The organism is Streptosporangium sp. NPDC005286 (genome assembly GCF_040607515.1).
Classification (GTDB): domain Bacteria; phylum Actinomycetota; class Actinomycetes; order Streptosporangiales; family Streptosporangiaceae; genus Streptosporangium.
The window spans coordinates 1-81,285 of record NZ_JBEXGU010000021.1; the positions used below are offsets into that span (position 1 = coordinate 1).

66 protein-coding genes and 1 pseudogene are annotated in these 81,285 nt (G+C 70.0%); 30 read left to right on the forward strand and 37 right to left on the reverse strand.

Features of this window, described 5'->3' with window-relative positions:
- Nucleotides 1-43: 43 nt before the first annotated feature.
- Together ald and ABZU75_RS10855 are read right to left on the reverse strand one after the other, a co-directional pair.
- Nucleotides 44-1,159: an alanine dehydrogenase gene (gene ald / locus ABZU75_RS10850; RefSeq protein WP_355551876.1), complete on the reverse strand. Its 1,116-nt coding sequence runs from the start codon at nucleotides 1,157-1,159 to the stop codon at nucleotides 44-46.
- Nucleotides 1,160-1,229: 70 nt separating this feature from the next.
- On the reverse strand, nucleotides 1,230-2,624 hold the full coding sequence (locus tag ABZU75_RS10855) for an aspartate aminotransferase family protein (protein WP_355551879.1): 1,395 nt from the start codon (nucleotides 2,622-2,624) through the stop codon (nucleotides 1,230-1,232).
- Between the two features lie 296 nt (nucleotides 2,625-2,920).
- Here ABZU75_RS10855 and ABZU75_RS10860 point away from each other — a divergent pair, with 296 nt between their 5' ends.
- From ABZU75_RS10860 to ABZU75_RS10880, 5 genes are all read left to right on the forward strand, one after another.
- Nucleotides 2,921-4,267, forward strand: a complete 1,347-nt coding sequence (locus ABZU75_RS10860; protein ID WP_350921101.1) for a M20/M25/M40 family metallo-hydrolase — start codon at nucleotides 2,921-2,923, stop codon at nucleotides 4,265-4,267.
- 98 nt (nucleotides 4,268-4,365) lie between these two features.
- Complete coding sequence (locus tag ABZU75_RS10865; RefSeq protein WP_355551884.1) at nucleotides 4,366-6,159, forward strand: substrate-binding and VWA domain-containing protein; 1,794 nt, start codon at nucleotides 4,366-4,368, stop codon at nucleotides 6,157-6,159.
- A 130-nt stretch (nucleotides 6,160-6,289) separates the two neighbouring features.
- On the forward strand, nucleotides 6,290-8,113 hold the full coding sequence (locus tag ABZU75_RS10870) for a substrate-binding and VWA domain-containing protein (protein WP_355551887.1): 1,824 nt from the start codon (nucleotides 6,290-6,292) through the stop codon (nucleotides 8,111-8,113).
- Complete coding sequence (locus tag ABZU75_RS10875; protein WP_350921087.1) at nucleotides 8,113-8,844, forward strand: hypothetical protein; 732 nt, start codon at nucleotides 8,113-8,115, stop codon at nucleotides 8,842-8,844. Before ABZU75_RS10870 ends, ABZU75_RS10875 begins: the two co-directional genes overlap by 1 nt.
- A 10-nt stretch (nucleotides 8,845-8,854) precedes the next feature.
- Complete coding sequence (locus tag ABZU75_RS10880) at nucleotides 8,855-9,601, forward strand: PspA/IM30 family protein (RefSeq protein WP_355551891.1); 747 nt, start codon at nucleotides 8,855-8,857, stop codon at nucleotides 9,599-9,601.
- 134 nt (nucleotides 9,602-9,735) lie between these two features.
- On the opposite strand, the gene ABZU75_RS10885 is transcribed toward ABZU75_RS10880, so the two are convergent.
- A complete protein-coding gene (locus ABZU75_RS10885) occupies nucleotides 9,736-10,260 on the reverse strand; it encodes a cysteine dioxygenase family protein (RefSeq protein WP_355551894.1) in 525 nt (174 codons plus the stop codon).
- A gap of 75 nt (nucleotides 10,261-10,335) precedes the next feature.
- Here ABZU75_RS10885 and ABZU75_RS10890 point away from each other — a divergent pair, with 75 nt between their 5' ends.
- Nucleotides 10,336-11,211, forward strand: a complete 876-nt coding sequence (locus ABZU75_RS10890) for a LysR family transcriptional regulator (protein ID WP_350921080.1) — start codon at nucleotides 10,336-10,338, stop codon at nucleotides 11,209-11,211.
- Nucleotides 11,212-11,304: 93 nt separating this feature from the next.
- Nucleotides 11,305-11,949 carry a LysE family translocator gene (locus tag ABZU75_RS10895; protein ID WP_355551899.1) on the forward strand — a complete coding sequence of 215 codons (645 nt, stop codon included), beginning with the start codon at nucleotides 11,305-11,307 and terminating at the stop codon, nucleotides 11,947-11,949.
- A 32-nt stretch (nucleotides 11,950-11,981) separates the two neighbouring features.
- Here ABZU75_RS10895 and ABZU75_RS10900 read toward each other — a convergent pair whose 3' ends face one another.
- The gene (locus ABZU75_RS10900) at nucleotides 11,982-12,935 is read right to left on the reverse strand and encodes an aldose epimerase family protein (protein WP_355551902.1); all 954 of its coding nucleotides are present in this window, start codon (nucleotides 12,933-12,935) and stop codon (nucleotides 11,982-11,984) included.
- Between the two features lie 31 nt (nucleotides 12,936-12,966).
- Nucleotides 12,967-13,950, reverse strand: a complete 984-nt coding sequence (locus ABZU75_RS10905; RefSeq protein ID WP_355551905.1) for a LacI family DNA-binding transcriptional regulator — start codon at nucleotides 13,948-13,950, stop codon at nucleotides 12,967-12,969.
- Between the two features lie 257 nt (nucleotides 13,951-14,207).
- Between ABZU75_RS10905 and ABZU75_RS10910 the strand changes: the two genes are divergently transcribed.
- The 9 genes from ABZU75_RS10910 to ABZU75_RS10950 all read left to right on the forward strand — a co-directional run bounded on the left by ABZU75_RS10910 (nucleotide 14,208) and on the right by ABZU75_RS10950 (nucleotide 24,144).
- The gene (locus ABZU75_RS10910) at nucleotides 14,208-15,122 is read left to right on the forward strand and encodes a sugar ABC transporter permease (protein ID WP_355551908.1); all 915 of its coding nucleotides are present in this window, start codon (nucleotides 14,208-14,210) and stop codon (nucleotides 15,120-15,122) included.
- On the forward strand, nucleotides 15,119-16,000 hold the full coding sequence (locus ABZU75_RS10915) for a carbohydrate ABC transporter permease (RefSeq protein ID WP_355551911.1): 882 nt from the start codon (nucleotides 15,119-15,121) through the stop codon (nucleotides 15,998-16,000). The genes ABZU75_RS10910 and ABZU75_RS10915 overlap by 4 nt, the downstream gene beginning before the upstream one ends.
- A gap of 48 nt (nucleotides 16,001-16,048) precedes the next feature.
- Entirely contained in the window at nucleotides 16,049-16,933 is an 885-nt protein-coding gene (locus ABZU75_RS10920) for an NAD(P)-dependent oxidoreductase (protein ID WP_355551914.1), read from the forward strand.
- Complete coding sequence (locus ABZU75_RS10925; protein WP_355551917.1) at nucleotides 16,933-17,805, forward strand: 5-dehydro-4-deoxyglucarate dehydratase; 873 nt, start codon at nucleotides 16,933-16,935, stop codon at nucleotides 17,803-17,805. Before ABZU75_RS10920 ends, ABZU75_RS10925 begins: the two co-directional genes overlap by 1 nt.
- Before the next feature lie 7 nt (nucleotides 17,806-17,812).
- The gene (locus ABZU75_RS10930) at nucleotides 17,813-18,877 is read left to right on the forward strand and encodes a mandelate racemase/muconate lactonizing enzyme family protein (protein ID WP_355551920.1); all 1,065 of its coding nucleotides are present in this window, start codon (nucleotides 17,813-17,815) and stop codon (nucleotides 18,875-18,877) included.
- 4 nt (nucleotides 18,878-18,881) lie between these two features.
- Entirely contained in the window at nucleotides 18,882-20,855 is a 1,974-nt protein-coding gene (locus ABZU75_RS10935) for a DUF6807 family protein (RefSeq protein WP_355551923.1), read from the forward strand.
- A 128-nt stretch (nucleotides 20,856-20,983) separates the two neighbouring features.
- The gene (locus tag ABZU75_RS10940; protein WP_355551926.1) at nucleotides 20,984-22,300 is read left to right on the forward strand and encodes a sugar ABC transporter substrate-binding protein; all 1,317 of its coding nucleotides are present in this window, start codon (nucleotides 20,984-20,986) and stop codon (nucleotides 22,298-22,300) included.
- A 122-nt stretch (nucleotides 22,301-22,422) separates the two neighbouring features.
- Nucleotides 22,423-23,730 carry a pectate lyase gene (locus ABZU75_RS10945; protein ID WP_355551929.1) on the forward strand — a complete coding sequence of 436 codons (1,308 nt, stop codon included), beginning with the start codon at nucleotides 22,423-22,425 and terminating at the stop codon, nucleotides 23,728-23,730.
- 198 nt (nucleotides 23,731-23,928) lie between these two features.
- Nucleotides 23,929-24,144 (forward strand): sigma factor, encoded by a 216-nt coding sequence (locus ABZU75_RS10950; protein ID WP_355551932.1) that lies wholly within the window; start codon nucleotides 23,929-23,931, stop codon nucleotides 24,142-24,144.
- Between the two features lie 108 nt (nucleotides 24,145-24,252).
- Here the strand turns inward: ABZU75_RS10950 and ABZU75_RS10955 are convergent, their stop codons facing one another.
- The 12 genes from ABZU75_RS10955 to ABZU75_RS11010 form a co-directional block, all read right to left on the reverse strand.
- Nucleotides 24,253-24,561, reverse strand: coding sequence for a 4a-hydroxytetrahydrobiopterin dehydratase (locus tag ABZU75_RS10955; RefSeq protein WP_343973592.1), 309 nt, complete (start codon nucleotides 24,559-24,561; stop codon nucleotides 24,253-24,255).
- A gap of 115 nt (nucleotides 24,562-24,676) precedes the next feature.
- Nucleotides 24,677-24,847 carry a hypothetical protein gene (locus ABZU75_RS10960; protein WP_355551936.1) on the reverse strand — a complete coding sequence of 57 codons (171 nt, stop codon included), beginning with the start codon at nucleotides 24,845-24,847 and terminating at the stop codon, nucleotides 24,677-24,679.
- A 152-nt stretch (nucleotides 24,848-24,999) separates the two neighbouring features.
- Nucleotides 25,000-26,457 (reverse strand): aldehyde dehydrogenase (NADP(+)), encoded by a 1,458-nt coding sequence (locus ABZU75_RS10965; protein ID WP_355551939.1) that lies wholly within the window; start codon nucleotides 26,455-26,457, stop codon nucleotides 25,000-25,002.
- A gap of 214 nt (nucleotides 26,458-26,671) precedes the next feature.
- A complete protein-coding gene (locus tag ABZU75_RS10970) occupies nucleotides 26,672-27,628 on the reverse strand; it encodes a hypothetical protein (protein WP_355551942.1) in 957 nt (318 codons plus the stop codon).
- A gap of 168 nt (nucleotides 27,629-27,796) precedes the next feature.
- Nucleotides 27,797-29,671 (reverse strand): FAD-dependent monooxygenase, encoded by a 1,875-nt coding sequence (locus ABZU75_RS10975; RefSeq protein ID WP_355551945.1) that lies wholly within the window; start codon nucleotides 29,669-29,671, stop codon nucleotides 27,797-27,799.
- 758 nt (nucleotides 29,672-30,429) lie between these two features.
- On the reverse strand, nucleotides 30,430-31,197 hold the full coding sequence (locus tag ABZU75_RS10980) for a hypothetical protein (RefSeq protein ID WP_355551948.1): 768 nt from the start codon (nucleotides 31,195-31,197) through the stop codon (nucleotides 30,430-30,432).
- A 31-nt stretch (nucleotides 31,198-31,228) separates the two neighbouring features.
- Nucleotides 31,229-31,432, reverse strand: a complete 204-nt coding sequence (locus ABZU75_RS10985; RefSeq protein ID WP_355551951.1) for a hypothetical protein — start codon at nucleotides 31,430-31,432, stop codon at nucleotides 31,229-31,231.
- Between the two features lie 80 nt (nucleotides 31,433-31,512).
- Nucleotides 31,513-33,099: an acyl-CoA synthetase gene (locus ABZU75_RS10990; RefSeq protein WP_355551954.1), complete on the reverse strand. Its 1,587-nt coding sequence runs from the start codon at nucleotides 33,097-33,099 to the stop codon at nucleotides 31,513-31,515.
- Between the two features lie 17 nt (nucleotides 33,100-33,116).
- Entirely contained in the window at nucleotides 33,117-34,268 is a 1,152-nt protein-coding gene (locus ABZU75_RS10995) for a thiolase domain-containing protein (protein WP_355551957.1), read from the reverse strand.
- 87 nt (nucleotides 34,269-34,355) lie between these two features.
- On the reverse strand, nucleotides 34,356-35,375 hold the full coding sequence (locus ABZU75_RS11000; RefSeq protein ID WP_350921023.1) for a thiolase domain-containing protein: 1,020 nt from the start codon (nucleotides 35,373-35,375) through the stop codon (nucleotides 34,356-34,358).
- Nucleotides 35,376-36,281, reverse strand: a complete 906-nt coding sequence (locus ABZU75_RS11005) for an OB-fold domain-containing protein (RefSeq protein ID WP_355551962.1) — start codon at nucleotides 36,279-36,281, stop codon at nucleotides 35,376-35,378.
- The gene (locus ABZU75_RS11010; RefSeq protein ID WP_355551965.1) at nucleotides 36,271-37,821 is read right to left on the reverse strand and encodes an acyl-CoA synthetase; all 1,551 of its coding nucleotides are present in this window, start codon (nucleotides 37,819-37,821) and stop codon (nucleotides 36,271-36,273) included. The genes ABZU75_RS11005 and ABZU75_RS11010 overlap by 11 nt, the downstream gene beginning before the upstream one ends.
- A gap of 319 nt (nucleotides 37,822-38,140) precedes the next feature.
- Here ABZU75_RS11010 and ABZU75_RS11015 point away from each other — a divergent pair, with 319 nt between their 5' ends.
- Nucleotides 38,141-38,956, forward strand: coding sequence for a crotonase/enoyl-CoA hydratase family protein (locus ABZU75_RS11015; RefSeq protein WP_355551968.1), 816 nt, complete (start codon nucleotides 38,141-38,143; stop codon nucleotides 38,954-38,956).
- A gap of 129 nt (nucleotides 38,957-39,085) precedes the next feature.
- Here ABZU75_RS11015 and ABZU75_RS11020 read toward each other — a convergent pair whose 3' ends face one another.
- The gene (locus ABZU75_RS11020) at nucleotides 39,086-40,825 is read right to left on the reverse strand and encodes a hypothetical protein (protein WP_355551971.1); all 1,740 of its coding nucleotides are present in this window, start codon (nucleotides 40,823-40,825) and stop codon (nucleotides 39,086-39,088) included.
- Nucleotides 40,826-41,124: 299 nt separating this feature from the next.
- Here ABZU75_RS11020 and ABZU75_RS11025 point away from each other — a divergent pair, with 299 nt between their 5' ends.
- Complete coding sequence (locus tag ABZU75_RS11025; protein WP_355551974.1) at nucleotides 41,125-41,760, forward strand: DUF305 domain-containing protein; 636 nt, start codon at nucleotides 41,125-41,127, stop codon at nucleotides 41,758-41,760.
- A gap of 64 nt (nucleotides 41,761-41,824) precedes the next feature.
- On the opposite strand, the gene ABZU75_RS11030 is transcribed toward ABZU75_RS11025, so the two are convergent.
- Nucleotides 41,825-42,298, reverse strand: coding sequence for a helix-turn-helix domain-containing protein (locus ABZU75_RS11030; RefSeq protein WP_355551977.1), 474 nt, complete (start codon nucleotides 42,296-42,298; stop codon nucleotides 41,825-41,827).
- A gap of 100 nt (nucleotides 42,299-42,398) precedes the next feature.
- Nucleotides 42,399-43,214 carry a thioesterase family protein gene (locus ABZU75_RS11035; protein ID WP_355551980.1) on the reverse strand — a complete coding sequence of 272 codons (816 nt, stop codon included), beginning with the start codon at nucleotides 43,212-43,214 and terminating at the stop codon, nucleotides 42,399-42,401.
- A gap of 404 nt (nucleotides 43,215-43,618) precedes the next feature.
- Here ABZU75_RS11035 and ABZU75_RS11040 point away from each other — a divergent pair, with 404 nt between their 5' ends.
- From ABZU75_RS11040 to ABZU75_RS11060, 5 genes and pseudogenes are all read left to right on the forward strand, one after another.
- Complete coding sequence (locus tag ABZU75_RS11040) at nucleotides 43,619-44,827, forward strand: cysteine desulfurase-like protein (RefSeq protein ID WP_355551983.1); 1,209 nt, start codon at nucleotides 43,619-43,621, stop codon at nucleotides 44,825-44,827.
- A gap of 65 nt (nucleotides 44,828-44,892) precedes the next feature.
- Nucleotides 44,893-45,048: pseudogene (locus ABZU75_RS11045) on the forward strand (transposase); the annotation flags it as partial.
- A gap of 413 nt (nucleotides 45,049-45,461) precedes the next feature.
- Nucleotides 45,462-46,028 (forward strand): DUF1062 domain-containing protein, encoded by a 567-nt coding sequence (locus ABZU75_RS11050; protein ID WP_355551986.1) that lies wholly within the window; start codon nucleotides 45,462-45,464, stop codon nucleotides 46,026-46,028.
- Nucleotides 46,029-46,458: 430 nt separating this feature from the next.
- Nucleotides 46,459-46,845: a VOC family protein gene (locus ABZU75_RS11055; RefSeq protein WP_355551989.1), complete on the forward strand. Its 387-nt coding sequence runs from the start codon at nucleotides 46,459-46,461 to the stop codon at nucleotides 46,843-46,845.
- Nucleotides 46,846-47,180: 335 nt separating this feature from the next.
- Complete coding sequence (locus tag ABZU75_RS11060) at nucleotides 47,181-48,320, forward strand: PP2C family protein-serine/threonine phosphatase (RefSeq protein ID WP_355551992.1); 1,140 nt, start codon at nucleotides 47,181-47,183, stop codon at nucleotides 48,318-48,320.
- Between the two features lie 45 nt (nucleotides 48,321-48,365).
- Here the strand turns inward: ABZU75_RS11060 and ABZU75_RS11065 are convergent, their stop codons facing one another.
- The 5 genes from ABZU75_RS11065 to ABZU75_RS11085 form a co-directional block, all read right to left on the reverse strand.
- Entirely contained in the window at nucleotides 48,366-49,478 is a 1,113-nt protein-coding gene (locus ABZU75_RS11065; RefSeq protein ID WP_355551995.1) for a nitronate monooxygenase family protein, read from the reverse strand.
- Nucleotides 49,479-49,592: 114 nt separating this feature from the next.
- Nucleotides 49,593-50,339, reverse strand: coding sequence for an SDR family NAD(P)-dependent oxidoreductase (locus ABZU75_RS11070; protein WP_355551997.1), 747 nt, complete (start codon nucleotides 50,337-50,339; stop codon nucleotides 49,593-49,595).
- Nucleotides 50,340-50,481: 142 nt separating this feature from the next.
- The gene (locus tag ABZU75_RS11075; RefSeq protein ID WP_355551999.1) at nucleotides 50,482-51,807 is read right to left on the reverse strand and encodes an FAD-binding oxidoreductase; all 1,326 of its coding nucleotides are present in this window, start codon (nucleotides 51,805-51,807) and stop codon (nucleotides 50,482-50,484) included.
- A 49-nt stretch (nucleotides 51,808-51,856) separates the two neighbouring features.
- Nucleotides 51,857-52,669 carry a decaprenyl-phosphate phosphoribosyltransferase gene (locus ABZU75_RS11080; protein WP_355552057.1) on the reverse strand — a complete coding sequence of 271 codons (813 nt, stop codon included), beginning with the start codon at nucleotides 52,667-52,669 and terminating at the stop codon, nucleotides 51,857-51,859.
- A 190-nt stretch (nucleotides 52,670-52,859) separates the two neighbouring features.
- Nucleotides 52,860-53,777, reverse strand: a complete 918-nt coding sequence (locus ABZU75_RS11085; RefSeq protein WP_355552002.1) for a DUF3068 domain-containing protein — start codon at nucleotides 53,775-53,777, stop codon at nucleotides 52,860-52,862.
- A 202-nt stretch (nucleotides 53,778-53,979) separates the two neighbouring features.
- On the opposite strand from ABZU75_RS11085, the gene ABZU75_RS11090 reads away from it, so the two are divergent.
- Nucleotides 53,980-55,188: an acyltransferase gene (locus ABZU75_RS11090; protein WP_355552005.1), complete on the forward strand. Its 1,209-nt coding sequence runs from the start codon at nucleotides 53,980-53,982 to the stop codon at nucleotides 55,186-55,188.
- Here ABZU75_RS11090 and ABZU75_RS11095 read toward each other — a convergent pair.
- On the reverse strand, nucleotides 55,185-57,068 hold the full coding sequence (locus ABZU75_RS11095; protein WP_355552008.1) for a hypothetical protein: 1,884 nt from the start codon (nucleotides 57,066-57,068) through the stop codon (nucleotides 55,185-55,187). The genes ABZU75_RS11090 and ABZU75_RS11095 overlap by 4 nt on opposite strands.
- A gap of 121 nt (nucleotides 57,069-57,189) precedes the next feature.
- Between ABZU75_RS11095 and ABZU75_RS11100 the strand changes: the two genes are divergently transcribed.
- Nucleotides 57,190-57,933: a class I SAM-dependent methyltransferase gene (locus ABZU75_RS11100; RefSeq protein ID WP_350920979.1), complete on the forward strand. Its 744-nt coding sequence runs from the start codon at nucleotides 57,190-57,192 to the stop codon at nucleotides 57,931-57,933.
- Here ABZU75_RS11100 and ABZU75_RS11105 read toward each other — a convergent pair.
- From ABZU75_RS11105 to ABZU75_RS11140, 8 genes are all read right to left on the reverse strand, one after another.
- Nucleotides 57,914-59,767, reverse strand: coding sequence for a hypothetical protein (locus ABZU75_RS11105; protein WP_355552012.1), 1,854 nt, complete (start codon nucleotides 59,765-59,767; stop codon nucleotides 57,914-57,916). The two genes, ABZU75_RS11100 and ABZU75_RS11105, sit on opposite strands and share 20 nt — an antisense overlap.
- Complete coding sequence (locus ABZU75_RS11110) at nucleotides 59,764-60,822, reverse strand: DUF3068 domain-containing protein (RefSeq protein WP_355552015.1); 1,059 nt, start codon at nucleotides 60,820-60,822, stop codon at nucleotides 59,764-59,766. The genes ABZU75_RS11105 and ABZU75_RS11110 overlap by 4 nt, the downstream gene beginning before the upstream one ends.
- Nucleotides 60,819-64,991, reverse strand: coding sequence for an alpha-(1->3)-arabinofuranosyltransferase family protein (locus tag ABZU75_RS11115; RefSeq protein ID WP_355552018.1), 4,173 nt, complete (start codon nucleotides 64,989-64,991; stop codon nucleotides 60,819-60,821). Before ABZU75_RS11115 ends, ABZU75_RS11110 begins: the two co-directional genes overlap by 4 nt.
- Nucleotides 64,988-66,307: a glycosyltransferase family 4 protein gene (locus ABZU75_RS11120; protein ID WP_355552021.1), complete on the reverse strand. Its 1,320-nt coding sequence runs from the start codon at nucleotides 66,305-66,307 to the stop codon at nucleotides 64,988-64,990. The genes ABZU75_RS11115 and ABZU75_RS11120 overlap by 4 nt, the downstream gene beginning before the upstream one ends.
- A gap of 138 nt (nucleotides 66,308-66,445) precedes the next feature.
- Nucleotides 66,446-66,568: a hypothetical protein gene (locus ABZU75_RS11125; protein ID WP_350920967.1), complete on the reverse strand. Its 123-nt coding sequence runs from the start codon at nucleotides 66,566-66,568 to the stop codon at nucleotides 66,446-66,448.
- Nucleotides 66,569-66,710: 142 nt separating this feature from the next.
- Nucleotides 66,711-68,339 (reverse strand): hypothetical protein, encoded by a 1,629-nt coding sequence (locus ABZU75_RS11130; protein ID WP_355552025.1) that lies wholly within the window; start codon nucleotides 68,337-68,339, stop codon nucleotides 66,711-66,713.
- Nucleotides 68,340-68,396: 57 nt separating this feature from the next.
- A complete protein-coding gene (locus tag ABZU75_RS11135) occupies nucleotides 68,397-70,613 on the reverse strand; it encodes an acyl-CoA dehydrogenase (protein WP_355552027.1) in 2,217 nt (738 codons plus the stop codon).
- Between the two features lie 166 nt (nucleotides 70,614-70,779).
- On the reverse strand, nucleotides 70,780-71,928 hold the full coding sequence (locus ABZU75_RS11140; protein WP_355552030.1) for a hypothetical protein: 1,149 nt from the start codon (nucleotides 71,926-71,928) through the stop codon (nucleotides 70,780-70,782).
- A 300-nt stretch (nucleotides 71,929-72,228) separates the two neighbouring features.
- Here ABZU75_RS11140 and ABZU75_RS11145 point away from each other — a divergent pair, with 300 nt between their 5' ends.
- Nucleotides 72,229-73,692, forward strand: coding sequence for an AMP-binding protein (locus tag ABZU75_RS11145; RefSeq protein WP_355552033.1), 1,464 nt, complete (start codon nucleotides 72,229-72,231; stop codon nucleotides 73,690-73,692).
- Between the two features lie 19 nt (nucleotides 73,693-73,711).
- Nucleotides 73,712-74,827, forward strand: a complete 1,116-nt coding sequence (locus ABZU75_RS11150; protein ID WP_355552036.1) for a trypsin-like peptidase domain-containing protein — start codon at nucleotides 73,712-73,714, stop codon at nucleotides 74,825-74,827.
- 33 nt (nucleotides 74,828-74,860) lie between these two features.
- Here the strand turns inward: ABZU75_RS11150 and ABZU75_RS11155 are convergent, their stop codons facing one another.
- Nucleotides 74,861-75,931 carry a polysaccharide deacetylase family protein gene (locus ABZU75_RS11155; RefSeq protein WP_355552039.1) on the reverse strand — a complete coding sequence of 357 codons (1,071 nt, stop codon included), beginning with the start codon at nucleotides 75,929-75,931 and terminating at the stop codon, nucleotides 74,861-74,863.
- Between the two features lie 367 nt (nucleotides 75,932-76,298).
- Here ABZU75_RS11155 and ABZU75_RS11160 point away from each other — a divergent pair, with 367 nt between their 5' ends.
- Together ABZU75_RS11160 and glpK are read left to right on the forward strand one after the other, a co-directional pair.
- Nucleotides 76,299-77,126 (forward strand): MIP/aquaporin family protein, encoded by an 828-nt coding sequence (locus ABZU75_RS11160; protein ID WP_355552042.1) that lies wholly within the window; start codon nucleotides 76,299-76,301, stop codon nucleotides 77,124-77,126.
- A 74-nt stretch (nucleotides 77,127-77,200) separates the two neighbouring features.
- Complete coding sequence (glpK, locus tag ABZU75_RS11165; RefSeq protein ID WP_355552045.1) at nucleotides 77,201-78,718, forward strand: glycerol kinase GlpK; 1,518 nt, start codon at nucleotides 77,201-77,203, stop codon at nucleotides 78,716-78,718.
- A gap of 134 nt (nucleotides 78,719-78,852) precedes the next feature.
- Here glpK and ABZU75_RS11170 read toward each other — a convergent pair whose 3' ends face one another.
- Both ABZU75_RS11170 and ABZU75_RS11175 read right to left on the reverse strand, forming a co-directional pair.
- Complete coding sequence (locus ABZU75_RS11170) at nucleotides 78,853-79,221, reverse strand: roadblock/LC7 domain-containing protein (protein WP_355552048.1); 369 nt, start codon at nucleotides 79,219-79,221, stop codon at nucleotides 78,853-78,855.
- A gap of 114 nt (nucleotides 79,222-79,335) precedes the next feature.
- The gene (locus ABZU75_RS11175; protein ID WP_355552051.1) at nucleotides 79,336-80,250 is read right to left on the reverse strand and encodes a hypothetical protein; all 915 of its coding nucleotides are present in this window, start codon (nucleotides 80,248-80,250) and stop codon (nucleotides 79,336-79,338) included.
- A gap of 476 nt (nucleotides 80,251-80,726) precedes the next feature.
- On the opposite strand from ABZU75_RS11175, the gene ABZU75_RS11180 reads away from it, so the two are divergent.
- Nucleotides 80,727-81,092, forward strand: coding sequence for a hypothetical protein (locus ABZU75_RS11180; RefSeq protein WP_355552054.1), 366 nt, complete (start codon nucleotides 80,727-80,729; stop codon nucleotides 81,090-81,092).
- Nucleotides 81,093-81,285: the final 193 nt, after the last annotated feature.

Genomic DNA, 81,285 nt, shown 5'->3' on the forward strand with positions numbered 1-81,285 from the left:
CCGCGTCCCACCCGGGTGGGACGCGGGCCGCACGGCATCCGGCTCAGGCGGCGATGACCTCGGAGACCGGCGCGTAAGGCAGGTCGAGGGCGATGGCGACCTGCTCGTTGGTGAGCCGCCCCGCGTGGGTGTTGAGGCCCAGCGCGAGGGAGGCGTCCTGCTTGAGCGCGTCCTTCCAGCCGAGGCCGGCCAGCTTGACCGCGTAGGGCAACGTGGCGTTGGTCAGCGCGTAGGTGGAGGTGTTGGCGACCGAGCCCGGCATGTTGGCCACGCAGTAGAAGACCGAGTCGTGGACCCGGTAGGTCGGCTCGGCGTGCGTGGTCGGCCGGGAGTCCTCGAAACAGCCGCCCTGGTCGATGGCGATGTCGACGAGCACGGAGCCCGGCCTCATGGAGGAGACCAGCTCGTTGGAAACGAGGGTCGGGGCCTTGGCACCGGGGATCAGCACGGCCCCGATGACCAGGTCGGCCGCCAGGACCTCCTTCTCGATCGCGTACGAGGTCGAGACGAGGGTCTTGAGACGGCCCTGGTAGATGGCGTCGACGAAGCGCAGGCGGTCGATGTTGAGGTCGAGGACCGTGACGTCCGCCCCCATGCCGACCGCGATCTGCGCGGCGTTGAGCCCGGCCACGCCGGCGCCGATGACGACGACCTTGGCGGGTGCCACGCCCGGCACGCCACCGGGCAGCACGCCGCGCCCGCCGTTGAACCGCATCAGGTTGTAGGCGCCGACCTGCGGGGCCAGGCGGCCCGCGACCTCGGACATCGGGGCGAGCAGCGGCAGGGTGTTGCCGACCTGGACCGTCTCGTACGCGATGGCGGTGACCTGCCGCTCCAGCAGGGCGTCGGCGCACTCGCGGCCGGCCGCGAGGTGCAGGTAGGTGAAGAGCACCTGGCCGGGGCGCATGCGGTGGTACTCCTCCGCGATGGGCTCCTTCACCTTGAGGATCATCTCCGCCTGACCCCACACCTCGTCGGCGGCGTCCAGGATCTTGGCTCCGGCGGAGCGATACTCCTCGTCACCGAGGTGCGAGCCGACGCCCGCGCCACGCTGAACGTAGACGTCGTGGCCGTGCCGGACAAGCTCGTACACACCTGCCGGGGTCGCGGCGACACGGTACTCATGGTTCTTGACCTCGGCAGGTACGCCGATCCTCATGGGAGTTCCTTTCGGGGTTTCAACGGGATGTCACGGTGAGCCTCGGTGAACCGTGCGCGGCCGCTCGCGCTCAGAGCCGGCTCCACGCCTCCGTCAGCACCGAGCGGAGGATGGACTCGATCTCGTCGAACTCCTTGGGGCCGCAGATGAGCGGCGGGGCGAGCTGGATGACCGGGTCGCCCCGGTCGTCGGCGCGGCAGTAAAGGCCCGCCTCGTACAGGGCGCCGGAGAGGAAGCCCCTGATGAGACGTTCCGACTCCTCGTTGTCGAAGGTCTCCTTGGTGGCCTTGTCCTTGACGAGCTCGACGCCCCAGAAGTAGCCGGAGCCGCGCACGTCGCCGACGATCGGCAGGTCGCGGAGGCGCTCCAGGGTGGAGCGGAAGACCGGCTCGTTGCGGGTGACATGACCGAGCAGGTCCTCCCGCTCGAACAGGTCGAGGTTGGCCAGCGCGACGGCCGAGGAGACCGGGTGGCCGCCGAAGGTGTAGCCGTGGGCGAACATCTCGGTGCCGTTCTTGAACGGCTCGAAGAGGCGATCGGAGGCGATCATGGCGCCGATCGGCGAGTAGCCGCTGGTCATGCCCTTGGCACAGGTGATGATGTCGGGGACGTAGTCGAACTTCTGCCCGCCGAACATGGTGCCGAGCCGGCCGAAGGCACAGATGACCTCGTCCGAGACGAGCAGGACGTCGTACTCGTCGCAGATCTCACGGAGGCGCTGGAAGTATCCGGGCGGCGGCGGGAAGCAGCCGCCGGCGTTCTGCACCGGCTCGACGAAGACGGCGGCCACGGTGTCGGGGCCCTCCATCTCGATGGCGCGGGCGACGCGCTCGGCGGCCCAGTAGCCGTACTGCTCCGGTGTCATGCCGGGCACGCCGGTGATCTCGTCGGCGCGGTAGTGGTTGGTGTTGGGCACCCGGACCGAGCCGGGGACCAGCGGCTCGAACATCTGCTTGAAGGCGGGGATGCCGGTGATCGACAGGGCGCCCTGCGGGGTGCCGTGATAGGCGATCTGGCGGCTGATGACCTTGTGCTTGAGCGGCTTGCCGGTCAGCTTGAAGTACTGCTTGGCGAGCTTCCACGCGCTCTCGACGGCCTCGCCGCCGCCGGTGGTGAAGAAGACCCGGTTGAGGTCGCCGGGGGTCTCGGCGGCGAGGCGCTGGGCCAGCTCGACCGCCTTGGGGTGCGCGTACGACCAGAGCGGGAAGAACGCCAGCTCCTGGGCCTGCTTGGCGGCGGCCTCGGCCAACTCGCTGCGGCCGTGTCCCGCCTGGACCACGAAGAGCCCGGCGAGGCCGTCGAGGTAGCGCTTGCCGTGCACGTCGTAGATATAGGAGCCCTCACCCCTCACGATCATCGGCACCTCGGCGCCCTCATACGAGCTGTGCCGGGTGAAGTGCATCCACAGGTTGTCCTGCGCGGCCTTCATGAGTGAGGTCACGTCGGTGTTTTCAGGGTGCTTCATCACGATCTTCCCTCGTTTAGCTGAGCTCTCAACAGTCTGCCTGCCAGAACCGCTCTTGCCAAGTGAAAACGTGGTATTGAAGTGTTTGGAGCGTCGAAATCCGCAAAACATATATGCAACAACGACGAAATCCGTCATCGGGCGATGGTGGCTGACAACGGCGCCCGAATCTTACCCAACCCCCTGTTCCACTTGGCGGAACCCTGGCGCGCCGACGCCACGTGCGAGCGCCTCCGCGTCGGCGGCTGTGATCCAATAGGTAGGACGGACCAGATATTCAGATGCGAGGGAAAGTCGTGACTCCTGACGAGATCGAGAACGCCGTCACCGCCGGCCTGCCCCAGGCGATCGCGGACCTCAAGAGGCTCGTCGCCATCCCCTCCGTGGCCTTCCCCGGCCACCCGGAGGAGCCCGTGCACGCGGCCGCCGCGCTGACCGAGGAACTACTGCGGAGCACCGGCCTGCCCCGCGTCCAGCAGATCCCCGTCGAGGGGAGCTTCCCCGCCGTCTACGCCGAGGCCCCCGCTCCGCCCGGCGCGCCGACCGTCCTGTTGTACGCGCACTACGACGTGCAGCCCACGGGTGACCTCGCGCTCTGGCGCACCCCGCCCTTCGAGCCGACGGAGATCGATGGCGCGATCCACGGTCGCGGCGCGGCCGATGACAAGTCGGGTGTCATCTCCCATGTCGCGGCGCTCCGCACCTTCCAGGGCCGCTTCCCGGTCGGCGTCAAGGTCATCATCGAGGGCCAGGAGGAGTACGCCGGCGAGCGCCTGGAGTCCTTCGTCGAGCGCAACCCCGAACTGTTCCGCGCCGACGCGATCGTGGTCGCCGACACCGGTAACCCACGGGTGGGCGATCCGTCGGTGACGACCTCGCTGCGCGGTATGGGCGCCTTCACCATCGAGGTGCGCACCCTCAAGGAGTCGTTGCACAGCGGCTCGTTCGGCGGCGCCGCCCCGGATGCCCTCGCGGCGCTGATCCGGATGCTCGCCGCCCTGCACGACGACCACGGCGACATCCGCGTCCCCGGCCTGCCACGCGGCAGCTTCCTCGGCTCCGGCCCGTCGGAGGAGGACTTCCGGTCCACCGCGGGCGTGCTCGACGGCGTCTCCACCATCGGCTCGGGCTCGCTGGCCGACCGCCTGTGGGCCTCGTACGCGATCACGGTCACCGGCCTGGACGTGCCGCCGGTCTCCGGCGCCGTCAACGCGGTCCAGGCTGTCGCCAGGGCCCGGGTGACGGTACGGGTGCCCCCGGCCGGCGACCCGAAGACGACGATCGAGGCGGTCGTCGACTTCCTGCGGCAGGTCGCTCCCTGGGGCGTCCAGGTGGACGTCGGCGACTACACCATGGGCTCCGGCTACCTCGCCGACACCGGTGGCGCGGCCCGCTCCGCACTGAACCGGGCCATGGAACGCGCCTTCGGCCGCCCGCCGCGCGACGTCGGCGCCGGTGGCTCGATCCCGCTCGTCTCCACCTTCGCCAGGCAGTTCCCCGCCGCCGCGATCCTGCTCTTCGGCGCCGAGGACGACGACGCGGCGATCCACGCCCCCAACGAGCGGGTGAACATCGAGGAACTCCGCCGCACCGCCACCGCCGAGGCGCTCTTCCTCCAGGAGTACGGCTCCGCGACGGCCTGATCGCCCACGGCCCCGGCACGGGTGCGTGCCGGGGACCCGGTGCTTTCCGGTAGCGCCCCCGTCCGGCGAAAAATCGCCATTGGTCGTACGATCACCTCGTGGTCTACTCCCCCGCAAGACCCCGCCGGCGTGTCCTGCCGTACCTGCTCGCCGTGGTGCTCGCCATCGCTCTGATCGCCGGGCTGCGCTGGTACTTCAGCGGTGGCCCGGGGGACGAGCCGAACGGGCCCAGCGCCTGTTCCGGCGAGTCGACGCAGATCAGGGTGGCGTCCTCGCAGGACAAGATCTGGATCCTGCGCGAGGTCGCGAAGGACTACAGCGGCCGTACCGTGGCCGGGCGCTGCGCCGACGTGGTCATCGACGAGGCCAACTCCGGCACCGCGATGCGGGCGCTGGCCAAGGGGTGGGACGAGAAGACCGACGGCAGCCGGCCGGACGTCTGGTCCCCCGCCGCGTCGGCGTGGGTGACGCTGCTGCGCCAACAGGCCTCCAACACCGACGGCACCGTACCCGTCGCCGACGGCAAACCGAGCCCGATCGTCACCGCGCCCCTGGTCTTCGCGATGCCCAAGCCGATGGCCCAGGCGCTGGGCTGGCCCGGCAAGGCGATCGGCTGGTCGGAGCTGGCCGAACTGGCGGCCGCCCCGCAGGGGTGGGCGAAGTACGGCCACCCCGAGTGGGGCCGGTTCAAGCTGGGCAAGACCAACCCCAACTTCTCCACCAGCGGCCTGAACGCCACCATCGGCGCCTACTTCGCCGCCACCGGCACCACCTCGGACCTGACGGCCCGTGACGTGGCCGACCCGAAGACCCGGCGCTTCGTCCAGGGGGTGGAGCAGTCGATCGTGCACTACGGCGACATCTCCATGACGTTCCTGGGCAACCTGCTGCGCGCGGACGACCGGGGCGAGTCGATGGCCTACATCTCCGCGATCACCGTCGAGGAGAACTCGGTCACCGACTACAACCGGGGCAACCCCTCGGGCAACCCGGCCACCCTGGGCCGGCACGCCCCGCCGCGCACCCCGCTGGTAGCGGTCAACCCCAAGGAGGGCACGCTCTACTCCGACCACCCCTACGTGCCGCTGACCTGGATGGACGCGGCCAAGAAGGCGGTCGCCGACGGCTTTTTGACCTACCTGCACAGCCCCGAGGCGCAGGCGAAGTTCCAGGCGTACGGCTACCGCTCCTTCGAGGGCAGGCCCGGCCCGCAGGCCACCGAGCAGAACGGCGTCATCCCCGACGCCAAGATCACCACGCTGAGCCCACCCACCCCTGTCGTCCTGGACAAGGTCCTGCAGAGCTGGTCGGAGCTGCGCAAGAGGGCCAACGTGCTGATCGTGGTGGACAAGTCCGGCTCGATGGAGGAGGAGGCGTCCGGCACCGGCGAGACCCGCCTGGAACTGGCCAAGAAGGCGGCGATCAACGCGCTGCCCCAGTTCCGGGGGGATGACAAGGTCGGCCTGTGGGCCTTCTCCACCGCGCAGGACGGCGAGAAGGACTATCTGGAACTGGTCCCGATCGACAGGGTGTCGAGGATCGGTGGCGCTCTCCGCGACCAGTTGAACGGGCTGACCGCCGGGGGTGGAACCGGGCTGTACGACACCACGCTGGCGGCCGTCGAACGGATGCGCGGTGCCAAGGACGAGGGGGCGATCAACGCGGTGGTCTTCCTCACCGACGGCAAGAACGAGAAGAACGGCGGCAGTGATCTGGACAACCTGCTCGGCAGGCTCAACCCGGAGGTGCGGCTGTTCACCATCGGATACGGCGAGGGCGCGGATCAGGGGGTGCTCAAGCGGATCGCCGAGGCCACCGACGGGGCCGCCTACGACTCGTCCCGGGCGGACACCATCGACCAGGTCTTCACCAGCGTGATCTCCAACTTCTGACCGCTACGACTTCTCGAAGACCTCTGGGCGTGGAGACCTCCGGGCGTGGAGAACGAAGACTTTTGACCGTGGAGAACTCCGAAGGCGGTTCATTCGTCGGACAAGTACAGATATCCCCCGGGAGGCAGGGTTGTACCAGCAGCCGCAGCGACGGCGTAGGAACTTCGCCCCGTTCATCGTCGCGATCATTCTCGCCGGAGCTCTGATCGTCGCCCTGCGGATCTTCGTCGGCGCGAACGAACCCGGAGGGTCGGGCGCGTCGGAGGCCGGCGAGCAGCCCAAGGCGTGCGACGACGGCGTCACCCTGACCGTCGCCGCCTCGTCGGAGAAGGCCGAGTTGCTCAGGAAGATCGCCTCCGGCTACAGCGGCAGGACCGTGGAAGGGCGCTGCGCCGACGTCGTCATCGAGACCAAGGCGAGCGGCGGCGCGCTGCAGGCCCTGGCCAGGGGCTGGGACGAGCGGCAGGACGGCCCCCGACCCGACGTGTGGTCACCCGCCAGCAGCGGCTGGGTCACCCTGCTCCAGCAGCGCGTCGCGGGAAAGGACGCCGGCTCCCTGGTCGCCGCCGAGAACCCGTCGATCGCCAAGACGCCCCTGGTCGTGGCGATGCCCATGCCGATGGCCCAGGCGCTGGGCTGGCCGGGCAAGAAGCTCGGCTGGTCGGACCTGCTCGCCGTGTCGGCCGGGTCGTGGGCGAAGTACGGCCACCCCGAGTGGGGCCGGTTCAAGCTGGGCAAGACCAACCCCAACTTCTCCACCAGCGGCCTGAACGCCACGGTCGGCGCCTACTTCGCGGCGACCGGCCTGTCCGGCGACCTGTCGGAGAAGAACGTGGCCGACGCCAAGACCAGGGACTTCGTACGGGACGTGGAGCGTTCGATCGTGCACTACGGCGACACGACGCTGACGTTCCTGTCCAACCTCCAGCGGGCCGACGACGCGGGCGCGGGCCTGAGCTACATCTCCGCGGTGGCGGTGGAGGAGAAGTCGGTCTGGGACTACAACCAGGGCAACCCGACCGGTGACCCAGCGACGCTGGGCAAGCACGCCAAGCCCAAGGTGCCGCTGGTGGCGATCTATCCCAAGGAGGGCACGCTCTACTCCGACAACCCGTACGCGGTGCTGACCGCCTCGTGGGTCGACGACGCCAAGCGGGCGGTGGCGGCCGACTTCCTGGCGCACCTGCAGGCCCCCGAGCAGCAGGCGCGGTTCGCCGAGTTCGCCTTCCGCTCCTACGACGGCAAGGCGGGCAAGCTGATCACCCAGGCGAACGGGCTGCTGCCCGCCGAGCCGAAGACGACCCTCAGCCCGCCCGCGCCGAACGTGCTCGACAAGGTGCTCACCAGCTGGGCCGACCTGCGCAAGCCCGCGAACGTCCTCATGGTCATCGACGTCTCCGGCTCGATGGGCGCCACCGTGCCCGGCACCGGCAAGAGCAAGCTCGACCTGGCCAAGCAGGCCGCGATCAACGCGCTGCCCCAGTTCGCCTCGCACGACAAGGTCGGGCTGTGGATGTTCTCCACCAAGCGTGACGGCGACAAGGACCACCTGGAGCTGGCCTCGCTCTCCGCCGTCGACGACGCCCAGCGCAAGAAGCTGCGCGCCAGGCTTGAGGGCCTGACCCCCGACGGCGGCACCGGCCTGTACGACACCGCCCTCGCCGCCCACGAGCGGGTACGGAAGCTGCGGAGCGGTGACGCGATCAACGCGGTGGTCTTCCTGACCGACGGCAAGAACGAGGACCCCGACAGCCTCTCCCTGGAGAACCTGCTGCCTGAACTGCGCACCGAACCCGGCCAGGAGACGGTACGGATGTTCACCATCGCCTACGGCCAGGACGCCGACCTCGACGTGCTGCGCAAGATCTCCGAGGCGACCAGCGCCGCCGCGTACGACTCTCGCAAACCTGGAAGTATCGACCAGGTGTTCACCGCAGTGGTATCCAACTTCTGATGGCACGCTTCGTCGACGAACTCAAGGACCCATGGGGCCTGCTGCTGGCCGCGACCGCCGGCGGCGCCGCGTGGGCCGTCAGCGTGCACCCGGTCGCCGCCGGATTCGTCGGCGTCGTCGTCTGGCTGGCCAAGGCCGGGATCTCGGCGTTACCGGAGCGCGGGAGCCGCGACCGGCCCGCCGTCACCCCCGGCAGCCAGGAGGAGTACTGGCTGAGACGGGCGGGATCCGCCGCCTACGGCTTCGCCGAGCTGAGCGCCTCGATGGGGCAGGGCCCGCTGGCCGAGCGGATCGCGCTGATGCGCCCCCAGGTGGACGACTCGACGGCCACCCTGGAGCGGCTGGCCGAGCAGGCCTCGCTCACCGGCACCGCGCTGGCCAGGTTCGACCTCGACAAGCTCGGCCACGAGCAGGCCCGGCTGACCCGAGCCCGCGCGGAGGCCAGGAAGGACCTGGTCGCGGACCTCGACCGCGCCCTCGCCTCGCTGGCCTCCCAGCGGGCCGTGGTCGACCGGCTCGCCTCGGCCCGCGAGCAGGTGCTCGCCCGGATGGAGTCGAGCGCCATCAGCATCGAGGAGCTCCTCGCCCGCGTGGTGGAGCTGTCGGCGGTGTCGGCGAACGGCCGGCTGGAGCCGACCCGGGTGCTGGACGAGCTCGCCGACGCCCTCGAAGGAGTCCGCCAGGGCCTCCACGAAACCGAGCAGATCACGCGCGACGCGCTGGATCGATAAGGAGCCCCCCATGTTCAAGGTCATCCGTAGGGCCTGGCGTTACCTGGTCTTCGCCCTCTCCGGACGGCTGGACGAGCTGTCCGACCCCCGCGTCCAGATCGAGCAGGCCATCGCGGAGGCCAAGGAGCAGCACCAGCGGCTGAGCCAGCAGGCCGCCTCGGTCATCGGCAACGAGCGCGAGATGGAGATGAAGCTCGCCCGCTCGATGGAGGAGACCGGGAAGCTCCAGGCCAACGCCCGCCAGGCCCTCCTGCTGGCCGAACAGGCGCGGGCCGCGGGCGACGAGCGCAAGGCCCTGTCGTACGAGGACTCGGCCCGCGCCTTCGCCTCCCGCCTGGTGGCGGCCGAGGCCGCGCAGCAGGAGTCGCAGCTGACGTACGAGCGGGCCAGGCAGTTCTCCGCCCAGGCGCGCGCCGCGGTCGAGAACAACGCGATGGCCCTGCAGAAGAAGATCGCCGAGCGGATGCGGCTGCTCTCCCAGCTCGACCAGGCCAAGGTCCAGGAGGAGCTCAACAAGGCCATGGGTGATCTGTCCGGGCTCACCCCCGCCGGTGAGACGCCCACCCTGGACCAGGTCCGCGACAAGATCGAGAAGCGCTACGCCCGCGCACTCGGCGAGGCCGAGCTGACCTCGGGCTCCGTCGAGGCCCGCATGATCGAGGTCGAGCGCGCCGCCATCGACGTCGAGGGCGCGGCCCGCCTGGAGGCCATCAGGGAGAGCCTGAACACCGACAGGAAGCCCGAGATCGGGAAGTAGACGGACACTCCCAGGTGACAGTCACGGACACGCTCGGGGGCACTCTAGCCGGACCGGCCTCGCGACGAACGTACGATCAGGGCGGGGGTGCCCGCTCGACGGAGTCACGATCGCGGACCTGCTCCCGGCGTGGTTCAGCGAACGGGCAGGTCGTAGACGCGCCGCACGCTGGTGGGGGCGGCGCTGAGGTCGGCCCCGTAGATGTGCAGCGAGACGGCCGTCTCGTCCCCCGTGTTGTGGACGCGGTGGATGTCGCCGGGCGGGGCGAAACCGCTGACCTCTCCGGTCCGGTTGGCGGTCCTGCCGATCTCGGTCAGGTGGTCGCCGTGGTCGCGGTAGAGGGTCTCGTACTCGACACCCCGCAGCACGCCGAACACGCACCAGGCGATGTGGTCGTGGATCGCGGTCTGCTGACCGGGCCGCCAGACCACGGCCACGATCGAGAAGCTCTCCTCGGCGTGGAGGGTGTGGCCGACGTAGCCGTCGGGGTCGCCGAGACGCTCCTCCTCGGTGAGAATCTCGGGGGACGGCAGCCGTTCACGCAGCAGGTCGGCCACCGCGAAGGCGGTCGCCCGGGGGTCGGCGGACGGATCGACGAGTGCCCTGACCCCCTCGACGATCTCGGCCAGGCCCGGACGGGTGCGCGTCAACGTCTTCATGGCCCCAGGATGCGCTTGGGGGATACATAACGTCTAATGCCCATTTTCCCGTTCATTCATCGATAAAGTTAATACATGCTCGATATCGTGCGGCTTCGTGTCCTCGCCGCGGTGGCCCGGCACGGCTCGGTGACCGCGGCGGCCAGGGAACTGCACTACTCCCAGCCCTCGGTCAGCCACCACCTCGCGAAGCTCGAAGCCGAGACCGGGGCCAAGCTGATCCAGCGGGTCGGCCGGGGCATCCGGCTGACCGAGGCGGGCCGTCTGCTGGCCGAGCGGGCCACCGAGATCATCGGCCGCCTCGACTCCGCGGCCGCCGAGTTGTCGGCGCACGTGGGCCTGCGCGCCGGGCGGGTCAGGCTGGCCGCCTTCCCCTCCGCCCTGGGCACGTTCGTGCCGCAGGCCGCCGCCGCCCTCGCCAGGGAGCACCCCGGCCTGGAGCTGCGACTGACCGAGACCGAGCCTCCTGACGCGCTGCGCATGCTCCGGGCGGGCTACGTGGACGTGGCGGTCATCTTCCGCTTCGAAGGCACCGACCCCGAGGAGGACGGGATCCGCCTGCTGCACCTGCTGGACGACACCAGCTACCTGGTCACCTCCGGCCAGAGCGACGGCAGTGGCGATCTGGCCTCGCACCGCGACTCCCGGTGGATCGGCGGCTGCGACCGGTGCCGCAGCCACCTGCTGGAACTGTGCGCCAGGGCGGGCTTCGAGCCGGAGATCGCCTTCACGACCGACGACGCCGTCGCGGTCCAGGCCCTGGTCGCCGCCGGGATCGGGGTGACCGCCCTGCCGAGGCTCGCCCTGCAGGCCCACCGGCACCCGGGGGTCACCGTGATCGAACTGCCCGGCTCGACCCGCCGCGTCTACGCCGCCACCTACGGCGAGCCCCCCGACCCGCCGGCCACCGCCGCCCTGCTGGCCACCCTGACCTCGGTGACCCGCCCGTAGGGAGACCGACCTGGTGGGGGCCCGCCTCCGCGGCATCGGCACCCGGCGGAAACCCGTTGGTCACCGGGCATCGGGCGAGCCTAGGATCTCGACATGCCTGATCTGACAATGGTCGCCCTCTTTGTGGCGGCTACCCTCGCCCTGCTGCTCGTGCCGGGGCCCGCGGTGCTCTATATCGTGACCCGCAGCATCGCCCAGGGCCGGAGCGCCGGGCTGGTGTCGGTGCTGGGGATCCACCTCGGTTCCCTGGTCCACGTGGCCGCCGCGGCCCTGGGCATCAGCGCCCTGCTGGCCGCCTCGGCGACCGCGTTCGCGGTGGTCAAGTATCTGGGCGTGGCCTACCTGGTCTGGCTGGGCGTCCGCAAGCTGATGACCCGTCCCGACCCGGACGGGGTGGCCGAGCCGCCGGTCGCGACGAGAAGCAGGATCTTCTGGGAGGGCTTCGTGGTCAACGTGCTCAACCCGAAGACCGCGATCTTCTTCCTCGCCTTCCTCCCCCAGTTCACCGATCCGGCCGCCGGCCCGATCGCCCCGCAGATCGTGCTCCTCGGCCTGATCTGGATCGCCCTCGGCATGGCCAGTGACGGTGCCTACGCCCTGCTCTCCTCGGCCATGGCCGGTCGCCTGCGCCGCTCGGCCCGCGCCCGCCGCCGCCTCGACGTCACCAGCGGCCTGGTCTACCTCGGCCTGGGCGCCGTGGCCGCGTTCACCGGCGAGAGCGCCGCGGCAAAGGCCTGAGCCCTCGTCCCGCCCTCCAGGGGGCGGGAGACTCAGCGGAAGCGGTAGGTCGTGGTGGAGGTGAACTCCTCGCCGGGGCGCAGGACCGTGGAGGGGAAGTGGTCCTGGTTGGGCGAGTCGGGGAAGTGCTGGGTCTCCAGGCAGAGGCCGGCGTGCCTGCCGTACGCGGTGGCGATGCCGTCCAGCATGTTGCCGGAGTAGAACTGCACGCCGGGCTCGGTGGTGGAGACCTCCATGACGCGCCCGCTGACCGGTTCGCCGACCTCGATGCCGCCGCGCAGCACGTAGCAGTGGTCGTAGCCACCCCCCAGCAGCGGATCGTCGATCCTGTCGCCGATCTCCCGCGGGGTCGTGAAGTCGAACGGGGTACCCGCCACCGGGGCCAGCTCACCGGTCGGAATCTTGGTGGAGTCGACGGGGAGATAGCGGTCGGCGTCGATCCGGATCACGTGCTTGAGGATGTCGCCGCCCCCGGCGAGGTTGAAGTAGGAGTGGTTGGTCAGGTTCAGCACCGTCGGCGCGTCGGTGAACGCGCGGTAGTCCAGCCTTAGCGCGTCCTCGGTCAGCGTGTAGGTGAGCGAGACGGTCAGCATGCCCGGATAGCCCTCCTCACCGTTGAGGCTGACATATTCCAGCGTGATGGCCGAGGTGGAGACCTCGGTCACCCGCCACACCCGGTTGGAGAAGCCGCCGGGGCCGCCGTGCAGGCTGTTGGGGTCGTTGTTGACCGGCAGTTCGTGGTCACGGCCGTCGAGGGTGAAACGCCCGTTCGCGATGCGGTTTCCGTACCGGCCGACCACGGCGCCGAAGTAGCGGCTGCGCGTCAGGTAGTCGTCGAGACCGGTGTAGCCGAGGACCATGTCGACGCCGTGGACCTCCAGCGACTGCAGGATCGCCCCGTAGCTGAGGATCGAGGCGCGCATCTGCCCGTTCGACAGCACGTGCCGCTCGACGTGCTCCCCCGTCGGGGTGATTCCGAAGTTCATCAAAAAACCTCCAGCGTGGAGACCTGGAGCCTCAGCCCCGGGGGAAAAGCGCGGCACGGTCTGTGGATTCGCGGACGACCAGGTGGGTGTCGAGAGTCGCCAGGGTGGGGGTGGCGCCCTCGTCGAAGGACTGCAGCAGCAGGTCCACCGCCATCCGCCCGGCGGCGGCCGTGGGCATGGCCACGCTGGTCAGCTTGGGCCGGTTCAGCCGCCCGGCCACTATGTCGTCGACGCCGACCACGCTGATGTCATCGGGGACGCGCACGCCCCGTTCGTACAGCCCCTCGATGAGCCCGATGGCCACCAGGTCGTTGTAGGCGAGCACGCCGGTCACGCCCGAGGCGATCACCTCCTCGGCGACGGCGAGGCCGCCCCGCTCGGTGGGCGCGTTCGGGCCGAGGATCACCAGCTCGACGCCGTCCATCGCGGTCGCCGCGGCACGCATCTCACCGCTGGTCCACGAGCCGCTCGGCCCGGACAGCAGGGCGATCCTGCGGTGGCCGAGCCCGGTCAGGTGCTCGATGGCGAGGCGGGCGCCCTGGCCCACGTCCATCAGTATCGTCGGCATGCCCTTCACCCTCCGGTTGACCACCACGAACGGCACCTCGGCGTGGAGACGCTCTATGACCCGGTTGGAGAGCCGCGGGCTGCAGAGCAGGACCCCGTCCACCTGCTTGGCGAGGGTCTGGATCAGCTCCTCCTCGACCTGCGGATCCTCATCGGTGTCGGCGACGAACACGTGGTAGTCGCGGGCTCTGGCCTGCGCCTGGGCGGCCTTGATCAGCGGCGGGAAGAACGGGTTGGAGATATCTGCGACGATGAGGCCGATGTTGTGGGTCCTGCCGGTGGTGAGTGCCCGTGCGGCGCGGTTGGGCCGGTAGCCGAGGTCCTCGGCGACGGCGAGCACGCGGTTGCGGGTCTCGGCGTTCACCAGGTGCGGCGCCGAGAAAGTGCGGGACACCGTCGAGACGTGCACTCCCGACGCCCGCGCCACATCTCTGATCGTCGCTGCCACCGCACTCCTCCGTCATGGCCCTTCACCGGCCCCTGAGCACATTAGTGCAAGCGGTTGCGTAACTGTCAACGCCGGAACCGGACCGGGATCGAGCCTCGCAGCAGGGCACCCGGGGCCATGAAAGTTGCAAATAACGAAAAATCCGCAGATAAGCGGTGGTTTACAAAATTGGGCCCTTGACGTTGCCGGGATATGTCCGCCATGTTTCATGCAACCGGTTGCAGCCCCTGACGCCGACTCGGAAGGAGTTGCCGGCGATGGCAATCACCACGGCGAATCCCCGGATACGCCGCCGCCTGGGCCGCGCGGCCAGGACCCCCTACCTGCTGATCGCCCCCGCGGTGATCGCGATGCTCGGCTTCCTCGTCTACCCGATGGCCAGCGTCGTCTACTACAGCCTGCAGACCTACAACGTCACCAAACCCTGGGACAACGGCTTCGCCGGCCTCGACAACTTCCGCAGGCTGCTGTTCGAGGACCCGCTGTTCTGGCAGAGCCTCGGCTTCAGCCTCAAGTGGGTCGGCGTCGAGGTGTTCCTGCAACTGGTGTTCGGGCTGGTCCTGGCGCTGATCGTGAACGAGACCTTCGTCGGCCGTGGCCTGGCCCGGGCGACCGTGTTCTCCCCGTGGGCGGTCTCCGGGGTGCTGACCACCGGCATCTGGATCCTGCTCTACAACCCGACGACCGGCGTCTCCCGCTACCTCGCCGACCTCGGCCTCATGCAGTACGGCGCCGCGCCGCTGGCCAACCCCGACACCGTCTTCTGGGCGGCCGTGCTCGCCGAGCTCTGGCGCGGAGTGCCGTTCTTCGCGATCCTGCTCCTGGCCGACCTGCAGAGCATCTCCAAAGAGCTCTACGAGGCGGCCTCGGTGGACGGCGCCTCACGGATGCGGCGGTTCGTCCACATCACGCTGCCGCACCTCAAGGACGCGATCATCCTGTCCACGCTGCTGCGCTGCGTGTGGGAGTTCAACAACGTCGACCTGCTCTACACGCTGACCGGCGGCGGCCCGGCGCACGCGACCACCACACTGCCGCTGTACGTGGCGGCCAAGGCCGTGCAGTCCCACGACTTCGGGTACGGCTCGGCGCTGACCACCGCCGCCTTCCTGATCCTGACCTTCTTCTCGATCGCCTACCTGCGGCTGAGCAAGTTCGGAGCGAAGTCATGACACTCCAGACGGCCGAACGGCCGCGCCTGGCCCCGTCCGCGCTCGCGCCGCGTACCGGCCGCAAGGAGAAGGGGAAGGTCGGCCGGTGGGAGATCTGGGTCCCCCTCGGGCTCTACCTGCTGTTCACACTGGTCCCCTTCTACTGGATGCTGGTCTTCGCGTTCCGGCCCAGGGGATCGACCTCGCTGCTGCCCTGGCCGATCACGTTCGACAACTTCGCGACGGTCTGGAACGACCTGAGCTTCGCGGTCTTCTTCAAGAACAGCCTGATGGTGGGCGTCGCCTCCCTGGTCATGACGACCGTGGTCGCGCTGGCCGGCGGCTACGCCCTGGCCAGGTACGAGTTCCGCGGCCGGAAGCTGTTCATGGTCGGGATGCTCTGCACCCAGTTCATCCCCGGCGCGATGATGCTGATCCCGCTCTTCGAGATCTTCCGGGTCCTCGGCCTGGTCAACTCGCTCTGGAGCCTGGTGATCGCCGAGACGGTCTTCCAGCTGCCGCTCTCCCTCATCCTGATCAGCGGCTTCATCAGGAACGTCCCGGTGGAGCTGGAGCAGGCCGCCTGGGTGGACGGCTGCGGCCGGCTGCGCGGCTTCTTCGCCGTGGTGCTGCCGCTGCTGCGCCCCGCCCTGGTCGCGGTCGGCTCGTTCGCCTTCATCCACAGCTGGAACAACTTCCTGTTCGCGCTGATGTTCGTCAGCGAGCAGGAGAAGTTCACGGTGCCCGTCGGCCTCGCGTACACCCTGGGCGAGTTCAGCGTGGACTTCGGCGCCCTGGCCGCGGGCGGCGTCGTCGCCGCCGTACCGGTGGTGCTGGTCTTCGCGGTGATCCAGCGCTACCTGGTACAGGGCATGTCCGCCGGGGCGGTGAAGGGATGAGTCCCCTGGCGGCGAATCCCCTGTCGACTAAGGAACGGTGAGCGACCAATGACACGAACTCTCGTCACCGGGAGCGCCGGGCGGCTGGGCCGGAGCGTGGTCACCGCGCTGGCCGACGCCGGACACGAGGTGATCGGCGTGGACACCGCGCCGGGCACCCCCTCGGCGGCCGCCACGGTGCTCCCCGCCGACCTGACGGACCTGGGTGAGTCCTTCGAGGTGATGGCCAGGTTCCGGCCGGACGCCGTGGTGCACCTGGCCGCGATCGCCACCCCGTTCAGCAGGACCGACGCCTTCACCTACCGGGTCAACACCCAGCTGGCGTTCAACGTCTGCGAGGCGGCCGCCGGGGTCGGGGTCGAGCGGATCGTGGTCGCCAGCAGCCCCACGGTCATCGGGTACGGCACGGACCGCTGGGTGCCCTCCTACCTGCCGCTCGACGAGGACCATCCGGTCGCGCCGTGGAACGCCTACAGCCTGTCCAAGCTGGTCGCCGAGCAGGTGATGGCCACGTTCGCGCGCAGTTCGAAGGCGAGGTTCGCGGCCGTGCGGCCCTGCTTCGTCGTCGCCCCGGAGGAGTGGGCGGGCGCGCCCACCCAGTCGGGGCACACGATCGCCGAACGGCTGGACCGGCCGGAGATCGCGGGGACGTCGCTGTTCAACTACATCGACGCCCGTGACGCCTCCGACATGGTGCTGACCCTGCTGGACAGGCTGCCCGAACTGCCGAGCGGCGAGGTGTTCTTCGCGGGCGCGGCCGACGCGCTGGCCCGCGAGCCGCTGGCCGAACTCCTCCCCCGCGTCAACCCCGCGACCGCCGGACTCGCGGAGAAACTGACCGGCTCGACGCCTGCCTTCTCCTCGGCCAAGGCCGGGCGACTGCTCGGCTGGCAGGCGAAGCGGAGCTGGCGCACCGAGATTGGAGCCCTGTGATGAACCTCAGCGGAGTGCTGTTCTTTCCCGTCACCCCGTTCCGCGCCGACGGCTCGGTGGCCGGTGACGTACTGGCCGAGCATGTGGGGCGCGGGCTGGAGCACGGTCCCGGCGGGGTCTTCGTGGCCTGCGGAACCGGCGAGTTCTCCGCGCTCTCGGAGGCGGAGCACGCCGAGGCGGTGCGGGTCGCGGCCGAGACCGTGAACGGCCGGGTGCCGGTGCTGGCGGGAGCGGGAGGGCCGATCGGCACCGCGCTCGCCCAGGCCAGGGCAGCCAGGGGCGCGGGCGCCGACGGGCTGCTGCTCATGCCGCCCTACCTGGTGAACGGTACGCGCGAGGGCTACTCGGCGTACGTCTCGGCGGTCGCCGGGGTGCTGCCCACGATCATCTACCAGCGCGGCTCGGTGGTACTGGCCCCCGAGCAGGCGGTCGAGCTGTCCCGGATCCCCGGTGTGATCGGGATCAAGGACGGCGTCGGCGACATCGACCGCATGCAGCGGACGGTGCTGGCGGTGCGGGAGGAACGGCCCGGCTTCCTGTTCTTCAACGGCCTGCCGACGGCCGAGCTGACCATGCCGGCCTACCGCGGCATCGGGGTGGAGCTGTACTCCAGCGCGGTCTTCTGCTTCGCCCCCGAGATCGCCACCGCCTATCTGGGCGGCGACGAGCGGCTGATCAGGGAGTTCTACGCCCCCCTGGTCCGGCTCCGCGACCGGGTTCCCGGTTACGCGGTCTCGCTGGTCAAGGCCGGGGTACGGCACCGCGGCCTGGATGTCGGCGGGGTACGACCGCCGCTGGTCGACCCCTCTGCCGAGCACGTGGCGGAGCTCGCCGGGCTGATCAAGTCCGGCCTGGCCCTGATCGGGCGGTGAGCGGCCGATGACCGCGCGGCCAGTGATCACCTCCCTGGAGACGACGCTGCGGACCGTGGCGCTGCCGCGGCCGTGGGGTGCCGACGTGCCCGCCAACCACGTGGTCGTCGTACGGCTGACGCTGGCCGACGGACGGAGCGGGACCGGGTTCTCCTGGACCCCGCAGATCGGGGCCCGGGCGGTACGGGCCCTGCTGGACGGCGAGATCGGCGAGGCCGTCGTCGGCCTGGAGCCGCACCCGGAGGTCGTCTGGGACCGGCTCTGGCGGCACCTGCGCGAGGCGGGCGGCGGCGGGCTCACCACGATCGCGATGGCCGGGGTCGACCTGGCGCTGTGGGACCTGCGCTGCGGCGAGGAGGGGCTGGTCGACACGCTCGGGCGGCGCCGTGACAGCGTGCCGGTGTACGGCAGCGGCGTGAACCTGCACTACTCGATGGAGGAACTCGTCGCGCAGGCCGGACGGTGGCGGGCCGCGGGCCACCCGGCGGTCAAGGTCAAGGTGGGCCGCGACTCGCTGGCCGAGGACGTGGCGCGGGTCGCCGCGGTCCGCGAGGTGATCGGGCCGGACACGCTGCTCATGGTGGACGCCAACCAGCGCTGGGACCTGCCTCGGGCCCGGCGGGCGATCGCCGCCCTGGCGGAGTACGGACTGCACTGGGTGGAGGAGCCGCTGCCCGCCGACGACGTGACCGGGCAGGCCCGGCTCCGCTCCTGCGTCGAGGTCCCGATCGCCGTGGGAGAGAGCGCCTACTCCGTCTACGACTTCCGGGACCTGCTCCTCGCCGGGGCCTGCGACGTCCTGCAGCCGAACGTGGTGCGGGTCGGCGGGATCACCCCGCTGCTCAGGATCGCCGAGCTGGCCAGGACGTTCGGGGTGCCCGTCTACCCGCACCTGCTGCCGGAGATCTCCGGGCAGCTCGCCCTGGCCCTGCCGCTGCCGTGCATGACCGAGGAGGTCGAGGACGCCTCCTTCGCGGCGCTCGGCCTGATCGAAGAGCCCTACCCGGTCTCGGTGGAGAAGGGCGAGTTGCGCGCCGGAGACCACCGGGGCCTTGGACTGCGATGGAGGTGACCTGATGGAACCGGTTCGCGTGGTGCTGGCCGGGGCGCACGGGCACGGCTGGTGGCACCTGTCGAACGTGCGGCGGCTGACCGAGGCCGGGCTGGTCGAGCTGGTCGGGGTGTGCGACGTGCGGCCGGCCGACGAACTGCCCGCCGGGGTGGAGTTCTCCGGCGACCTGGCCGGGCTGATCGGGCGTACCTCCGCCGAGGTGACGATCCTGTGCACGCCCATCCACACCCACGCGGAGCTGGCGGAGCGGGCACTGCGCGCCGGCTCGCACGTGCTGCTGGAGAAGCCACCCGCCGCGACCTACGCCGACTACGAGCGGATCGCCGCGGTGGTCGCCGAGACCGGGCTCGCCTGCCAGGTGGGGTTCCAGAGCCTGGGCTCGGAGGCGATCCCCGCGATCCGGCGGATGGTCGCCGAGGGAGCGATCGGCCGGGTCACCGGGATCGGTGCCGCGGGCGCGTGGGAGCGCCCCTACACCTACTACAGCCGGGTGCCGTGGGCCGGCAGGCGCGAGGTCGGCGGCGTGCCCGTGGTGGACGGCGCCCTCACCAACCCGCTCGCGCACGCGACCGCGACCGCGCTGGCCATCTCCGGGGCGGAGGTGGGACAGGTCGAGGTCGAGCTCTACCGGGCCAACGCGATCGAGGCGGACGACACCTCATCCGTGCGGATGCGGATGGACGACGGGACCGTGGTGACCGTCGCGGTCTCGCTCTGCGCGGATCGGCGGCACGAGCCGTACCTGATCGTGCACGGCGAGGAGGGACGGATCAGGCTGACCTACACCGAGGACCGGGTCGAGTTCGACGGGACCTCGGCCGTACACCCGAGGACCGATCTGCTGGAGAACCTCGTCGCGCACATCCGCGACGGCGCGGAGCTGCTCGTACCGCTGGAGCGGACCCGGGGTTTCATGCGCGTCCTGGAGGCGGTCCGGCTGGCGCCCGAGCCCACCGCCATACCGGACGTGTTCCAGGAGGTCGGTGCGGAGCGCCGGGTGCTGCCCAGGATCGCCGAGGTGACGGCGTCGAGCGCGGAGCGGCTGGCGCTCTACTCGGAACTGCGGGTGCCCTGGAGCGGGCGCCTCCGCCGTACGGAGGGAGTCACCGCGGGACGGACGGTTCCCGGCCTGGGCGACGGGGCGCGGCAACCGCTCCGGGGCGACGCCTTGCGGCCGGTGCTCGTGGCGCACGGGCGACAGGTCGCCGAGTACGTCGTGGCGCCGGAGCTGCCGCCGACGTCGTCGCCCCGGCCGTACCTGCACCCGGTGCGCACCCTCGGCGGTACGACCGTGACCGAGGTCGCGCCAGAAGACCACGTGCACCACCTGGGAGTGAGCATCGCGATCTCCGACCTGGGCGGGGGCAACTTCTGGGGCGGGCGCACCTACGTCCGCGACGCCGGTCCCACCTGGCTCGGCGACCACGGCACGCAGCGGCATCTCGGATTCTCCTGGCGCGACTCCTCCGGGTTCGGGGAGTCGCTGGCCTGGGAGGGGCCTGACGGCGTCGAGACGGCCCGCGAGGCGCGGAGCGTGCGGGTGGTGGAGCTGGGCGGTTGCTGGGCGCTCGACATGTCGTTCGCGCTGACGAACCTCACCGGCGAGCCGCTGCCCGTCAGGAGTTCGGCCACCAAGGGCCGCGCGGGAGCCGGGTACGGCGGTTTCTTCTGGCGGGCGCCGGGGACGGCCGCCGGCCGCCAGGTCTTCACGGCGGACGCCGAGGGCGAGGACGCGGTGCACGGGTCGACGGCCCCGTGGCTGGCCATGGCCTCGGCGGACTGGACCCTGGTCTTCGTCCAGCGGGACGATCCCTGGTTCGTCCGGGTCGTGGAGTACCCGGGCGCCGGGCCCGCCCTCGCCTGGGACACGCCGCTGCTCATCGAGGGCACCCTGCGGCGAAGGATCGTCACCGTCGTCGCGGACGGGCGGCTGGGCCCCGGCGACGCGGCGGCACTCGCCGCGGAGGTTGCCTGGTGACGGGCCAGGGGCGAGGCGACATCTCACGCGATGTAACCGACCCGGGACAACAGAGCGCCTCGGGCGGAGTTCGGCACCCATACCGTCAAGCAATGTCGGGGGACACGACACAGAGAGGTAGAAGAGCAATGACTTCACGCTCAAAGCGCCTGGCGATCCTGGCCACGGCCTTGACGCTCGGCACCGGGCTTGCCGCGTGCGGCGCGGAGGAGCCGGAGTCCTCCGGCGGGAAGACCACGATCACCTTCTGGGACGACAACGGCGGCCCGGCGCGTACCCCGGTGTGGCAGCACATCATCGCCGAGTTCCAGAAGGCGAACCCGTCCATCGAGGTGAAGTACGTCGGCATCCCGATCGCCCAGACGCAGCAGAAGTATGACACCGCGATCGCCGGAGGCGGCCTGCCCGACGTGGGCGGTGTCTCCACCGCGATGCTGTCGAGCCTGGTGGCGCAGAAGGCGCTGGAGCCGGTGGACGCCCGGATCTCCGGTGGCGCGCTGAACGGCAAGCTGAACGAGCAGGTCGTGAGCACGGTCAAGGGCACCGTGCCCGACGGCAAGACCTACCTGGTTCCGATGTCCACAAATATGGGTGTTTTCTGGTACAGGACCGACTGGTTCAAGGAGGCCGGCCTCAAGACGCCCACGACCTGGAACGACTTCTTCACCGCCACCGGGAAGCTGACCGACACCGCCGGGAACCGCTACGGCTTCACCATCCGCGGCGGGGCGGGCTCGATCGCGCAGATGCTGGAGGTGGTGTACGGCCAGTCCGGCATCACCGAGATCTTCGACGCCTCGGGAAGGTCCACGGTCAACGACCCGAGGAACGTGGCGGCCCTCACGAAGCTGGCCGGGCTGTACAAGAAGGTCACGCCCGAGGCCGACATCAGCAACGACTACACGAAGATGGTCGCCCAGTTCGACGGCGGCAACATCGCGATCATGCAGCACAACCTGGGGTCGTACCAGGACCACGTCAAGACGATCGGCGCGGGCAACGTGGCGGCCATGCCCGTGCCCAAGTCCGACAGCGGCGTCCAGGCGATCCTGTCCAACCCGGTCTCGGGCATCGGCGTGTTCGCCTCCGGCGAGAAGAAGGACGCCGCGTACAAGTTCGCGGAGTTCGCCGCCGCCAAGGAGATGAACAGCTACTGGTCGGAGCAGACCGGCGTGCTCCCGGCCAACACCGACGTCAACGACGAGCCGTGGATCGCGGGGCTGCAGCACATCGCCGCGGCGGTCAAGGTGCTCAACGACCCGGCGACGAAGATCGTGCAGATGCCCTACCACCTGCCGGAGTTCAACGCGATCACCAAGACCGACATGGAGCCGGAGTTCCAGAAGGTCCTGCAGGGTGCCCTGTCCCCCAAGGACTTCCTGGACGCGTTCGCGGCCAAGCTGACGGAGGCCCAGGCGTCGTACAAGCAGCGTAACGGCGGCTGAGCCTGACCATCGGGGGCGGGCGCTCCCATCCCTGACCTGGGCGCGCCCGCCTCCGCCATTCCGGAAGGCTCTCGGGGTTCTCACGGAGCCTCCCCTCCCACCTGACCTGTGGAGGAATCACCATGAAACGAGCCGTCGCGCTCACCACCCTGCTCTCCCTGGCGGTTCTCACCGCCCCGGCCGCGTCCGCCGCCGTCTCGGAGACCCCCACCGCCTCGCCCGCCGGACGGAAGGCGGACCTGGGCCGCCAGACCCTGCCCGCGAACGACGGCTGGGCCGCCGAGGGCACCGGAACCACCGGCGGCGCCGCCGCGCCGGCGTCGAACACGCACACCGTGTCCACCCGGGCCCAGCTGGCCGCCGCGCTCGCCGCACCCTCACCGAAGATCATTTACGTGAAGGGCACCATCGACACCGACAGGACCTGCGCGGACTACGCGACCGGCGGCTACACGCTGGAGGCCTACCTCGCCGCGTACGACCCCGCGGTGTGGGGCAGGGACACCGAGCCCTCGGGCCCGCTGGAGGACGCGCGGGCCGCCTCGGCCGCCAGGCAGACCACCGACATCAAGCTCAAGGTCGGTTCGAACACCACGATCGTCGGCCTCGGCAAGGACGCGCGCATCCGGGGCGTCAACCTGCACATCGACAAGGCGGACAACGTCATCGTCCGCAACATCGACTTCGAGGACACCGCCGACTGCTTCCCGCAGTGGGACCCGACCGACGGCGACGAGGGCAACTGGAACTCCCTCTACGACAACATCTCGGTGACCGGCTCGACGCACGTGTGGGTGGACCACAACACCTTCACCGACGGCGACAACCCGGACTCGAGCCAGCCGCTGTACTTCGGCAGGCCCTACCAGGTTCACGACGGGCAGCTCGACATCACCAACGGCTCCAACTACGTGACGGCCTCCTGGAACCGGTTCGCCGACCATGACAAGACGATGCTGATCGGCTCGACCAACAACCCGGCGACCGACGCGGGCAAGCTGAAGGTCACCGTCCACCACAACCACTTCGACAACACGCTCCAGCGGCTGCCCCGCGTGCGCTTCGGCCAGGTGCACGTCTACAACAACTACTACGAGATCCCGGACGCCTCGACCTTCGTGTACGCCCTCGGCGTGGGCGTGCAGTCGCAGATCTTCGCCGAGAACAACTTCTTCCGGCTGAGCCGGGCCGTGGCTCCGGCGAACCTCCTCTACAACTGGGGCGGCACCTCCCTCACCGCCAGGGGGAACGTGCTCCGCGTCGGCGGGCCCGTCACCCCCCTCGACCTCGTCGCCGCCTACAACGCCGCCCACGACCCCGACTTCGGCACGGACGCGGGCTGGACCCCCACCCTGCACACCGCGATCGAACCGGCCCCGGCGGTGCACAAGTCCGTCTCCCGGCACGCGGGCTCGGGCAAGATCGGCTAGGGCTCCGTACCTGAGCGGAGATCGCGAACGCGCGGTCGAAAACCTGAGCGCGGTGGACCGGTGAGGTGGCCCCCTCAGAAGCCGCCCACCGGACCGAACGGGTCGGCGAGCTACGAGCCGGTCACAGTCGCCCCGCAACATATCGAAAGGTGCCGGACACATACCAAGGTGTCCGGCACCTTTCGACTGGGAGACTCCGTGACACAGCGAGATCGCTTCGAGGCGGCCTATGACGTGTACTACCCGGCGATACATCAGTACGCCGCCCGCCGTACCGGCTCCCCCGACGACGCCGCCGACGTCATCTCCGAGACGTTTCTCACCGCCTGGCGGCGCATCGGCGACGTACCCGAGGGCGAGCGGGCACTGTTGTGGCTCTACGGCATGGCCCGCCGCGTGCCGGCCAACCAGTAACGCGGCACCTCACGCCGGCCCGTACTCGCTGAGCGGCTCCCCCTCTGCACGAAGCGCGCACCGGATCGGCGCTGGAGGGGATGCGAGGCCCTCGCTCCGATCGTGAGTTCAGACCGTTTCGGCGCCGTGGCCGGCGGCGATCACGTCAATGTGGCGGGCGAGTTCGAAGTCCTTGGCTGTGAGGCGGTTTCCGGCGTCGTGAGTAGTGATCACGAATCGGATCCGCTGCCAGGTGATGTGAATATCAGGGTGGTGGCCAACTTCGCGAGCCTTGGCCGCGACGTACATGGCCAGATGTACGCACTCGTGATAGGCGTGCTTGAACGTCCGGGCTATGGCCTGCCCCTCACGCTCCCACCCTGGCAGCTCGGCCAGATGGGCGACGATCTGCTCTTCGGACAACGGCTGAGGGGTCATCGGTATCTCCGCGTCATGCAGTCAGTTGAACTGGCGAATTCCAGGGGTCGTCGCAACACGGTAATCAGTTACTGCGGCGAGAGGCATAAGCGAGACGCTCTCCTGTGTGCGGCTGCTACCGCTGGTCGGCCGGGAGGTCCGGCCGCGGGGTGTGCCTGACCTTGCAGCCGGCCAGCGCCACCAGACCGGTCGGCACCAGCGGAACGAGAATCGCCTCCACCCAGTCGGGCAGGAACGAGGTCATCGACGGGTCGTCGGCGACCGCCCTAAGCCACGGACCTCGCATGCGGCTCCGCGGCCTGCTCGTCCAGCAGGTCGCGGAGCCGTGTCGGGCGAGGCGGGTCCTGCCGTTCGCCGGTGGCCCGCCCACGCAGGGGGCGCAGGCCACCGGGCAGGTCGGACGGGCCGGAGGAGCAGCGGCCGACAGACGACCCGCGCCTAGGAGACCACCCCGTCGACCCGGCGGGGGATGCCGAGGGGGTTGTCGTCGCGCAGCTCGGCTGGGAGCAGCTCGGCCGGCCAGTCCTGGTAGGCGGTGGGGACCAGCCACCTGCGGATCGCGGCGGCGCCGACCGAGGTGTGCGCGGCGGCCGTACTCGCGGGCCAGGGGCCGCCGTGGTGCATGGCCCAGCGGACCGCGACACCGGTCGGCCAGCCGTTCCAGATCAGCCGGCCCGCCTTCCTGAGCAGCACCTCGGCGCTCTCCCGCGCCTCGCCGGGGTCGGTGGCGTGGATCGTGGCGGTCAGCGAGCCGTCCAGCCTCTCCAGTACGGCGGGCAGCTCCGCCGCGTCGCCGTAGACCACGACGACGGAGACCGGGCCGAAGCACTCCTCGGCGATGTCGGGCAGGGCGTCGGCGAACGACGCCAGATCGGTGACGAACACCTGCGGCGCCACCGCGAAGGCCCCCTCGCCCGGCTGCCCCTCGGCCAGCGTGGTGAGCTTGCCGAGCCTGGCCAGCCCGTGCAGGAAGCCGCCCCGGATCCGCTCGGTGAGCATCGGCCCGCCCGCGGTCGCGGAGACCGCCTCGGAGATGGAGGTCAGGAGCTCGGTGTCGTCAGGGACGAAGACCAGTCCGGGGTTGGTGCAGAACTGACCGGTGCCGAGGGTCAGCGAGGCGGCGAACCCCTGGGCGAGCCCTTCGCGGTCGGCCGAGGGCAGCACGACGACGGGGTTGACGCTGCCCAGCTCGCCGTAGAACGGGATGGGTTCCGGGCGCTCGGCGATGAGAGCCTGGACGGCCTTGCCCCCGGGGACGGAGCCGGTGAACCCCACGGCCACCACGGAAGGGTGCGTGGCCAGCCGCTTTCCCGCGTCGAGCCCGCGGACCAGACCCAGGAGTGCCGGATCGGGCAGCGCGCTCTGGATGATCTTCTGCGACAGCTCCGAGGTGCCCGGGTGCCCGTCGTGCGCCTTGACCACCACCGGGCATCCGGCGGCCAGCGCCGAGGCGGTGTCACCGCCCGCGACCGAGAAGGCGAACGGGAAGTTGCTCGCCGCGAAGACACCGGCCACGCCGGGCAGCGGGTGGTTCATCCGTCGCAGGTCGGGGACCGGCGGCTGGGCCGTCGCGTGGTCGATCACCGCCTCCACGTGCCCGCCGTCCCGCAACACCTGGGCGAAGAGCCGGAACTGGCCCGCGGCCCGCCCCACCTCGCCGCGGAGCCGGGTCTCCCCGAGCGCGGTCTCGGCGTCGGCGGCCCGCCAGAGCTCCTCGACGTTCGCCTCCAGCGCCGCCGCGACCGCCTCAAGCACCGGCGCCCGGTCGGCGGAACGCCAGGCGGGTCCCGCCGCGCGGGCGGCTCCGACGACCGCGTCCACCTCGCCGTCCGAGGTCAGCGGGTAGGGGTCCCCGGCGGGCTCGCCGGTCCTGGGGTCAACCGAGTGGATCAACACGAGAGCCTTTCTTCAATGACGCCTGTCACGCCGCGGGGGCGACCCTCTTACGGTAAGCGCTTTCCCTCGTCGGGGCCACCCAACGCGCGACGGCTTCCAAGACATTCAACGGCACCGACCCCAGTACACCGGACATCCCCCGATTCACGGAAGGGTGGCCTTCGACGGGAGGCCGGTATCCGGCTCTCGTACCGCCACGTGACCCTCGCCGCGCTCAGCCGCGCGCCGCCCTGTTGGCCCCGGCACGAGCGGCGACCTCCGCGGCATAGCGCGACAGGCCGTCACCCTCTCGGAGGAAGAGGCGAGGTACGACCAGTTCACACTCCAGCAGGACGGGGGCTCCCAGATCACCCGGCAGCGCGTCGACACGGGCGAAGAGCAGCTCTCCATAATGCTCGGTGAGTGTGTTCACGACGTGGGCCGCCCAGTCCAGCTCCGCGCGCTTCGGTGTGACAGCGACGATCGTTCCTCCGAAGAGTTCGTGGGCGAACCAGCCGTCGTCGGCGACACGTTTGTGGACGGCATGACTGAAACCACCCCCCAGGAAGATGTAGGAGGTTTCTCCGGCGCTGAGGATTCCAGGCAGGAAGGGCTGTACGCCGATGGTGCGCTCGGCGAGCAGTTCCTCGAACAGCAGCTCCGCCTTCCCGTCGTCGGGCAGCAGGTGATGGTCCTCCCCCCGCCGGTCGGCGACCTTTCCAGTGCTCGCCCGGAATGTTCGCCAGGATCGCGAGGAGACGGCGGGCTTCACCACGACGTCCTCCCAGCCCTCGGCTGCCATCACGTCCGTCAGACTGCCGGGAGTGCCGCGCTGGAGCCATCTGGTCGGCACGGTGGCGATGCCCGCGCTTTCCAGCATCGGAATGTAGACGGACTTGTCGTACCCGCTGGGAATCAGTGTGGACGGGTTGACGAGGACCCCGGGGCCGCTGATTTTCTCGATATGGCGGCCAAGCCCGGAGACCCGTTCGGCGAAGTCGTCGTGCTTCTGGAAGCCGCGGCACATTCTAAGGTTGACCAGGTCAAAGCTCGCCCAGTCGGTACTGTCCATATCGTCCAGATGGACAGGGACCGCGGAGACTCCCCGCTCTTCCAGGGCCTCGGCCACCTCTGGGAATTCATCATGGGTCTGCCCCAGATGCACGTAGGCGACTTTCGTTGTGAGGGGCATGCGAACATTCGCCTTTCGTGAATTTCTGACTTGCCTGGCTTCGAATGAAGGGAAACGCGTGAGGAGACTGATCCGTCGTTGACTCAGCGGGGGGCGACGCGGACGGCCACGGCCCGGCGATGACGACGGTCAGCCGATTCGCGCTCATGTGCCGTCACCGCCGACGGGCTATTCCGGGTGCACAGCACCGAGCTTCTCCTGCGACGCGAATCTTTTGCGGTGCCGACGTCGCCGCACGGCGGTGTCCGCGGCGTCGACCGCGTATCCAGCGATGATCAGCAGGGCCAGGGCGTGGGTACGCAATTTCAGCACGAGAGAAAATCGCCGCCACGTGCCGATCGGCAACCTGAGACGTGACTCCCTCGCCTTGCCCAGCCGGATCTCCCGCGGTGAGACGTAGTCGGTCGAGGAGACGTCGACGGTCCTCGTCGGCTCGGCCAGCAAAGCGCGCCAGAGGCGGGGGAAAGGGCGGGTCAGCGATATCTGGCAGTACGTTCCAGCGACCCGCTCGCCGTGCTCGACGCGCCAGCGGGCTCGCTCCGCCAAGCCCGCCTGCATGCGTCCCTGCCAGCGACGAACCGATGCGACGGGAAGCCAGCCCCAAATAGGGGCGTTCGAGTAGAACAGCCGGCGCTCACAGAATTTTCGACTGGCGGCCGTCCTGCGATCCTCAAGGGCGCTGTGGCCACCGGTGGCGCTCAACCAGTGACACCAGCGGGTCCTGGCGGTGCCGTTGGACCAGATCACCAGAAGATCGAGCATGTGGGAGAGCAGGAAGAAGCGCGGATCGGCTATCGCCGGGGTGTACTTCTCGCGGACCATGTTCCGGATAATGAGCCAGTCCTGGTATGTGCTTCTGTTGACTCGCCTTATGTATCGGGTGTCCAGGCGGCCTTCCTTGAGATCCCTTTCGATGATGTTCGCCAAATGCCATGAGGTCTGGCACGACTGGCCGATTCCCTGACTGTAGTACGCGTCGATGATCGAGGAGGCGTCACCCACCATCGCATAGCGCCTCGGGTGTATGAACGTGTCGGTCAAATACTGCACGTTGCGATACGACCGGAACTCGAGCAGCGTCTCCTCGGAGAGAACTCCGTCGAAAACAGGGTAGCGGCGGATTATCTCCCAGAATTTATCGCGGGGAGTCTTTCCCGGCGGCTGGCACCTTTGGTCGTACGTGACCCCCACGCTTACGCGTTGCCCGGAGAGGCGGATGATCCAGATCCAGTATCCTTCACCCCACAGGTGCAGGGTGTACAGATCGCGGCGACTCGAAGCCCCGTCCGGGTCTTGATAGCGCCACAGGGGTTCGAACATCTCCTCTTCGAGCCCGGAGAACTGACCCCAGAGAGCCGTCGTCTGGAAGCCGTCGACGAGTTCTCGTTTCTCTGCGACATGATCGAGGGAACGCGCCAGCACCCGGTTCCGGCCGGAACAGTCAACGACCCACCGAGCGCGCAGTCGACCGCTCGTGTTCGCTGTGGAATCAGCCCACGAGACCGTGTGGAAGGCACCGTCGGATATGCCCGGGTCGGTAATACGCGCACTGTCCTTGAAATCGATTCCAGGATGGTCGCGCACCACCTTCAAAAGCACGTCCTCGGTTTCCGGACGGCAGATCTGCATATCAACGGTCAACGACCGGAACCACTTCTTGTCGTCGGCCATCCGGTAGAGATAGTGGTCCTCGTGGCTCTCCGAAGGATGCGACACGGTGTACTCCGACAGCGGCGCGATCACCCACTCCGCCGGAGAGTCGAATTCCTTCTTTCCCTCCATGCCGTAAGTGAACCAAACACCGAGCTTGGTAAAGCACTCCTCGTTGAGGAAGTCGTCCAGCTCGCCGACGGTCCGCGCGAAACCGGTGGAGACAAGAAACGACTCCCCAACCTTGAAGCTCCGCTTCTGGCGAACCACGTCGTCGACTATCGTCACTCGCAGACCTCGCTTGGCGAGACTCAGAGCGTTGAGCAGTCCGATGATCCCCGCTCCCATGATGACGACATCCGTCGCCTCCGAAAGCTCCTCCGTACCGCCCATATCGCTGTAACAGTCCCTTCAACCCGGCGCATTGACTTGCCGAACCTCCCGCAGGCGCGGCCGCCGGCAATCGCAGGAATCCTCGGCGCAGTCGTCGGACCTCCTACCATGTCGGCCCGACGCCACAAGCACAGCAAGGTCCGCTTGGAAACGGCTTGAAACAGATTGGGAACGGCACGACCAGGGCGGGTCCACCTGTTTGGACTCATGGCACGGGGCGGGATCAAGTCAGCTACAAGCGGGCCCGGCGGCTTCGGGCGGGGCCGCCCGGCTCGGATCCAGGCGCGGGGGCGGCGCTCCCCTCACCGGATGGCCGGCCTCCGGCACCTCATCGACGACGCCGCCCAGACCGTCCGCGACCGGTGTTCCGAGAACCGGGGCTCCTCGTGCGGGACGCCCTTGAGTTCGTGGAAACCCGGTATGCCGGCCACCGGCGGCGTCCCGCCCCACAGACGGGCGGCCGCCTGCTCACCCGTGAAGATCACCGGCCACTGGTCCGCAGTGCGATGTACGGCCTCCCGAACGCCTCCTGGCCGTACTCCCGCCGCACGGCTGCGCCAAAGCGTTCACGGGTGCCGACCCGATACCCGTGTCGGTCTTCGGCAGCTTTCCGTTTCGGGCCCATTGCCACGCGGTTTGGTAGTGCACCCCGTTCCGGCGAGCCCATTCGGACAGCTTCACGTACTGATAATCCCAGACGAAAACTGAGAGACATTGATTATCTCACCAATAACAGAACGCCCCGGATATTCCGTGAATCACGGAAGCTCAGCCTTCCAGCTGGCGATCAGCGTCCGCTTCCCGATCCTTACCTCCACGTTGTCCTCGGCCGCCCCCAGGGCGGCCCGCAGCGTCTTCGCCTCCTGCCCTCGGTAGACCTGGGACACGATCCACCTGTCAGGCGTGGGCAGGGCCGGCGTGGGAACGTCCCTAGGCCAGGTCACCCGCCGTACCGGGTCGGTGTTCTCATCCTGGTACAGCGTCACCTCAATCGGCGCGGTGAGGTCCAGCTCGCCGGTGGTGCGGACTCGGTCGGTCAGCGCCGAGAGGCGCTGGATGGCGGCGAAGATCCGCTCGTCCTCCACCAGCGGCCCCCCCTCCAGCCGGGTCTCGTGGACCCCGCCGCCGGAATCCACCACGGTGACGACGCTGAAAGGCTGGTCGCTCGCCCCTCCGGTACGGTCGATCGTGCCCTCCCGCCACGCCAGGAGCGCGACGAGCTCGGACCTCAGATCACGCAGCTCGGCCGTGGAGAGCCGGACGACGACCAGTTCCCCGTCCCTCAGCGAGACGGCCCGCCCGTCCTCGCCGACGCGCAGCCTGTCACCTCCGACACACGTCATCGGACCGCAGCTCAAGAACCGGATCACGGGGTCGCCCGGTGCCCAGGCCGGCTTGGCGCTCTCGGCGGCCTTGCCGGTCTCGGCGGTCTTACTGGTCTCGGCGGCCTTGCCGGTCTCGGCGGTCTTACTGGTCTCGGAGCAGCCGGCCAGGAGGAGGGCGGCGGCCAACAGGAAGCGGATCACAGCATTGGAACGGACCAGGCGTCCATCCGGTTCACAAGAACGTCGGCCTGTCACAGGCGAGCTGGAACCGGCCCGCTCCGCCCACCTCGTCGTCGCGATCGGTCCCACGCGCTCGCCGGCCGATCCAGCCAACCCTCGCCAGGTGACCGGCCTCCGGCACCTCGTCGACGACGCCGACCGCGACGGGATTCAGAAAGTGGATCGCCCTCAACGAGCCGGCCGGCTCCGACCTCACCGGCGAGAGCGTCAGGACCGTACCCCGCCGTTGACCGGAGTGACTTCCGCTCCCCGGGCGGGGACACCGGGTGAAGACCGTCAGGACCGGGCGGCCTGGGCGGTTTCCCTGGCCCAGCGGTAGTCGGCCTTGCCCGCCGGGGAGCGGACCATCTCGTCGACGAAGGCGAAGGTCCTGGGCACCTTGTAACCGGAGAGCTTCGCCCGGCAGTGCGCGTCGAGGTCCTCCACCGAAGGGGTCGTGCCGGGACGGAGTTCGACCACCGCGGCGACCCGGCTGCCCCAGCGCTCGTCGGGGATGCCGGTGACGACCGCGTCGAAGACCGCCGGGTGCCCCTTGAGCACCGCCTCGACCTCCTCGGGGAACACCTTCTCACCGCCGGTGTTGATGCAGACCGAACCTCGCCCGAAGATCGCGATGGTACCGTCCTCCTCGACCTGGCCCATGTCGCCGGTGAGCAGCCAGCGCACGCCGCCTGAGTCGGTCACGAAGGTCTTGCCGGTCTTGTCGTCGTCCTTGTAGTAGCCGGAGGCGATCCGGCCGCTCCTGGCGACCATGCCCAGCTCACCCCCGCCGGGCTTGACCGGCTCCAGCCTCTCGTTGAGCACGGCCAGGTTGACCGCGACGTTGGCCTGGAAACGCTGGCCCGACTCGGGCGAGGAGCCGGGGATCGCCGAGGCGGTGTATCCGGACTCGCTGGACCCGAAGTTGTCCAGGATCATCCTGCCGGGCAGCAGTTCCGCCAGGCGGTCGCGGAGGGAGCCGGTCAGGATGGCGCCGGTGGAGCTGAGCACGAACAGCGACGACAGGTCGTAGCCGCCGCCCTCGAGCTCGTCGATCAGCGGACGGGCCATCGCGTCGCCGGTGATGTTGATCGTCAGGACCCCCTCCCGCTCGATCGCGCGCAGTACCTCGGCCGCGTCGAACTTGCGGACGTAGACCATGGTTCCGCCCATCCACCAGGTGATGAAGGTGGCCATCTGGGCCGCGCCGTGCATCAGCGGGGCCGCCGCCAGCATGGTGACAGGTCCGGAGGCCACAGCCGCCTCGATCACCTCCTCCGGCGTGGCCCGCGGCTCCCCACCCGGATTGCCGCCGCCGAAGGCGAAGAACAGGTCCTCGACCCGCCACATCACGCCCTTGGGCATGCCGGTCGTGCCACCGGTGTAGATGATGTAGACGTCGTCGCCGGACCGCGCGGGGAACCCCCGCTCCGCTGACCCGGCCGCCAGCGCCTCCTGGTACGGCACCGCCGTCTCGACCCCGGACGGCCCGCCCACCGCGATCAGGTGCCGGAGCCGCGGGACCTGTGGGGCGGTGGCCGCCACCCGGCCGTCGAACTCCACGTCGAACAGGAGCGCCACGATGTCGGAGTCCTGGTAGAGGTAGAGCAGTTCGGCCTCGACGTAACGGTAGTTCACGTTGATCGGCACGGCCCGGATCTTGAGCGCGGCCAGCATCCCCACCAGGTACTCGACGCCGTTGTAGAGGTGGATGCCCACGTGCTGCCCGGCCGAGACGCCCCGGTCGAGCAGATAGTGCGCGAGCCGGTTGGCCTCCGCGTCCAGTTCCGCGTAGGTCCGGCGATCATCGCCGCAGATGGCGGCGGTGCGGTCCCCAACCGCGTCCACGATCCCCTCGAACAGATCTGCGTGGTTGAACTCCATGGGCCCTCCTGGGGGGATCAGGGTCTGTCGCTGCCGACCATCCACATCGCGAAGAACTGGGCGCCTCCCCCGTACGCGTGCCCGAGGGCCCGCCTGGCGCCGTCCACCTGGTGCTCCCCCGCCATCCCCCTGACCTGGAGCGCCGCCTCGGCGAACCGGATCAGCCCGGAGGCGCCGATCGGGTTGCTCGACAGCACGCCGCCCGAGGCGTTCCACGGAATGTCGCCGTCCAGCGCGGTCGCCCCGGACTCGGTGAGCTTCCAGCCCTCCCCCTCGGTGGCGAAACCGAGGTTCTCCAGCCACATCGGCTCGTACCAGGAGAAGGGCACGTACACCTCCGCCACGTCGATCTCCCTGCGCGGGTCGGTGATCCCGGCCTGCCGGTAGACGTCCGCCGCGCAGTCCTTGCCACCCTGCGGGTTCACCGTGTCGCGGCCCGCGCGGAAGATCGGCTCGGAGCGCATCGCGGTGCCGAGGACCCAGGCCGGTGTGCTGTCGGTGAGCTTGTCGGCGGCGGACAGCACCATCGCGCAGGCACCGTCGGAGGACGGGCAGGTGTCGAGATAGCGGATCGGCTCCCAGAGCATCGGGGTCGACTCGACCATCTTCAGGTTGATCCCGGGGATCCTCAGATGGGCATACGGGTTCTTCAGGGCGTTCTGCCGGTCCTTGACGGCCACCAGGTGGCCGATGTGCTCGGGGGCGCCGGAGCGGCGGATGTACTCGCGGATGTGCGGGGCGAAGTAGCCGCCCGCACCGACGACCAGCGAGGCGCTGAACGGCTGGTGGGTGGAGAGCGCCCAGGTCGCGTTGGACTCCGACTGCTTCTCGAAGGCCACCACCAGCACCCGGTCGTGCACGCCGCCCTGGATCAGCGAGGCACCGACCAGCGCGGTGGAGCCGCCGACCGAGCCCGCGGTGTGGACCCGCATCATCGGCTTGCCCGCGGCGCCCAGCGCGTCGGCCAGGTACGCCTCGGGCATCATCACGCCCTCGAACAGGTCGGGCGCCTTACCGATGACCACCGCGTCGATGTCCTTCCAGGTCAGGCCCGCGTCCTGGAGAGCGCGCAGGGCCGCCTCGCGGACCAGGCCGGCGATGGAGACGTCGTGCCGCTTGGTCGTGTAGCGAGTCTGACCGACACCGATGACCGCGCAGGGGTTACTCATGGTCGCTCACCGCTCCTCGCTCACTCCGCGGACCACTTGCTTCGCGGCGCGGCCCACTCCGCTCACTGCGTCGGGTTCGCTCCATTCTCAGGCCTCCATCACGGTGACGAGGTTGTGCTGGAGGCAGGGGCCGCTGGTGGCGTGTCCGAGGGTGCGGCTCGCGGTGCCGTCCAGGATGTGCCGGGCCGCCTCGCCGATCCTGATGAGGCCGGTGGCCATGACCGGGTTGGCCGCGAGGGGGCCGCCGCTCGGGTTGACCCGGGTGCCCTCGGGAAGCTCCAGCGCCCGGCGCAGGATGATCTCCTCGTGGCTGAACTGGGCGTGCAGCTCGGCCACCTCGACGTCACCCTTGCCGACCCCCGCCGCTCGTGCGGCGTCCGCGGCGGAGGCCGACCGGGCGAGATCCCGCATGCCCAGGTAATGGGGTTCTATCCGGTGCGCGATCCCGGTGATCCACGCGGGGCGCTCGCACAGCTCCCTGGCCAGGTCCCCCGCCGCCAGCACCACCGCGGCGGCGCCGTCGGTGATCGGGGCGATGTCGTACGGCCGCAGCGGCTCGACCTCGGCCCCCTCCCCCGCCGGTTCCGGCAGGTCGAGGGCGTAGGGGTTGGCTCTCCCGTCGGCGCGGCTGCGCCGCACGATCTCGTCCAGCTCGGCCCGCTCCGCCCCGGTGGCCGACGCCTGGAGCGCGGCGAAGGAGACCTGGTCCAGGCCGAGGGGGGCCAGGTAGTACGGGTCCAGCTGGAGCGTCATGATCTCCCGCAGGTCCCCCTGGGAGGACTTGCCGAAGCCGTAGACCAGGGCCGAGTCGACGTCGCCGTGCTGCAGCCTGACCCAGGCCTCGTACAGCGCCCAGGCCGCGTCCATCTCGACGTGGCTCTCCGAGATCGGCGGCCAGGCGCCGAGCGCGTCGAGCGCGGAGACGAAGGAGAACGGGGCGCCCGCCAGGTAGTCACACGACCCCGAGCAGGTGAAACCGAACTTCCGCAGCCCCGTGGCGGCCCTGACCGTCTCCAGCGGGGGCAGGATGAGCTCGGACTCGCTCTGTCCCTCGTCGACGGCGCTGTGCCTGGTCTGCGCGAACGCGACGATCGCTATCTCACGCATCTACAGCTCCACGTCCGGCTCGCCGGTGGGGGCGAACCACTTGATGTTCGACATGGACATCGTCCGCTCCTCCTCGGGCACCCACACGGCCCGCACCCGCATGCCCTGGCGCACCTCGTGGGCCGCGATCCCGCCGACCAGGGCGATCATCGGGATGTCGGCGCCGTCGAGCTGGATGTAGGCCGAGACGAACGGCACCTCGGGGGCGCGCGGGTCGGGCAGGTTGTTGATGGCGAAGGTGGTGATCGTGCCGGTGTCGGGGACGACCACCTCCTCGGTGATCGAGACTCCGCACTCGGGGCAGGACAGCCGGTAGGGCACGTAGACCTTGTGGCAGGTGCCGCACCGGCAGCCGATGAAGACGCCCTCGGCGACGCCCTGCAGGAATCGGGCCAGCGCCAGGCCTGGCCGGAGCGAGTACTCGACGCGGACCTCGGAGACGATCCTGGTGACCTCGGGAACGAAGCTCTCGATGTCGGTGATGTGCCCGGTGCGCTCGGCCCGCCAGCGGGGGCGTACCCGCAGCCCGGGGCGCATGGCCTTGACGTCTCCCGCGTCCACCGCGTGCACCAGTGCGGTGTCGGCTCCGTCCAGCCGGATCAGTGCCCAGGCGAACGGCCGGTCCAGCGGGTGGCCCTTCCTCGGGGTGTTCACCCACGCCCAGCTCTCGACGGTCCCGGCCGGCCCGACCTCGACGAACTCCTCGGTGACGGCATCGCCGGTGTCGGGGTCGTACTCCAGCGGCGGCACCAGTGTCCGCCCGGCCGCCGTACGGACCCCGACGACGCGTCCGTCCCGCAACTCGGTGAGAAAGCGTCCGATCACCGGTCCCGTCGTACGCGTGTATCCGCCGGGGAACTCCAGCGCGTGCCGAGCCCGCAGGGTCGTTGGATCGCTAGATGGCACGTTCGTGTCCCTCCCAGTACGGGTCACGTAGCTTGCGTTTGAGGAGCTTGCCGTTGGGCTCGCGGGGCATCTCGCCGATGAAGTCGACGGACTTGGGCCACTTCATCTTCGACAGGCGGCCTCTCAGCGATTCGATGAGCTCGGCGGCCAGCTCGGGCGAGGGCATCACTCCCGGGGCCGGCTCGACCACCGCCTTGATCTGCTCGCCCCACTCCTCGTCGGGGATGCCGAACACGGCCACGTCGCCGACCTTGGGGTGGACCATCAGCTCGTTCTCGATCTCGGCCGGGTAGATGTTGGCCCCACCGGAGATGATCATGTCGGCCTTGCGATCGCAGAGGAAGAGGAAGCCCTCCTCGTTCAGGTAACCGATGTCACCGACGGTGAAGTGGTCCTGCAGCCGGCCGGCCTCGGTCTTCTCCTGGTCGCCCTTGTACTCGAACCTGACGCCCATCATCTTCATGTAGATGGTGCCGGGGGTCCCGGTCGGGACGGGCTCCATGTCCTCGTCCACGATGAGCAGCTCGCTGATCGGCCAGGCGGTGCCGACGGTGCCGGGATGTTTCTTCCAGCCCTCCGGGGTGGCGATGGTGCCGCCGCCCTCGGTCGCCGCGTAGTACTCGTAGATGCAGTCGCCCCACCACTCGAACATGGCCCACTTGACCGGGACCGGGCAGGGGGCCGCGGCGTGGATCATCCATTTGAGGGAGGAGAGGTCGTATCGGGACTTCACCTCGTCGGGGAGCGCGAGCAGGCGCTTGAAGTGGGTGGGGACCATGTGCGAGTTGGTGACGCGGTACCTCTCGCAGAGCCGGAGCGTCTGCTCGGCATCCCACTTGTCCATGTAGACGAGCGTGTGCCCCATCTGCAGGGCCGTCCCGCCGAACTGGGTGACGGCCGTGTGGTAGTTCGGCGAGGTGACCAGGTGGACGTTCTCCTTGCCCGGCGTGATGCCGAACAGGGCGAGCAGGAAGGTCATCAGCTCGGCGGCGTCGTCGGGGTCCATGCCGTTGAGCGGGCGGCGCACGCCCTTGGGCTTGCCCGTGGTACCGGAGGTGTAGTGCATGGTGGCACCCGCCGTACGGTCGGCGGGTGCGGTGTCCGGCTGCCCGTCTGTCAGCTCCGAGGCGGGCCGCACCCCGTCCACCCGGCCGAACGCGAAGACGCGGTCCCCGGCGATGCCCGAGGAGGTCACACCGCGCAGGCCCTCGGTGGCGTGGCGCTCGTCTATGAAGAAGGCCCGCGCCTCGCTGTCCGCCACGATGTAGCCGATCTCGGGACCGGTGAGGTGCCAGTTGATCGGGGTGTAGTACCACCCGGCCTGCAGGGCGGCCAGGTAGAGGACCAGCCCGTCGGAGCCGTTGGGCACGAGCCCGCAGATGCCGTCGCCCGTCTTCAGCCCGAGCTCTCTCAGTCCGTGGACGAGGCGGTTGGCACGGGCGAGGAGGTCACCGGCGCGATGTTCCGTGCCGTCGGGATCAACGGCGGCCACCCACTCGGGGTCCGCCTGCGCCAGTCTCCAGAAACCGAGCGTACCCATCGGAAATCCTCTCTGTCGAAAGGCCCCGGCTCGCCGGAGTGAATCATGTTCTCTTTATGGCGACAAGCCCTGGCAGAACGGGGTAAATAGAACAGGAATCTGTTCTTGTACGCATGGGCAGACTAACCCCAGGAGGCACACCTAGCAAGCGCTTGATAAGCACTCTGACTCCCGGATGGACCTTGACCATTTCACGATGACCCGGCCCCCTGGAAGGCGCCCGGGGAAGACTTCTCACGGCCGGGCGGCCTGGCGGTGCGGACCGCGCCGGATCTAGGATTGCCTACCAAGCGCTTGGTAAAGTAACGGAGGTCTTCCCGTGGAACTTCTGCCGATCAGCACGCCACACTGCCGGATCGAGCGCGACGGTCATGTCGTCGTCGTCACCCTGGACCGGCCCGAGGCGAAGAACGCGCTCTCGTCGGACATGCTGGTCGGCCTGGCCGACGCCTGGGCATACGTCTCCGACGAGCCCGAGGTCCGCGTCGCCGTCCTGACCGGCGCGGACGGGACGTTCTGTGCGGGCGCCGACCTCAAGGCCATGGGCACTCCTTCGCAGGACCCCCGGGTCAGGGAGCGGGCCGCGGCCATCCCCGACTTCCACTGGAAGGGCCTGCTCCGCGATTCGGACGCGCTGCCGACCAAGCCGATCGTCTGCGCGGTCGAGGGGTACGCGGTGGCCGGCGGCACCGAACTGCTGGTCGGCACCGACCTGCGGGTGATCGCCGAGTCCGCCACCCTCGGCCTCTTCGAGGCCCGCCGCGCGCTGTTCCCGATGGGCGGCTCGGCGATCCGGCTCCCGCGCCAGATCCCGTACGCCTTCGCCATGGACATCCTGCTGACCGGCCGTGCCGTCACCGCGCAGGAGGCGCTGAGCATGGGCCTGGTCAACCGTGTCGTCCCCGACGGGCAGGCGCTGGCCGTCGCGCTGGAGATCGCCGCGCAGGTCGCCGAGTGCGGCCCGCTCGCCGTCCAGGCCATCCTGCGCACCTACCGCGAGACCCTGGGCATGCCCGAGGCCGAGGCACTCAAGGTCTCCGACGGCATCGGCTGGCCGGTCATCGGCTCGGCGGACGCCAAGGAGGGCTCCCGCGCCTTCCGCGAGAAGCGCCCGGCCGTCTACCGGGGAGAATGAACCACCCACGGTGCTCGCGGGCCGCCTGAACGGTGAGATCGCCGAGGCGCCGAAAGCCCTCATACGGAAGAGGGGACGCCCGGCGGGCGCCCCCTCTCATCGGTTCATCGCGGATCGCCGCGGCTCGGTTCAGCTGAGCGCGTCGGCCAGGTCGCGAAGAGCCTTGATCAGCGCGGCCTGCGCGCTGTCGGCGGCGTTGAGCTGGTTGGAGACAGCCCTCAGCTGCGCCACGGCGGCGTTCTTCTGCGGACCGTCCTTGAACTTCTCAGCCCGGTCGACGAACTTCTGCACGTTGTCGGCGGTGTTCTTCTTCATCGTGCCGGTACGCAGCGCCTGCGCGTAGTACGCCCGGACGACCTCGAAACTGGGCGCCCACGTGATCTTCGGCTGGGTCTGCGGGTTGAACGTGTCGAAGCGCACCAGGGCCGCGGCGTCGATCTCGGCCTTGTCCAGGTGCGCACTCGGCGTCAGCGCGAGCACGTCGAACCCACGGGCGATCTCGCTGCCGTAGACGTGGCCGTTGTAGTAGTAGCTGGACCAGACACCACCGGTGAGCAGCGAGGTCGCGCTGACCGGACCGCGGTCGAAGAAGGCGATCTCCTTCGGGTTGGCCGAGTCGGTGAAGTCGAAGGCCGAGATGCCGCCCTGGTACCAGGCCTGGACCATGATGTCGCGTCCGGGCACGGGGACGAGCGACCCGTTGTGGGCCACACAGTTCTCCTGGTTGACCTGAGGCACCGGGAGCTTGTAGTAGCTACGGAACTGCATCTTGCCGTCGACGATGTCGAAGATGGCGTTCGCGCCCCACGAGGGCTCGTCGGTCGTCCGGCAGCGCGCACCGGTGCCGCCACCCCACTCGTCGGTGAAGACGATCTTCGTCCCGTCGTTGTTCAGGGTCGCCGAGTGCCAGTAGGCGAAGTTCGGGTCGGTGACCTCGTCCAGCCTGACCGGGTTGGCCGGGTCGGAGATGTCGAGCAGGAGGCCGTTACCGGCGCAGGCCGCCGCGGCCAGGCCGATCTCCGGGTAGGCGGTGATGTCGTGGCAGTGGGTCGTGACCGGCTGCGGCGACCAGGTCGAGCCGGACGGGTGCCGGGGCGCGGGCGGGGTGTTCTGCAGGCCGTTGATCGCACCGGTCTCCCGGTCGGTGAACAGACGGGGCCGGCTCACGATCGCCGCGTTCTGCGGCGCGGCCAGCGGCACCTTGATGATGTCGATCCGCCACTGCGCCGTGTTCGGGTCCGTCGCGGCCCCGTTGACGCAGCCGGCCAGCTCGCTGCCCGAGCGGATGCTGGAGGTGCCCGAGACGTAGACGTAGACGTTGTCCGGGTCGTCCTTGCTGGTCACCAGCGACTGGGTGTGCGATCCACGGCAGGTCTGGACCGCCGCCACCTGCACCGGGTGCTGGACGTCGCTGACGTCGAAGATCCGGACGCCCCGGAACCTGTCGGGGTTGACGGTGCCGCTGGCACCCTGGGTACCGCAGTCGAGCCGTCCGCGCGTCTCCTCGACCGCCATGAACAGCAGGTTGCCGTGGACCGACATGTCACCCTGTCCACCCGGGCAGACCACCGAGGTGGTCAGGGTCGGATTCGCGGGGGTGGAGATGTCATAGATGTTGAAACCGTGGAAGTTACCCACGAAGGCATGGTTGCCGCTGAACGCCATGTCCGAGTTGGCGTACGAAAGATTGCCGACGTTCGTCGGCTGGAAGAACCCCTCCGGCTTGTCCCGGTGCGCCAGGAGCTGCAGACCGGCACTGGCCTCCTGTGCGTCCAGCCATCCAGCACCGAGACCGATCCGCGGATCGACGTCGGCCGCTACGGCCGTGGCGGGCAACATCCCGACCACGACCGCCCCCGTAGCGATCATCACCCCTAGCTTGCTCAACCCGGCACGTCCCCAACGTGCCGCACGGCCCTTACCCATGGGTCGTAGCTCCTTCTCTAATGTCTCCATTGACATGACCCAATGCAGTGCGATACGGGACATAAATGACCCATACCGCACAAGCACCCAAGATCTATGCATCGGCACAAAAACTGTAGGGGAACATCAGAGGATGTGCTATACCCTGCGATATCTATTGATTACGGACTTTCAGCCCAATGAGTCGAAAGCGGATATATATCATGCTCTCGCCATCCCCGCTACGGCGCGTCTTCCCTCTTATGCTTATCGTTACAATTCTCGCGGCGTGCACGTCCGAGGGCTCCGAGCAGACCGCCGAACGCGCCCCCGCGGTCGTGCAGCCGGGCGCCCCCGGGCAGTCAGGCCAGGTGCTCACCGGCGACAAGCTGCCCCAACCCGAGGAGCAGCAGTACACCGAGGCCGACGTACGCTTCATGCAGGGGATGATCCCGCACCACGCGCAGGCCCTGGTGATGGCCGAGCTCGTCTCCACCCGCAGCACGCGCAGGGACCTGTCGCTGCTCGCCGAACGGATCAAGGCGTCACAGCAGGACGAGATCCGGCTGATGCAGGACTGGCTCCGGGCACGCCTCAAGCAGGTGCCGAACGGATCCTCCGGCCACGCGCACGGCGGGATCATGCCCGGGATGCTCACCGAGGCGCAGCTCACCGAACTGGAGAAGGCGAGCGGCGCCGAGTTCGACAAGCTCTTCGTCCAGTTCATGATCCGCCACCACACGGGCGCGCTGAGCATGGTGGAGAAACTCTTCGCCGACGGCGGCGGCCAGGAACCCGAGACCTACCGCTTCGCCACCGACGTCGACGCGGACCAGCGCATCGAGATCGACCGCATGCAACAACTCCTCGCCCAAATGGGCGGCACCCCGCTCGAGTAACCGTTCACCGACCGTCCCGAGGATCGCCGAATGCCGGTGGCTCACTGCACAGCGGAAATAACGGCTACTGAGCGGTTGCTGTATGCGTGGTATTTCCGGATTTCACACCACGGCCGGTGGGTGAGTGAGCACCGACGCGAGCCTCGCCGCCGCAGTGGCGGCAGATGACCATCGCGTCGAGGGGCTCGCCGCAGGAATGCTGCCAGCGGACCGGGGGGTCGTCGGGATGCAGGTGGCGGTCGCCCCACCTCATGAGCGTGATCAGGACGTCGCACAGTTCGACGCCCGCGGGCGTGAGGTGGTACTCGAAGCGTACGGGGTGGTCGCTGTAGCGCTCCCGCCGGACGATCCCGGCCGCCTCCAGCTTGCGCAGCCGGGCGGTGAGGATGTCGCGGGAGGCTCCGGTGTTGAGCACGATGCCGTCGAACCGCCGCACGCCGTGGCTGAGCTCGCGGATCACCAGCAGGCTCCACCGCTCGCCGACCAGGTCCAGGGTGTCGGCGATGGAGCACTCGCGCGGCTGAGCCTCCTTTGGCATGCCGTGCAGTTTAGCCGCCTCGGCCGCCGTTCCCACCGGCCCCGATCGGCTCATCGCTCAGCGCCTTTCGGGTCCGGTGCCGCCGGTCGGCGGGGCGAGGTCACACATCCCGCGGCCGACCCGTCACCAGGCGGAGCTGCCTGGCGGAGCCAAGATGATCCCCGTCAGGACCCCAGGCGTCGATCCGCTCTTCGATCCAGCCGTCGGCGCCCGCCTGATGCGTACGGGCGTGCAGGAGTACCCACGGTGACTCCGCCCGCGCGAGCCCGGCACCCGGCCGTACGGTGAACTCGACGGTGGGAATGGGCAGCATCTCCCGCAGGACCGCGGAGTAGGACGGCGCCAGCCCGTCCATCAGCAGGATCAGGCGATGCGCGTCCGGCGGCTCGGAGTCCTCCACCAGGCGGATCCAGGCGATCAGCTCGGCCTCGGTCCCGCCCGCGTAGGGACGGTCCGGCCCCACGGCACGGATCTCCATGGACGTGGAGATGGCCACGAACTCGGGCGGGATCGTGAAGACCTCGCAGTCCTCCGGTCTCGGCACGGCCGGCGCGGCGGGCGAGACGACCGGCCAGGAGGCGCGACCGGGGGACCCGAACGTCGCCGAGGCGTCGACATGGACGCCCTGCTCCGTCGTCGCCCGGCCCGCGAGCGAGGAGAGCGTACGGCCGGAACGCACCGGCGAGACCTCGACGCGGAACCCTCCGTGGAGGGGGCGGTGGTAGCGCGCCGTACTACTCTGCAACAGCGTGCCCGGCGCCTGCTCCCCCATCGCCGCCGTCAGCAGCGCGAGGGTCAGGCCACCGTGAACACCGCCGAAACCCCACAGGTGCTTTCCCGGATCGACGAGGTCGCCCACCGGCTCGCGCAGCAGGACACCCGGCGCGACGGCACCGTCCATCCGCGTTGGGATCACAAATTCTCCCAGAGGGTTGGATTTTCCAACTAACTCGACCCTGGAGACCGTAACAGCAGTTAGTTTGAAAACACAACTCTCTGGTGATGGGGCAACGGCCGCCATGGTCGGGTCCGTCCGGTAACGGGACACCTCTTTATCGCACGGCTTCGTCCCCGACCCGGCCGATCAGCATCGCCACGCGGACGTGTTCGGTCCCGGGCTGCTCCCGCATCCGGATCGGCCCGCCTCGCGCTGTCGCGCGGGTGGGCCGACCGCCCTTGCGGAACCTGCCCGGCGGACGGATTCCCCGCTGGACGAAGGTCCCCGCGCGGATTCCTCCGGGACCCGGCTGGATAGGCTTCGGCCAAGCCGTTCGCGAGCGGATCGGCCGCGGTCGGGTCGACAGCGATCCGGGAGGTCTCATGGCATACGACGTGGCAGCCGTACGGGCGCATTTCCCCGCCCTCGACGAGGGCGCGGCGCACTTCGACGGGCCGGGAGGCTCGCAGGTTCCCGAGCAGGTGGCGGACGCCGTGGCCGGCACCCTGCGGGCCGCCGTCGCCAACCGCGGCGCCGGAACCGCCGCCGAGCGCCGGGCCGACCGCATCGTGGCCGAGGCACGCCAGGCGATGGCCGACCTGCTCGGCGGTACGCCGACCGGCATCGTGTTCGGCCGGAGCATGACGCAGCTCACCTACGACATGGCCCGCACGCTCGCCAAGGGGTGGCGTCCCGGTGACGAGGTCGTGGTCACCAGGCTGGACCACGACGCGAACATCCGGCCCTGGACGCAGACCGCCGAGGCACACGGGGTCACCGTCCGCTGGGCCGACTTCGATCCGGAGCGCGGCGAGCTGGACGTCACCGCGATCACCGGCCTGCTCACCGAGCGCACCCGGCTGGTGGCCGTCACCGCCGCGTCGAACCTGCTGGGCAGCCGGCCGGACATTCCGGCGATCGCCGAGCGGGTACACGCGGCCGGAGCGCTGCTCTACGTCGACGGCGTGCACCTGACGCCGCACAGCCCGGTCGACCTTCAAGGGCTCGGCGCCGACTTCTACGCCTGCTCGCCGTACAAGTTCCTCGGCCCGCACCTGGGCGTGCTCGCCGCCGACCCCGCGCTGCTGGAGACCCTCCGCCCGGACAAGCTGCTCCCCTCCAGCGACGCGGTGCCGGAACGCTTCGAGCTGGGCACCCTCCCCTACGAGCTGCTCGCCGGTACGACGGCGGCGGTCGACTTCCTCGCCGGTCTCGTACCTGGCGAAGGCCCCCGGCGCGAACGCCTGGCCCGCTCGATGGCCGCGCTGGAACGCCATGAGGAGGCCATGCTCGGACGACTCGACGCGGGCCTCGCCGAGATCGGCGAAGTGACCTCGTACGGCACGGCGTCACGCAGGCGTACCCCCACGACGCTGTTCTCCATCGGCCACGTCAGGCCGGCCGACGCCTACCTGTCCCTGGCCGAACGCGGCGTCAACGCGCCCGCCGGCACCTTCTACGCGCTGGAGTGCTCCCGCCGCCTGGGCCTCGGCGACACCGGCGCGATCCGCGCCGGAATCGCGCCGTACACCGACGAATCCGACGTGAACCGGCTACTGAAGGGCATCCACGAGCTGACCCGACAGGTCTAGTGCTCCAGTGACACTTCGCGATCTTGAGGGGTCGGGCTCACATGGCGACGGCCACCGCGCGATCCTTCGTCGTCGATCGGCTGGGCCCCGGGGGCGTGCTGATCGTGGATGAGACCGGCTTCGTCAAGAAAGGCACCCGGTCGGCGGGGGTACAACGGCAATACAGCGGCACCGCGGGCCGGATCGAGAACTGCCGGATCGGCGTGTTTCTGGCCTATGCCCACACCGCGCCGGGCTGCACGTGATGACAAGGGCACAGCCTTTCGCTCGAGAGCACGGCGGCGGTCTCCGCCTGGCCGCTCCGCGGTTCCCTCTGCCCGGCTGTTGCCAATCACCGGCCTGCCATCGGGTGAATAAATCGGTTGCGGCTCGACAAGTGATCACATAGCTTGCGATCGGCATCGTCGAATCCGTCGTGAGGACACCCGCGTGACCCCGCCCGCTCTCTCCGCCTGACACCTTTCCAAAGCGCTTCGTCACCGACTCCGTCGGTACTACCGGGCTGTCCCGTTCCTGCGTGCCGCAACTGGCGGCTCTGCCGGGACCCCCGGCTCTTCAGCGTTTCAGGCCGTGTGACCACGGCCTTCGTCAGGTCAGAGAGATCATGTCTTCACAACCCCATAGAGATCATTCCGTGCTGTCCTGGACCGTACGGCGGACTCGCCTGCCCCTACTGCGCTTCCACTGCCTGGAGTGCCGCTCGGCGGTGGCCACCGTCGCGGAGGGCAAGTTCCGGGTGAACGCCAACGGCAAGCTTCTCGACGTGTGGCTTCTCGTCCGCTGTGTCTCCTGCGATCAGACCTCGAAGATCACCGTACGCGAGCGAGTCCCGGTTCGCTCCATTGATCCCGTCCAGCTCCACGCGTTCGAAACCAACGATCCGGCGCTCGTCATCCAGACGCTCCTGGACCCGTTGATCTCCCGGCGCAACCGGTTCAGCCTTGACTGGAAGGACGCATGGCGTCTGCATACGTCACCACCGCATCCGCCGGCGGACCCGAGCTGGCCGATCCGGGTGGAGGTCGAGTTCCTTGACCCCGTGCCCATCCGCCCGGAGCGGCTGATCGCCCACGGCCTCGGCATCAGCCGGAGCGAAACCGAACGCCGGATCAAGTCCGATGTCCGCCTCAACCGCACCACGACCGCGAACTTCACTTTTGTCGTCCTTCCCGCCGCTCAGGGCGGGAGCAGGACGGTGTAGCCGCCCGGATCTCGTGCTGAATCCCTGTCTGCCGGTCGTGGCCGACCCGTCCGTCATCGCCCGCGATCTGTTTCCCACAAGTCGGCGAAGCAGATCGCGGGCGATGACCTCCTCTGCCTCGTGTTCGGAAAACAGCCTTTCTCCGCTGACAGCGGAAACAGCTGATTTCCCGAACACATGCTTGTGGCGCATCCGGTGAGAGGCTCCCGCCGCTGCGATAGAGACTGCCGCGAAATCGCTTCACCCGCAGGTCCGGGTTCGATGTCCACAAGCAACGCCCCGCACCGCAAATGACCTGGTCACGCCCCAAGCGGCAGGCGGGTTCGGCCCGGCGGTGCGGGACGGGCCATGGAGGTGACTCGCCACACCATCTGCCGGGTAGGAGCCTCAGAGGCCGACCGTCTCGTCCGTTTCGGGGAAGGATTTCACCATGTCAGTTGAGTTGAACCACACCATCGTGGCGGCCCGCGACAAGAAGGCGTCCGCCGAGTTCCTGGCAGGCGTCCTGGGCCTTGAGGTCGGGGCCCCCTACGGGCCCTTCATCCCCGTGGCGACCGGCAACGGCGTCACCCTGGACTTCGCCGACAGCCACGAGAAAGAGATCACCACCCAGCACTACGCCTTCCTGGTCTCCGAGAAGGAGTTCGACGCCATCTTCGGACGGATCCAGCAGGCCGGCATCACCTACTACGCCGACCCCTTCCACCGGCAGGTCGGGCAGATCAACCACCACGACGGCGGTCGCGGCCTCTACTTCGAGGACCCGAACCACCACAACCTGGAGATCATCACCCGCCCCTACGGCAGCGGTGGATGACGCAGAGGTGGGTGTTCCGGGCGGCGCACAAAAGCCCGAGACCACCGCGCCCGGACAGGCCGGAGGCCTGAGAACACCAGACGGCGACTGAGACGGCCGCCCGGAACATCCACCCACCGGAGCGCGCACCCTCGGCCGGCCATGGCTCATCGCAGCGGAACCGCGCCGATCAGCGCACGTGGACGCGAGAGTCACCGGAGTCCGTTCTACGATGCGAGAGAGAGGTGGAACGCCGCCCCCCGCGCACCATGAGATGGCGCGTGCCGTTCCGCCAAGGCCGGGCAAGTGTCGAGGTCCCTCCGGCCGAACCTCGACAACGGAGAGCAGGAGCAACGGTGCGCACTTCTGACGGCCCGCCGGAGAGCGGCGGGAAACGGAGCGGGATCACCTCCTCCGCGCTCAGTTCCACCGTTCTGCTGTACTGGCTCCTTGGCCTCACCGTGCTTGTCCTGGTGTCCGGCTACCTGAGCGACAGAGAGAGCCGGCTGGCCCCCTTCCTCATCATCCTGCCCGCCTTCGTCGCCGGGGTGGGGACGGTGCGGCAGACCTTCCTCACCGCCGGATGGGTCGTCCTCGTCGTTACCGGCTCGGTGCTCTACCACCCGTTGCAGCCGGCCGCCAATCTGTCATTGATCGTCTTCTCCGTCGTACTCGGGGGGTTGAGCGTCGCGGGAGGCCGGTGGCGGATCCGCAAGAACGAGGAGATCGCCCGGCTGCGCTCGGCGTCGGCGGCCCTGCAGCGGCAGATCCTGCGCCCGCTGCCGTTGCTCACCGACCAGCTCCTGGTCGACGGGCTGTACGAGCCCGCGGAGGAGGACAGCATGGTCGGGGGCGACGTCTACGAGGTCGTGGCCTCGCCGTACGGCAGCCGGGTGCTCATCGCCGATGTCCAGGGCAAGGGCCTGCCCGCCATCGGCACCGCCTTCGCGGTGCTGGGCGCCTTCCGGGAGGCGGCCTTCCGGGAACCGGCTCTCCCCGCGGTGGTGGACGCACTGGAAAATGCCGTGGTGCGGCACAACGCCTTCGCGAAGCAGGCCGGCGAACCCGAACGCTTCGTCACCGCCCTCGTACTGAGCGTCGACAGCGGATACAAGGCCCAGGCCGTCAACTGCGGCCATGTTCCGCTGTACATCCTGTACGGCGAACGGGTCGGCCCGGTTCTCTTCCGTGATCCGGGCGTCCCCCTGGGGCTGGGCTCCCTCACCTCGCAACCACGTGCCGTCGAATGGTTCGACTTCCCTCCCGGTGCGACCCTGCTGCTCTGCACGGACGGCGTCACCGAGGCCCGTGACCCGTCCGGCGTCTTCTACCCCCTGGAGGACCGCCTGGCCCACTGGCATGACGCCTCCCCCGATCAGGTGGTCGGCACCCTCCAGACCGAACTGCTCCGACACACCCGGGGCAATCTCCGCGACGACGTCGCCGTACTGGCCGTCCGCCGGAACTCCCCCGGCACGCCCGCGACCATCCATTGATCATGTGCACCCGGAACGGAGAGCGCGGCGGGCCACGAACCCGCGCTACTCCCCGGTCAGCCGCCCAAGCCGCTCGGTGGCCTCGATATACTCCTCCACCAGCCCGAACACCACGTCCTTGGTCGACCGTACCTGGTTCATGGTCCCGATGATCTGACCCGCCGGGAAGGTGGCCAGCTCGGCGGCGTCGGAGCGGGCGATGCGGCGGAGCGCGTCGGAGATCAGCATGAACTGCAGCGGCATCGGCAGGGTGCCGGGCGAGTCGGGCGCCTCCCAGGCGTCGGTCCACTCGTTCCTGAGCAGCCGGGCGGGCTTGCCCGTCCACGAGCGGGAGCGCACGGTGTCGCGTGAGGTGGCCTCCAGGATGCGCTGCTTGGCCATCGCGGGGGTGTCGGCCTCCTCGACGGCGAGCCAGATGGAACCGGTCCACACCCCCTCGGCTCCGAGCGCCATGCCCGCCGCCATCTGGCGGCCGTTGCCGATGCCTCCCGCGGCCAGTACGGGCACCTCCACCGCGTCCACCACCTGTGGGATGAGCACCATCGTGGAGATCTCCCCGGTGTGCCCGCCCGCCTCGGTGCCCTGCGCGACGACGATGTCCACGCCGACCTCGACCTGCTTGACGGCGTGCCGGGGGGTGGACGCCAGCGCCGCCACCTTCACGCCCTTGGCGTGCGCCAGCTCGACCACGTCGGCGGGCGGCGGCCCGAGGGCGTTGGCCAGCAGCGCGATCGGGTGCCGCAGCGCCACCTCGACCTGCGGCCGGGCGGTGGCGTCGGTCCAGCCGAGCAGGGCCCGGCCGGCCTCCTCGCCGGACAGCGGACCGACGCCGTGCGAGGTCAGCAGGTCGTCGACGAACGCGCGGTGCCCCTCGGGGATCATCCCCTGGAGCCGTCCCAGCAGATCCTCGGGCGAGTCGACGCCCAGGTCGGCTCCCGCGTAGGAGGCGGGCATGACCACGTCGACGCCGTACGGCTTACCGTCGACGTGGTCGTCGATCCACTTGAGCTCCATCTCGAGCTCTTCCGGGGTGAAGTAGAGCGCGCCGAGCACGCCCATCCCGCCGGCGCGACTGACCTCGACGACGACATCCCGGCAGTGGCTGAAAGCGAATATCGGAAGTTCGATCCCGAGCATGTCCGTGACACGTGTCCGCATGCGCCCACGGTACGACCCGCCTCCGGCAAACTGCAACGTGTTCTAGTCTAGAATATTTCGTCGGTATTGTCGGGAAATCAAAACATTGCCGGGAAACTACAACAAGAGCCCGTTTCACCGAGGCATTCGGCGCCAGATCGCGCGCGGCAGCACGCGCATCACCGCGAAGAACACCCGCAGCCCGCCGGGAACCCAGACGACCTCGGCGTCCGAGCGCAACCCGGCGATCACCGCGTCTGCGACCTGCCCCGGCGTGGACGACATCGGCGCGGGGGACATCCCCTCGGTCATCCTGCCGATCACGAAACCAGGCCGGACCACCATCACCCGGGCACCCGATCCGTGCAGGGCGTCGCCCAGCCCCTGCGCGAACCCGTCCAGGCCCGCCTTGGCCGAGCCGTACACGAAGTTGGCCCGGCGCACCCGCACCCCGGCCACCGAGGAGAGCACCACCAGCGTGCCGTGGCCCTGCTCGCGCAGCCGCCGCGCGGCGAAGAGCCCGGCGGACACGTGCCCGCCGTAGTTGACCGCGACCGCCTCGGCGGCGGCCACCGGATCGGCGTCGTAGGTCTTCTGGCTGCCCAGCACGCCGAAGGCGGGGATGACCACGTCCAGGTCACCGACCAGCTTCGCGGCGGCCTCGATCACCTCGCCGTGCGTCTCGGGCCGGGAGGCGTCGAAGTCCAGCAGGTGCACCTCGGCGGCCCCGATCACCGGGGGCGGCCCGGCGGTGGCGTCACGGGCGGCGAGCACGACCCGGCGGGCACCGTCGCGGACCAGCCGCTCGACGATCGCCAGCCCGATCTCGCTGCGCCCACCCAGCAGCAGCACGGTGTCCACCGCGCCCAGGGCGTTCCTCATCGAATACCTCCAGCGTGGAGCCCCCGGGCCGCAGCCTTGGGGAGGAAGTCAACGGGCGGTCCTCCTCGGCGTCCCGGGACCGGGACCTGTCCGCTCACCCGCCACGGGGGCCGAGCCGCACGGCACGTCACGCGACCGCGGCTCACAGGGAGAGTCTTCTCGACAGGTCCGAGCGGAACACCCCGGCCGGATCCACCTCGTCACGGATTCCCCGCCACTCTGCCAGCCGGGGATACGTCGCGGCCATCGTCTCGGCCGACATCCGCGAGTCCTTGGCCAGATAGATCCGCCCGCCCGCCCGCGCCACCCAGCCGTCGAACTCGCGCAGCAGCCCGGCCAGCCCTCGCCGGCCTGCGGGGATGTCCAGGGCGAGCGTCCAGCCGGGGGCCGGGAACGACAGCATCCCCGGCGTGCCGGGGCCGAACCGCTTGAGCACCGTGAGGAAGGAGACCACCCCGTCGGCCGACAGCCGCGAGACGATCCGCCGCAGCGTCGCCTCCTCGCCGAACGGCACCAGGAACTGGTACTGGACGAAGCCGTGCGAGCCGTAGACCCGGTTCCAGCCGTCCACCGAGTCCAGCGGGTGGAAGAACGGCGCGAGTCCCTGGATGAGACCGGTGCCGGGGCGCGACTTCCGGTACCAGGCCTCGTTGAAGGCCCGTACGGTCACCTGGTTGAGCAGCCCGTTCGGCGCCCAGGCGGGGGCCTTCACCGCGAAACCGGGAGCGAACGCCAGCGGGTCGGCGCCGCGCGGCAACTCGTCGCGGGTCGCGTGGTCTCCCCTGGTGAGCACGCTGCGGCCCATCCGGGCGCCCGCGGCGAGCAGGTCGATCCAGGCGACCGTGTAGCGGTAACGGTGATCGGTGGCCGCCATCGTCTCCAGCGTGTGGTCCAGGTCCCGGGTACGCTCGACGTCCACCCGTACCCGGGAGGTCTCGATCGGCAGGCACTGGAACACCGCCTCGGTGATCACACCGGTGAGCCCCATCCCACCGACCGTGGCCCAGAACAGCTCGTCGCCCGGCGCCAGCGTACGGCCGGCGCCGTCGGCCGTGACGAGGGTGAGGGAGCGCAGGTGAGCGCCGAAGGAGGAGTCGGCGTGGTGGTTCTTGCCGTGCACGTCGGCCGCCACGGCCCCGCCGACCGTCACGTACCTGGTGCCCGGGGTGACCGGGACGAACCAGCCCAGGGGCACCAGAGCGGCCATCAGATCGTGCAGGCTCAGCCCGCCGGCGGCGGTGACCAGGCCGGTTGTCCCGTCCAGGGACCACGAGGTCAGCGCGGTGCAGTCGAGGACCAGGCCGCCGGAGTTCTGCGCGGCGTCGCCGTAGGAGCGGCCGAGTCCCCGGACCGCGACGCCCCGGCCCGGTGCCCGCCGTACCAGCTCGGCGACCTCCTCGGCGGAGCGGGGCCTGGCCAGACGCGCGGGGGTCGGCGCGGTACGGCCCCAGCCGGTCAGGAAGGTCATCGAACCTCCTTGAGCGTGGAGAACTCGGGCCTCGGCCCTGGAGAGGAGGTCAAGGCAGGTAGATCCCGAAGGCGAGCGAGACGAGCAGGAGCGCGACGAACACCTGCGTGGGCCGGTCGCGCAGGGCGAGTTCCTCGGGCTCCTCCCCCACGCCCCTGTCCACCAGCAGATTGTGCCGCAGCACGATGAGCAGGAAGGGCACGATGCTGATCCCGTAGAACGGGCCGGGGTGGTCGTTGAGCGCCCACAGGCAGTAGGTCACGATCATCGCGCCTGACGACATCATCCGGACACCGGCCAGGTAGCCGGGAGTGTAGGCGGCCAGGATGGCGCGGGTGGAGTTGCCACCGGCGGCGGCGCGCAGCTCGGCCTCCCGCTTGCCCGCCACGAGCTGGAGCGAGCCGAGCGAGATCACCACAAGGAACCAGCTCGTCACCGGCACGTCCACGGCGACCGCCCCGGCGAAGGCGCGGATCACGTGGCAGCCCGCGACCGCGACCAGGTCCACCACCACCTCGTGCTTGAGCCAGTAGGTGTAGGCGAAGGTCAGCGCCAGGTATCCGACGACGACGGCCGGCAGCCGCCAGTCACCCGACAGCGCGGCGAACACCGGGGCGAGCACGACGAGCAGGGCTCCGACGATCCAGGCGAGCCGTACCGAGACCAGACCCGCCGCGATGGGGCGGTGGCGCTTGCGCGGGTGGCGGCGGTCGGCCTCGACGTCGGCGGCGTCGTTGAGCAGGTAGGTGCCGCCGGCGGCCAGGCAGAACGCCACGAAGGCGATCAGCGCGCCCAGCAGGCCCTGGGCGGTCCCCAGCACGCCGGCCGCCGCCGGGGCCGCGAACACCAGGGCGTTCTTCAGCCACTGGCGCGGGCGGCAGGCCCGGACAAGGGCGACGAGCGAGAGGCGCCGGGCGCCCGGAAGGGGGAGCTCCGGCGCGGCCGGGGCGGCCGTCGGCGGATTCGCCGACGGCCACGCGGCCACCGCTTTCTCGTTCACCGGATCCTGGCTCGCCAGGATCCGGTCACCGGAGCTCACCGCATTCCGATCGTCAGCCCCGGCCGGTCCTGCGGACCAGGAGGAATCCGGTGACCAGCAGGGCGAGGCCCACCAGCAGCAGGATCACCGGGATCGTCACCTTGAGCAGGGTGATCTGGCTCTTGCCCTCGGTGGCGTTGCGCACCAGCTCGTCGACGGTCTGCGGGGTCATCTTGGCCGTCGCCGCGAAGGCGATGATGCTGTGGGCACCGTCCTGGGTCCTCAGGACGTCGTTGCGCTGCTGCTCCTGCTTGACCGGCGAGCCGGTCACCGGCTCGATCCAGTAGGTGTTCTTGCCCTCGTAGAACCGGTCCACCTGGACGTCGCCCGTCACGTCCGTCACGCCCATGATCGAGGCGGGGACGGTGCGGGTCTCGGTCTTCGTCTCCGGAGCCACCTGCTCGAACTTGTACGCCGGCAGGCCGTTGACGTCCTCCTCGCCGACGAACGTGGCGTCGAAGGCCATGCCCGCGGTGGAGTTGAAGACCTTGTAGGTCTTCTTCTCGACGTCGAAGGGGAACTTGTAGATCTGGCCTTCAAGCTTGCTGGGCTTCTTGTCGATGTTCACCGCGCAGCAGTTGATGCCCTCGCCGGTGTACTTGTTGAAGGCGCTGCGCCGTTCGTTGATCGCGATGCCCGGGTTACCGTTCGTCGGGTCGTTGACCGCGGTGAACTCGTCCCAGACGACCCGGTCGCCCTGGGACTGGGACACGTCCCCGCGGGTGGTGACGGTGATGGCGAGGTCGCCGGTCATCACCTTGAGGTCCTTGGCGCTGAAGTACTGCGCTCCGGTGGCCTCCAGCTTGCTGATCCCGTATTGGGCGGCCGGAGCCGCGATCAGGCTGCCGCCGATCTGGAAACGCACCAGCGGCGCGAGCACAATGAGGAACGCCCCGACGGCTAACAGGATTACTCCGACGACCCGGCGCATCTACCCTCCTGGGGGATTACAGCATGGGGGGTTTAGGGGGAAATATGTGGATTGACAATGCTACTGACCAGTATGTTAGGTGCAGGGAGTGATCGACGTCACCGGGGGATGCGGAAAAGTGACCGAAACAAGTTCTAGATCGGAACAGCTCTCTCCGCAGGTTCCATCCAAAATAGTCGGTCATCTGGACACTCTTGACGGCGTGCGCGCCGTCGCCTCGCTCGCGGTGCTCGTCTTCCACGTCGCGAGCGAGTCCGGTGCCGCGCTCCGCGAAGGCTTCACCGGCGCGCTGCTCTCCCGCGGCGACGTGGCGGTGCCGATCTTCTTCGCGCTCTCCGGGCTGCTGCTCTACCGCCCCTACGCGGCCGCGCTGCTGTGCCGGACCCCCGCCGTCCGCACCCGCGCCTACCTGTGGAAGCGGGCGGTGCGCATCCTGCCCGCCTACTGGCTGGTGGTCGTGGTGGCCATGTTCATCTGGTCACGCGACCACACCTCCGACGCCTGGAGCTGGCTGACGCTGCTGACCCTCAACCAGAACTACGTCACCGAGCCCTGGTGGTTCGGCCTGGGGCCCAAGGGCCTGGCCCAGATGTGGAGCCTCTCCGTCGAGGTGGCCTTCTACCTGCTGCTCCCCCTGCTCGCGGCGGGCCTGGCCGCCTTCGCCCGGCGCGGCGGGGCGGACGTGCACCGGCGGGCCCGGCGGCTGCTGATGGGCCTGGGCGTGCTGATCGCGCTCTCCTTCGCCTGGACACTGCTGACCTACTACCCGGAGTACCGGCCCTTCCTGAACAGCTGGCCGCCCCGGTCGATGATCTTCTTCGCCGTGGGGATGGCGCTGGCCGTGGTGCTGGCCTGGATACGCGCCACCCCGGACACCGACTCCCCCGCCCGGCGTTTCGAACGGGCGGTGTGGGCCTCCCCCGGCTCGTGGTGGCTGGTCGCCGCCCTGGCGTACGCCGTCGCCGCCTCCCCCGTGACCGGAACCCGCTTCCTCGGCATCGACGGCGTCTGGTCGGGCCTGTTCGAGCTGGCCCTCTACGCGATCGTGGCCCTGTGCCTGCTCGTCCCGGCCACGCTGCCGCCGCCGGGCGACTCACCGGTGAAGGTCCTGCTCGCCAACCCGGTGATGGGCTTTCTCGGCCGCATCTCCTACGGCGTCTTCCTCTGGCAGTTCGTGGCCATCTACCTGTGGTACGGCTTCACCGAGCAGCAGCAGTTCTCCGGCAACTTCCTGGGCAACCTGGTACCCATCACCGTCATGACGCTCGTGATGGCCACCCTGACCTACCGGTTCGTGGAACGGCCCGCCCAGCGCCTCAACCGCCTCGTGCGCCCGCCCCTCCGCCCTGCGCCGGCGGAGGGCTCGGAGCGGCCACTCCCGCGGCAGGCCCCGGAGACCTCCAAAGGCTAGGAGAGCTGCTCGCCTTCGGCGACCGGTGCCCCGAGCGCGACGCCGGTCATGCAGAGCGGGGCCGTCGGGTCGTCCATCACGATCTTCATCCCCTTGCCCACCCCCGTCACCGGGAAGTGGATGAGGCCACCGGAGGTCTGCTGCAGGCTGAGCACGATCCGTTCCTCACCGACCTGCACGGTCACCGAGACCGGCCGGTCGGAGATGTAGACCAGCGCGCCCGCCGTGGCCTTCCCGCCGAAGGAGACCGCGTCGGGGAAGAACGCGGTGCCGTCCAGGGTCCGTATGCACTGCTCGCCCTCGCCCCGGGTGGCCAGGAAGCCGAAGATGCTCATCCGCACCAGCCTGCCTTCACGATTGAAGACCTTGGCGTCCTCCGAGGGTTCCGGGTGCGCCATCCTGACCCGTACGGTCGGGCGGGCCAGCGGGGCGAGCAGATGGCTGCTGAGCCGCCGCTCGCCGTTGACCGGGAGCACGATGTCATCGGGGACCGGGGTCGGATAGATCACCACATTGTCCGGCGCCGCGGCGAGCTGCCCGGCGACCGTTTCAAGATATGTCCGGACGTGGTTGCCGGTGAGGGTGTCCCGATAGGCCCCGATCGAGATCAGCGACAGCATGAGGTAGGCACCCGAGGCCAACCCCGCGGCGAGGACGAGCGAGGACGGCGCGGGCAGCGCGCGGCGGTAGGCACCGCTCTCCCCGCTGACCGGCAGCAGGGCGAGCCCCAGGCAGATCATCAGGACGACCACCGCGTCCGCGACGTAACGGCTCTCCAGGCCCACCAGCGACGTGTAGTTGCCCCGGGCGATCACCGTGGGGATCGCGTCGGCGAGCAGCAGGTAGCCGCCCAGGACGAGCCACGCCCGCAGCGCGCGGCGCCGGTAGCGGACGGTGATCACAAGCAGGACCGCCAGGACCGCCCAGGAGACGGCGACGAGGGCGTCGGAGGGGGCGGTCAGGCCGCCGGTCGGGGTCGGCGCCCAGTCGACCGGACCCCCGATCGCCCCGCTGGGGAACGTCCGGCCCAGCAGGAGCGAGAGCAGGTCGGCGGTCACGCCGGGATCGGGCACCGAGGCGCCCTCCCCCGGCGCCGTGCTCATCCTGGCGAGATAGAGGACCGTGTAGGTGGCGAGCACCATCACGTGCGCCGACCAGAGCCGCCAGTGCCGCCGCACCTCGCCGAGCGCCGAGGTGATCCAGCCCTTCTCCCGCTCCCGCAGGAAGGCGGTGGTCAGGGCGAAGAGCAGGAAGGTGACGAAGACCCCCTTGGTGCTGAAGGCCATGCCGACCACGCACCACGCCAGCGCGTGCCGGCCGTACCGGGTGCCCTCGCCGCGGGCGAAGCGGACCTGGTCGGTCAGCGCGAGTACCAGGACCAGCTGGAGCGGCACCGCGTTGATGGCGGCCGCCCACCAGCCGAACGCCGGAATCGTCAGCGGGGAGAACAGGAACAGGGCCAGCAGCGGCAGGATCGCCGGCCGGGTGCCGAACAGCATCCGCAGCAGCCGGAGCGCCAGCACGCTGAGCAGCGCCTGCGCGACGAATGTGACACCGGCCACCAGCAGCCAGTCGTAGGGCGCGATGCGCGAGAGCACCCAGGTCAGCGCGAGGGCACCGGGCATGAAGTGGCCCTTGTGCACCCGGGTCACGAAGTCGAGGGTGAGGTCGCTCCGGTAGGCGTCGCCGACGAAGAGCAGGTCGTCCTCGACGAAGTAGGAGTCGCGCAGGATCAGCAGCCGCAGCACCAGCGACACCACGATGAGCAGGGCGGCGCCGAGCAGCACCGGACTGCGGAGGGCCGCCAGCCAGCCGGGCAGCACGATCCGCAGCGCCGGTGGCTCCGGCCGCTCCGGCCGTTCTGTCTCCGTGGCCTCCACTGGCCCTCCCCTGCTGATCCCCGTGTTCCGGCGGAACACCCTACGAGTGTGAAAAGTTCGCTGGCGATGCGGTGTTATACTCCGCCCCACCTGGTTTGTTCTACTCCGTAGAGGAGCAGCGTTGGAGACCCACCCGGCATCGTTCCGTGCCACCCTGGGCCGGTCCGTCGCCCTGCTCGGCGGCTTCCGCAAGGAGCAGAGCGACCCGGACTTCTTCTACGGCATGCTGGCCAGGGACACGGTGGCCCAGCTCGCCTCCTACACCGAGCTGGACGGCGCGCTCGTCGCCGACGTCGGTGGCGGCCCCGGCTACTTCACGGACGTGCTGCGGTCCGTGGGCGCCCGGCCGGTCTGCGTGGACTGCGACGCGGGCGAGATGATGGCCCGCCAGGGCGCCGCCCCGGAGGGCGCCGTGCTGGGCAGCGCGCTCGACCTGCCGCTGGCGACCGGCTCGGTGGACGTCTGCTTCTCCTCCAACGTGCTGGAGCACGTGCCGCAACCGTGGCGGATGGCCGACGAGATGGTCAGGGTGACCCGTCCCGGTGGTGTGATCTACCTGTCCTTCACCAACTGGCTCTCGCCCTGGGGCGGCCACGAGACCTCGCCCTGGCACTACCTCGGCGGCCACCGCGCCGCCGAACGCTACACCCGCAAGTACGGCAAGCCGCCCAAGAACCGCTACGGCGCCGGCCTCTACCCGGTCTCGATCGGTGCGGCGCTGCGCTGGGCGAAGCGGCAGCCGGACGCCACGGTCCTGGACGCCCTGCCCCGCTACCATCCGCGCTGGGCGACCCCGGTGATCCACGTTCCCGGGCTGCGCGAGATCGTGAGCTGGAACCTGCTGCTCATCCTGCGCCGCCACTGACCACCTCCTCCGATACCGCCATGCCGAGCACCACCGCGCGCAGGCAGACCCCGTCGTCCTGGACCGAGATCCGTACCGGCCCCGAGCCGGCCCCGGCCGGCAGGTAGACCCGGTCCCGTCCGGCCCTGAGCGGAACCTCGGTCCGCCGCCCGTCCCTGAGCACCGTAGCGCGCGTGTCCCTCGGCACCCGGTAGTCGATGCGGAAGATGTTCCCCTCGTACCCGGCAGGCAGGTCGGCGACGGCGGTGCGGTCGCTCAGCGGGAGGCAGCCGCCGTCCCAGGCCGCCACCTGGGCACCGAACACGGCGGCGGGCACCAGATGGCCGCGATCGTCGAAGGTCACCGCGTGATGAGCCGCCCCCGGATACCTGATCCGCTCGCCGAGGGCGCCCTCGGCGAGCGGGCTGAGCGCCCGGGAGGTCAGCCGGTCCTCGACGGCCTGCCAGGGGAAGAGCATCCGGTCGGGTATCAGCGAGGGGTAGACACCCGTCTGGGGGCCGAGCCTGGCCAGGTCCGCGCGGGCCGCGTCGAAGTAGGCGCGGTTGCGCTCGCCCGGCAGCCCCTGGGCGAACCCCGCGGCCGACACCAGGGTGAGCGCCACGTAGGCGCACGCGGCGGGGAGGACGAACGGCGAGACCGCCCGCGGCACCGCGCCGTTCCAGGGTGAGTCCTGCCCCGGGGGCCCGGTCTTCCGCCACGGCATCAGGGCCAGGGCCAGGCAGACGGCGAGCACCGGCGTCGCGTCGGCGATGTAGCGGCTCTCGAAGGCGTGCTGCACCGACCCCGACCGGCTGAACATGATCAGCAGTGCGTCCGCGACCAGCAGGTAGCCCGCGGCCAGTGCCCAGGCACCGGCCGCCTCGGGGCGCCTGCGGCAGGTGCCCGCGACGACGGCCGCCAGGACCAGCCAGGCCACGATGACCTCGACGGCCCGGTGGGCGACCAGCGGACCCGCCGTGGTCTCCGCCCCCCAGCTCAGCGGGCCGCCCACGAGCAGTGTCGGCACCGTGCCACCGAGGAAGTTCCCGATGTACTCCACGGCCGTGTAGAACTCGGGGAGCGCGAACCCCTGACCGCCGCTCCGTCCCGAGGCCAGCAGGTAACCGGTCAGATAGGCGCCGCCCACCACCAGGTAGACCGACCAGAGTGCCCAGTGCCTGCGCACCGCCCCGACCACGCCGTGCTCGCCTGCCAGCAGCAGCACCGTGAACAGCAACAGCACCGGCGGGATGAGCACCGCCTTCTCGAAGAAGAGCAGCCCGGCACACGTCCAGGCGATCCCGGCGAGCGCGTGTCCGGCGCGGCCGGTACGGATCAGCAGCAGCTGGGCGCGGATCGCCATGATCATGGCGATCTGCAGCGGCAGGATGTTGAGCGCCGCCGCGAACCAGGTGCCGGCCTGGAAGTTGGCGGGTGCGAACAGAAAGAGGGTGAACGGGACGAGGATGAGCGGCCTGGCACCGCAGATCAGGCGCAGCAACCGGTAGAGCGCCAGGGCCGCGCCCGCGTACAGCGCCATGATCACGATCGAGACCAGGCCCCAGTCGTAGGCGGAGATCGCCGTCAGGGCCCGGACCAGGGCGAGGGCGCCCGGCATCAGATGGCCGATGTGCACCCGGAACAGGTGGTCCCAGCCGAGGGGCTCGGCCAGCGCCCTGCCGACGAAGACGATGTCGTCCTCGGCGAAATAGGAACGGCTGAGCAGCCACCCCTTGACCGCGAGCCCCGCGAGCAGCAGGAGCAGCGCCACGACCGTGAGCCCGTGCCGCCGCGCGAACGGACTGTGCACCCAGCCGGGCAGCCGCAGCTCCACCTCCACCTGGCCGCCGCTCATCCGCGTTCACGCTCCGGTCCGGCACCGGCGGCCTCGGGAGGCCACACCCGCTCCATGAAGACATCGGCGGACCGAGCGGGTCCGGCGAGCTCAGCCGGCCCCGGCTGCCCCGGACCGGCACCGGCAGGCTCCGGAGCCCGGGGAGGCCTACGGGGACGCAGGCCCCAGAGGACCAGCAGGAGTCCGGCGGCGAGGAAGACAGCGGGCAGCAGGTCACGGACGACGAGGACCCAGCGGGTGAAGGCGCGGACGTCGGAGACCCTGGCGTCGACGTCCTCCTCGGACATCACCAGGTCGGCCCTGAGACTCTCCTTGCGCTCGATGCCGTCGGGGGTGCGCAGGCCCTGGCGGTGCCGTTCCTCCACCTTCACGGTCAGGCCACTCTCCGGCTCGACCCAGAGCGTGCGGGTCACCTGGGCGTAGCGGGAGACGCCGATGGCCCGCCAGGCGGGCAGTCCCAGCACCTTGCCGGGGAACTGCTCGGGGAAGTCCTCGATCTTCACCGGGCCGGCCGTGTAGGTGTAACGGTAGGTCCGCAGACCGTTGATCTGTTCCTGGCGCTCGTAGCGGAGCGGGACAGCCAGCCGGAGCGTCGTGTCGTACATCGGGTACGAGCGCGGCTCGGCGCGGAACGGCAGGCGGAAGGCCAGGCCCGACTGCCGGGCCTCGGGGTCCTCGTCGACATAGCTCTCGCAGCAGTCGACGGCCATCCCGGTACGGCGGTCGAAGGCGGTCCGACGCTCGTGGTAGTCGATCCTGTCCCCGGTGGCGGTCGTCAGCGAGGTGAACTCCACCCACACCGCCGTGTCGGCGGTCCCGGCTCCCGCGTCCCCGCTCAACGTCGTGGTGGACACCAACGGGACACCGGTGTGCGAGGTCAGCGTGCCGGTGTCGAAGTAGTCGGCGTCCAGCGCGACCATCCGGTAGGTCCTGCCCTGCTCCAGCGGCAGGACCAGCACGCTCTCGTAGACGTAGAAGCGGAGCAGCGCGGCGAGCGTGAGCAGGAAGGCGCCCGCGCCCGCGAACACCGTCCGGGGGATACCGGCCCGGGTCACCGGCCCACCACCACCGATTCGGACTCGGGTTCGGGCCGCCGGGCCGTCCCGCGGCGCGACGGCGCGGGCGCCTCGGCCGCAGCGTGATCGGGAAGCCAGGCCGTCAGCCAGGCGAGCGCCAGCAGGCAGAGCACCTGCGGCACCGCACCGGTCAGCGACCCGGTGAGCACCTCGGTCGCGTCGACCCCGCCGTACCGGGTGCCGACGGCGAGCGCGAGACCGGCCAGGCCGGTCGGCACGGCCAGTGCCCAGGGCGTGGCCACCGTGCCCGCCAGGCCGGGGAGCACGCCGAGACGGGCGTGCCTGGCCTGGGCCACCGCCCCCAGCCAGGCGAACAGGAGCGCCGCCCCGGTGACGATCGCGACGCCCGCGAAGCCCCCGGTCCACAGGCCGAGAAGCGGGACGAACGGCCAGACCCAGAGCGCCCGGATCGCGACGGGCCCCGCCCCCGGCGACCGGGCAGGCCAGGCGGGACGGATGAGCGCCAGCGCCACCACCAGCAGCACCAGCGTCCAGCCGCCGACCAGCGCCGTGCGGTAGGCGGAGTCAGGCTCGTAGCGCATGGTCACGACGCCCTGGCCCGAAGGCAGTTCCCACGCCTGCCGCCAGCCGTCCAGCCTGACCGGCTTCAGTTGCCTGCCGTCGAGGTACGCCTGCCAGCCGACGTTGTGGTTCTCGTTGACCACCAGGTAGGAGGGGGCCGTGGTGGAGACCTGAACCCGGCGCTCCCCCTGCCCCCACGCCTGCACGGTGGCGGGCGTGGCCGTGACCGCGCCCCGGGCGCCGTCGTCGGACGTCCGCACCACCATCGACTCGATCCTGAAGGCGTCGCTGGGGGACGCGCTGATCCGCGCCTCCCCTGCGCCCAGCTCGACCGGCTCGCAGGTCCGGTAGCCGAGCGGGCGGCCGTTGACCACGTCGTCCAGCGTGCCGCTGACGATCTCGGTGGCCGCCGGGTTGCCGTTCACGGTGAGCGTGGGACCGTAGCCGCAGGGCAGCCTCAGCGGGAAGGGCTCCAGCGAGCCGAGCGGTTTCACCCCCGGGATGGTGATCTCCGACACCTCGATCGACCGGGACGCCGGGGCGATGAAGCCGATCTCCAGGCGGTCGGCGCGGATCGGCGCGAAGGAGACGCGCCCGTCGGAGCCGACCCAGCCCTGCGCGGTGCGGCCGCCGCCGCGCACGCTCACCTTGATCGGCGGCTGCCCCAGGAACGAGTCGGGGAAGAGGACCATGATCTGCGAGATCGTGGTCTTCTTGCCGAGCTTGACGGTCAGCGTCGGGTGGCGGTCGGTGGCCTGGGCGTACCAGGCCGTGTCCAGGTCGCCGTCCATGGCCGCGCGGCCGAGCACGGCCGGATGGTCGACCAGCGTGGAGGAGGCGCTCACCTGGGGGTAGACGCCCGGGACGGTGGTGAGCAGATGGGCGGAGGCGGGGTCGGTGAGCACCGTCCTGCCGGTGACGACACGTTCCCCCGCGTCCCGGACCGTGAAGGTGCGGTCGAAGCCGGAGCCGTCCTCGCCGGTGATCTCCAGGGACGGCGAGCAGGTCCAGGTCGCCGAGCCGTGCATGCACGGCGACGCGGCCCCCTGGCGGGTCAGCAGCACCGTGCCCGGATCCCGCTCGCCTTCGGCGGGAACGACGATGCTGCGCGTCGCCCGCACGCCGGGAATCGCGACCTCGGTGATGCCGACCCGGGTGCCGACCCGCGACGCGGGCTCCGAGACCAGCTTGGTGACCCGGATCCGCAACCGGGAGGTCTTGCCGGCCGGCGGGTTCAGCAACTGCGGTTCCACCGAGTCCGCGACCGGCACCAGGCGCGTTCCCGCGTCGGTCTCCAGGGCGACCTCCGCCACGGCGGGTCCAAGCCTGCCCCTCTCGAACGCGACAGTGATCCTCGGCATGTCGATGGGCTCGACGAGGCGCACCTCCAGCCACTCCCCGACGGCTCCCCTCCAGCCGTCGGAGCGCCATCCGGTGCGCGGGTCGGCGTCGAGCGCCGCGTACGGCTGCCGCCCGGGGTCGCGCCGGTCGGCGGCCCCGACCCGCGACTCGGCGGAGGAGGCCCGTACGTCAAGGATGCTGGAGTAGCGGGCGGTCGCGGTGGCGGCGGTCCAGGCGGGGTCGGTGAGGTCGCTCTCCCTGCCACGTTCCAGCGGCTGGTCCTCGGTGAGCGTGGCGGTGCCGATCCGGCGCAGGTCGCCGAAGATGATCTCGCGGCGGCGCAGCGTGTCGGTCATCACGGTGTGCTCGGGGGACGTCGCGCCCGCGCCCGGCTCGTTGCCGACCACCATGGGCCGGTCGTCGTCGAGCAGGCCCTCCTCGGCGAGGGCCAGCGCCGCCTCCGGGGCCCCGGTCACCCTGAGGGTCCCCTCGCGGGGCACCGTGGCGACGAGCGGCGCGGGGTCGGGGACCGCGTAGACCTCCAGCGCCTGGTAGGGCTGCTCGAACCAGCCCGCGGCCGTCGTGCTGGCCCTGGTCCCGATCTCCGGGCCGAAGCCGGCGACCCGTTCCAGGCCGGTGGACTCGGCGATGGTCTCGTGCACCCGCGCGGGCCAGGCGGTGCCCAGGCTCTCCCTCGCCAGGTCGTTGCGGACGAGCAGGTAGCTGACCCCCATCCGGCGCAGCGCCGAGGTGAGCCCCGGCGAGCCCCGGCCGGTGGCGAAGCGCTCGTCCACCGCCTGGACCAGCCTGGCCAGTCCCGGCGACCCCCAGGGGACGTTGGTGTGGGTGGCCCAGCGCACGGTCAGCAGCGACTGCATGGGCTCGTCCATCGGACGGCCCCACAGGTACTCGCCCCGGCGCGATCCGGGGGCGGCCAGGACCATGCCGTCCCCGGTGTTCCGGTTCAGCCAGGTCGCCGCGTCCCGCCAGTAGGAGGGCACGTCCTCGAACGCGCCGGCCGGGGTCGTGCCCGCGGTGACGACGGGCGACGCGCCGAGTGCGACGAGGACCGCGGACGCCGCGAGGACGGGTCTGCGCAGCCGCGCGGGACCGGCCAGTGGCAGGGCGGCCAGGCCGAGGGCGAGCGGGAGCCGCAGTAGCGCGTCGAACTTGTGCAGGTTGCGGAAGGGCGCGAGGGGACCGTCCAGCAGCGCCCTCACCTGCTCGGTCCACGGGTGGGCGAGCACGTCGGCGTGGCCGGCGGAGACGATCACGACCCCGGCCAGCAGGCTGATCGCGAGGAATCCCCGCTCCGGGGTGGCGCGGGCGGTGATCCCGGCCAGGCCGAGCCCGGCGACCAGCGCGGTCAGCGCGATCATCACGGGTCCCGTCGCCTGCTCGAACGCCGCGGGCAGGAACGCCGCCCCGTCGACCGGCAGGAACGCGATCCAGCCCGAGGTGCCGCGCAGGACGTTGATCAGCGAGGTGACGTACGTGGTGGCGTCGGCGGTCTCGATGAAGGGCAGGAAGGAGAAGATGTAGCGGCCCATCACCAGCAGGGGCAGCAGCCACCACATCGACACCGCGCCCACACAGCCCAGCCACCACAGCAGCAGGTGCCTCCTGCGGGGGCCGCGCTCACGGGTCAGCAGGTACAGCAACGGCACGACCAGCACGGCGAGCACGGCCACGGCGTTGATCCCGCCGGCGAACAGGAAGGCCAGCGCCGACAGGGCCGCCGCCCTGCGCGGGCTCGCCCGCTGTCTGGCACCGTGCACGAGCGGCAGCAGGATCCAGGGCAGCACCGCGCTCGGCTGGAACTCCGAGGAGTTGACCCCGATCAGCGTGACGGCGTGCGGCGCCAGGGCGTAGGCGAGCCCGGCCAGTACGCGGGTGGCGGGGGTGCCGATGTCCATCGCGCGGGCCACCCGCTCGACGCCGACGAACGCGGCGCACAGCACCAGGGTCATCCACAGGCGCTGGATGTTCCAGGGGGGCATGTCCAGCGCCTCGAAGAGGGCGTAGAACGGGCCCATCGGGAACAGGTAGCCGTGCGCCTGGTTCTGCAGGTGACCGAAGAACGCGCCGTCCCACAGGTGCATCGCCCGGGCGAGGAAGCCGAGGGGGTTGAGCGCCATGTCGAGCTTGGTCTCGGAGATGACCTGGCCGGGCGAGGTGTTGAACGCGATGGCCCCGAGCAGGAGGCAGCCGGCCAGCAGGTGCAGCCGGTGTCGAAGCCGGGCGGGCCCGGTGTCCGTGCTGTCAGGGGTCAATGCGGTGCTCAAATGGGGTCGGTCTCACCCATGGCGAGATGGAGGTCGGGGGTCCTGACCGGCGAGCTCACAGCGCTCACGGGCTGCTGTCGACGGGCGGCTACGGCGAGCTCTGTGGCGATAAGTCTGGTTATAGTAGCGCCAGTTCTTCCCCAGGTGAACTCGCCTGCCCAGGTCCGGCAGGCCTGCTGGATCGCCGCGCGCCGCACGGGGTCGGTCAGTTCCCCGATCGCCCGGTCCACCACGTCCGCGAGCGTCTCGCCGTCCCGGACCAGCCAGCCGGTCACCCCGTCCTTGATCGAGTCGCGCAGCCCGGCGACGTCGTAGGCGACCGTGGGCACGCCGAAGGCGGCCGCCTCGATCACGGTGAGACCCCAGCCCTCGAACTCCGAGGCGGTCACGTTCAGCAGGGCCGATCCGAGCACCGCGTTCTTGCCCGGCTCGCTGAGGAATCCGTGCAGGTGCACGCGGTCGGCGACGCCCAGTTCGGCCGCCACCGCCGCGAGGGCGTCGGACTCGGGCCCGCGGCCCACCACGTGTACCCGCAGCCCCGGACGGCTCTCGGCCAGCTCGGCCGCCAGGCCGACGACGCGGTCGACCCGCTTGTGGCCGACCAACCGGCCCAGGTAGACCACGGCGGGGTCGCCGGGCAGGGGATGCCGCGCGACCGAGCGGGCCACCGGGCTGCCGTTGGGGACGACCTGGATCGGGGCCAGCCAGCGCAGCCTGGCACGGAGGTCCGTCCTGGAGGACTCGGAAACCGTGATCGTGGTGCGGCGGCGGTAGAGCAGCCGGGCCACCGGCCCCTCGATGAAGCAGCCGATCCTGGCCAGCCAGGAGGGCAGGAAGGCGTGGAACTGCCGGTCGTGCACGTGATGCACCAGGCAGATCACCGTGGTGCGGCGCCGTACCACGAGGGGGGAGAAGAACGGGATGCCGTTCATCGAGTCGATGACCACGTCGAAGCGGCGGCGGTGCAGCAACAGCCAGAGCGGCACGAGCAGGTAGACGAGGTAGCGGTTGCCCATCCTGCGCAGCTCGACGCCGTTGCGCCGCTCGGCCCTGGTCTGGCCGGGCTCACGGCCGGTCACGAAGTGGACCAGGGCCCCCTGGGCGATCAGGTAGCGGCTGACCTGCCAGGCGTACTCCTCGGCGCCGCCGGCCGCCGACTGCTGTGGCTCGCGAAAGTTCAGCACCGCCACCCGAACCCCGTGCAGGGACGTCTCGGGGGTCTCGGTGACCTCCACGCTCAGGTTGGGCCACGACGGGTTGAACAGACGGGATCCGGCGTTCACGTTCCCGCCGGAAAAGGCCACGGTGTCGGCCACACTGTCTCCTCGGTCCTCTACGGCGATGCGCGCCCGACTCGGGGCACGGCGGAGCCACGCTCCGTACTGTCCATTGGTGTCCAGCCTGAGCGGCTGGGAGAAAACCGCGTCCGAGGGGCCCTTGTCCGGCCCCTCGGATCACCTGTCGCCGTAGTTGTACAGGGGCCGGTTGGGCGGCTCCGGTGTGGGGGCGGCCACGTTCACCACTGCCACGGAGGCACCCACCGCAAGCACCGTGCCGACGGCCAAGGCTGCGATCACTCGTAACACTGAGCTCTCCCTCCAGAATTCGGACAGTGTGCCGAGAGTAGAACGTGATTCATCTCATAAGCCATAGCTTTGGTGAAAATGTGACAAATAAAGTTACCACCGGGTAGTACGGAGGTCCGGGGATACGCCCAGTTCAGGAAGGTGCGTCAAGGCGCAGCAACCGGAGTTCGGGCCCGTGGAAGACGGTCGCGGAACCGCGGAACGAATCGTCTCCCCCCGGGATTTGGAACGGGTTGTCACTCCCATGAATAAGAACATAACGGACATTCAGTCCTAATAGTGCCGCCAACCGCCCACCCGGCTCGACGGCCAGCGCCGCCTCCACCCCGGCGGAAGCCGGATCCTCCGCCGCGACCCGCAGTCTGCCTCCGCCGGGCAGCCCCACCAGCAGCGCGTCGTTCCAGAGCACCCGGCGCCGGAACATCTTGGTCGCGGGGTCGAGGATCACCCGGTCGCCGTTCCAGCCGAACGCCCGGTGCGCCCCCCACGGCAGCGAGAGCAACGCCCCCGGCGCGGGATCGGCGTTCACGATCGCCTGGACCTTTCGCCACTCGTCCGGGTAGTCCACCGCCGACAGCCTGCCGAACGCGCCGAGGGCGAAGGTGGGCAGGACCAGGACCGGAGTGGCCACCGCGACGGCCGCGACGGCACGCGAGTTCCAGCGCGCGACGACCGCGGCCAGGCCCACCGCCTGCAGCAGGACGAACGGGGCGAGGTACAGCTGCCCGTCACGGAGCGGCCCGAACCCGGGCCACCAGCCGATCAGGCCGCCCAGCACGCCGGGGGCGAAGGCCCCCACCAGCGCCACCGCCAGCCCGGCCACCGCCGCCACCGCCAGCCCCGCCCGGTACGGCTTCGCCACCCCGGCGCCGTGGCGCGCCGGCGAGCCCGGCAGGCGAGCGAACCCCCAGACGGCGACCGCGGCGAGCAGCAGCCGTACGATCGCCGACCACCAGGTCTCCTGGCCGGGCAGGACGGCATGGGCGTTCCAGATCCCGCCCAGCGAGAGCAGGCTGCCGACCGTACCCAGTGGGCCGTCGGCCCTGGCCGCGAACGCCCAGGCCCCGGCCGGATCGGTCACGGCCCGGCTGCTCAGGGCGGGCACCAGCCAGGGCAGGCTCAGCACCGCCATGACCAGCGTGACCTCCAGCACCCGCCGGACCCGCACCCTCCTGGCGGGCGTCACGGACCTTCCATCGGCTGTCACCGGCCCTGTCACCGGCGCTGTCGCCGCCGTCGCGAGCAGGGCGGGCGCGGCGACCAGCATCGCCTGGAATCCGCCCACCGCCGCCGGGAGCAGCGCGGCGACCAGCCGCGACCGCCCGCCGAGCGCCACCGCGCGCACCGCCCAGGGCAGTCCCGCGACTCCCAGCAGCAGTGCCCACTGGCCGAGCAGCAGCCGCTGGGCGAGGTAGGCGTTCCAGCTGTAGAAGGCCGCCGCCGCCAGGCGGGGCCCCAGCCTCCGGGAGGGCGCCAGCGCGGCCGCGCCGGACGCGGCCAGCACGAAGACCCCCAGCAGCACGACCTTCTGGACCACCTGTTCGGGGACGACCCAGGAGAGGAGCGCGACCACCAGGTCACTGGGCACCGCCCGGGGAAACCCCTCCCCGGGCAGCACCGGCGGCGGGTCGGGCACGAACACCATGTCGTACCTGAGCACGAATCCCGGTCCCAGAGCGGGCCCGAGAGCGAGCAGCCCGAACAGCAGGCCGAGCAGGGCAGGCGCGAACCGCTTCGCCGTCTCGCCCCACTCGCCGCCCATGCTGACCGACTTTATGTGCTTGCTCCGGATAAACATGCATATATCCGGAGCTGTGGACTACTTACCCGGCTCGGGATCGCGGGGCAGGCCGAGCATGCGCTCGCCGATGATGTTGAGCTGCACCTCGGTGGTGCCGCCGTAGATCGTCATGGCGCGGGTGGCGAGCACGGCGCGGTTCCAGTAACCGGCGTCGCCGAGCTTCATGTCGGCGGCGACGACGGCCGAGGGGCCGAGCAGTGAGACCGCGCACTCCGAGACGTGCTGGGCGTGCGAGGTGGACAGCAGCTTGCGGACCGAGGCGTCGGCACCGGGCTCGGCGCCGGTCAGCTGCTTCAGGGTCACCCGCAGGCCGAGGGCGGCGATCGAGTGCCCCTCGCAGACGACCCGCGCCACCTCCTGGCGCTCGGCGGCGGTCAGCTCCCGGCCGAGGCGCCCGACCAGGCCGAGCAGGTCCGGAACGGACGCGCCGGTGCCGCCCGAACCCCCCGAGAGCGAGACCCGCTCGTTGGACAGGGTGTTCCTGGCGACCTTCCAGCCCTGGCCCACCTCGCCGACGACCAGCTCGTCCGGGACGAACACGTCGTCGAGGAAGACCTCGTTGAACAGGTTCTCGCCGGTCATCTCGGTGAGCGGCCTGACGGTGACGCCGGCCCCCTTCATGTCGACGAGGAAGTAGGTGATGCCCTCGTGCTTGGAACCCTCCGAGGAGTTGCGGGCGATGCAGATGCCCCACTCGGCGACGTGCGCCACCGAGGTCCAGATCTTCTGGCCGTTGAGCCGCCAGCCGCCCTCGACCTTCTCGGCCTTCATCTGCAGGGACGCGAGGTCGGAGCCGGCGCCGGGCTCGGAGAAGAGCTGGCACCAGATCATCTCGCCGCTCAGCGTGGGCGGCAGGAAGCGCTCCTGCTGCTCGGGGGTGCCGTACGCGGCGATCGACGGCACCACCCAGGCACCGATGATCATCTGGGGCAGCTTGACCCCGGCGGCCTTGAGCTCCTGGAAGATGAGAACCTGCTCCAGCGGCTTGGCGTCGCGGCCCCACGGCCTGGCCAGGTGCGGCATGACGTAGCCGGCCTCGGCCAGCGCCCGCTTCTGCTCCTTGCCCTCCAGCGCGGCGAAGGCGGCGACCTCGGCCCGGATGCTCTCGCGCAGCTCGGCGGCCTCCTCGGGCAGCTCGATCTCCAGCTCCCTGCTCACCCCGTTCAGCGCCAGCTCGGCGACCACCTCGGCCCACTCCACCGAGGAGCCGAGCAGGGCGCGCAGGGTCAGCGCGCGGCGATAGTACAGATGGGCGTCGTGCTCGTAGGTGTAGCCGATGCCGCCGAAGATCTGCACGGCGTCCTTGGCGCAGAGCACGGCCGCGTCGGGGGCGACCACGCCCGCGATCGCGGTGGCGTAGGCCAGCTCGTCCGCCGAGACGTCGCCACCGTCCGCGGCGCGGGCGGCGTCCCACACCGTCGCGCGGGCCTGCTCCAGGGCGACGAGCATCCGGGCGGCCTTGTGCTTGACCCCCTGGAACTGCCCGATCGGACGGCCGAACTGCACGCGGACCTTGGCGTACTCCGCGGCCGCGGTCACGCACCAGGAGGCGACGCCCGCCGCCTCGGCCCCGAGCAGGATCACTGCCAGGTTGTGGACCGCGGAGGCCCGCAGCCCGTCGAGAACCCGCCCGGCCGGTACGGTGACCGCGTCCAGCTCGACCTTGGCCACGCCCCGGGTGAGGTCGAGCGAGCCGACCGGCGTCACGGTCGCCGCGGAGGCGTCCACCGCGACCCACTCCTCGCCGCGGTCCGTGCTCACCGGGAGCACCAGGATGTCGGCCAGCGCGCCGCCCAGCACCAGATCCACGGTGCCGCCGATCGTCAGGGTGCCGTCCTCGCCTCGGGTACCGGTGATCGAGGAGAACGGCGCGACCGCACCGGTCAGCGTGCCGTCGGCGAGGCCGGGCAGCAGCTCGCCGTGCGCCTTGCCGTCGGAGGCGAGAATCGCGGCGCTGGCGAGCACCGTGGGAACGTAGGGCCCGGGGGCGACGCGCTCGCCGAGGGCCTCGACGGCGACGGCGGTCTCCAGCAGGCCGTAGCCGCTGCCGCCGTACTCCTCGGGGATGTGCAGGCCGAGCAGGCCCTGGTCGGCCAGTCCCGGCCAGAAGCCGGGGCGCTCCTCACCCTCGGCCGCGATGACGGCGCGCACGACCTCGGACGGGATGTTGCGCTCCGCCCACCCGGTCACCGATTCCCGGAGCGCCTCGTGCTCCTCGCTCAATCCGATCGCCATGACAGCCTCCAGACGCGATTCAATGACAGAACCATATTCTAGAAGGTGCTTCCATCACAACGCGCGAACCCTCTTCCCCGGGTACGCCGGCCCCCTTGCCGTCGCAGCCCACCGGTGACCGCGGAAGGCCCGGCTCTCACCGAACGGGCATGGCCGCAGGAGTGCGTCAGAGAGCGCGGGCGCTCGCCACCACGGGGGCGATGTCGGCCCAGAGCCGCTTGCGCGTGTCGGGCACGGTCACGAAGAGCACCGAGGGCTTGCGGCGGCCGATGTCGATCACCGCGAGCGCCGCCTGGGAGGAACGCTCCTTGCCCTTGACCTCGTAGGTCACCCGGTAGGCGAGCACCCACCCCTTGCCGGTGGCCAGGCGCTGCGAGGCGGTCCAGGTGACCTTGCCCCCCTCGGGGTGGTGGTTGCGGATCGTCCACTTCACCGCGCTCAACGCCACCTTGCGGTAGTCGGCGTCGCTCTTGAGCGGCTTGGCCGGGGTGGCACCGGGCAGGGGTCCCGAGGCGATGACCGTGCGCGGCAGCCCGGCCGAGCCGACCTGCTGGCCGGCGGAGAACGACGGCACGGCCTTGGCGGCCCACGGCTTGCCCAGGCTGGCATAGGTCACCGCGGATTTGGCATCGGTCACCGCGCCCAGCACCACGCTCGGCGTGCCCGGCAGCGCCTTCAGCGCCGTCGCGTCCGGAAGGGCGGGCAGCGTGATCGGAGACACGGTCGGCGAGGGCTGCACCGTGGGCGCCACGCTCTGGCGGACCCCCACCGGGTCCGAGGGCTCGTCGCCGGAGAAGAGCATGAAGATCAGAACCACGATGACGCAGGTGATGACGGCGGCACCCAGGCTGTAGGCGACCCGGATCGGGATGTCGCCGATCCGCATCAGCAGGCCGTCGGACTTCCGTCCCGCTCCGCTCGGCACGCCGGGCCGGACCCGCCCGGCCGGTTGACCCTGCGCACCCGGCTCGCCGAACACGCCGGGCCGCTGCGACGCGCCGGGCCACCCCGTCGCGACGCCGCCGTCCGCCCTGCCTCCCGTGCCCGCCCGACCGGACGCGCCCGTCTGACCGGAAGCGCCCGTCTGACCAGACGTGCCCGTCCGGCCGGAAGCACCGGCCCTGTCGGGACGCCAGGGTCCCGCGGAGCCGCCTATCTGCCTGACCGGGATCGTCCCGAGCCCACCGGACTCGCGCACCCGGTCGGTCCCCGCCCCCGGATCGTCCGCCCCGTCACCGGAAGTCGCGTCGGAACGGCCGGAATCGGGCGGCGGCGAGTGGGGGAACGATCCAGGCGGCGTTGGTCTGGAGACCAACACGGTCTCCTCACCGTCTCCGATGGGAAATCTTCTGGGCACCCGAGGGCTGATGACCGAACCGTCTTCAGCGGGAATGGCGGGAATGGGGGCCGTGGGCGCGTCATATGAGGGGATATATCTCTCGTTAGAGCGCCCGGAGGAGTTACCGCCGACGTCCGCCATACGCGTCAGGGTATGTCACCTGGGAAAGATTCGACGCATCGTCGTTTATTACGCTTCGGCCACGGGATGTGCATCAGCCCAGGTAACCGCCTTTCCCCTTCCATGAACAGAATGTCGTTCTGTATGGTCGCGGCTATGAGGGGCTTCTACGAGATCGCAACGGCCGATCCCGGACGTGTCGCCGTCGTCGCGGGCGACAGCGTGACCTACGGCGAGCTGCACGATCGGGTCAACCAGGTCTCGTACGGCCTTCTGGCGCGCGGTACCCGGCCCGGCGACACGGTCGTGACGGTCCTGTCCAACGGGATCGACGCGATCACGATGATGCTCGCGACATACCAGATCGGCGCCTATCACATCCCGGTGAACTGGCACTACACCGCCGAGGAGATCGGCTACATCATCACCGACTGCGCCGCACGGGTGGTGGTCGGCTCCGAGCGGTACGGGCACGCCGTGCCGGGCGGGTTCGTGGAGACCGGTGCCCTCGCCGAGGGGCAGCCGACCACCCCGCCCGAGGAACGCAGGGCCGGGTCGATGATGCTCTACACCTCGGGCACCACCGGCAGGCCCAAGGGCGTACGGCGGCGGCTGATCGAGTTGACCCCGGAAGGCCTCCACCCGATCCTGATGCGCAAGAGCTGGCGGCACTTCGGACTCGAATCCGGCGGGGTGCACCTACTACTGTCGCAGCTCTACCACTCCGCGCCGTACGGGCAGACGATGATGGCCCTGCACTTCGGCCACACGGTGGTGGTGACCGAGCGGTTCGACGCCGCGGAGACACTGGCGCTCATCGAGCGGCACCGGGTGACCAACGCCTTCATGGTGCCGACCATGTTCCACCGGCTGCTGGCCCTGCCCACCTCCGTCAGAACAAAGCACGATTTATCGTCGTTAACACGTCTCTTTCACGGCGCCGCCCCCTGCCCGCCCGCCACCAAGCAGGCGATGATCGACTGGCTCGGCCCCGTGCTGTGGGAGTACTACGGCTCGACCGAGGCCGCCGTGGTCACCATGGTCTCCTCGGCGGAGTGGCTCCAGCGGCCCGGTACGGTCGGCCGGGCCATCGACGGCATGGAGTTCACCATCGTCGGCGACGACGGTGACGAGCTCCCGCCCGGCGAGCCGGGCCTGGTCTACATCGGCGGCATCAACCGCTTCGAGTACCACCAGGACCCGTCCAAGACCGCCTCGGCGATGCGCGGTCGCCTCTACACCCCCGGCGACATCGGCTATCTGGACACCGACGGTTACCTGTTCCTCTGCGACCGGCGCACCGACCTGATCATCTCCGGCGGGGTCAACATCTACCCCGCCGAGATCGAGGCGGTGCTCCAGGAACACCCCTCGGTGGCGGACGTCGCCGTGATCGGCGTCCCCGACCCCGAATGGGGCCAGCGCGTCGTCGCGCTGGTCCAGCCCTCGGCGGACGCCGTGCCCGGCGCGGACCTCACCGGCGAGTTGCTGGCCCACTGCGCGGCCCGGCTGGCACGCCTCAAGCACCCCCGGGTGATCGAATATCGCGACCGGCTGCCGCGCACCCCCACCGGCAAGCTCAGCCGCAGCGGCCTTCGCGAGACGTATCTTCCTGCCTGAGCTGGGAAGATACCCATGCATGGGACGATCAAAGACAGGCGTCGCGTTGCTTGCGACCGCCGTCATGACGCTCGCGGGCTGCGGCCAGGACATGAGTCTGCAACCACCCGGGGCGGCCGGCTCACCCAGCGTCTCAGCGAGCACCTCCCCCGGTGCCTCCGCGGGAGGCTCGCCCGGAGCCACACCGGCTCCCGGAAGCGGCCCCGGTTCCCTGGAGGCCGCCTACGAGCAGATCATCACCAAGGTGCTGCCGTCCATCGTGCAGATCACCACGGGAGAGAGCCTCGGCTCCGGGGTCGTGTACGACACCGCCGGGCACATCATCACCAACGCCCACGTGGTCGGGGGCAGCAAGCGGTTCGAGGTCACACTCGCCACCGGGGGCACCCCCCGGACGGCCAGACTGATCAGCTCGTTCGAGCTGGGCGACCTGGCCGTGATCAAGGTGGACGACCCGACCGGGCTGAAGCCCGCCGTCTTCGGCGACTCCGCAGGGCTGCGTGTCGGCCAGATCGTGCTGGCCATGGGAAACCCGCTGGGCCTGTCCGGCAGTGTCACCAGCGGGATCATCTCGGCGCTCGGCCGCACCGTCAACGAACCCTCGAACGAGACCTCGCCCGGGGCGACGATCAGCGGGGCCATCCAGACCTCCGCGCCGATCAATCCGGGCAACAGCGGCGGCGCCCTGGTCAACCTCTCGGGCGAGGTCATCGGCGTGCCGACCCTGACCGCCGTCAACCCCGAACTCGGCAACGCCCAGGCCGCGGGCATCGGCTTCGCGATCCCCTCCAACACCGTCAAGGACATCGCCACGCAGATCATCAGGGACGGCAAGGTCACCAACACCCACCGGGCCGCGCTCGGCGTCGTGGTACGGACCGTGATCGACATGAGCGGGGAGCCCGCGGGCGTCACCGTCGTACGGGTGCTGAAGAACAGCGGCGCGCAGCGGGCGGGGCTCAAGGCCGGAGACCTGATCATCTCGATCGACGGCACGCCCACCCCGTCGACCCAGGACCTGTCGACGGTCCTGTCGTCCCTCAAGCCCGGCGAGGACGCGAAGGTCGAGATCCTGCGCCCCGACGGCTCAAGGACCACCCTCTCCGTTCCCCTTGAGGAGCTGCACGGGAGCTGAGCCGGGGCGGGACCGGGCTCAGCGGGACCGGGCTCAGTAGGGCAGGACGCGATCGCTGAAGGACTTGGCCACGAAGGGCGCCTTGAACTTGGGGAAGGCGATCGTCTTCACGTCGCCGTCGGAGGTGTAACGCTCGTCGGCGTTCGCCTTCAACCAGTCGAGCCAGGCCACGGAGCAGAACTTGGCGCAGTCGCCCGTCTTGTCCATCGAGCGGATGCGCGGGATGCCGAGCGGGTCGAACTTCTTGTTGAACGGCGACAGCGCGGGGGTGTAACCGGCGAGGAACACACCGCCGTAGTTGTAGGAGACATCACCCGAGGAGCCCTTGAGACCCCACTCCTTGGTGTCGGGCTGGTTGCCGTACGGCAGCGCCAGCGTGACCGGGGGCGTCTTGATCAGCCCGGTGATGAGCCGGTGGCCCGCCGCCACCTCCGCGTTCACCGCCTTCTTCTCCTTGCCCCGCAGGTTGAGGTGGTCGCGGGTGTGGTTGCCGATGTCGAAGCCCTTGTCGGTGAGCCAGAGGAGCATCTGCGCCCCCTCCTCGGGCGTCTGCTTGCCGAACATGTCGCGCGTGACATAGAACGTGCCGACCGGGCGGAAGCCGGGGTGGGCCTTGGCGACGCTCTGCAGGATCGCGACCGCGGTGTTCGGCCGGGGGACGCCCGTCCCGTCCAGCTCGAACTGCGAGGGTGAGGAGTCGTCGAAGGTGAGGACGACGGGGTGCTTGCCCGCCGGGATGTCGATGCGCCCGGTGACGAACTCGGCCGCGGTGACGGGCACGTAGTCCTCCCTGGCCAGCCGCTCCAGCTCGGTGCGGAACTGTTTGGGAGTGCGGTCGTCCTGGGTCGCGGGCTTGTCGACCACCCGGTGGTACATCAGAACGGGGACCTGACCGAGCTCGTTGGCCTTGACCTTGGCGGCGGCCGCCGTCCTGGTCTTGAGGAGGTTGGCCTGCGAGGCCGCCGCGGCGGCCGACGCCTTGGCCGCGGCGGCCAGCTTCGCCTTCTGCTCGTCGGCCTCGTCCTGTCCCGATCCGCACCCGGCCAGCACGACTCCTGCCGCGACGACCACCACACCGGCCCTGCCTATTCTGAGACGGCCCATCGAATCCTCCAAGCGCGCTGACGATACGCTTCTCATCCCCCTCTGACCTGCGGGTTGACCTCCGCCACTGGCAAAGGTTCGCGCCGGAGCCACTTTCGGCGACATCGCGCGGGCCCTGCCCTTTCCGCGTCGCACCGGCCCCGCCCAGAAGGGGCGTCCGCCGCGGGAAATCGATCGGCAGCGGGATTCTCACCCGGTGTGGAAGCCGCGAGTGACAGGAGTCGTCCGGTATTTAGCGGTGTTACCGATGACTAATTTTATTGACCATTATTCAATAATTCAGTCACGCTACCGTTGACCTCCCGCTATTTCGCGCCTACCGTCCGGGCATCCGAGCGGGATCCGGACGGCATCGCGAGGAGGAGAGATGGCGGAGCGACTGAGGGGCCGCGGGCTTCTCGGCGAGATGGCGGCCGAGTTCACCGGCACCATGGTGCTGATCCTGTTCGGGGTGGCGGCGGTGGCCCAGGTCGTGGCGGCCGGGGTCGGTGACCACGACAGCATCGCCTGGGCATGGGGGCTCGGGGTGACGCTGGGCGTCTACGTCTCGGCGCGCACCAGTGGCGCCCACATCAACCCCGCCGTCACCGTCGCGCTGGCCGCTTTCAAGGGCTTCTCCTGGCACAAGGTCCTGCCGTACTGCCTGGCGCAGACCGCGGGCGCGTTCGTGGCGGCGCTCATCGTCCGCTTCAACTACGGCGAGGTGCTGGAGAAGGCCGACCCCGGGCTCACCATCAAGACCCAGAGCGTCTTCTCGACCCTGCCGGGCAACGGGTCCCTGCCCGTCGGCACCTGGGGCGCCTTCCGCGACCAGGTGATCGGCACCGCCATCCTGCTCCTGCTCGTCTTCGCCCTCTCCGACGCGCGCAACACGGCGCCCATGGCCAACCTCGCCCCCTTCGTGATCGGCCTGGTGGTCGTGGCCATCGGCATGGCCTGGGGCAGCAACGCCGGCTACGCCATCAACCCCGCCCGCGACTTCGGACCGCGGCTCGCCTCGTTCCTGACCGGGTACGAGACCGCCTGGCAGGACCAGTACGGGCAGCTCTACTTCTGGGTGCCGATCGTGGCACCCCTCATCGGGGGGCTGATCGGGGCGTTCCTCTACGAGATCCTGGTGGCCGGATTCCTTCCTTCCGAGGAGACCGGCCCCGAGGTGGGGCGCGTAACGCCCGAAGACCCGCGCCACCCCTGAACGGGCGCGCGGCGACCGCGGGTAAGAACAAGCAGCAGATCCCCCGGAGAGTCTCACCAAGGAGGCACCACGCAATGCCTGACTTCGTCGGAGCGGTCGACCAGGGCACGACGAGCACCCGTTTCATGATCTTCGATCACGGCGGCAACGAGATGGCCCGGCACCAGCTCGAACACGAGCAGATCCTGCCGCGGGCGGGGTGGGTCGAGCACAACCCCACGGAGATCTGGGAGCGCACCAGGGCGGTGATCGAGACGGCGCTGAACAGGGCGGGCCTGGTCGCCGCCGACCTCGCCGCGCTCGGCATCACCAACCAGCGCGAGACCACGGTGGTCTGGAACCGGACCACCGGACGCCCGTACCACAACGCGATCGTCTGGCAGGACACCCGCACCGACCGGATCGCCTCGGCCCTGGACCGCGACGGCAGGGGCGACGTCATCCGCCACAGGGCGGGCCTCCCCCCGGCGACGTACTTCTCCGGCGGCAAGATCCAGTGGATCCTGGAGAACGTGGACGGGGTACGCGAGGCGGCCGAGGCCGGAGAGGCGATCTTCGGCAACACCGACACCTGGCTGCTGTGGAATCTCACCGGCGGTACCGACGGCGGCGTGCACGTCACCGACCCCACCAACGCCAGCCGCACGATGCTGATGGACCTGGAGACCCTCGACTGGGACGACGAGCTGCTGTCGTTCTTCGGCATCCCCCGCCGGATGCTGCCGGCCATCGCCCCCTCCTCCCACCCCGGTCTGTACGGCACCACCAGGAGGGGCGGCCCGCTGCGTGGCGAGGTCCCGCTCTCCGGTGACCTGGGCGACCAGCAGGCCGCCACCGTCGGACAGGTCTGCTTCGAGGTGGGCGAGGCCAAGAACACCTACGGCACCGGCAACTTCCTGCTGCTCAACACCGGCACCGATCTGGTCCGCTCGAAACACGGCCTGCTCACCACCGTCTGCTACCGCTTCGGTGAGGAGCCGCCGGTGTACGCGCTGGAGGGTTCCATAGCCGTGACCGGCTCCGCCGTGCAGTGGCTCCGCGACCAGCTCGGCATCATCTCGGGGGCGGCGCAGAGCGAGTCGCTCGCCCGGCAGGTCGAGGACAACGGCGGCGTCTACTTCGTGCCCGCCTTCTCCGGCCTCTTCGCGCCGTACTGGCGGTCGGACGCCCGGGGCGCGATCGTCGGCCTGTCGCGCTTCAACAACAACGCCCACCTCGCGCGGGCCACCCTGGAGGCGATCTGCTACCAGAGCCGCGACGTGGTCGAGGCGATGCGGCAGGACTCCGGCGTCACCCTCGACGTCCTGCGGGTCGACGGCGGCGTCACCGCCAACAACCTGTGCATGCAGATCCAGGCCGACCTGCTCGGCGTACCCGTCTCCAGGCCCGTGGTGGCCGAGACGACCGCGCTGGGGGCCGCCTACGCGGCGGGGCTGGCCGTCGGCTTCTGGAAGTCGAAGGACGAGCTCAAACAGAACTGGCAGGAGGGCCGCCGCTGGGAGCCGCAGTGGTCCGAGGAGCAGCGGACCGTCGGCTACGCCGGCTGGAAGAAAGCAGTCGAACGCACCCTCAACTGGGTCGACGTGTCCTGAACGCCCCGCTCCACGCACTCCGACGGCCGGGGACGCCTCCCGTCCCTCCCGCCGCCCCTGACCGGTGGGCCCCCTCGGGCATCGGGCACACCGGTCACCGTCTGTGTCCCGTCTGCGTCCCGTCTGCGTCCCGGTCAGGCTCCGGCGAGCAGCTTGCCCAGCCGCTCCACCGTGGGCCGGGACTCCACGTGGAGCCGGGAGACGTCCAGCCCCTCGTCGGCGAGCACGACCAGCAGCGCCTCCTGGCGGATGGCGTAGACGACGATGTATCCGCCGCGGCAACGGGTCACCACCTCAAGAAGCTCCCCCATGCCCACCTCGTAGCCCGTGCGTTTTCCCAGCCCCAGGGTGGTGGCGGCCAGCGCGGCCAGCACCTCGGGCCGCGCACCGTCGCTGTCGGCCGCGACGAGCAGCCCGTCCACCGATGCGACGGCCGTCTCCAGCACGCCGGTCACCTGCTCGCGCAGGATCTTCAGCTCGGCGAGCACCGCCTGCTTGCTCATCAAATACCTCCAGCGTAGAAGCGGCGCGGTGCCACTCGACGAGTTCTTCTCGGAAATCTGAGCGGGCGCAGCCTGTGCGGCGGCCGTTCCACGGTCCGCCCTTCCCCGGCGCCCTCATCCACCCGTGAGATCAGGGGCGTCCGCCTCCCGCGGAGGCAGGGACCTGAGGGCGAGGATGGGACGGGGCAGGGCCGGTCCTCCTCCGGCGGGGGCCAGTACTTCATTGATCTTGCTGGTACCCGGGCGGCGGCGGGGCAGCCGGGCAGCCAGGTCCTCGTGCTTTCCGCCAGGTTCGGGGTCGGGGGCGGCTCCGCTCGGCGCGACCTCGGGGCCGCCGAGGTCGAGCACTCCCTCCTCGACCATTCTGGCGATCTCGCTCATCACGGCGAACAGGCCCTTGCCCAGTACGAAGGCGATGTCGCGCGGTGTCCTGCGGCCGTTCGCCCGTTCCAGCACGGCGCGGCGGATGCGGTCGGAACCGAGCATCGTGGGAACGGGGGTGGCCGGGGGCACCGGCCTGACCCGCATGGACAGGTCGAGCCGGCGCCAGCCGGCCACGTGCTCCATCCGGCGGGCGGTCTCCCGCGCGAGCCGTTCGGGTCCGACGCCCGGCAGGACCGGCAGCAGCGGCAGGTGGTCGTCGGGTCCGGCCGGTTCCGCGACACACGACTCGACGCCGTAGAGGATCATGGCGAACACCGCGTCGAAGAGGGCGGCCATGCACACCGCCTCCAGGCCCGCCTCACCGATGACGCCGCGCTCGACGAGTTCCGCGGCCAGCCGGTCCGAGGGGGCACCGACCGCGTACGCGTCGGTCCAGTCCCTCTCCGATACCCGGCCCGACCGCAGCAGCAGCGACTCCGGGCCGGGTGCGGCCGGTGTCGTGGCGGCCACCACCAGGCCGTTCCTGATCCACAGGGTCCCTCCGGGGCCGCCCTCAACGCGGAGCACGCCGGAGAAACCCTCCCGCGAGAAGCCGAGCAGAAAGCTTCCCATCTCGCCCAGAACTCCCGGCTCCCCGGTGGTCACGCCGTCATCCCGCCCTGCGGAAGGGAACGGTCCACCGCCCCGTGGGCCGGCCTCGGCCGGGTCATGGCAGACGACGGCACGGGGTCACCTCTGGTTCCGCTCGCGGAGGCCGCGTCGTTCACGTACGTGACGTGGATCGGCCTTCACCACTGTGTTTCCTCCATCTGTCCCGGCAGGCGCCGCCCAGCCTGGGAAGGATGCCGCCGCACGCGCCCCTGGGACGGGCCGGGAGGCGTCCGGGCACGGCAGACCTCTCACTCCGCGGACGGGACAGGTCATGCCCTCGACCACAGGATGGAGTTCCGGGTACCCCCTCGGATGAACCGGTCATCCGTTACTACACCATATTGCACTTCACTAACGGTAGTGGGTGAGTGTACTTTACGTATCTACCGCCACAGATGACCTCGTTCGCACGTCCGATAACTCCGTCCGGCGAGGCGACGCCCGTACCGGCCCCCCTGAGAAAGAAGCTCATGAACATCGAAACCGCCCTCAAGGAAGCCATGACGATCGACGGCTCGGTCGGCGCGGCACTGGTCGACTACGAAAGCGGCATGTGCCTCGGCACGATCGGAGGAAGCCGCGATCTGGACCTGGAGGTGGCGGCGGCGGGCAACACCGAGGTCGTCCGTGCCAAGGTCCGGACCCTGTCGGCGCTGAACGTCAACGACTCCGTGGAGGACATCCTCATAACGCTGGCCAGGCAGTATCACATCATCAGGCTGCTGGCCGACAGCGGCGGCCACACCTTCCTCTACCTGGTGCTCGACCGGGACCGTGCCAACCTCGCCCTGGCCAGGCACCACCTTCGGCGCATCGAGAGCTCGCTCACCATCTAGGCCCGGGAGAACCACCGCCGGGTGCGAAGGGAATCCCGGCGCGCGAGTCCGCCACATCCGGCGGCCGCGCCTCCGGCGAGGACGAGGACGAGGACGAGGACGAGGTCACCGTGCTGACAGCGGACGCCCTGCATGAACGAAGGCCCGCATGAACGAAGGGCGGTCGGGGGGGGGGGGGGGGGCCCCCCCCCCC

Coding starts and splice junctions, on each gene's coding strand:
- ald (WP_355551876.1), bottom strand. CDS start 1,159: ATGAGGATCGGCGTACCTGCCGAGGTCAAGAACCATGAGTACCGTGTC.
- ABZU75_RS10855 (WP_355551879.1), bottom strand. CDS start 2,624: ATGAAGCACCCTGAAAACACCGACGTGACCTCACTCATGAAGGCCGCG.
- ABZU75_RS10875 (WP_350921087.1), top strand. CDS start 8,113: ATGGCACGCTTCGTCGACGAACTCAAGGACCCATGGGGCCTGCTGCTG.
- ABZU75_RS10880 (WP_355551891.1), top strand. CDS start 8,855: ATGTTCAAGGTCATCCGTAGGGCCTGGCGTTACCTGGTCTTCGCCCTC.
- ABZU75_RS10885 (WP_355551894.1), bottom strand. CDS start 10,260: ATGAAGACGTTGACGCGCACCCGTCCGGGCCTGGCCGAGATCGTCGAG.
- ABZU75_RS10890 (WP_350921080.1), top strand. CDS start 10,336: ATGCTCGATATCGTGCGGCTTCGTGTCCTCGCCGCGGTGGCCCGGCAC.
- ABZU75_RS10895 (WP_355551899.1), top strand. CDS start 11,305: ATGCCTGATCTGACAATGGTCGCCCTCTTTGTGGCGGCTACCCTCGCC.
- ABZU75_RS10900 (WP_355551902.1), bottom strand. CDS start 12,935: ATGAACTTCGGAATCACCCCGACGGGGGAGCACGTCGAGCGGCACGTG.
- ABZU75_RS10910 (WP_355551908.1), top strand. CDS start 14,208: ATGGCAATCACCACGGCGAATCCCCGGATACGCCGCCGCCTGGGCCGC.
- ABZU75_RS10915 (WP_355551911.1), top strand. CDS start 15,119: ATGACACTCCAGACGGCCGAACGGCCGCGCCTGGCCCCGTCCGCGCTC.
- ABZU75_RS10920 (WP_355551914.1), top strand. CDS start 16,049: ATGACACGAACTCTCGTCACCGGGAGCGCCGGGCGGCTGGGCCGGAGC.
- ABZU75_RS10925 (WP_355551917.1), top strand. CDS start 16,933: ATGAACCTCAGCGGAGTGCTGTTCTTTCCCGTCACCCCGTTCCGCGCC.
- ABZU75_RS10930 (WP_355551920.1), top strand. CDS start 17,813: ATGACCGCGCGGCCAGTGATCACCTCCCTGGAGACGACGCTGCGGACC.
- ABZU75_RS10935 (WP_355551923.1), top strand. CDS start 18,882: ATGGAACCGGTTCGCGTGGTGCTGGCCGGGGCGCACGGGCACGGCTGG.
- ABZU75_RS10940 (WP_355551926.1), top strand. CDS start 20,984: ATGACTTCACGCTCAAAGCGCCTGGCGATCCTGGCCACGGCCTTGACG.
- ABZU75_RS10945 (WP_355551929.1), top strand. CDS start 22,423: ATGAAACGAGCCGTCGCGCTCACCACCCTGCTCTCCCTGGCGGTTCTC.
- ABZU75_RS10955 (WP_343973592.1), bottom strand. CDS start 24,561: ATGACCCCTCAGCCGTTGTCCGAAGAGCAGATCGTCGCCCATCTGGCC.
- ABZU75_RS10960 (WP_355551936.1), bottom strand. CDS start 24,847: ATGCGAGGTCCGTGGCTTAGGGCGGTCGCCGACGACCCGTCGATGACC.
- ABZU75_RS10970 (WP_355551942.1), bottom strand. CDS start 27,628: ATGCCCCTCACAACGAAAGTCGCCTACGTGCATCTGGGGCAGACCCAT.
- ABZU75_RS10975 (WP_355551945.1), bottom strand. CDS start 29,671: ATGGGCGGTACGGAGGAGCTTTCGGAGGCGACGGATGTCGTCATCATG.
- ABZU75_RS10990 (WP_355551954.1), bottom strand. CDS start 33,099: ATGGAGTTCAACCACGCAGATCTGTTCGAGGGGATCGTGGACGCGGTT.
- ABZU75_RS10995 (WP_355551957.1), bottom strand. CDS start 34,268: ATGAGTAACCCCTGCGCGGTCATCGGTGTCGGTCAGACTCGCTACACG.
- ABZU75_RS11000 (WP_350921023.1), bottom strand. CDS start 35,375: ATGCGTGAGATAGCGATCGTCGCGTTCGCGCAGACCAGGCACAGCGCC.
- ABZU75_RS11010 (WP_355551965.1), bottom strand. CDS start 37,821: ATGGGTACGCTCGGTTTCTGGAGACTGGCGCAGGCGGACCCCGAGTGG.
- ABZU75_RS11020 (WP_355551971.1), bottom strand. CDS start 40,825: ATGATCGCTACGGGGGCGGTCGTGGTCGGGATGTTGCCCGCCACGGCC.
- ABZU75_RS11025 (WP_355551974.1), top strand. CDS start 41,125: ATGCTTATCGTTACAATTCTCGCGGCGTGCACGTCCGAGGGCTCCGAG.
- ABZU75_RS11030 (WP_355551977.1), bottom strand. CDS start 42,298: ATGCCAAAGGAGGCTCAGCCGCGCGAGTGCTCCATCGCCGACACCCTG.
- ABZU75_RS11040 (WP_355551983.1), top strand. CDS start 43,619: ATGGCATACGACGTGGCAGCCGTACGGGCGCATTTCCCCGCCCTCGAC.
- ABZU75_RS11055 (WP_355551989.1), top strand. CDS start 46,459: ATGTCAGTTGAGTTGAACCACACCATCGTGGCGGCCCGCGACAAGAAG.
- ABZU75_RS11065 (WP_355551995.1), bottom strand. CDS start 49,478: ATGCGGACACGTGTCACGGACATGCTCGGGATCGAACTTCCGATATTC.
- ABZU75_RS11070 (WP_355551997.1), bottom strand. CDS start 50,339: ATGAGGAACGCCCTGGGCGCGGTGGACACCGTGCTGCTGCTGGGTGGG.
- ABZU75_RS11075 (WP_355551999.1), bottom strand. CDS start 51,807: ATGACCTTCCTGACCGGCTGGGGCCGTACCGCGCCGACCCCCGCGCGT.
- ABZU75_RS11085 (WP_355552002.1), bottom strand. CDS start 53,777: ATGCGCCGGGTCGTCGGAGTAATCCTGTTAGCCGTCGGGGCGTTCCTC.
- ABZU75_RS11105 (WP_355552012.1), bottom strand. CDS start 59,767: ATGAGCGGCGGCCAGGTGGAGGTGGAGCTGCGGCTGCCCGGCTGGGTG.
- ABZU75_RS11130 (WP_355552025.1), bottom strand. CDS start 68,339: ATGGGCGGCGAGTGGGGCGAGACGGCGAAGCGGTTCGCGCCTGCCCTG.
- ABZU75_RS11135 (WP_355552027.1), bottom strand. CDS start 70,613: ATGGCGATCGGATTGAGCGAGGAGCACGAGGCGCTCCGGGAATCGGTG.
- ABZU75_RS11145 (WP_355552033.1), top strand. CDS start 72,229: ATGAGGGGCTTCTACGAGATCGCAACGGCCGATCCCGGACGTGTCGCC.
- ABZU75_RS11150 (WP_355552036.1), top strand. CDS start 73,712: ATGGGACGATCAAAGACAGGCGTCGCGTTGCTTGCGACCGCCGTCATG.
- ABZU75_RS11155 (WP_355552039.1), bottom strand. CDS start 75,931: ATGGGCCGTCTCAGAATAGGCAGGGCCGGTGTGGTGGTCGTCGCGGCA.
- ABZU75_RS11160 (WP_355552042.1), top strand. CDS start 76,299: ATGGCGGAGCGACTGAGGGGCCGCGGGCTTCTCGGCGAGATGGCGGCC.
- glpK (WP_355552045.1), top strand. CDS start 77,201: ATGCCTGACTTCGTCGGAGCGGTCGACCAGGGCACGACGAGCACCCGT.
- ABZU75_RS11170 (WP_355552048.1), bottom strand. CDS start 79,221: ATGAGCAAGCAGGCGGTGCTCGCCGAGCTGAAGATCCTGCGCGAGCAG.
- ABZU75_RS11180 (WP_355552054.1), top strand. CDS start 80,727: ATGAACATCGAAACCGCCCTCAAGGAAGCCATGACGATCGACGGCTCG.